The organism is Loktanella sp. IMCC34160 (assembly GCF_004145845.1).
Lineage (GTDB): Bacteria > Pseudomonadota > Alphaproteobacteria > Rhodobacterales > Rhodobacteraceae > SELP01.
Genome location: NZ_SELP01000003.1, coordinates 55,126 through 168,372, shown reverse-complemented (window position 1 = coordinate 168,372; position 113,247 = coordinate 55,126). Strand labels below are relative to the sequence as shown.

Here is a 113,247-nt window from a genome sequence, read left to right as displayed (position 1 = left end):
TCAAGGCGCTTGCCGCCTTGGCTGAACAGCTGCCCTGCTATCGGCTTGTCTATTCCGATGTCGAAAGCGCCGCCGCTCTTCTGTCAACCTGCCCGGAACTGGCCGCCTTGCCCGCCGCCCATGTCGATGAACCGCTGGATGGTCGGCCTTCGCCCCTTAAGACATATCAAGGGTCCCCACATGGGCTGCAACATGGCGCGCCCGCCCTGCGCCTTGACGGATGTGAAGAGGTGGTCTGCGGGTCGGAAACATTCGTTGCCACACCAGACGGGCGGGCGATCCACAGGCTCAATCCCGGTCTTGGCCTCTACTGGCGTCTTCTGGCCGAGCCGACGACGGTTACAGAGACGACAGAAATCCTTGCCGAGATCTACCCCGAAGTCGAGATCGCGCAACTGCGCGTCGATGCCGGGGCGGCCTTTGACCAGCTTCACCATCTGGGCCTGATCAGGTCCGTTCCCCCGTCCCACTGAACACCGGAGTTTTCGATGACCAAGGCCAATGTTCTCAAGTATCTGCGCACGATCCATGGCTGGCTTGGCGTGATCATCGTGCCATGGATCATCATCATCGGGGCGACCGGGTTCTACCTGAACCATTCCCGAATGGTCCTTGGCTGGTTTCAGGGGCCAGACTACAGCGAAGAACAACTGCTGACGTGGGAGGGCGCGCATCAGGTCGATAGCGTGGCGGCAGCTGCGATCGCTGCGCAATACTGGCCGGACGAACCGCTTCCCGCGCCCGAGGCCGTCACCTACCACGATTTCGTGGCCTATCAGTTCGATCGGCCCTCGGGGCTGGTGATCGTCGCGCGCGAAAGCGGGCACTACTACGTCAAGACCGACTACTCCCGCCGGACCTATGCGCCGGACGGAACCCTTGTCGACAAAGAGCGGTATTGGTCGCGGATCTTCAAGGAGCTGCACACGCGCGGCTGGCTTGGCGGCACGCTTGGCCGCTGGCTGGCCGACATCACCGCCCTGTCGATGGTGCTGTTCGGGATGACGGGGATCGTGCTTTGGTGGTTGCCGCGCGCCCGAAAATTCAGGCGCGCGCTGGGCTTGGGGAATTAGGTGCGGGGAATCCAGGCGCCGTCCTTGGCCGAAGATTCCTGACAGGCGCGAATGAACCACATCCCGTCCAGACCTTCGCCGATGCCGGGCAGCAGCGCCCCGTCGGCCTTGCCCTCGATCAGGTCCGCCGCGTCGTTGTAGATCGTGGCAAACCCTTCAAGATAGCCTTCCGGGTGGCCCGGCGGGATACGGGTCCAATCGGCCCCGGTTCCGGCGCCGCCCCGGGTCAGAAGCTGCTTGGGCTCGCCAAAGCGGGCAAAGGTCATCACGTTGGGGTTTTCCTGCCCCCATTCGATCCCGCCCTTGTCGCCATAGACCCGCAGGCGCAAACCGTTTTCGTGACCCACGGCAACCTGGCTGGCCCAGACCATGGCCCGGGCGCCCTGTTCCATCCGCAGCAGGATATGGGCGTTGTCATCAACCAGTCGGCCGTCGACCATGCTGTGCAGATCGGCCGACAGTGCCTCGGTCTTCAATCCGGTGACGAAGGACAGAAGGTTAAAGGCATGGGTGCCGATATCACCAATCGCGCCCGCGCCCGATTGCTTGGGGTCGGTCCGCCAATCGGCCTGTTTGTTGTGGGTGTCTTCGGCCAGCCAATCCTGCGCGTATTCCGCCTGAACGATACGGATCTTGCCCAGATCACCCCGGGCAATCATCGCGCGGGCCTGCCGCATCAACGGATAGCCGGTGTAGTTATGGGTCAGGATGAACCGGGCGTCGGCCGCCGCCACGGCGGCCTCGATCTCGGCGGCCTGCTCCTGCGTCGCGGCCAGCGGCTTGTCGCAGATCACATGGATACCGGCCTTCAGAAAGGCAATCGCGGGCCCCGCGTGCATGTGGTTCGGGGTGACGATGGCCACCGCCTGAATGCCGTCCTCGCGGGCCGCCTCGGTGACCGCCATATCCTCGTACGAGGCATAGGACCGGTCCGCCGCGATCCCAAGGTCCGCCGCGCTGGCCGCTGCCCGTTCCGGGTTGGACGACAATGCGCCTGCAACCAGATCGAACCTGCCGTCGATCCGCGCGGCGATACGATGCACGCCGCCAATGAACCCGCCCTGGCCGCCGCCGACCATCCCCAGCCTGATCCGTGTCATAGTCCCAACATCTCCTTGATGGCTTTGTCGTCGCGTTCCGCCCCGGCGAAATCGTCGAACGCTTTTTCTGTTACCTCGATAAGGTGGCTTTCAATGAAGGGGGCGCCTTCCGCCGCGCCCTGTTCCGGCGACTTGATGCAGCATTCCCATTCCAGAACCGCCCAGCTGTCGTACCCATACTGGGTCAGCTTGGAAAAGATGCCCGAGAAATCGACCTGTCCGTCGCCAAGGCTGCGGAACCGACCGGCCCGGTTGGTCCAGCCCTGATAGCCGGAATAGACACCCTGCCGCCCGTCCGGGTTGAATTCGGCGTCCTTCACGTGGAAGGCGTTGATCCGGTCGTGGTACAGATCGATGAAGGCCAGATAATCAAGCTGCTGAAGCAGGAAGTGCGAGGGGTCGTAGTTGATCCGCGCCGCCTCGTGTTCCTTGACCCGGCCAAGGAACATCTCCCAGGTTGCGCCGTCGAACAGGTCTTCGCCGGGGTGCAGTTCAAACCCGATATCAACCCCGTGATCCGTGTAATAGTCGAAGATCGGCAGCCAGCGGCGGGCCAGTTCGTCGAACGCCTCGTCGATCAGACCAGTCGGGCGCTGCGGCCAGGGGTAAAGGAACGGAAAGGCAAGCGAGCCCGAAAAGCTGACGGTATGGTCAAGGCCCAGCTTGCGGCTCGCAACCGCGGCCTTCTTCATCTGCTCCGTGGCCCACTCCTGCCGGGCCTTCGGGTTGCCATGCACCGCCGCCGGGGCAAAGGCATCAAAGGCGCGGTCATAGGCCGGGTTCACCGCCACCAGCTGGCCCTGCAGATGGGTGGACAGCTCGGTAATCGCTACGCCTGCGTCGGCACAGATACCCTTCACCTCGTCGCAATAGGCGTCGCTTTCGGCGGCCTTTTCCAGATCGAACAGGCGGCCATCGAACGTCGGGATCTGGACGCCCTTATAGCCAAGGCCAGCGGCCCATTTGGTGATGTTCTCAAGACTGTCGAACGGGGCCGCATCCCCGGCGAATTGGGCAAGAAACAGCGCGGGGCCTTTGATCTGCGTGGGCATGGTCGGGTCTCCAATTATCTGGCAAAGAACACAACTCCGCTGACGATGGAACCCCGTCAAACGGTGTTTTCACCTTCCTAAATCGTTATAGTTAGCGCTACAATGGCAAAAATTCGCCGCAGCTGCGAAATGGGTCGCCTTTGAGAATTAGGATTTCGCGGTGTTGAAAACGCGGGCGGGATGCAGTTCGCCCGCCTTGAAGACACCGACCGCGACCGCCTGACCATCATGACTGGCCCAGCATTCCTCGCCATAGTCGACGTCCTGGGCGATCACCATCGCCGGGTTGCCGTTCAGCAGTCGGCCAAGGCTCTCGGGCGGGCAGTGGACCTCGGGCAGATCGGCAAGCCCCTCTTCCAGCGGACGCAGGTAGGCGTCCAGCGCCGGGTCTTTCGCCAGCTTTTCGACCGTCTCAAGGTCGATCCCGTCCTTCGCCTCGAACGGGCCGGACCAGATCCGGCGCAGCTTCAGGACATGGCCGTAGCAGCCCAGCCCCGCACCCAGATCGCGGGCGATGGACCGGACATAGCCACCCTTGCCACAGGTCATTTCCAGAACGACATGATCCGCGTCCGGTCGGTCGACCAACAGCAGTTCCTCGACCCAAAGGGGCCGGGCGGCGATTTCAAAGTCCTCGTCGTCGCGGGCCCGCTTATAGGCGCGTTCCCCGTCGATCTTCACCGCTGAAAACTTCGGCGGAACCTGCATGATGTCGCCAATGAACCCCGAAAGCGCGGCCTTGATCTCGTCATCCGTGGGGCGGGCGTCCGAGGTGGCGATCACTTCGCCCTCGGCGTCGTCGGTATTGGTGGCCGCGCCAAGGCGGACCGTGAATTCATAGGCTTTCAGGCTGTCGGTGATATAGGGCACGGTCTTTGTCGCCTCGCCCAGCGCCACGGCAAGAACCCCGGTCGCCTCCGGGTCCAGCGTCCCGGCATGCCCGGCTTTCTGGGCGCCAAAGGCCCAGCGGACCTTGTTCACAACGGCGGTCGAAGTGATCCCCGCCGGCTTGTCCACGACCAGCCAGCCGGAAATGTCACGTCCCTTGCGCTTGCCCATCTGTGCCTCGCATCAATTCTGGAAGGGGCCTGCTAAAGGGCGCAGGCGGGGCGGTCAACCGGACCTAGTCCTCAAGATCCTTGCGCACCCGGTCCTCGGACAGCAGGCGGCGGGTCTCGTCCATCTGGTCAAAGGTTTCATCCGGGAAGAACGCGAGGTCCGGCGAATGCTTCATCTTGATCTCGCGGGTGACAAGACGGCGGATCTCGCCCTTGTTGCGGTTCAGGGCCTCCATCGCCTCGTCCTTGCCCTTGCCGCCCAGCGGCAGGACGAAGACACGGGCCTGGCGCAAGTCGGGGGTGACCCGGACCTCGCCCACGGTGATGGACATGCGTTGCAGGTCGGGGTCATGGACCTCGCCCCGCATCAACAGGTCGGACAGCGCCCGGCGGATCAATTCGCCCACGCGAAGTTGCCGGTTCGACGGGCCGGCGCCCTGAAAGGAACGGTTCTTTGCCATGGGCCTGCACATAAGGGGCATCCGCCCCCTTGCCAAGCGGCGCTTTGATGTGCAGGCAAGAACCAACGCAGTCGCAAGGCCAAGGGGCAACGCATGACCGACATACCCGGAATCGTGATCACCGGCGGATCTGGCCGGATGGGGCAGATGCTCATCCAGACCGTTCTGGCATCGGACGCCTGCAAACTGGTCGGCGTGCTCGAACGCGAAGGCCACGCCTGGATCGGCCGCGACGTGGGCGAGGCGATGGGCGGACAGCCCGTCGGCGTGACCGTCTCTGACGACCCGCTGGACGCCTTTGCCAGCGCGCAGGCGATCATTGATTTCACCGCCCCCGCCGCAACCGTCGAATTCGCCGGTCTGGCCGCGCAGGCCCGCGCCGTGCACGTGATCGGCACTACCGGCCTGTCCAATGCCGACCTTGCCGCGATTTCCGCCGCCGCCCGCCACGCGACGATCGTCCGTGCCGGAAACATGTCGCTGGGCGTGAACCTTCTGGTGCAACTGACGAAAAAGGTCGCCGCCGCGCTGGACGAGGATTTCGACATCGAAGTGATCGAGGCGCACCACAACAAGAAGGTCGATGCCCCCTCGGGCACCGCGCTGATGCTGGGCGAGGCCGCCGCCGAAGGGCGCGGCGTGTCGCTTGACGATGTGAAGGATAGCGGCCGTGACGGGATCACGGGCGCGCGCAAGCGGGGCGACATCGGGTTTACCGCCATCCGGGGCGGCGACATCGTGGGCGAACATGACGTCCTCTTCGCCGCGCCGGGCGAACGGATCGTGCTGCGGCACGTGGCCACCGACCGGGCGATTTTCGCGCGCGGCGCGCTCAAGGCCGCGCTGTGGGGGCAGGGGAAGAAGCCGGGCGAATACGACATGATGGACGTGCTTGGCCTGTCCTGAGTGATCCGGCCGGGCCATTTGTCCGTAACAGGCAAGATTTCCGAAACAACGGAACCTTGTCATGCGTACGCTTCTCTTTGCCCTCCTTCTTCCGACAACGTCTCTGGCCGATGGATTCGTCCCGATCACGGACCGCGAAACCTTTCTGTCCTATGTGCAGGATCGTGACCTTCGCCTTGGCGTCCTTGGCATTACCCTGAATGTCGAACCGGACGGGACGATCGAAGGCACCGCCGTGCGTTGGGAAGTGACCGGAACATGGGACTGGAAAGACGGCTTCTTCTGCCGCGAGATGGACTGGTCCGGGATGCCCATCGACTATAACTGCCAATTGGTCGAGGTGCGCGACGGGTCCGAGATGCGCTTTACCGTCGATCAGGGGGCAGGGGACAGCGCGACCTTCCGTCTGCGCTAGAAATCGACCGCGATCCCCTTCTTCTCCCAATCGCCGAACCGCACCGGTTCCGGCCCGTCGCGGCCACCCAATTCCGTCGGCAGTTCCTCCGCCTTGGCAGCCTTGCGGCGCTCTTCGGCCTCTTGCAGGGCACGAACGGCGGCGGCGGGCAGGTCTTTCTTCGGCTCGGACATGGCGCGTTTCCTTGTGGGATTGCCTTTGGTGATATACGGGCCTTGGGCAATATCTCAAGAGGACCCCGATGACCAAGCCCGACAAATCCGGCCTTGCGCCGCGCTATGCGGCCTATCAACTGATCGACGCAGTAACCGGCGAGGGCCGCCTTTTGCCGGAATTGATCGGGGCCGGAGCGCTGGCGCGGCTGGACCCGCAGGACCGCGCCCGTGCCCAGCGGATCGCGATGGAAACGCTGCGGGCGCTGGACCGGGCCGACCGGATGCTGAAACCCTTCATGGCCAAACGCCCGCCGCTGCCGGTGCGCAACGCGCTGCGTATGGGGACCGTGGAAATCTGGGCCTTTGGCGAGGCACCGCATGGGGTCGTCAATGCCTGCGTCGAAATCATCGGCCGCGACCCGAAACACCGGGGCATGAAGGGGCTGGTCAACGCGGTCCTGCGCAAGGTGGCCGAGGAACGGCCCGGCGCATGGGACAGGCTGCCCACCCCGCGCCTGCCCGATTGGCTGCGCGATCCGATGATTGCCGCATGGGGCAAGCCGACCGTCGCCGCGATGGAAGAGGCGCATTACAAAGGGGCAGCCCTGGACCTGACCGCCAAGGGCGACGCGGAACCCCTTGCCGCGCAACTGGGCGGAACCGTCCTGCCAACTGGCTCTGTCCGGTTGTCCGACGCCGGGCAGGTCTCGCAGCTTCCCGGCTATGACGCCGGCGACTGGTGGGTGCAGGACGCTGCCGCCGCGCTTCCGGCCCGTATTCTGAAGGTAACACCGGGTGAAAAGGTGCTCGACCTTTGCGCCGCGCCGGGCGGCAAGACCATGCAATTGGCCGCAGCAGGCGCGGATGTGACCGCTGTCGATGTGTCGGACGGCCGGATGGCGCGGGTCGGGCAGAACCTTGCCCGCACCGGCCTTGGTGCCCGCACAGTCGTGGCCGACGCCTTTGACTTTGACGAAGAGGGCTGGGACGCGATCCTCTTGGACGCGCCCTGTTCCGCCACTGGCACCATCCGCCGCCATCCTGACCTGCCCCGGGCCAAGGACGGGTCCGAATTCGGCGCCCTGATCGACCAGCAAGAGGCGCTGATCGACCACGCGCTGAACCTGTTGAAACCGGGCGGGCGGCTGATGTTCTGCACCTGCTCGCTTCTGCCCGACGAAGGCGAGGTGCAGGTGGAAGAGGCCCTGTCGCGGCATCCGGGCCTGACGGTCGAGGCCATCGACACCGGCGCGCTTGGGGTCGATCCGGCATGGATCACCGAAGAAGGCGGGCTGCGCCTGCGCCCCGACTACTGGCCCGAACTGGGTGGCATGGACGGGTTCTATATGGCGCTCTTGCGAAAGCCCGCGTGACTTGGCCCAAGATTGGCCCTATGCTGCCGCACGAAAACAAGACGCGACCTTCACGCGCAACACAGGCAGGGCACCCCAGTGGCCAAGGATCAGACATGGGCTTTCCGCCGAAAGCGTTTCATGCATCGTCTGCATGCACGTCTTGCCGCGCGCGCCCGTGTTCCCACCGGATTCGTTTCCCAGCCTGAGCCACGATCCATCGGGCGCTATGCCCGTGGGCGACAGCTGACTGCCGGGAATTTCCTGTTCTCCGGCCATCTGTTCGAAGCGCCCGACAGCTCCATCTGGGACATCGGGCAGGACGAACCCCATATCGTCGAAGAACTTCAGGGCTGCACCTGGCTGGATGATCTTGCCGCCGTCGGAGATGCCAAGGCACGGGGCAAGGCGCAGGCCTGGGTCTATGACTGGATAAACCGCTTCGGCAACGGCAGCGGCCCCGGCTGGACCCCGGAACTGACCGGGCGGCGTCTGATCCGCTGGATCAACCACGGCTTCTTTCTTCTGCGCGGCCGGGACAAGGCCGCGTCGGACATCTACTACCGGTCGCTTGCGCGGCAGGCGTTGTTTCTGTCCCGGCGTTGGACCGCCGCCCGGCCCGGACTGCCCCGGGTCGAGGCGCTGACCGGCATGATCTATGCAGGGCTGTCGCTGGAAGGGATGGGCGACCATGTCGCCCCGGCGGTGCGGGCGCTGGCCCGCGATTGCAAGGCGCAGGTGGATGCCGAAGGCGGCATTCCCACCCGCAACCCGGAAGAGCTGCTGGAGGTCTTTACCCTGTTCACATGGGCGCGGCAGGCATTGGACGAATCCGAACACGCCGTCCCCGAGGAACTGGAGGCCGCCTTGGCCCGGATCGCGCCGACACTGCGGTTCCTGCGCCATTCCGATGGCGGGCTTGCTCGGTTCCACGGCGGCGGGCGCGGGATCGAAGGGCGGCTGGATCAGGCCCTGTCCGAATCCGGGATAAGCGACACCGCCGGACCCGGCCGGCGCATGGGGTTCGCCCGGATGCAGGCGGGTCGGACCAGCGTCATCGTGGACGCCGCGCCGCCACCGTCGGGCGAGGCCTCCTATGACGCCCACGCCTCGACGCTGGCCTTTGAACTGACTTCGGGGCGCCGGTCGGTCATCGTCAACTGCGGTTCGGGCCGCGCCTTTGGGCCGGAATGGCGCCGGGCCGGGCGGGCCACGGCCAGCCATTCGACATTGGCGCTGGATGGCTACTCCTCCTCCCGACTCGGGGTGCCCAGCCGGTTGAACGGGTTGCGGCAGGAACTTCTTGTCGACCAGCCGCAAGAGGTGCAGTTCGAACCCTCCGATCTTGATGACGGGATGCGGCTGGAACTGGGCCACGACGGCTATCGCAAGACCCATGGGCTGACCCATGCCCGCACGCTGGACCTGACATGGGATGGGCGCGGGCTGGTCGGCGAGGATCTGATCACCACGCTCAGCGATGGGGACAAGGCCCGGTTCGACCGCGCGATGGACCGCGAGGGGCTGGATGGCATCCCCTATTCCGTCCGGTTTCACCTCCACCCCGAGGTCGACGCGAACGTGGATCTGGGCGGGGCAGCAATCAGCCTGACCCTCAAAAGCGGCGAGATCTGGGTCTTCCGGCATGACGGAGTTTCCGAAATGCGCCTTGAACCGTCAGTTTACCTTGAAAACGGGCGATTGAAGCCGCGTGCGACACAACAAGTGGTTTTAACCGGGCGCGCAATGTCCTATGCGACGCGCGTCCGCTGGTCGCTGGCCAAGGCGCAGGAAACGCCGACCGCACTACGCGACTTTGTCGAGGATGGCATCGCGGACAAGGATCAAGACTGATTTCCGGGGGACCCGATGACCGACCTGCAGCCCATCCGCCGCGCACTGCTTTCCGTTTCTGACAAGACCGGGCTGATCGACCTGGCCCGGGCGCTTGCCGACCGCGGTGTCGAACTTCTGTCCACCGGCGGCTCTGCCAAGGCGCTGCGCGACGCAGGGCTTGCCGTGCGGGACGTGGCCGATGTGACGGGCTTTCCGGAAATGATGGACGGGCGGGTCAAGACGCTGCACCCCAAGGTGCATGGCGGCCTTCTGGCGCTGCGTGACAATGCCGACCACCGCGCCGCGATGGAAACCCATGACATCGGCGGCATCGACCTGCTGGTGGTGAACCTCTACCCGTTCGAAGCGACCGTCGCCAAGGGCGCGGCCTATGACGACTGCATCGAAAACATCGACATCGGCGGCCCCGCGATGATCCGCGCCGCGGCCAAGAACCACGCCTTCGTGAACGTGGTCGTGGATGTCGAGGAATACAGCGCGCTGCTGGCCGAACTGGCCGCGAACGACGGGCAGACGACCTATGCCTTCCGTCAGACCCTCGCGCAAACCGCCTATGCCCGCACCGCCGCCTATGACGCGGCCGTCTCCAGCTGGATGGCGGGCGCGATTGGCCAATCCACGCCGCGCCGCCGCGCCTTTGCCGGGACACTGGCGCAGGGGCTGCGCTATGGCGAAAACCCGCACCAGTCGGCGGCCTTCTACACCGATGGCAGCGGGCGGCAGGGCGTGGCCACCGCGACCCAGCATCAGGGCAAGGAACTGTCCTACAACAACATCAACGACACCGACGCCGCCTTTGAACTGGTCGCCGAATTCGACCCCGCCGATGGGGCCGCCTGCGCGATCATCAAGCACGCCAACCCCTGCGGTGTCGCCACCGGCGCGACCCTTCTGGAGGCCTACAAGGCGGCCTTCGACTGTGACCGGACCAGCGCGTTCGGCGGCATCGTCGCCCTGAACCAGCCGCTGGATGCCGACACCGCGCGCGAAATCACCGGCATCTTTACCGAGGTCGTGATCGCCCCCGGCGCCTCGGACGAGGCCCGCGAAATTTTCGCCGCGAAAAAGAATCTGCGCCTTCTGACCACCGATGGCCTGCCCGATCCCAAATCCGGCGGGCTGACCTATCGTCAGGTCGCGGGCGGTCTGCTGGTGCAGGACAAGGACAATGGCCATATCGCGCTGGACGATCTGAAGGTGGTCACGAAAAAGGCTCCGACGCCCGAGCAGATGGCCGACCTTCTTTTCGCCTGGAAAGTCGCCAAACACGTTAAATCCAACGCCATCGTCTATGTGAAGGACGGGGCCACCGTCGGCGTCGGCGCGGGCCAGATGAGCCGGGTCGACAGCGCCCTGATCGCCGCGAAAAAGGCGGAACGCATGGCCGAGGCGCTGGGCCTCCCGCAACCGTTGACCATCGGCTCCGCCGTGGCGTCCGACGCGTTCTTTCCCTTCCCTGACGGGCTGATGGAAGCGGCCGCTGCCGGGGCAACCTGCGTGATCCAGCCGGGCGGGTCGATGCGCGACGACGAGGTGATCGCCGCCGCCGACGAAGCCGGTCTTGCCATGGTCTTTACCGGCATGCGCCACTTCCGGCACTGACCTGACGAAAGGACCGCCCATGCGCCTGACACTCTGGACCAGCTTCTGGGTCTTCCTCGCGGACCAGCTGTCCAAATACGTCGTGGTGCATGGGATGGACCTGTTCACCCTGCAACGGATTGTGGTCTGGCCCGGCTATCTGGAATTTCGCATGGCGTGGAACCGGGGGGTCAACTTTGGCCTGTTTTCCGGGCTCGACATGCGCTGGATTCTGATCGCCATCGCAATCGTGGTCAGCCTGTTCGTCCTTTGGTGGGTCCGCAAGGAAGGCGGCAGCCGGTGGATGGATCTGTCGGCGGGCCTGCTGGTTGGCGGGGCGCTGGGCAATGTGATCGACAGGGTGCTTTACGGCGCGGTGGCCGATTTCCTGAACATGTCCTGCTGCGGCATCGAAAACCCCTATGCCTTCAACATCGCAGATATCGCGATCTTCGTCGGGGCGCTCGGCCTTGTCGTCTTCGGTGGCGGGTCGGACAAGGCAAAGCCCGCCAAAGGGTAACAACCCGCGTGACGACCGGCAAAACAGCGGTTAAAGATTGGCGGAACGACCGGAAGGGGAACCGATGCGCGGGACAATACTGGCAGTTCTGGCACTTTTGACGCTCGCCGCCTGTGGCGGCGGCGACAGGGGCTTGCGGCAGTTGGACAACCCCGGCGGTGGTCCTGACGAATTTTCGATTCTGCCTGCGCGTCCGCTGGAAATGCCTGAAACGGTCAGCACGCTGCCGCAGCCAACGCCGGGCGGCACCAACCGGACCGACCCGAACCCGTTGGGCGACGGGATTGCTGCCTTGGGCGGCAATCAGGCTGCCGGTCGGGCCGGTGGCATTCCCGCCGCCGATGCCGGGCTGATCGGCGCGGTCAATCGTTACGGCACCGATCCCGCGATCCGCGAAACCCTTGCCGCCGAGGATGAAGCGTTCCGCCGTCGCCGGGGCCGCCTGTCGGCCTTCGGGATGGGCCGGGTGGACCGCTATTTCGCCGCCTATGCCGGAATGGCGCTGGACGCCTACGCCGAATTCATCCGCTTCCGGAACCTTGGCGTGCAGGTGCCATCGGCCCCACCGGCCAACTGATCCGCTCACAACACCGGGATCGGGGCTTGATACCCCGGAAACGCGCCGTAGGTTGATCCGGACGGAATAACCGCTTTGGGAGGATCGCCAATGCGCCGACTGATCGCCGCGCTTTGCCTGGCTGCCGCGCCACTTGCCGCCACTGGCGAAGAGGTCACAACCTTCACCCTCGACAATGGGATGGATGTGGTCGTGATCGAAGACCACCGCGCCCCGGTCGTGGTGCACATGGTCTGGTATCGCAGCGGATCGGCCGATGAACCGCCGGGGTCGTCGGGGGTTGCGCATTTCCTTGAACACCTCCTGTTCAAGGCGACCGATACGATGGAATCCGGCGAGCTTTCCGAGGTCGTGGCCGCCAATGGGGGCAGCGACAACGCCTTCACCAGCTATGACTACACCGCCTATTTCCAGCGGGTCGCCGCCGACCGTCTGGAACTGATGATGCGGATGGAAGCGGACCGGATGAACAATCTGCGTCTGACCGAAGAGGACATCGTCACCGAACGCAACGTGATCCTTGAGGAACGCAACCAGCGCACGGAAAACAACGCCGGTGCGCTGGCCCGCGAGCAACTCCGCGCGGCGCAATATCTGAACCATCGCTATGGCCTTCCCATCATCGGCTGGAAGCACGAGATGGAAAGCCTTGATATGCAAGACGCGCTGTCCTTCTACGATCTCTATTATTCGCCCAACAACGCGATCCTCGTGGTCGCCGGCGACGTGGAACCGCAGGAGGTTCTGACCCTTGCCGAAACCTACTATGGCGTCATCCCGCCCGAAGAACACCTGCCTGAGAGGTTCCGGCCAGAGGAGCCGCCGCAGACCGCCGAAAGGCGGCTGACCTATGTCGATCCGCGCGTGTCCCAGCCCTATCTGACCCGCAGCTACCTTGCCCCGGAACGGGACGCCGGTGCGCAAGAGGACGCCGCCGCGCTGGTCTACCTGTCCGAACTTCTGGGCGGCTCGCCCTTCACCTCTGCCCTTGGGGTCGCGCTGCAATTCGACAGCCAGACGGCGGTCTATTCTGGCGCGGGCTACGACGCGATGAGCCTTGACGACACGACCTTCAACGTCACCGTCGTCCCCGCCGAAGGTGTCACCCTGTCCGAGGCCGAGGCCGCGATGGATCAGGTGATCGCCGATTTCCTCGCAAATCCTATCGACCTTGACCAGATGGAGCGGATCAGGACCCAGCTTCGCGCCTCCGAGATTTACGCGCTGGATGATGTCGAAGGGATCGCTCGGCGCTACGGCGCGGCGCTCACTCAGGGGCTGACCATCGAAGACGTTCAGGCCTGGCCCGGCATCCTGCAAGCGGTCAGCGCCGAAGACGTGAAGGCGGTCGCCGAAAAGGTCTTGCAGCGGCGGCAATCCGTTACCGGCTGGATCGTCCCCAGCGAAGAGGAGGCCCTGTGATGTTCCGTTTCGCATTTGCCCTGTTTCTTGCCCTCGCCTCAACCGCCCGGGCCGAAGTGGAAATCCAGGAAATCACCTCTCCCGGCGGCATCGACGCCTGGCTGGTCGAGGAACATTCCATCCCCTTCGTCGCCATCGAGATTCATTTCGACGGCGGCAGCGCGCTGGACCTGCCCGGCAAGCGCGGGGCCACCAACCTGATGACCGGCCTGATCGAGGAAGGGTCGGGCGACATGGATGCCCGCGCCTTCCAATCCGCGCGCGAGGCGCTCGCCGCCAGCTACGAATTCGATGTCTACGATGACGGGCTGACCGTGTCGGCTCGATTCCTGACGGAAAACCGGGATCAGGCAGTAGACCTTCTGCGGCAGGCGCTGGTCGATCCGCGCTTCGATCAGGACGCGCTGGACCGGGTCCGGGCGCAGGTTCTATCCGGCATCGCGTCGGACGAAAAGAACCCCAACCGGATTGCCGGGCGGGCCTTCTACAGCGCAGCTTTTGGCGATCACCCCTATGGCACAGCCGACAGCGGCACGGTCGAAACGGTCACCGGCCTGACCCGCGACGACATGTTCGATGCGCACCGCAATGTGCTCGTCCGCGACCGGGCGATGGTCTCCGCGGTGGGCGATATCACCGCCGAAGATCTGGGCGCGCTGATCGACACGCTGCTGGGCGACCTGCCCGAAGGTGGCGCACCGCTGCCCGACCGGGTCGATTTTGGCCTGACCGGCGGGATCACCGTTGTCCCCTACGACACGCCGCAATCCGTCGCCCTGTTCGGCCATTCCGGGATGGAACGCGACGACGAAGATTTCTTCGCCGCCTATATTCTGAACACCATTCTTGGCGGCAATGGTCCCCAGTCGATCCTGATGGAGGAGGTCCGCGAGAAACGCGGCCTGACCTATGGGATCTACACCTATCTCGTGCCCAAGGATCACACCGAAATGTGGCTTGGCTCTGTCGCCTCGGCCAACGACCGGATGGCCGACACCGTCGTGCTGGTGCAGGCCGAATGGCAGCGGATCGCCGAGGAGGGGATCACGCAGGACCAGCTGGATGCCGCCAAGACCTATCTGACCGGGGCCTACCCGCTGCGGTTCGATGGGAACGGGCCGATTGCCTCGATCATGGTGGGGATGCAGGTGCAGGGGTTGCCGACCGACTACGTCATCCACCGCAACGACTACATCAACGCGGTGACGCTTGAGGACGTGAACCGCGTTGCCGCCGAATACCTGCGGCCCGAGGCGCTGCATTTCACCATCGTGGGACAGCCTGTGGGCCTTGAAAGCACGCAATAGCCCCTCGCAGAATCGGACATGGCCGTGCTATCCCTTGTGGAATGGCCATTCCTGACCCCAAGATAAGCGCAAATCGCCCCGTCATTCGCCAGTTGGACGAGGCCGCGATCAACCGGATCGCGGCGGGCGAGGTCGTGGAACGTCCGGCCAGCGCGGTCAAGGAACTGGTGGAAAACGCCATCGACGCCGGGGCAACCCGGATCGAGGTGACCATCGCCGACGGCGGAAAGACCCTGATCCGGGTTACCGACAATGGCTGTGGCATCGCCGCCGAGGACCTTCCGCTGGCCCTGTCCCGCCACGCCACCTCCAAGATCGACGGGTCGGACCTTCTGAACATCCATTCCTTCGGTTTCCGGGGCGAGGCTTTGCCCTCGCTCGGCGCCGTCGGCCGCCTTTCCATCACCAGCCGCATCCCCGGCGAAGACGCGGCCATGATCGCCGTCGCGGGCGGACGGACGGACCCGGTCCGCCCCGCTGCCCTGTCGGCCGGCACCGTGGTCGAACTGAAGGACCTGTTTTATGCCACCCCCGCGCGGCTGAAGTTCCTGCGCACCGACCGCGCCGAAACCCAGGCCGTCACCGATGTGGTCAAGCGGCTGGCAATGGCCGAACCCTTCATTACCTTCACCCTGCGCGACGCCTCCGGCGGGGATAGCCGCACCCTGTTCCGGGCCGATGCCGAAACCGGCGATATGTTCGACGCGCTGCATGGTCGGCTTGGGCAGGTTCTGGGCCGCGACTTTGCCGAAAACGCGGTTCCTATCGACGCGGAACGGGAGGGGTTCCGCCTGACCGGCTATGCCGCATTGCCGACCTATTCGCGCGGATCGGCTGTCGCGCAGTTCCTGTTCGTGAACGGCCGGCCGGTCAAGGACAAGCTTCTGCTGGGCGCCCTGCGCGGCGCCTATATGGATTTCCTCAGCCGCGACAGGCACCCGGCGGCGGCGCTGTTCGTCGATTGCGACCCGCAACTGGTCGATGTGAACGTCCACCCCGCAAAGTCCGAGGTCCGGTTCCGCGAACCCGGCGTGGTGCGCGGGCTGCTGGTCTCGGGTGTCCGGCACGCGCTGGCCAATGCGGGGCACCGGGCCTCGTCCACCGTGGCCTCGGCCACGCTCGGGGCGATGCGCCCGGAACCGTCAGGCCCCGCGCGCATCTACCAGATGGACCGTCCCTCGCAAAACGCGCGTAGCCTGTCCTACCAGATGCAGACCCCGGCCCCGATGGGCCCCGGCTTTGCCGAAATGTCCATGCCTTCGGCCCGCGTGGAACCAGAGATCGACCCGGTCGAAACCCCGGCAGAGGCGCTGCCGCTTGGCGCGGCCCGCGCGCAGGTCCACGAAAACTACATCATCGCCCAGACCGAAACCGGCATGGTCATCGTCGACCAGCACGCCGCCCACGAACGTCTGGTCTATGAGAAACTGAAACGGCAGATGGCCGAGAACGGGGTCGCAGCACAGGCGCTTCTGATCCCCGAAATCGTGGAACTGGCATCGGGCGATGCCGCGCGGCTGCTGGAGGTGGCGGATGACCTGTCCCGCCTTGGCCTGACCATCGAACCCTTTGGCGGCGGGGCCGTCGCCGTGCGCGAAACCCCCGCGATCCTGGGAGAGGTGAACGCCGGCGCGATGATCCGCGACATCCTTGACGAACTAGCGGACCTTGGTGACAGCAGCACCCTTCAGGCCCGGATCGAGGCGATCCTGTCCCGCGTTGCCTGCCACGGGTCGATCCGGTCGGGCCGGCGGATGCGCGGCGAAGAGATGAACGCCCTTCTGCGCGAGATGGAGGCCACGCCCCACTCCGGCCAGTGCAACCACGGGCGACCAACCTATGTCGAATTGAAACTGTCGGATATCGAAAGACTGTTCGGGCGCACATGATCCAGATTGGCGAAACCAGCTATTCCTTGTCCGACCCGGCGGTTCTGTTGACCCTTGGTGCAGGCGCCCTTGCGCTGTTCGCCATGATCCTTCTGATTGTGTCGGTCCGGCGGGCGGGGCAATCGGCGATGATGGCACAGATGCTCGCCAGCCAGATGGGTGGGGTGACGCAGCGGGTGCAGATGCTGTCGGACGGGCAGCAGCAATTGTTCGGCGGCCTGAATTCCGTGACCGAGGCGCAGGCCCAGCAGCAGGCCAAGACCTTGCAACTCATGGAGCAGCGGCTGTCGGCGGTGTCGGAAGCGATGAACCTGAACCTGTCGTCCTCCGCCCGCAACACTGCCCAAAGCCTTGGGGAATTGCAGCAGCGGCTCAAGACCATCGACAAGGCGCAGGAAAACATCACCAAGCTGTCCGGCGATGTGCTGTCGCTTCAGGACATTCTGTCTAACAAGCAGACGCGCGGCGCGTTCGGTGAAATCCAGCTGAACGATATCGTGTCCAAGGCCCTGCCGTCGGACAGCTATTCGCTGCAACACACCCTCTCCAATGGCAAACGGGCCGACTGCCTGATCCACCTGCCCAACCCGCCGGGTCCCATCGTGATCGACAGCAAATTCCCGCTGGAACCCTATGAACGGCTACGCAAAGCCAAGACCGATTGGGAGCTGAACGAGGCCGCGCGGCAATTGCGGACAGCGGTCAAGACCCACATCAAGGCCATATCCGACCGCTACATCATCGAAGGCGAGACCGCCGACGGCGCGCTGATGTTCCTCCCGTCCGAGGCGGTCTATGCCGAACTGCACGCCAACTTCCCTGAGCTGGTGCGCGAAGGCTTTGCCGCGCGGGTCTGGATCGTGTCGCCGACAACCTGCATGGCCACGCTGAACACCATGCGGGCAATCCTGAAAGACGCGCGGATGCGCGAACAGGCCGGCGCGATCCGCAAGGAACTGGCGCTGTTGTATTCGGATGTGGACCGGTTGGGCACCCGGGTCGAAAACCTTGACCGGCATTTCGGGCAGGCGGCCAAGGATATCGCCGATATCAAGATCAGCGCCGACAAGGCCGGGCGGCGGGCCAAGCGGCTCGACAATTTCGATTTCGAAGAACTGGCCCCGGATGACGACACCGCGCGGGTCGTGCCGTTGGCCCGCAGCGACACCTAGGGCGCTTACGGCTTGCGATGAATCTGTTTTCGCGGCCCCTCGCCTCCGGCTCGAACGCAGAAAACCGATCCTAAATTCTGGTCAGAAACCGAAAGCGCCTTAGATCCCGACGAACCGCTGCGCGATGCGGGGCAACAGGCCATTGAACCGCAAGGGCGCGTCCGTCGCAGCAAGGCAGATGCAATCCTCACCTGGCTCCGCAACGGGTGTATGTTCCAGATCATCGTTCGCAACTTCGATGTCCCCCACGCCGAAGCGCGCGGTTTCATCGCGGAACGCGCCTTGCAGCACAAGCGTCAGTTCGGTGCCGCTGTGGCCGTGGTCGGGCACCGCAACACCCGCCGGGATATGCAACAGGCGAACGGTGGATGCGCCATCGGTCTTCAGGACCATCTGCCTAACGCCACCGCCCACCCGGCGCCAGCGCACAGCATCCTTGTCGCCACCGACATAGTCGCGCAGCGGGGCAGGGAAAATGCCAGCCGTCCGGGCAGCCTTGCGCACCGGGGCGGCGGCGGGCATTCCCGCGATCAGGGCCAGCGTCGCCTCAAGGCTGCCGTCGGTCAATTCGGCCTCGCCCGCGTCCATCATCACCTCGCCGCCCAGCGCCTCGTATTCCGCCAGACGCGCCCGGCAGTCGTCGCACAGCGACACATGGGTGGCCACGACCAGCGAAAAGCCCTCGGGCAATGTGCCCGCGGCATAGCCCATCAAGAGGGCATCGGTCAGATGATGTTTGATCTGTGTCGTCATTGTCTCGTTCACCGCATCTGATGGCGCAACCGTTCAAGCGCCAATCTAATCCTCGATTTGATCGTGCCCAGTGGCAGGCCGGTTTCTTCTGCAATCTCGCTGTGGCTCAGATCACCGAAATAGGCGCGTTCGATCAGTATTCTCTGTTTTTCGGGCAGGGCCTGAAGGGCCGCGCCCAGTTGTTCCGTTTCCTGTTGCAGGGCGATGGCGTCGTCCTGATCCGGTTCCGGTTCCGGCCCCCAGTCAAGCTCTTCCGGCTCTGGCCGGCGCTGCTTGCGGATCATGTCGATCTGGCGGTTCCGGGCGATCGTGAAGATCCATGTCGATACGCTCGCTTTCGCCGGATCGAACAGGCCCGCCTTGCGCCACAGGGTCGCCATCACATCCTGCGTACATTCCTCTGCCATGTCGGGGCTGGCCCCGGACTTCATCAAGAATGCCTTCACGCGCGGGGCGAAATGCCGGAACACCGCGGCAAAGGCCGCCTGATCCGCATGGTCCCGGATGGCCGCAATTTCCGCCACCCATTCCGCACGTTTAGACACTGCTTCTTCGTTCATTCCTGCCCCGATCCGGGTCCCGTTCAATACCAGCCCCGCCCCAGCATACGCAGGTGCCGTGGGGGCTGCATCATCTTTTGGATCCGCCAAGGTTTCGATGAACATAAACCTATTACGTCCGGTGGATGAAACTGGATCAGCGAAAAACTTTCCATCCGGTCGGCGCTGTCCCGCGTATCCCTTCCAGCAACAACGAACACGGCGGAGACGGACAGACAATGCCATTTGAAGCAAGCCGGGGACTGCCCCGAAAGATCGCGGTAATCGGCGGGGGAATCTCGGGGATGGGCGCGGCCCATCTTCTGGCACAGGACCATCGGGTGGTGCTGTTTGAATCCGAACATCGGCTGGGCGGGCATGCCCGGACCCGGATGGCCGGGCCCTATGGCACCGATCCGGTTGATACCGGGTTCATCGTCTTCAACTATGCCAACTATCCGCACCTGACTAAGCTGTTCGAAGATCTGGATGTGCCGGTCGTGGAATCCGACATGTCTTTCGGTGCCTCGATCGACGGCGGGCGGGTCGAATACGGGCTGGCCAGCCTTGGCGCACTTTTCGCGCAGCGGCGCAATCTGGCCCGACCGCAGTTCCTGCGTATGGTCCGCGACCTGTTCCACTTCAACGCCAACGCGCTTGACGCCTCCCGTGATCCGTCGCTGACCATCGGGCAACTGATGGACAAGCTGGGCATGGGGGACTGGTTCCGCAATTACTACCTTTTGCCGATCTCGGGCGCGATCTGGTCCACTCCGGTCGAGAAGATCATGGAATTCCCGGCCCATGCCATGATGACCTTCTTCGAAAATCACGCGCTTCTGCACCACACCGGGCAGCACCAGTGGTTCACGGTCGAGGGCGGCTCGGTGGCCTATGTCTCGCGGCTCGCCAACGCCATGGAAAAACAGGGGGTCGATATCCGCCTGTCCGCGCCGGTCGCAGGCGTCCGGCGCGGCCCGCAGGGGGTCGAGGCCCGTGCACAGGGCGGCGAGTGGGAGCTGTTCGACGAGGTCGTTATGGCGACCCATTCCGACGATACGCTGTCGATGCTGTCGGACGCCACGCCGCAGGAACGCGACGTGCTGTCCAACATCCGCTACCAACCCAACACCGCGATCCTGCATTCCGACATTTCGGTCATGCCGAAACGGCGTCAGGTCTGGTCGTCCTGGGTCTATACCGAGACACAGGGCCAGCAGAAGGACCGGATCGACCTGACCTACTGGATGAATTCGCTTCAGCCGTGGCTAAGGGGCGGCACCGATTATTTCGTGACGCTGAACACGACTCACCCGATCCGCGAAGACCTGATCTGGGATCAGGCGACCTTCCGGCATCCCGTCTATGACCATGCCGCGCTTGAGGCGCAGCGCAAGGCCGTGGCGATGAACGGGTCGAACCGGACGTGGTTCTGCGGGGCCTGGATGAAGAACGGCTTCCACGAGGACGGCCTGTCCAGCGCGGTCGATGTGGTCACCGCCCTGAACGCGGTCGAAGGGATGAAGCTGGCAGCGGAATGATGGCAACGGTCGATCATATCGCGGCCCAGACCTATCACGGGCGACGCGGCGGAACGAAGAACGCGTTCCGCTACTCGCTCGACTATGTCCTGCTGGATGCAGAGGCGGCGTTGAGAACGCCGCTTCTGTTCTCGCGGAACGGGCGCAACCTGATGTCGCTGTGGGACTTGGACCATGGTGGTGCGCCGGGGCAGGGCACGGGTCCCGCCTGGGTGCGGCAGGTCCTGTCGGACCGGGGGCTGGACCTTCCCGGCCCGCTCCTCCTCCTCGCGCAGCCGCGCATCCTCGGGCATGTGTTCAACCCGGTCAGTTTCTGGCTCTGCCATGATGCGGGCGGCACCCTGCGCGCGGTGATCGCCGAAGTGACGAACACCTTTGGCGACCGGCATTCCTACCTGTGTCACCACGACGATCTGCGCCCGCTGGACTGGGACGAAACCGTCAGCGCCCGCAAGATCTTTCACGTCTCGCCATTTCAGGACGTGACCGGCGACTATGCCTTCCGGTTCCGGATCGACGACGACCGGATCGACATCCGCATTGACTATCTTGCCGGGAACGGCGGGCTGGTCGCCACGCTGACCGGTCAGCGGGTGCCTGTCTCGACCCTGTCGATCCTGCGCAGCCTGTTGCGGCGGCCCTTCGGGTCGCGGCGGGTTCTGGCGCTGATCCATTGGCAGGCCCTGAAACTCTGGTGGAAAGGGGCGGTCTACCGGACCCGGCCTGAACCCCCGAAACAGGACGTCAGCCAGTGACTGTTCAGGCCGCATATGGGCAGCCCGGCCGGCTGCCGGCCTATGCGCTTTTCGGCGCGGTCCTGTCGGGGGCCGGGCTGCCCATCTACATCTACGCGCCGAAATTCTTTGCCGAAACCCACGGGGTTAGCCTTGTTGCGCTTGGCGCGGTGCTGTTCGGACTGCGGTTGTTCGACGTTGTGCAGGACCCGGTCCTTGGCTGGATCAGCGAACGGTTGCGCGGCGCGCGGGGGCTGGTCATGGCGTTTGCCGCCGGGGTCCTCGCCCTGTCGATGCTGGGGCTGTTTGCGGACAGCCCGCCGCTTGGCCCGCTTTTGTGGTTCGGCCTGACGATCACCGGGCTGTTCACTGCCTTCAGCTTTCTGTCGATCAATTTCTATGCCCGTGGCGTGACCAAGGCCGCCCACCTGCCCGGCGGCCATGTGCAACTCGCGGCTTGGCGGGAAAGCGGCGCGCTTCTGGGCATCTGCCTTGCTGCCATTGCACCGACGCTTCTGATCGGCCTGACCGACAACCCCTTCGGCGCCTTTGCGCTTGGCTTTGCCGCCGTAACCGCGGTTGCCGCAATCCTGATGGCGCCGGAATGGGCCGACGATCTGCACCACGACCCGACCCCGATTGGCACGATCCTGTCCGACCCGCTGGCCCGGCGGCTTCTGCTTCTGGCGTTGATCAACGCCACCCCGGTGGCCGTCTCTTCGACCCTGTTCCTGTTCTTCGTCGAAAGCAGGCTAGACGCGCCCGGCTGGGAAGGCCCTCTTCTGGTGCTGTTCTTCCTCTCGGCGGCCCTGTCCGCCCCCCTGTGGTCGCGGCTGGCCCAGACCTTCGGCACGCGCCCCGTGCTTCTCTCGGCCATGGGGTTAGCGATTGCCAGTTTCGGGGGCACGCTGCTTCTTGGGCCGGGTGATGCGCCCGTCTTTGCCCTGATCTGTGTCCTGTCGGGGGCGACCATCGGGGCCGACCTGACCCTGCTTCCCGCCGCCTTCGCCCGTCGGATGGCCGCGATCTCTCCTCAAGGGGGGCAGGGGTTCGGGCTTTGGTCTCTGGTCAACAAGTTCACGCTCGCTTTTGCGGCGGTGGCCTTGCTGCCGCTTCTCGAATGGTCCGGGTTTCAGGCGGGGGCACCGGCTCAGCCTGACGCGGCCCTTACCCTTCTGACGGTGCTCTACGCCCTTGTGCCGTCCTTGCTCAAACTCCTGGCCATCGGACTTCTCCTGGCCACCAGACTGGAGGATACTCCATGACGCCGACACTCGGTTTCATCTTCGGCGCGGGCCTCGTTCTTGCCCTCGTCCTTCTTGCGCAACGCAGCCTTTCCTTCGTGGCGCAAAAGCCCAGCGATTACGCGGGCAGCGAACCGGCCTTCGACATCCGGCAGGTCCTGAACGGCCCGATGGACTGCGAAGGCGTGATCTACGGACCGACCGGTCGGGTCACCTCGCGATTTGTCGCTGAAATGGATGCCACATGGACAGGCAACACCGGCCGCATGACTGAGGCCTTCCGCTATGCAACCGGCATGACGCAGGACAGGGAATGGACCCTGACCCTTGGCAATGACGGGTCGATCCGGGCCGAGGCGCCGGACCTTGTCGGCACCGGCCACGGCCAGCAGGAAGGCGCATCGGTCCTGCTGCGCTATCGCATCCGCCTGCCGGAAGAGGCCGGGGGCCATGTCCTGAACGTCACCGACTGGCTCTATCTTGCGCCGAACGGGCACATCATCAACCGCAGCCAGTTCCGAAAATTCGGGATCAAGGTGGCGGAACTGGTCGCCACCATGCGGCCAAGGGCGGTCGCCTGATGGAGTGGCAGGGGAAACGCTATTGGCTGATCGGGGCGAGCGAGGGGCTGGGCCGCGCGCTTGCCATGACGCTCAGCCGGGCAGGGGCCGAGGTGATCGTCTCGGCCCGGTCACAGGAACGGCTTGATGCGCTGGTGGCCGAACTGCCGGGCAAGGCGCGGGCCGTGGCCGTGGACGTCACCGACCGTCAGGCGGTCGAACAGGTCGCGCAGGACATCGGACCGATCGACGGCATGATCTACCTTGCCGGGGTCTATTGGCCCATGGCCGCGCAGGACTGGAACCCCGAACAGGCCGAGGCGATGGCCGAGATCAACTTTCTGGGCGGCATCCGCGCGGTGGGCGCGGTCCTGCCCGGGATGATCGACCGGGGGCAGGGGCATATCGTGCTGACCGGGTCGCTGTCGGGCTTTCGCGGGCTGCCGGGGGCCATCGGCTATTCCGCGTCCAAGGCGGGGCTGATGGCGCTGGGCGAATCCATGCAGGCGGACCTGCGCAAGACGTCGATCCGCGTGCAGCTGGCTAACCCCGGCTTCATCAAGACCCGGCTGACCGACAAGAACGAATTCCGGATGCCCTTCATCATGACCCCGGAAGAAGCGGCACAGGAAATGTTCGAGCTGATGAATTCGGACGCCTTCAAACGGTCTTTCCCAATGCTGTTTTCATGGGTCTTCCGCCTGTCGCAGTTCCTGCCCGACTGGGCCTACTACCGGCTGTTCGGCGCGCGCTGACGCGAAAATGACTTTGCGCAGGATCAAGGCGGGCGCATGATACCCCTGTCAGTCTGCCCTCAACCACAGACAGATCCGGAGCAAGAGCGATGATCCATATTTCCGCAGACAAGGTGGCCGAGGTCATCATCATGGCCCGCGAGTTGGGCCGCGCCGAGGCCGAGATGGACGCCTTCATCGACCGGCTGAACGAGGAAGAGCAGGCGGCGCTGGTTGCGGTGTTCTGGATCGGACGCGGCAGTTTCGAACCCGAGGAATACGCCGACGCCTATCGGACCGCTCAGGCCGAGGCGACGACGCCGACCGCCGAATACCTCAAAGGGTCGCCGCATCTGGCCGACCACCTCGAAAGCGGGCTTGATGCGCTGGGCATCTCTGCCTCGGACGAGGAAGACGAGCTGTATCGCGGCGGCTAGAGCGCCAGGCGAATTGCCTGAAGCATGACGCTCTAGCCCGGAAGGTGCGCCGCGAATTCCGCCCTTGCCCGCGCCCAAACCCCATCCGGGTCGGTTCCAAGTGCCAGAAGATGCGGCAAAAGCTGCCCCGCGAAATCCTCTGAACTTTCGCGCGGCAGAAGCGACGGCAGGTTGTCGATCGCCATGACGTCCAGCACCGGATTATCCTGCACCCGCAACACCGGAGCCTGCCAGTCGGTCGCCCGGTCATAGACCTTGATCGGGGAAAATTCGCTGTCCGGGTCACAGGCAATATCCCCGATCACGCGCAGGGCGCGGGCCGAGGTTTTTGCATCGGCGGGGACAAACACCGGGGTTCCGGGCCGGGCAAGGATGCAGTTCAGGAAGATCCCATGCTCCAGCACCTCGGGGAAGGGGCCGCCATGGGCGGTTTCAGCCATATCCCATTTCGTCACGTCGATCCCGACGGCACTGCACAGGTCCGACGCCCCGGCGCCGACGCGCCCCAGCGCCCCGATCACCAATGCGGCGGGCCTGTCGCCGCCCGCATCCAGCGCCCGGCGCACGTCGTCGGTCAGGGCCTCTGCGCTGGCATAGGTCGACACCGGGCCAAGCTGCCCGCCCCCGGCCTGTGCCGCCCAGTCCAGCGCCGAAAGCGCGGCCCCCGCGAACCCGGCCCAATAGCCGAATGCCGCCACCCGCCGCCCATCCGCATGGGTCAGGTATTCAAGGTCCAGAAGCGTCCCGCCCCCAGCCTTGAACCGGGCCAGCAAGCGCTGCCCTGCGGGCTGGCCCTTGTAGGCGTGGCCAAACATGATGTGGGTGTGGCGTAGGGGCGTGCCATCTTCGGGCAGTTCCTTCAGGCCGAAAATCACGGCATCCGCCGGGGCTTCGGTCCACCCACCTTCCGGCGCGATCTCGCAACCTGCCGCCGTGTAGCCGTCCAATTCGATCATCCGCTGGCGGCTGTTCTCGACCGTCACGCGAAACCCGGCGGCAATCAGGGTGCCCGCGCCCTCTGGGGTCAGCCCGACCCGTTCCTCGTTTGGCCGCTGTTCGGCGCGAACCCAAAGATGCAGCATTGTATCGGTCCTTCAGAAATGGGTGCGGGCGTGGATGCGGTCCGCCGGATCAAGATGCGGGGTGGCGTTGAACCCGGCAAGGATCGGCCCGACCGGGGTCACATGTACCCGGTGCAGCGAGGTATTATGGATCGGCAAAAGGACATGGGCCATCCGGCGCGGATCAAGGTCCAGAAGGTGGCGCAGGATCATCCCGATCACCCCGCCCGAGGTCACGCAAAGAACATGGCGGCCCGGCTGCGCGGCCTCTTGCAACACGGCAGCAACGCGGGTCTCAAAGGCGTCAAAGCTTTCGTTTCCCATGATCTCGGCGCGGTGCCAGGCCTCCATCAGAACCGGGATATGTTCGGCGAACCCTTCGCCATCGGGGCGCGGGATGCCATGCACCTGTTCCAGCGCGTCGGACAGATTGAAATAATCCAGCTCGTTCAGGCGCGGGTCCGTTACCGGATCAGGAAACCCCATCGCAGCCGCGGTCTGTTCATGGCGGGTCAGCGTGCCGCACAGGACGCTGTCGAACTGTTCGCCCTGATCGCGTAGCCAATCGCCCAGCCATTCCGCCTGCTGGAACCCAAGCGGCGACAACCGGTCATAGGAATGTTCGTCCGTCGCCGTGGAGTTTGCCTGCCCGTGCCGGACCAATGTGACCGTGCCCATATCGCCCCCTTTGTCTGTCCCCAAGGCCTAGGGGAGGCGGAGCGGAAAGACAACCGGCTGTGGTAAGCCCCCCGGAGACTGATCCCCGGGGGGGGGAAACAGCCGGCCGGATGGGGGCCGGAAATCGCAATCACACCGGCTGACAATCCACGATCTTCCTGAATCTTTCGTGAATCCGGAATGGGCGCTAATACGCCGGTTCGCGGGTCCGATCGGCGCTGCTATTGTATAACTGCCCGTGGGCAGGCGTCATGAACCAGACACCGTAGTCAGGAAAGGCCCCGTCATGCGTCATGCTTTGTGTTCCGCCTCGCTATTCGCCCTTCTCGCCTCGCCCGCGCTGGCAGAGGACGCCGCGCTGATCCTCGGGTCTGAACGATACGAACGGCTGGACCGCGTTTCGCGCGCCGACGATCTGCTTCAGGCCCGCGCCGGGCTGGAGGATCTTGGGTTTGCGGTTTCGGCCCTGCGCAACGGCCGGTCCGGCCCCACGGCCGAGGCGGTGGCAGAGTTCGTCGATACCAGCGCCGAAGCGGATCGGATCGTCGTGCTTCTGTCCGGTCACTTCGCGACCGACGGGGCGCGGACGTGGTTCCTGACCGCAGATGCCGACGCCCCCGGCCTGATGAATGTTGACGCGGCCGGGGTATCGGTCGACAGCCTGCTTCAGGTTCTGGCCCAGACCCCCGGTCAGGCCATTCTGGTCCTTGGGCCAAGCAGCCTGTCCGGCCCGGACCTTGACCCATGGCTTCGGATTGGGATCGGCGATCTGGACATCCCCCAAGGGGTGACCGTGCTGCGCGGGCTGCCACGCGACGTGGCCGACTTCGCAGAAGACGCGCTTGTCTCGCCGGGCCTCGACCTGGCCGAGGAGTTGCAGGATTGGACGGCGATCCGCGCCTCGGGCTACCTGCCCGCCACATGGACACCGATGCCCGCCGCCGAGGTCGAGGCACAGCCAGAGCCGACGCCAGAGCCGGAACCCACCACGGACCCATCCCGCGAAGACAGCGCATGGCGCGCGGCGGCAGAGGCGGACACCCTGAACGCCTACCGCGCCTATCTCGCCGCCTATCCCGACGGGCGCTACACCGCCGAGGCCGAGGCGATGATCGAAGAGATCCTCACTGAACCGAACCGCGATGCCCGCAAATCGGAAGAGGCCCTGTCCCTGACCCGCGACGAACGGCGCGAGATTCAGAGGGATCTGACCATCCTCGACTATGACACGCGCGGCATCGACGGGATATTCGGGCCGGGCACCCGCCGGGCGATCACCAACTGGCAACAGCAGACCGGCTATTCCCAGACCTCCTACATGACCCGTGAGCAGATCAACCGGCTGGACGCGCAGGCCGCCCGTCGCGCCGCCGAACTGGAAGCCGAGGCCGAGCGCCAGCGGGAAGAAGAACTGCGGCTCGACCGGGCCTATTGGGAAGAAACCGGCGCCAAGGGGGACGAGGCCGGATACCGCGCCTATCTTGGCCGCTACCCGGATGGGGTCTATTCCGAAGTCGCCTCCAGCCGCCTTGCCCAGATCGAAGAGGAAAACCGCGCCGCGGCAGAGGCCGACGACCGACAGGCATGGGACCGGGCCGTTGCCGCCAACACGGTCGCCTCTTACCGCGACTACCTTGAAATCTGGCCCAACGGCGTCTTCCGGGACGAGGCGCAGGCCCGGATCGACGCGATGATCTCGCAACAGAACAGCGCCGCCGACATGGAAGCCGCCGAAGCCGCCGAACGCCGCCTTGGTCTTAACCCGATCACCGCGCGTCTGGTCGAGGCGCGTCTGGCCCAGCTTGGCCTGAACCCCGGCGTTGTGGATGGCCGCTTTGACGATGACACCCGCAGGGCCTTGCGCCGCTACCAGCGCGCGCGCAATCTGACCGTGACGGGCTACCTGAACGAGGCAACGGTGGTCCGGCTTCTGGCAGACAACGTACGAGTCGACAGCAGATGAGTCACTACTACCGCCTGATGCGGCTTGCGGAACGGCCCGATGCCATTGGTCCCCTGTCTGACCTGATGGAACAGATTTGGCCCGACCACTATGGCGCCTCGGGCGGCAGTGATGCGCGGGCCGATCTGGAACGGCGCAAAGGTCAGGGGCAGGTGCCGTTCGGCATCGTGGTCCTTGACGACCGGGATCAGCCGGTCGGGGGCGGCGCGGTCGAACCCACCTCTTTCGGGGCGCTGGATGACGAAGGGCCTTGGGTGGTCGGGCTCTGTGTCGACGGGCGGCACCGGGGCATCGGCCTTGCCAGCCAGATCGTCGCCATGCTCGAGGCCGAGGCCGCGCGCCTTGGCCTGACCCGGCTGCACACGACGGTCGCCGAGGCGCAGGGGCTGATGGCCCGGCGCGGCTGGTGCGGGCTGCGCGATGTCGCGGACCAAACCAAAACCTGGAAGATCATGGTCAAGGACCTGGGCTAGGTTTCGGCTTGCACCCGCCGGGCCGGTTTCGCAGGATCGCGCCGACCGTTACAGCCAGAAGGCGCCCAGCGTGCAAGACACCATGACATCGGCGGTGACCATCGAAAGATGCAGCCCCCGCGACCCCGAAGCCACCGCCCTGATTACCGCAAGCCACGCCTTTCTTCTGTCGAAATACCCGCCAGAGTTTTCCTTTGCCCTGTCCATCGACGACCTTTGCGTGCCGTCGATCCGGTTCTGGACCGCGCGGATTGGCGGCGCTGCACGGGGCTGCGTGGCCCTTGCCGACAAGGGCGACTATGGCGAGTTGAAGTCGATGTATGTGGACCCCGCCGCGCGCGGGGCCGGGATCGGTGCGCTGCTGGTGTCCACGGTGATCGGGGCCGCGCGGGACGCGGGCCTGCCGATGCTGCGGCTGGAAACCGGCGATGACCTTTATGATGCGCACCGGCTGTATCGGCGATCCGGCTTTGTCGATTGCGGGCCGTTCGGCGATTACGTCGAAGGCCCGCATTCAGTGTTCATGGAGCGCCCGGTCTAGTTTCCACCGCCCAGAATCGCATTCAAAAGGTCGACGATCGGGTCGCGTCCCTGTTGGCCGCCACCGTTGACCGGGGCGGCTCGCACAGGCTCAGGCGGGGCCTGCATCGGCAGCGGCACGGGCTGCATCCCGGTCAGAACGCGGGTCATGGTTTCATGCCAGATCTCGGCCGGAAGACCGGACCCGGTCACCCCCGTCAGCGGCGTGTTGTTGTCATAGCCCATCCAGACCCCGGCCACGTAATCGCCGGTAAAGCCGATGAACCATGCGTCGCGGGCGGCCTGCGTGGTGCCGGTCTTGCCTGCGATCTGCCAGCCGTCGACGCGGGCGCGCTGCCCGGTGCCGTTCTGCACGACGTTGTGCATCATCCACGTCAGCTGTCGGGCGGCATCTTCGCGGATCACCCGTTCGCCGATCCCGCCGCCCGTGCCCATCAGGGGCACGTCATCGCCCTGAAGGCGCAGTTCGACCAGACCATATGGGGTCACCGACGACCCGCCGTTCAGGATGCCGGCATAAGCGCCTGTCATCTCGATCAGGGTCGATTCCGACACCCCCAGCGCCAGAGACGGGCCAGCGGCTAGGTCGCTTTGCACCCCGAACCCCTCGGCGATGGTGCGGACGTTGTCGCGCCCGACCTGCTCGGACACTTTTACTGCCGGGATGTTCAGTGACCGGGTCAGCGCCTCGGTCAGGGTCACGGCCCCGGAAAAGTCGCGGCTGTAGTTCGACGGACACCATTCGCCCGATCCGGGAACGGTCATGCAGAATGGTTCATCCACGACGATGTCATTCGGGCTCATCCCCAGTTCCAGCGCGGTGGCATAGACGAAGGGTTTGAACAGAGACCCGGTCTGGCGCAGGGCCTGCGTTGCCCGGTTGAACGCGCCCGAGGCCTGCGTATTGCGCCCGCCAACCATGGCCCGCACAGCGCCATCGGCGGACATGACCACGATAGCGGCCTGCGCCTCTGACCCCTCGCGCACCTTGTTCTCGAACACCCATATCAGGGCCTCTTCGGCGGCGGACTGGATGCGCGGGTCCAGCGTGGTGCGGATGATCACGTCTTCGGTGGTGTTGCGGGTAAAGAACTCCGGCCCCGAATCCATGACCCAATCGGCGAAATACCCACCCGCGCGGGCGGCGGCAGCAGCGCTAAGTCCGGCCGGGTTGTCGCGCGCATCACGGGCCTGCGCGGCGGTCAGGTATCCCTGATCTTCCATCAACCCGATGACGACATTGGCCCGGTCCCAGCTGCGTTGCAGATTGTTGGTCGGGGCATAGGTCGTGGGCGCCTTCAGCAGCCCTGCCAGAATCGCGGCCTGGCTGGGGTTCACCTCATTGGCCGAAATCCCGAAATAGCGCTGCGCGGCCGCCTCGAACCCGCGGGTGCCCGCGCCCAGATAGGCCCGGTTGAGGTAGATCGTCAGGATGTCTTCCTTGGAATAGCTGACCTCCATCGCCATCGCGTAGATCGCTTCACGGACCTTGCGGGCAAGGGTCGTGCGGCGGCAGTCGGCTTCGTACTCCGCTTCACTTTCCCATGTCTCGGGGTCGTAGGGCGTGCCAAGGCACAACAGTTTGGCGGTCTGTTGGGTGATCGTCGACCCGCCGTTGCCCTCCAGCGGGCCACGGCCTTCGCGCATGTTGATCCGGATCGCACTGGCCACGCCGCGTGGCGAGATGCCGAAATGGCGATAGAACCGCTTGTCCTCTGTCGCGACCACGGCGTTGTGTAGATGCGGTGAAACGGTCTGGGCGTCGATCATCCCGCCGAACTGGTCGCCCCGCCATGCGAAGACCTGCCCTGACCTGTCCAGCAAAGTCACCGACCCGCGTGCGCGCCCATCGACCAGCTCTGACACCGGCGGCAGGGTCGTCGCGGTATAGATCACCGCGCCGGCAATGATGATGCCGACGACAAGCCCGATCCGCCAGCTGACACCCCAGATCACCCGGAAGATCCAGGCCACCATTGCCCAGATCCATCCCAGCGGCCCGCGCGGTGCGCGGCGCTTGGCCGGGGGCCTGCGCTTGCCACCACCGCCACCCGATGGCTTGCGCCGGGGTTTCGACGCGGCGGCCTTCGGTTGGCCGGAATAGCGTTTCTCGGCCACCAGCGTGGGTCTGGATCGGTTCGGTCCGGTCATCTGCTCTGCTCGTTCAGCGTGGGTCTTTTGGCCGACAATACCCCCAATGTTTTCGGATGTAGAGCGGATTGAGTCGCCTTTGGCCGGGGCTTTTCGCTTAGCGTTCTGCACAAAAAATAACCAAAAGGAACTTTTTGTGCAAAAATTGTGCACCTTCGACGTGACAACCCATTTTGCAGGTGCAGCATTTCTTGTCTCCGGCGGGCTGTCGCGCACCCTTTGCCCTGTCAGGCGTCACCTGCCGTGGCGTCCGCAGCATCGAAATCTGCAAGGGGAAGACCGTGAAACTCATCATTGCGACAATCAAACCGTTCAAGCTCGAGGAGGTCCGCGAGGCGGTCACCGCCACGGGCGTGCGCGGCATGATGGTGTCCGAGATCAAGGGGTTCGGATCGCAGTCCGGCCACACCGAGATCTACCGCGGCGCCGAATACGCCGTGAACTTCGTGCCGAAGGTGCGGCTCGACATCGTCGTGCCGGATGCCATGGCCGACGAGGTCGTGGCGACCATCGCCAAAACCGCCCGCACCGAAAAGATCGGTGACGGCAAGATTTTCGTTCTCGACGTCGAAAGCGCCATGCGCGTTCGGACCGGTGAGACCGGCGACGACGCGCTCTAGGCAACCTCACAAGGGACAAGGACACATGAAACTGAACCGTATTCTCCCCCTCGCCGCCGCGCTTGCCGCGATCCCGGCGCTGGGCTTCGCGCAAGAAGCCGAAGTGGCCGCTGCGCCCGACATCAACCCCTATATCTTCACAACGCTTCTGTTCCTGATCGGCGGGTTCCTCGTCTTCTGGATGGCAGCCGGCTTTGCCATGCTCGAGGCCGGTCTGGTGCGGTCCAAGAACGTGACCATGCAGCTGACCAAGAACATCGCGCTCTTCTCCATCGCCGCGATCATGTATTGGCTGGTGGGCTTCAACCTGATGTATCCGGGCGACGCCTGGTCCATTGCTGGATGGCTTGGCGGCTTCAGCCCGACCTCGCTTGAACCGGTCGGCCTTGCTGCCGAAGATGCGGCGCTCGACTATGCCTCTGTCGGCTCCGACTTCTTCTTCCAGCTGATGTTCTGTGCCACCACCGCCTCCATCGTGTCCGGCACGCTGGCCGAACGGATCAAGCTGTGGCCCTTCCTGATCTTCACCGTCGTTCTGACCGGTATCTTCTACCCGATCGAAGCCTCCTGGCAGTGGGGTGGCGGCTGGCTGTCCGAAGCCGGGTTCTCCGACTTCGCCGGCTCGACCCTCGTGCACGCTGCCGGTGGTTTCGCCGCGCTGGCCGGTGCCCTGATCCTTGGGCCGCGGATTGGCAAGTACAAGGACGGGCGCACCATCCCGATGCCGGGCTCGAACCTTGCCCTCGCGACGCTTGGGACGTTCATCCTGTGGCTTGGCTGGTTCGGGTTCAACGGCGGCTCGCAGCTTGCCATGGGCACCGTGGGTGACGTGACCGACGTGTCCCGCATCTTCGCCAACACCAACATGGCCGCGGCGGCCGGGGCCGTTGCCGCCCTGATCCTGACCCAGATCATGTACAAGAAGCCGGACCTTACCATGGTGCTGAACGGCGCTCTGGCTGGCCTCGTGTCGATCACCGCCGAACCGCTCGCGCCGTCGCTCTTTGGTGCGCTGCTGACCGGTGCCGTGGGTGGGATCATCGTGGTCTTCGCCGTGCCGATGCTGGACAAGCTGAAGATCGACGACGTGGTCGGTGCCATCCCGGTTCACCTGATCGCAGGGGTCTGGGGTACGCTGGCGGTTGCCTTCTACACCGGCAACTGGGGTGCGCAGATCCTCGGGATCGTCGCGATCGGGGCCTTCACCTTCGTCGCCTCGGCGGTCCTGTGGTACATCCTCAAGGTCACCATGGGCATCCGGGTTTCGGAAGAAGACGAAATCAACGGGCTCGACATGGCCGAGCTGGGGATGGAAGCCTACCCCGAATTCTCGAAAGGCTGATAAACCTTCCAGTCAGCTGATTAGGCAAACTGCCCGGGCGGGACACCGCCCGGGTTTTTTGGTGTCCGGGCTTAGTCGACCCGCTTCGGGGCGCCGGTCGCCATATCCGTCCCGATATAGGGCAACTTCGCGGCCTTCCATGCGCCGAACCCGCCGCCCATATGGGCCACGGTCTCCTGCCCGGCGGCCAGCGCTGCCCGCGCCACCCGCTCGGACCGCATCCCCGATCCGCAATGGAACACGATCTTCTTCGGGCCGCCAAAGGGAACCGTCTCGGGCCGGAAGAACGGCATCGGCATCAACATCGCGCCGTGGATGTGTTCGAACATGAACTCCTGCGTCGTGCGCACGTCGATCAGGGATATCTCCCCGGCCTCCAGCGCGGCGGAAACCTCCTCCGGGGTCCAGGTCTCAAGGGTTCCGTTGTCGGTCTGTTCGGTCTGCATGATGTTCTCCCATCTGTGTCTACCAAGGATGTGGCCGCTTGCGGCGTGAATGCAAGGCCCGCTACAGCGCCTTGGTCAGAGAAACCCGCTTGGTCAGTTCGGCGGCGCTTTCCTTGCGTTCGGAATAGCGATCGACCAAGTGCTCGCGAATGTCGCGGGTCAGCAGGGTAAAGCGGACCAGCTCCTCCATCACGTCGACGATCCGGTCATACAGCGCCGAGGGCTTCATCCGGTCGTCCGCGCCAAACTCCTGCCACGCTTTCGGCACCGACGACTGGTTCGGGATCGTCAAAAGCCGCATCCAGCGCCCAAGAATGCGCAACTGCCCCACGGTGTTGAAGCTTTGCGATCCACCTGACACCTGCATCACCGCCAGCGTCTTGCCCTGCGTCGGCCGAACCGAGCCGAGCGACAGCGGAATCCAGTCGATCTGCGCCTTCATGATCCCGGTCATTGCCCCGTGCCGCTCGGGCGAGGACCAGACCATCCCGTCGCACCAGTTCACCAGATCGCGCAGTTCCGCGACCTTGGGGTGATCCGTGCCCGCCGTATTGGCCGGATCATCCGGCAGCGGCAGGCCAGAGGGGTGAAAGAACCGCACCTCTGCCCCCAGCTTGGTCAGGATGCGCCCGGCTTCTTCCGCGGTTAGACGGCTGAACGACCGATCCCGCAGCGACCCATACAGCAACAGGATGCGCGGCGGATCGCTGCGCCGTTCACTGGGGAACAGGGCGCCGGGGTCGGGCAGGTGGAACAGATCATCGACAATATTCGGGGTATCGGACATGGGGCCGACCTTTCAGCAGCAGGTAACTTTGGAAATGACGGGATCGCACAGCGCCGGACTGGCGCCGCAGCAATCCTCCATCAGATAGGCCAGCAATGCGGCCATGCCGGACATATCCGCGCGATAGCGGATCGACCGGCCTTCGCGCGTGGCAGAGACAAGCCCCGCACGCGCAAGGATCGACAGATTGGTGGACAGGGTGCTGGGCGGCATCTCCAGCCGCTCGGCGATCTCACCCGCAGGCAGACCGTCCGGCGCGTGTTTGACCAGCAGACGAAAGGCGGCCAACCGCCCCTCCTGGGCCAGGGCGGCAAGCGCCTCTATTGCGTTCTTTGATTCCATATTTCGAGAAATATAGAAATAAAAGGCATAGTCAAGGCCCGCGCGATGGCGGGCCGAAACTTTGTCGGGTCAGACCCCGGCGTCGATGATCGCCCTGGCAAGGATCGGCACAGTTTCGCTGTTCAGACCGGCAATGTTCATCCGGCTGTCCGATACCATGTAGATCCCGCTGTCGGCGCGCATCTTTTCCACCTTCTCGGCGGTGGTGCCGATGCGGCTGAACATGCCCCGGTGATGGGCGATGAAATCGAACCGGTCGGAATTCGACAGGCGGCGCAGCTCATCGGCCAATTGGGTGCGCAGGCCCAGCATGGTGTTGCGCACCTCTTCCAGTTCCGCCTCCCAATCGGCGCGCAGCGCAGCGTCATTCAGGATGGTCGACACGATCCGCGCCCCATGGTCCGGCGGGAAGGAATAGTTCTGACGGTTCAGGAAATTCAGCGTGCCCTGCGTGGTCTTGCCCCGTGCGGCATCGCCAATCGCCATCAGGATACCGGTGCGTTCGCGGTAGATCCCGAAGTTCTTGGAGCAAGAGGCCGCGATCAGGCATTCATCGACCGCACCGGCCACGGCGCGGGTCGCGGCGGCATCGGCGGCAAGCCCGTCGCCAAAGCCCTGATAGGCGATGTCGATCAACGGCACCGCGCCCTTGGCCTTCAGGTGGGCGATGACCTCGTCCCACTGGTCACCGGTCAGGTTGGCCCCGGTCGGGTTGTGGCAGCAGCCATGCAGCAGGACCACGTCGCCGGATTTAAGCCCGGCCAGATCGGACATCATGCCGCCGAAATCGACACCGCGGGTTGCCTCGTCGAAATAGCGGTATTCGGCCATTTTCATGCCGAGGTATTTGATGATGGAAGGGTGGTTCGGCCAGGTCGGGGCCGACAACCAGACGGTCGCCTCGGGCGCGGCCATGCGGATCAGTTCCAGCGCCTGCCGGATCGCACCGGTGCCACCCGGGGTGGCCACGGCCGACACGCGGTCGCGAGCTACGGCATCGCCCAGAACCAGACCGACCATCGCATCGGCATAGGCCGGATCGCCGGCCAGCCCGGTATAGGCCTTGCTGTCCTGGCTTTCCCAGATCCGCTGCTCGGCGGCCTTGACCGCCCGCATCACCGGGGTCAGCCCGGTCGGATCCTTGTAGACCCCGACCCCAAGGTCGATCTTATCGGCCCGCGGGTCCTCGCGGTAGGCCTGCATCAGCATCAGGATCTTGTCAGCGGGTTGGTCTTTGAGATGCTCCAGCATCATGCGTCTCCGGTGGCTATGGGAAGATCGGGGTACATACCCCATTCGGACCACGACCCGTCATAGATCGCATGGTCCCGCTTGCCCTGACGCTCCAGGGCCAGCGCGAGGATCGCGGCGGTGACGCCGGACCCGCAAGAGGTGATCGCCGGTTTCGACAGGTCAACGCCCGCCGCCTCGAAAATGGCGCGGGTCTGGTCGGGCGATTTCATCGTGCCGTCCGCATTCAGCAATTCCTTGAAGAACACGTTGCGCGCGCCGGGAATATGGCCCGACCGCAGCCCCTCGCGCGGCTCGGCCACCTCGCCCCGGAACCGTTCGGGCGCGCGGGCGTCGATGATGGCATAGTCGCCCAGCTTCGCGGCGCGGGCGACTTGGGTCACGTCCTTCACCATCTGGTTCTGGCGCATCACGGTCATATGGCGGTCCCGGATATGGGGCGGTTCGTCGGTCAGGAGGCGGCCCTCGGCGCTCCACTTGGGCAGGCCGCCGTCGAGAACAGCGATGTCGGTCTTGCCCATCAGGCGGAACAGCCACCAGACGCGGGCCGCCGAAAACAGGCCGGACCCGTCATAGACAACCACCTGATGACCATCGCCGATGCCCATCGCCCGCATACGGGCCATGAATTTCTCGACCGGGGGAACCATATGCGGCAGGTCCGACCGCAGGTCGGCGATCTCGTCAATGTCAAAGAAACGGGCGCCGGGGATATGCGCGGCCTCGTATTCGGCCTTCGGGTCGCGGTTGTCGGCAGGCATGTACCAGGACGCGTCCAGAATGCGCAGGTCCGGGTCTTTCAGGTGCGCCGCCAGCCATTCGGTGGACACCAGCGTTTTCGGGTCGCTTTCCAACTGCGCGGACATGGGTCGCCTCTCCCTGTTCTGTCGCGTGAAGGTCAGGGGGTCACTAGCGCGGGGAACCCTGCCGCGCAAGGGCGTTGGCGCAAACGAAAGGGGCGCCCGAAGGCGCCCCGCTACTCGTAACCTCAACGCGTCACTTACCCAACGCACTCTTTACTGCACCGACAACCGCCAGCAGCACACCGCCGCCAACGCCACCTCCGGCCACCTGGGTCAGGATGCCGCCGATGCCGCTCGCGGCCTCGCCGTCAATCGCGCCGCCGGTCAGCATTCCCAGAATCTGGCCACCTATGCCGCCGCCCAGAATACCGACAAGCGAGTTTCCAAGCGTGCCCAGCGACAGGTTCTTCAGCACGCCGCCAGCCACGTTGCCGCCGATCGCACCCGACACCAGTTGAATAATCAGTTGTTCCATCGTCCCCATTCTCCCTATCTGCCCGACAGAACGTCAGACGTTGTCCAACACAAACCACGGCGGCGGGGCTGGAAACAGAGGGAGAAATCAGTGGTTTTTCCCCGAAACGGGGCGCGGGTCAGTTGTTCTGCCGCAGCAGACGCTGCTTCTGGCGGTCCCAATCGCGCTTGGCGTCGGTGGCCCGCTTGTCGTGCAGCTTCTTACCCTTGGCCACGCCGATCTTCAGTTTCACAAGACCCTTGTGATTGAAATACATGACCATCGGGACAAGGGTCATGCCCTGCCGCTGGGTTGCATTCCACAACCGCGACAGCTCTTTCCGGCTCACCAGCAGCTTGCGCTTGCGCCGCTCCTCATGACCCCAGGTCTTGGCCTGTTCATAGGGCGCGATATAGGCGTTGGTTAGCCACAACTCCCCATTGTCGACCGAGGCATAGCTTTCCGCGATATTCGACTGCCCGGACCGCAGCGATTTCACCTCGGACCCCGAAAGGATGATCCCCACCTCAAGATCCGACTCGATGGCATAGTCGTACCGGGCACGCCGGTTCTCGGCGATCACCTTGTAGTTCGGGTCTGTCTTCGGTTTCTTGGCCATGGTCCGCCCGAGATAGGGGATCGGCCCATGCCACACAAGGGCATCAATGGCTTATGGCTACAGGCTCGCCTCGCCGCAATACAGCCGCGTCAACTCGGCCCGGGACTGTTCCGGGGTCAATCCACGCGACAGGACATGGGCCAGTTTCACATAGGCCGCCTCGACCGTGATATCGGCGCCATCGACCACGCCCGCATCGACAAGAACCGCCCCGGCGGCATAGGTGCCAAGGGCAATCCGGCCCTCCGGGCATTGACTGACCGCGATGACCAGCGTGCCCTTGTCGCGCGCCGCCGTCAGCGCATCGCGCAACGCCGGGCTGTCCGGCACCGTCCCCGACCCATAGCAGCGCAGCACAACGCCATCGCATTCGGTCAGGGCCGCGCGGATCACATGGGCCGACACCCCCGGCGCGATCGACAGGATCGCGATGTCGTGGGTGCCGAAATCATGTACCCGGCGCTGGGTGGACGACACGCGCGGCGGGGTCGATTCCGCTGCAGCCTCGAAGGCATCAGGGGCCGAGGAATGGGACTTGCGCACCCGCGCCCCATGCAGCCGGTTTCCCGCGAATTTCACCCAGACCCCGGCCGGGGCCATCGTCGCCGCGTCCAGCGCGTTCGACAGGTTGGCCCAGCCATCGCTGCCCGGCTGGGTCAGCGGAAGCATCGACCCGGTCAGGATCACCGGGCGGTTCAACCCTTCAAGGGCAAAACACAGCGCCGCGGCGGTATAGGCTAGCGTGTCGGTCCCATGGGTCACAACAAACCCGTCATAGGCATCAAGATTGTCAAAGATCGCCCGCGCCACGCGGGTCCAGTCGGCAGGCGTGGCATTGGCGCTGTCGATCAGCGGATCGAGGCGCAGGATATCCACCACCTCTCGCAGCTCGCCCTGCGCCCGCAACTCCGCAATAGCGTCCTCCACCACACCGGCGCGGGGGGCATAGCCCCTCTCGGTCCGGTCCATGCCAATCGTTCCACCGGTGTGAATCAGAAGTATGGACATTTGACGCCACCTGTTCCGTTTGACCCTACCTGACCCATGGGCAAGGCAACCGCAAGGGGACTTGATCGGGCTGGCGCCCCTCCGCGCACCTGCTAATGTGCCCGCATGACCGCCCGTCCGATCCTGTCCAATGACACCGCGCGCCGCCTGTTTCTGGACCGGCACGGGCTCTTGTCGACCACCGGCGGGCCCGGACGCGGCACCGATCTGGCCAATGTGATCACCGATCTTGGCTTCGTTCAGGTGGACAGCGTCAACACGCTGGCCCGCGCACATGACCTGATCCTCTGGTCGCGGCGCGGGCAATATCGGCCCCCCGCCCTGCAATCGCTGTTGCACCGGGACCGGGTGGTCTTCGAACACTGGACCCACGATGCCTCCGTCATCCCGGTCGCCTTCTTCCATCACTGGCGGCACCGGTTCGAAACCGACCGGCAACACCTTCACCGCCGTTGGCAGGAATGGCGGCGCGACGGGTTTCTGGACAAGATCGAAGAGGTCCGCCGCCAGATTGAAACGCAGGGCGAATGCACCTCGGGATCTGTCGGCGAAGGCGAAGAACGCAAATCTGGCGGCTGGTGGGATTGGCACCCGTCGAAAACCGCGCTCGAATACCTTTGGCGCACGGGCGAGGTGTCGGTGGTGCGCCGCGACGGGTTCCAGAAGGTCTATGACCTGACCGAACGGGTGATCCCCCCGGCGCATCTGTCCGCCCGGACCGACCGCGACGAAAGCGTGGATTGGGCGATGCGGGCCGCGCTGGACCGGCTGGGATTCGCCACCAGCACCGAGCTTTCCGCCTTTTGGGAACTCGCCACCAAGGACGAGGCCCGCGCATGGTGCCAATCCGTCCAGTCACGGGGCGAGATTATCGAGGTCGAAGTGGAAGGCGCGACCGGCGAGCGGCGCCGCGTCTTCGCCCGCCCCGGCGCATGGGAATCCCCGCTGCCCGATCCATCGGCCCGCGTGCGCATCCTGTCCCCTTTCGACCCGGCTTTGCGCGACAGGGCGCGGGCCGAGCGGCTGTTCGGTTTCCACTACCGGATTGAAATCTTCGTCCCCGCGCCGAAACGGACCTATGGCTACTACGTCTTCCCGGTGATGGAAGGCACCCGCCTGATCGGCCGGATCGACATGAAGGCGGACCGGACCGCCGGGGCCGTCGAAATCACCGCCTTCTGGCCCGAAGCCGGGGTGCGGATGGGCCGGGGGCGGCTGTCCCGGCTGGAGGCCGAGATCGAACGGATCGCCCGGTTTGCGGGCTGTCCGAACCTCCGCTTCGCCCCCGACTGGCTGCGCGATCCCATGACGCGATAGCGCAGGTTCCGGGTCGTCTGCCGTCCACAGGGGCGCGATAGTGCCCGCATGACCCAGACCCTGCTTCCCTTGCTCGTCTTCCTCTTCCCGCTGGCCTATAGCCCCGGACCGGGAAACCTGTTCTTTGCGGCCAATGGCGCGCGCTTTGGCCTGCGGGCAACCTTGCCTGCCAATGCCGGATATCACGTTGCGACCTGGGTGGTGACGGTGGGGATCGGGCTGGGCTTTTCAGCCTTGTTAGACACTGTTCCGGCCTTGTTTCGCTGGATCGGGATCGCCGGGGCGCTTTATGTTCTGTGGCTGGCGCTGGGCATCCTGCGGGCCGGTCTGACCCCGGATCGGGTCACGGCGCGGGTCGCGGGCTGGTGGGACGGCGCGGTGCTTTTGCTGCTTAACCCCAAGGCCTATGTGATCATCGGATTGATGTTCAGCCAGTTCCTCGCGCCGACGAAGGACCATCGGGCCGGGCTAGTCCTGTTTATCGCAACGGTCTTCACCCTCAACAACTTGCTGGCCTTCCTGCTGTGGACCATCGCGGGGGACAGCCTGGCCCGCAGCTTCCGCAATCCGGCGCAGGCGCGGTGGCTGACGTTGGCCATGGGCGGAGCGCTGCTGCTGGTCGGGCTCTGGATGTTGCGGAACGGGGTGGTGGGGTGAATCTCACCCCACCTTCCTTGTCCGGACCAGCGCAAAGACCCCGCTGCCCACTACCAGAACAGACCCGGCGATCATCAGCGTATCGGGCCGTTCCCCGAACACCGTCGCGCCCAGCACAATACCAAAGACCAGCCTTGTATAGCGCCACGGGGTGACCGCCCCCACCTCGCCCGTCCGCATGGCAATGGTCAGGCTGTTATAGGCGAAGACGCCGAAAACCGTGGCCGCTGCGATCAGCCCGGCGGTGGGCAGGTCCGGCAGGTGCAGCCCGCCTTCAACCGTGGCAAGGATCGCCCCGGCCAGCGTCAGCATCGAAAATCCGCAGATGCCCAGTTGCGCATTCGACAGAACCGGCGGCGCGGCGCGCGTGGCCAGATCGCGGCCCGCGAACCCCAGCATCCCCAAAAGCGCCAGAACGGACAGCGGCTCGAACCCCGCCAGCCCCGGCCGCAGGATCAGCAGCACCCCGGCAAGGCCGACCCCGATCGCCGTCCAGCGCCGCCAGCCGACCCGTTCGCCCAGAAACAGCGCCGCCCCCGCGACCACGACCAGCGGCGTTGCCTGAAGGATCGCCGTGGCAAAGGTCAGCGGCGTCAGGACAAAGGCCAGCGTGTAGAACAGCCGCCCCGTCACCTCGAACCCCGACCGAACAAGGATCGGACGCGACAGATAGGCCGAAGACCAGATGTCCTGCCCGTTCCGCCTTGTCAGACCCACAAACGCCAGCAAGCCACCCAAGCCAAACAACATCAGAACCTCGCCCGTGGGCAGGCTTCGGGCGGCGGCCTTGAGGAACATATCCTCAACCGCAAATCCCGCCATCGCGGCGATCATGAAAAGGCTGCCGCGCAGGTTATCCCCCATGGGTCACCCGCCCGCCCGCGATGGTCGCCCGAATACCAAGGGTGTCGATCTCTGCCTCCGGCACCGCCTCGATATCGCCGGTCAGGATCACCAGATCCCCGGCAAGGCCCGGACGGATCGTGCCGGTCAGCCGCTCCATATGCGCGGCCCATGCCCCGCGCGCGGTATAGGCGGCCAGCGTGTCGGCCAGCGGCAGCCGCTGGTCGCTGGCACCGGGATAGGGGCGGCGGGTCAATTGCGCCTGGATCCCGCGCAGAACGGAAATATCCGTCACCGGCCAGTCGGAGGAAAAGCAAACCACGGCGCCCGCCGCCTGCAAATCGCGGCACAGGAACGCATCGCTCAGGCGGTCCGCCCCGAACGGCTCCGTCCCGTCCAGACCAAAGTCCAGAACCCCCGGCCCATGCACCGGCTGGATCGAACAGGCGACACCCAGCGCGGCAAAGCGGGGCAGGTCGGCCCGGTCCAGCATCTCGATATGTTCGATCCGGTGGCGGCTGTCGCGGGGGCCGTTGGCCGCGCGGGCGGCGGCGTATCCGTCCAGCGTCCGGCGCACGGCGGCATCGCCGATGGCATGAACCGCAATCTGCAACTCGCGCCGGTCGGCCTCTTTCGCGATACGGGCAAAATCGTCCTGCCCGAACAGGCCCGCGCCCCGGTGGCCCGGCTGGCCGGGATAGTCGCCCAGCCGAAAGGCCGTGCGGCTGTCCATCACCCCATCCATGAACAGCTTGACCATGCCCGACGACAGCCAGTCATCGGCATAATCGGCGGTCAGGGCGCTGGCCTCCTCCATCTGGTCCAGCCCCATGTCCGGCTTGAAATGGAACGGCACCTTGACCCGCGCGGTCAGCCGCCCCTCGGCCCGCAACCCGTCCAGCAGGGCAAGGGTATAGCGGTTCCCGTCCATGTTGATGACGCTGGTAATCCCGTGGGCCGCGCAATGGGCCAGCCCCCGCGCGGCCTTTTCCCGGTCTACCGCCAGCGCGGCGGCATCGGGCCACGGCGACGGATCGCGGCCCGTGGCAATGCCAAGGTTCACCCGCTCGTCGCCGCCAAGGGCGATGACCTTCGCAAAGGCCTCGAATTCGCGCAATTCACCGGTGGCAGTGCCATCTTCGGCCATGACCACGTCGTGCCCCGGCGGTGTATCGGCCCCGTGCAGCAGCCTGGCGGCGCGCAGGGCGGCGGTATTGGCCCAGACGGTGTGATGATCCGGCGCGGTGATGGCGATGGGGCGGTCCGCGATCACCCGGTCAAGGTCATGGCGGGTCATCGGGCGCCCGATCAGCCCATAGTCGCCACCCTGTCCCATCAACAGCGGGGCGTCCGGGTTATCGTTGGCAAAGGCGCGGAACGCTCCGGTCAGCGCCGCTTCGCCCTCGATCCCGACAAGGGACAGGTGGGTCAACTCCGACCCGCCCAACACAAGGTGCAGGTGGCTTTCGACAAAGCCCGGCAGAACGGTCGCGCCGCCTGCGTCGATCACGCGGGTGTCCGGCCCGGCAAGCGGTTCGACCTCGGCCCGGTCGCCCACCGCGACGATCACCCCGTCGCAAATGGCCACAGCCCCGGCGCGGGGCCGGTCCGCCCACATGGTCAGCACGCGCGCCCCGGTGACGATCAGGTCAGGGGCGCGGGTCGCTGTCATCTCAGTTCAGAAGGCCCGCGTGAACCATGGCGCCGCGCACCCGGTCCTTGGTTCCGTCGGTCAGGTCAACCAGCGGCGACCGGACCTCGTCGGAACACAGGCCCAGCAGGGACATGGCGTATTTCGCGCCCGCAACACCCGGCTCGACAAAGATCGCCTGATGCAGCGGCATCAGCCGGTCGGCAAGGGTCAGTGCGGTGGCGTAGTCGCCCGCAAGCGTGGCTTCCTGCATCTCGGAACACAGTTTCGGCGCGACGTTGGCGGTGACGGAAATGCAGCCGATGCCGCCCATGGCGTTGAACCCATGCGCGGTGGCGTCCTCTCCAGACAGCTGGATGAAATCCGCGCCGCAGGTGATCCGCTGGGCCGCGACACGGGCCAGATCGCCGGTCGCATCCTTGACGCCGACGATCATCGGGTGCTTGGCCAGTTCGCCCATGGTCGCGGGCGACATGTCCACGACCGACCGGCCGGGGATGTTGTAGATCACGATCGGCAGGCCCACTTCGGCAGTGGCCATGAAATGCGCGAACAGCCCGGCTTGGGTCGGCTTGTTGTAATAGGGGGTGACAACCAGCGCCGCGTCGGCCCCGGCGGTCTTGGCGGCTTCGACCAGACGGACGGCTTCGATCGTGTTGTTCGACCCGGCCCCGGCAATGACAGGCACCCGGCCCGCCGCCTGCGCGACAACAGTTTCGACCACCAGATCATGCTCTTCATGGCTCAGCGTCGGGCTTTCGCCCGTGGTGCCGACCGGGACAATCCCGTGGCTGCCCTGATCGATGTGCCAGTCGACAAGTTTCTTGAGCGTCTCAAGATCGACTTGGCCGTTCGCGAACGGCGTGACGAGGGCAGGCATGGACCCCTTGATCATGATACGCTTCCTTCAGGTTGGACGGGGCGGTCCATCCGCCCCTTGAAATGCGCGCGGAACCTAGACGGGTTTCCGCCGATTGCCAAGTTTGTGAGTTGCGTGTGCAGGGGGGTGGGTTACGATTTCTGACAAAACGAGCAGAAAGACACACATGCGTTTCCTTGGTTTCCTCCTCCGCTCGGTTCCGGGCGCCGTTCTGGCCTTGTTTATGGGCCTCTCGGCCCTTGCCCAGCAATCCGCGAATCCCTCGGTCGCGGCGGCGTTTCAGGCGGGGCGGGACGACAATTGGGACCTTGCCTTCGCGCTCTTGCCGCCCGGCGACGATCTTGCGCGCGACCTGCTGATCTGGACCCGGCTGCGGCAGGAAGACAATGGCGCGCGTTTTGACGACTATCTTGATTTCCTGCCGCGCCGCCGGGATTGGCCGGGGATGGACCGGCTTCGCGCGCGGGGCGAAGAGATCATCCCGCCCGACCTGAACCCCGACCGGGTGATCGCCTGGTTCGACGGGGACCTGCCCGAAACCGGGATCGGGGCCGTGCGTCTGGCCGCCGCGATGATCGCCCGCGGCAACGCCGCCGGGGCCGAGGCGATGCTGCGCGAGGTCTGGCTGACCGAAAGCCTCTCGGACGAGGGGCACGAGGCCCTGATCGCCGCCCATGCCGATACCCTGCGCCCGCTGCACGGACAGCGCGCCGATGCGATGCTCTGGCGCTGGCGCAAGGAAGATGCGGCGCGGACGATCGAGCTGCTGACTGGCGACGAACAGGCGCTCTATGCCGCGCGGCTGGCCTTTCTGACCAAGGCGCCCGACGCCACCCAGACCTTCAACGCCCTGCCAACCCGTCTGCGGGCTGATGTCGGGCTGGCCTATGACCGGTTCAACTGGCTGGCCGACCGGGGCGACTGGACCGAGGCGGTCGCAGTGCTGAAATCCCATTCCACCCGGGCCGAGGATTTGGGCCAGCCGTTCCGCTGGTCCGGTTGGCGGCGGACGCTGGCCCGTTGGGAAATGCGCGAAGGCCGCTACCAATCCGCCTATGACCTTGCCAGCCAGCATTTCCTGACCGCCGACGATGGCGAAAGCTATGCCGATCTGGAATGGCTGTCGGGCTACCTTGCGCTGCGCTGGCTTGACCGGCCCGGCGTCGCCCTGCGCCATTTCGAACGGATGGCCGCCGCCGTGGACGGGCCGATTTCCGAGGGCCGCGCCGGATACTGGATCGGCCGCACCCACGAGGCGCTGGGGAACGAGGCCGCCGCCGTCGCCGCCTATACCCACGGGGCCCAGCACCAAACAAGCTTCTACGGCCTTCTCGCCGCCGAAAAGCTGGGCCAGTCGCTCGACCCCGCCCTGACCGGGTCCGAGGTCTTTCCCGACTGGCAGTCCGCCCCATTTCTGGGCGAGGAAAAGACCCGCGCCGCTCTGACCCTTCTGTCCGCCGGCGAACGTGTCGGCGCGGTCCTGTTCTTTGCCGAACTGGGGCGCGAGTTGGACCGGACCGAACTGGCGCAACTGGGGGAAATCCTCGTCGCGCTGGACGAAAGTTTCTATGCCGTGCTGCTGGGCAAGGCTGGCGTGGCGCGCGGGTTGATGGTCCCTGCGATCTATTATCCCGACCACCCCCTGTCCCGCAAAGACATCCCCGTCAGCGCGGAACTGGCGATGTCCATCGCCCGCCGCGAAAGCGAATTTCGCACCGATGCGGGCAGCGCCGTAGGCGCGCTTGGGCTGATGCAGGTCATGCCGGGCACCGCAGAGGACATGGCCGACGATCTGGGTCTCGCCTACAGCCGGGGGCGGCTGACTTCGGACTGGGACTACAACGCGTCTCTCGGTGCCCGCTATCTTGAACTTCTTGAACAGGAATTCGGCCCCTCGCCGGTGTTCATCGCGGCGGGCTATAACGCCGGGCCGCGCCGGCCCCGCGACTGGATCGCCGAACGGGGCGACCCCCGCACCGGGGAAATCGATGTGATCGACTGGATCGAGATGATCCCCTTCCGCGAAACCCGGAATTATGTGCAGCGGGTCGCGGAATCGATCCCCGTCTACCGGGCCCGGCTGACCGGCCAGACCGGGCAGATCAGGTTCACCGCCATGCTGGTGGGGGAAAAGCCGGTGATCCGGCCCGTTGCGCGACCCGCCGAGCGGCCCGTTACCGGGGACCCCGCCGAAACGCCGGTCCCCGCCGTAACAGCAGCCCCGGCTACCAACCTTGCCCCGGTGGTCAGCCTGCGGCCCGTCGCCCGGCCCTAGCCCTTCACCCGCGCCCGCCACAGGGTGAACAGACCCGCCGCCACCACGATGGCGGTTCCGACCGCCACGTTGGAGCGCAGGGTTTCCCCGAACACCACGATCCCAAGGGCCGAGGCGAAGACCAGTTGCAGATAGGCAAAGGGCTGCACGGCGCTGGCCTCCGCCACCTCGTAGGTTCTGATCAGCAGGTAATGCCCGACCGCCCCGGTCACGCACAACAAGCCCATCCAGGCCCAATCCGGCGCGGTCATCGGCTCCCAGAAAAAGACGCCGACCACCGTCACCGCCGCCGCCCCCGTGACCCCGGTCCAGAAGAACGATGTCGCCGCGCTGTCCTTGCGGGCGGCATAGCGGGTCAAAAGCGCATAGAGCGCGAACATCAGGGCAGAGGCGACGGGGAACAGGGCGGCAGGGGAAAACACCGTGAACCCCGGTTGCAGGATGATCAGGACCCCGACGAACCCAACCCCGATCGCCGCCCAGCGACGCCAACCAACGGCTTCTCCCAGAATCGGGCCGGACAGGGCGGCGACCAGCAGCGGGTAGGCCGCAAAGATCGCATGGCTTTCCACCAGTCCCAGATAGGTGAACCCCGCGACCATCACGCAGATTTCCGCCACCAGCAGAACGCCGCGAAAGGTCTGCAACAGCGGTTGGCTGGTGGCCGCCGCGGCGCGGATCGACCCTTCCTTGCGGCTGGCGATCGCGATCACGAAGGCGGCAAAGAACCAGTACCGGATCATCACCACCATCATCACGTTGTATTCCGACGCAAGGTGTCGGCTGATCCCGTCCTGCATCGCAAAGACAAAGGTCGTCGCGGTCATCAGCAGGATGCCAAGGCGGGTGTTGGTCTGCATCAGGAAGGCATCCTTGCGCGGGTCATATGACGTTTGCGGCCATAGCCGGGGGTGCGGGTCACGTCGAACCCCGCCGCCTCAAGCGACCGGCGCACATGGCCCGCCGCGGTATAGGTGGCGGCGGTGCCGCCCGGGGCCGTGTGACGGGCAACTTCTGCCATAAGCTCGGGGCCCCAAAGCTCGGGGTTCTTGGCCGGGGAAAACCCGTCCAGAAACCATGCATCTGCCACTCCCCCCCAATTGGGCAGGGTCACGCGGGCATCGCCGCGCCGGATGTCCAGCCGCACCGCGCCAAAGTCATAGGGGCCATCGCCCGCCCGGATCGCCGCCACAAGTGCCCCCGCCCGGTCCGCCAGGACCGGAAAGGCCGCCAGCGCGGTCGCCATGTCGGCGGGCGTCATCGGAAAGGCCTCAAACGTGGTGAATGTCAGGCTGCCGGGCTGCCCCGCGGCGTCAAAGGCCCGCCAGGCCATCAGAAAGTTCAGCCCCGTGCCGAACCCCAGTTCCGCGATCCGGAAATCGCCGCCAAAGCGGGCGGGCAGGTCATTGCCGTCAAGGAACACATGGGCGGTTTCGGCCAGCCCGTCGTCAAGGCTGAAATAGGGGTCATCGAACCGGCGCGAGATCGGGATGCGCCCGTCGCGCCAGTCTAGATCTGCCGTCTGGTCTGCCATGTCGCCATGCCTTATGGATCGGCGCGACATTGGGCGAGGGAACGGCGAATGGCAACGGTCGACGTGACGATCTTGGGGGCGGGGGCGTTCGGCCTGTCGGTGGCCTGCGCCTGCGCCCTGCACGGCGCGCGGGTCCGCGTGATCGACCCGCATGGGGTTGCCGCCGGATCGTCGGGCGGGCTGGTCGGGGCGCTGGCCCCGCATGTGCCGGACCAGTGGAACGCCAAGAAACAATTCCAGTTCGACAGCCTGATCGGCGCCGGGGCCTTCTGGGCCCAAATCGGCGACCTTGCGGGCGAAGACCCGGGCTATCTCCGGTCCGGCCGGCTGCAACCCCTTGCCGACGATGTCGCCATCGCCCTTGCCCAGAACCGGGCGCGGTCCGCCGCCGACCTGTGGCAGGGGCAGGCCATCTGGCATGTGGTCGATGCCACGGATCACGGCGCCTGGGCGCCCCTCAGCCCCTCGGGCAAGCTGGTATTCGACACGCTGACCGCGCGCATCCACCCCCGCCGCGCGACCCGCGCCCTTGCCCGCGCCCTTGTGGCGCTGGGCGGAGAGGTCACCGAAAACGGCAAGCCCGAGGGCAAGATCGTGCACGCCACCGGCTGGCAGGGGTTGCTGGATTTGTCCGCCGAAATCGGCGCCCCCGTGGGCAACGGGGTTAAGGGGCAGGCGGCGCTTCTGCACTTCGACGCCGCCGACCGGCCCCAGCTTTACGCCGACAGCCTGCACATCGTGCCGCACGGCGACGGAACGGTTGCCATCGGCTCCACCTCGGAACGGGACTTCTCCGACCCCACCGGCACCGACAGCCAGCTGGACGACATCATCGCCCGCGCCCGCGCCGCCTTTCCGGTCCTGCGCGATGCCCCGGTGATCGAACGCTGGGCCGGGGTGCGGCCCCGCGCCCGCAGCCGGGCGCCGATGTTGGGCGACCACCCGACCCGGCCCGGCGAGTTCATCGCCAACGGCGGGTTCAAGATCGGCTTTGGCATGGCGCCCGAGGTCGGCGCGGTTATGGCGGAGCTGATCCTTGACGGGCAGGACAGCATCCCCGAGGATTTCAAACCCGCCGCCAGCCTGCCCAAGGGATAGCCTTTTGTTGATGCATCAACTTTCCGCGCAAATTGAAGACAATTTGCTTGGGTCGATGCACTAGCGCGCGGCGGCCTCCATGCATTGCCGCCCATCCGCGCCGCGCACCCACAACGCCCCATCGGCCCAGCAGAACGCCGCCACTTCGCCCGCGATCAGCGGCGAGGTGGCGCGATAGGTGAACTCGGTCAGGCCACCCAACTGCGCCTCGGCCAAATGCATCAGCATCTGCGCCAAGAGCGGCCCATGCACCACCAACCCGGTATAGCCCTCGACCGCGCGGGCATAATCCACGTCGTAGTGAATGCGGTGCCCGTTAAAGGTCAGCGCCGAATAACGAAACAGCGCGGTTTCATCGAACGACCGGACCTGCGCGGTGGTTTCATCCGTCCGGGCCTGTGGCGGCACGGGTGGCGCGGCGTCCGGTCCGGGGTCTTCGCGATAGACCAGATCCTGCCATTCGGTCAGGCAGATCGACCCACGCTGCCAATAATCATGGCGCAGCCGGACAAAGGCCAACGGGCCAGAGCGACCATCTTTGCGGGTGCTGGACTCAATGCTGGACCGTTTCTCGGCGCGGATGCCCGCCAGAAGTGGGCTGTGAAACCGCAGCGACCCGCCCGCCCACATCCGGCGCGGCAGACCCATATCGGGGATCAACCCGATGCCGGTGGCCGGATGGCCATCCCGGCCCAGCCGGGCCGGGGGCTGCGGGTCCCAGAAATACAGCTGGTGATAAAACGGCGGCAGCGCATCGCCCTGCTCGAACGCGCGCGGATCGCCCAGCATCGCTTGCATGGCCGTGGCGCGGGCGGGATCAAGACTATCGGGGCAGGTCTGGGTCATGCGCCAAACCTGCCCCGCATTCTACGCGCCTGCAAGATCGCGCAGCGCCTGCATCTGGGTGTCCACGGCGGCGCGATACCGGTCCGAGGTCAGACGCCCCTCCGCATCGAACTGGTCTTTCGCCTGCCCGACCAGCACCTCGCGCCCGGCCAGCAGGCGCGGGGCAAAGGGGGACAGGGCAAGGCGCAGGGAATTTTGTGCACGTTCGCCGCCGGACCGGCCCGCCGTCGCCGACAGGATCGCCACCGGCTTGTCCTTCCACGGGCTGCCATCCGTGCGGCTGACCCAATCCAGCGCGTTCTTCAACACACCCGACAGGGACTTGTTGTATTCCGGGGTCACGACGATCACCGCCTCGGCCCCGGCGATCTGGTCGGCCAGACGCTGCACCTCGGTCGGGATGCCGTCACTGTCCTGCAAATCCCCGTCATAAAGCGGAAACCGGATGTCACCGGCGATGAACTCCTCCGCGCCATAGGCACGCGCGGCCTCCAGCATCAGTTTCCGGTTCAGCGACCCCGCCCGCAGCGATCCGCAAATGCCCAGCAAATACCCCATATTGACCCTCTCAAAACACTTATCTTTGTCATGCCAACTACCTATCGGTGAAATCGCTGGCGGCAACCCCACCCCCTTGCACAGCCGCTGTGCACGGACCAATCTGCCGGGCAGAGGAACAGGGGGCGCGACATGCGGCACGGCGGACAGATCCTTGCGGACCAGTTGAAAATTCACGGCGCGCGGCGCGTCTTTTCCGTGCCGGGGGAAAGCTTCCTTGCGGCCCTCGACGGGCTGTATGAAAGCGGGATCGACAACGTGGTCTGCCGCCAGGAAGGCGGCGCTGCCATGATGGCCGAAGCCTATGGCAAGCTGACCGGCCAGCCGGGCATCTGCTTTGTCACCCGTGGGCCGGGGGCGACCAATGCCAGCGCGGGCGTGCATATCGCGATGCAGGACAGCACCCCGATGATCCTGTTCATTGGCCAGATCGACAGGGGCCACCGCGACCGCGAGGTGTTTCAGGAAGTCGATTATCGGGCCATGTTCGGACCGTTGGCAAAATGGGTCGCCGAAATCGACAGCACCGACCGTATCCCCGAATACATCCGCCGCGCCTTTGCCGTGGCCACCGCCGGGCGGCCCGGCCCCGTGGTCCTCGCGCTGCCCGAAGACATGCTGTCCGACAGCGCCGATGTCCCTGACAGCCCCGGCCCGCTGGTCGAACTGACGCCGACCTACAGCACCATTGCCGAAGACGCGCTGGACTGGCTGGCGCAGGCGGAAAAACCGCTTGTGGTCGTGGGTGGCCCGCATTGGTCACCACAGGCGGCGGCGGATCTTGCACAATTCGCCAGCACCCAGAACGTGCCCGTCGCGCTGGGCTTCCGGCGGCAGGACTATCTGGACAACCGGCACCCCTGTTATGCGGGCGACCTGAACGTCGGACCGAACCCCCGGCTTGCCGCGCGGCTGCGCGACGCGGACCGGCTGCTGGTCATCGGGTCGCGGCTGGGCGACATCGAAACCCAGGGCTTCACCAATGTCGACCCGATCCGGCAAAAGCCGCGGATCTGCCACATCCACGCCGACCCGAACGAACTGGGCCGGGTCTGGGCGCCCGACCTCTGCGCCGTCGCCGATGCGGTCAATTTCACCCGCGCCCTGTCGCGGCTGCCCGCCTGCCGGACCGACTGGGCCGATTGGACCAGATCCGCGCGGGCCGATTACGACGCATGGCTGACGCCAAAGGAAAGCCCTGGCGCGGTCAAGCAGGAAGAGGTCATCCGCCACCTGTCCCTAACCCTGCCCGAAGATGCGATCCTGACCAACGGGGCCGGGAACTACGCCGCCTGGCTGCACCGCTATTTCGTCTACAAGGGCTTCAGAACCCAGCTTGCCCCCACCTCCGGGTCGATGGGTTATGGCTTCCCCGCGGCGGTCTCGGCCAGCCTTGAACACCCCGACCGGGTAGTGGTCTGCCTTGCCGGGGACGGCTGCCTGCAGATGACCCTGAACGAGATGTCCACGGCCATTCAATACGGCGCCAAGCCGATCGTCATCGTCATGAACAACGGCCGCTACGGCACCATCCGGATGCATCAGGAAAAACACTATCCCGGCCGGGTCTCGGGCACGATGCTGGCCAATCCCGACTTTGCCGAATTGGTCCGCGCCTACGGCGGGCACGGTGAAACGGTCGAGGTGCAGGACCAATTCGCCGCCGCCTTCGACCGGGCGCAGGCCGCCGGCACGCTTGCCGTCATCGAGGTCAAGATCGACCCCGAGGCGCTGTCGACCGGCATGACCCTGTCCGAGGCCCGCGCCGCCGGCGAGGCGGCGAAGGGGTAGGGAACTCCACACTTCGTGATTGCGGACCGGCAATGCTAGGCTCTCCATTAGGGAGAGCCACCATGCCCAATTACCACGACCTGCGCACCGCCGCCGACTACGCCGAACGGGACTACGCCCGCGTCTTCCCGCTGATGACCGATGCGGAACGGGTCCGATGCATCACCGGGCTGATGCGGCTGAAGATCGGGTTGGCCTCGCAGATCCCGGCGCGGCGGACCGAAACCAACCTTCTGGTCGCCAGTTGGAACATCAAGGAATTCGGCCATACCACCCAACGCCTGCCCGAGGCTTATTTCTACATCGCCGAAATCCTTGCGGCCTTCGACCTGATCGCCGTGCAAGAGGTGAAATCGACGCTCAAGGACCTTGAGATCGTCATGCGGCTGCTGGGCGAAGACTGGAAATACATCGTCAACGACATCACCGACGGGACGGACGGAAACGCCGAACGGTCGGCCTATATCTACAACACGCGGCGGGTGCGGCTTTCGGGGCTGGCCGGGGAAATCGCGCTCTGGGACGCGATCACCCACGACAGCCCGCTGGGTCTCAAGCAACTCAAGCGCTCGCCCTACATGACCGGCTTCATCGCGGGCTGGAAGAGATTCGCCATGGTCAGCCTGCATTTGCACCCCGGCGACGACGACGAAGACGTTCTGCTGCGTGGGGAAGAGGTGCGACTTCTGCTCAAGGCGCTCAAGGCCAAGCGCAAGGGGCTGTGGTCCGACAACCTGATCCTCTGCGGCGACATGAACCTCTATGACAGCAAGGATCAGGGGGTCATGGCGGCAATGGCGCAGGCGGGTTATCGCGAATGCGAAGGGCTGATGGGCAAGGACACAAACGCCACCCTGACCGAAGCCTACGACCGGATGTTCTTTACCCAGAACGATTACTTCCACATCGAAGAGGACGAAACCGGGACAGAACAGGGCGGGGTCTTCAACCCCTTCGGCTTTGTCTATCGCGATGCGGACGCGGCGGAGTATCTTGCCGAAATGATCGCGGTCTATGGCGGCGACAAGGATCTGGCAGGAAGCGGGGCAGACCGGCAGGCCTATTACGTGAACTATTGGCGCAAGAACCAGATTTCCGATCATTTCCCGATCTGGGCTGAACTGGTCACTGACGACAGCGGCGCGTTTCTGGCGGAAAAGCTGGTCGAACATCAGGGCTGAACGGGCATTCGGCCGTCACAGATAGGGTCAGGAAAACCGGAATTACCGGCGCTGACGCCATTGGTTAACCTCAGGGAAGCCATGTAATTTCCCCGTAACGGCCATCTTGGGGCCGGTCCGGCGGACTAGCGTGACCGCGCGGCGGCAGTCAGATCGCCGGTCAAAGTTTTGAGGCGCAGGAAAGGTATCCCGATGTCCACGGCCAGTATCAGTGCGAACAAACCCCTCTATCTTGCCGCTTTGGCGGGCCTGCCCCTGATCGGGATCACCCTCTACCTCTGGGGGCAACCGCCGATCTGCACCTGTGGCGAGGTCAAATTGTGGATCGGGTCGATCTTCGACAGCGGCAATTCCCAGCACATCGCCGATTGGTACACGCTGTCCCACATCCTGCACGGGGTGCTGATCGCGCTGGTCGGGCGGCTGGTGTTTCCCCGGCTCGGGTTCGGCTGGCTGTTCGGCGCGGCCATTGTCACCGGGGTTGGCTGGGAACTGATCGAACACACCGACTGGGTGCTGGGCAAATTTCGGGCCACAACCATCAATCAGGGCTACTTCGGCGACAGCGTGCTCAACGCCGTGTCCGACTATATCTGGATGATGGGCGGCTTTTTTGCGGCCTACAGCCTGCGGACGTGGATCGTCCTGTCGATGGTCGCGGCCCTTGAACTCAGCGCCGCCTTCATCGCTCGCGACAGCCTTGCGCTGTCCACGCTGTCGCTCGTCTACCCGATCCAATCCATCGAAGACTGGCAGCAGGAACTGAACCCCAACCGCGAAACCGCCGCCGTTCAATAGGGATTGACCCTTGTGCACCCCGGTCCGGCTTTGGTCTAACGGGATCACCTGAACCCGAGGACCGAACATGGTGGATATCGCGACCCGCGTCTGGAACCACAAGTGGAAGATCGACCCGATTGTCCGGTCCCTGATCGACACGGATTTCTACAAGCTGTTGATGTGCCAGTCGGTGTTTCGCAACAAACCCGACACGCAGGTGACCTTCAGCCTGATCAACCGGGCCAAGCACATCCGGCTGGCCGATATGGTCGACGAAGGCGAGCTGCGCGAACAGCTTGACCACATCCGGTCCCTGTCACTCTCCCGCGGCGAAAGCACCTGGCTGCGCGGCAACACCTTCTATGGCAAGCGGCAGATGTTCACCCCCGCCTTCATGGAATGGTTCGAAAACCTGCGGCTGCCGCCCTACCACCTCGAAAAGCGGGACGGGCAGTATGAACTCACCTTCGAAGGGGCCTGGCCCGAGGTGATGATGTGGGAAATCCCGGCGCTTGCGGTGCTGATGGAACTGCGGGCGCGGGCCGTGTTGAACGACATGGGGCGGTTCGAACTTCAGGTGCTCTATGCCCGCGCCATGACCAAGCTTTGGGAAAAGGTCGAAACGCTGCGCTCCATCCCCGACCTGCGGCTCGCCGATTTCGGCACCCGGCGGCGGCACGGCTACCTCTGGCAGGATTGGTGCGTGCAGGCGATGATGGAGGGGCTTGGCGACAAATTCGTCGGCACCTCCAACTGCCTCATCGCCATGAAGCGCGATATCGAGGCGATCGGCACCAACGCCCACGAACTGCCCATGGTCTACGCCGCGCTGGCCGAGGATGACGCCGCCCTCGCCCGCGCCCCCTATGACGTGCTCGCCGACTGGCACGAGGAGCACGACGGCAACCTGCGGATCATCCTGCCCGACACCTACGGCACCCCCGGCTTCCTGAAAAACGCGCCCGACTGGCTGGCCGGCTGGACCGGGATCCGGATCGACAGCGGCGACCCGGCCGAGGGGGCCGAAACCGCGATCCGCTGGTGGCAGGCGCGCGGCGAGGACCCGCGCCAGAAACTGGTTATCTTCTCGGACGGGCTGGACGTGGACAAGATCGCCGCGCTGTCGGCGCAGTTCCGGGGGCGGGTGCGGGTGTCCTTCGGCTGGGGGACGATGCTGACCAACGATTTCATCGGGCTGACGCCAGACGACAGCCTCGCCCCGTTCAGCCTTGTGTGCAAAGCCGTCTCGGCCAACGGAAAACCCACCGTGAAACTGTCCGACAACCCCAACAAGGCGATGGGACCCACCGAGGAAATCGCCCGCTACAAACGGGTCTTCGGGGTAGGGGAACAGGACCGGGTGGAAGTTGTGGTATAGTGAAGCGAATTGTGAGACACAGGTTTGCTTCTACTTGAATAGATCGTTCACGGTCCAGATCGGTAGGATCATTAGCGGGTGGACATCTTCGTCCGGAGCTTTGCCAAATCCATACTTTTCATAAAGTTGCGTCGTGCGATCATTAAGTGATCTCAGAGCGACTCCATAGAATGCGACGTGTTGCCAAACTATATGAGCACGCTTGAGTGCATCCATCATTAGAAGCGTGCCGAGTTTCTTACCTTGATAGGGACGTTGAACAGCAAGGTAGTCGATATAAATGAGGGGCGCGCCGTTCTTCCATGCATCCCGATCCTCTGATTTAGCGAGCTTCGAGTTATTTTCCGTTGAAAATGAAAGCGAGTAGAAACCTGCGCTGCTTGAAGACCCACTAAGCTTTGCAGTAAATACGCGCGCTCTACCACGCTCTTGGAACTTCCAAGCCTTTTCTTGTGCCCAACGGTCGATTTCACGTTCGCCGCACGCGAAGCGGGCCACACAACTCTTAGATTGTATTGGCTCTATCTTCGTCGAAGTTAAATCCAGCATTCGGCCTGCAATCGTCTTCTATGCTCTTTTGATAAAACTCAAAAGCTCTTTGAAGTTCAGGCGTAACACCACCATTTTTTTTGTAAAGACCACGGCAGAAATCGTAGGCTTCTTTCTCCGACTGAAAAGCCGATTTCTTCTTCTCTGGTCCCGACAAGACGCGCAATAAGTCGGTTAGTCTGAAAGCCATGGTTCACCTCAATGCGGGCGTAGGTCATCAACTTGCGGCCCTGTCAAGTGATTCTTTAATAACATATAGGGGTAAACGAGTGGAAAAAAAGTGCTTGGCTAAGCAAACAATCGCGCTCCACCCGATCAAGGAAGGGGCCCAGAGCAAGCGAACAGGTTAGTCGCTACCGGCCTCAAAAGGCGGTAGACGTTCCTCCCTCACACCCTAATCACATAATCCTTCACCGTCGTCTCAACCACTTCCCAGACCCCTTTGAACCCCGGTCGGATGACAAAGCTGTCCCCGGCTTCCAGACGGCGGCTGTCTCCGCCCTCTTCGTGCAGCACCGACACACCCTCAAGGATGCGGCAGTATTCCCATTCGTCATAGCTCACCCGCCACGCCCCCGGCGTCGATTGCCAGATCCCGGCGTATAGCCCGTCGCGCTCTTCGATATCCCAGGTGGTGAACACCGGGTCGCCCGAGACCAGCTTTTCCGGCGCGGGCCGGTCGGTGGTGGGCGTGACCGCCGCACGGTCGATGGGTTGGAAATGGGTCATGCTTTCTCCTCAGCCGGTCTCGTCCGGGCGGGCGGTGCCGCGCAGGGCCTTCACCTCGCCCCGCTTCTTCTTGGCGTCCAGCCGCCGCCGCACGCTCCCCTTCGTGGGTTTCGTGGCGATCCGCCGTTTCGGGGTCTGCGTGGCCTTCAGCACCAGTTCCGCCAGCCGTTCCCGCGCGATCTCGCGGTTCCGTGCCTGGCTGCGGGTGTCCTGCACGAAGATCACCACCGTGCCGCTTTCGGTCCAGCGTTGCCCCGCCAGCCGCCGCAGCCGCGTCTTGACCGGCCCCGGCAGGTTGGGTGACCGCGCCGCCTCGAACCGCAGTTCGACCGCCGTGCTGACCTTGTTCACATTCTGCCCGCCCGGCCCTGAGGCGCGCACGAATTGCTCGGTCAGTTCCCAATCCGCGATCTCGATCTGATCGGTGATCCGAAGGCCCATGTCCTGCCCTGAAAAATCTGTACAAACCGGGCCACAGCCTGCCCCGAAATTGTACAAACCGCTACAATTTCCATTCAAAAGGGCCGCTCCGGCGACCAGAGCGACCCTTCGAAAGTTCCGGAGGTGGTTCGGTTAGGGTGAACCCACCTTGGTGGTCTCGTCAGCCAAGGGCTGCCCTAGCTGCGACTCCCCCAAAATGTCCCGACACCTTTCTCCAATCTCTTTCTTGACACTGGATCACCTCCTTTCGATGGGTTTCGCCTGTACTCAGGTTTGCACAGATATTGTGTATGTCAAATGAAAATACACAAATTTAGGTAACTTAACCGAGACGCTGCAGCATCCGCCCAACGATGATGCGGAACGGGATCAGCGCGATCAGGGCGATGCCCAGCTTGACGCTCCAGTCCACGACGGCGGTGCCGACCCAGCGGGTGGCGTCAAAGCCGAAGGGCGTCGCGACGACCTCGTTGAAGAAGTCGGTGTTGTGGTCCGCGCCCAGAATTCCGACGAAACCCGCCGAAAAAGCCAGCGAAAAGAACAGGATAGTGTCAAGGGTGGACCCGATCAGGGTCGACGCCAGCGGCGCGCGCCACCACGCCCCGGACCGAAGCCGGTCAAACACGAAGACATCCACCAGCTGCGCCACAAGGAACGCCGTGCCCGAACCGATCGCGATCCGCGTGGTCACTGCGGGGGCCGAGAAGTCGGGCGCGAGGTCGATCATCACGAAGGTGCCGATATAGGAACAGATCAGCCCCACGATGAAGCCCGCGAAGACGACCTTGCGGGCGCTCGCCGCGCCGTAGACCCGGTTCATCACGTCGGTCACAAGGAAGGCGAAGGGATAAGTAAATGCCCCCCAGGTCAGCCAGTCGCCGACGAAGAATTGGACAAGGATGTTCGAGGCCACAACAATGGCGGCCATGGCAAGGATGCCGGGAAGAATGCGGGTCATTTCGGGTGCTCCGTTTTTTACAAGGGTGCGGCGACTTGGCCCCCACCATGGGGACGCGCCCCTCTACGCCCCTTGGTTCAAACGGTCAATACGGTAGGGCCAGCTCGACAATCAGCGTGCGCTGGATTGGAAGGAAGTTGTCGTCCGAGATCATCGAGGCGACAAGCCGCCCCCGGGCATCCCGCCAGACCGCGACCCCTTCAAGGTTGTCGTGGCTACCGGACCAGAGTTCCACCCCGTCGGACCCGTCGAGATTGAACCGGCGCAGACGCGTTTGAAAGCCCAGTAGCCCGACCTTTCGTTCGAGAACATAGAGCCGCCCGTCGGGGCCGATGTCGGCACCGGAAACAAGATATTCGTCGGACCGGGGCAAGGAGAACGGGATGGACCAGTCTCCATCCGAATAGCGGTAAACGGGGAAGGGCCGGTCAAAATCCCCGGATCGTTCCGGGATGGCAAAAAGCGCCCCGTCCGGGCCGATTGCCAAGGCTTCGAGGCTGGAGTTCACCTGCATGTTCCGGAAGTCCGGGTGCCGGGGCAGCCATGCGGCCTCGCCCATCAGGGTCGCATAGGTCCAGACCCGCGCCTCGCCCTCAAAGCTGACATAGATGCGCCCGTCATCGCGTATCGCCAGACCCTCTGAATCGGCCCGGAAGCCGCTGGCGGGGGTGCCGTCGGTGTCATTCAGCGGACCCTGCGCGGTCAGGTCTATCCGGTCAATGGTGCCTGCCTCGGTCCGGGTAAATGTTCCACGCACCCAAGTCCCGCTGTCAGAGATCGCGGTGAAACGCGCCCCGTCGTCGCTGACCTCGATCCCCGAAAACCCGCCCATACCGCGGCCTTGGTGGGTCCAGTGGAAAACCGAAGGTTGGGGTTCATCGGCTGCCCATGCCACTTGGGCAAGCCAGAAAAGGCCAGCAAACAAGGCAAAGGCTTTGCGCATTCAGTTGGCGGCCACCGCGGCGCATTGCCCGGGAAGCTGGGCCATGGTCAGCGGCCCGCGCGGCGGGGCGGGGTTCGGGTCGGGCGGCGGCGGGTTGAGGATATTATCCACCCAGACCTGCGCATCGGCACAGCCGTCACCGGCGGGCGGTGGGGCCTGATCTTCGCAGCCCGGCGCACCGGCGGGACAGTTCAGCCGGACGTGGAAATGGTAGTGATGCCCATGCCACGGCCGGACCTTGCGCAGCCAGTCGCGGTTGCCGGTTTCCCAGTTGCACATATCGATCTTGGCGCCGGGAAATACGAAAATGCGGGCGACGCGGGGGTCGCGGGCGGCCTCGCGCAGAAGCCGCATATGTTCTTCGGTCCAATCGCTGTTGGTATAGGCCCCGCCCGCGCGCCGCATCGAGATGGACGACAGGCTTTCGCGTTCGTCCCGGCTCAGGTTCAGGCGCTGCGGCGGAAGCATCCAGATATCCGCGTCAAGACCGGTCTGGTGGCTGGCGTGCCCGGTCAGCATCGGGCCGCCGCGCGGTTGCGACATGTCCCCGACATAAAGCCCCTCCCACCCCGGCAGGGTGGCGGCAAAGCGCGACAGGTCCTGAACGAAATCGACGGTCTGCGGCTGCGCCCAGTTGCGGTTACGGGACAGGCGCATGGCCTGCCACGTCGGGCCGGTTTCCGGCAGCTGGACAGCGCCCGCCTGACAGCCCCGCGCATAGCCGCCAAAGCTTTGCGACGGTTGGGACGACGCGGTAGGGATGTAGCCGAACACCTCTTTCGCGACGCGGGCGTCATTGGCGTTCTGGCTGGACACCCGGGTTTCGACCGGACCGTCGTAATCATCCCCGCCCTTGCAGGCGGCAAGCCCCAGTAGGGCACAAAAACCTAGGACTGCGACCCGGACCATTCTGCGCGATCTCCCTCTTTGTTGACCCAGCGTAGCAGGATCAATCCAAAGATGAAAAGCAGGATCAGCGGCGAGACCCCAAGACGAGCGGAGTTCAGCGAAGCGGTGAATATCCCGATCAGGCCGGGCGCAAGGAAGGCGGTGGCCTTGCCCGAGAGGGCGAAGAGGCCAAAGGCTTCGTTCGGTTTGTCGGGATTGGTGTGCCGGACCATCATCGACCGGCTGGCGGCATACAGCGCGCCGCCGGTTCCGCCGATCGCCGCACCAAGGATATAGAAGATAATGTCCGCAGTCCCCAGCGTAGCCCCGATCATCGGCGCAAGCGCGGCGGGGGTGGGGATGTCGTTGCGCAGGGCAATCCCGAACAGTTCTTCCCGGGTCATCGACACGATCACCGTACAGACGACGATCAGCAGCCAGACACAGACCCGGATCACCGGTTTCGGGCCGAACCGGCTGTCGCACAAGCCGCCGACCCATGTGGCGACGGCGGCCGTGATGGCCCCGACGATCCCGAACAGGCCCACCATGGTGATCGACCAGTTCAGAACCAGCGTCGCATAGACGCCGCCAAACCCGTAAAGCGCGTTCAACGCATCGCGGTAGAACATCGACGCGCCAAGGAAGGCGAAAAGGCTTTTGCGTTCGGGAAGGGACAACACGGTGCTGACCACGTCATCAAAGGCCTTCATGATCGAAGCCTTGGGCGCGTTTGCATCCGGTTTGTCTTCGCGCACCCACGCGAAGAAGGGCACCATGAAGACAACGAACCAAAGCGCGATGAACGGCCCGACGGACCGAGTGCCTTCGCGCGCTTCGGCGTCAAGCCCAAAGGCCGGGTCCATCCCGACAAGGGTCTTTCCCGTTTCGCTTTCGGCCAAGAAGATCAGCATGATGAACAGGGACAGAACGCCGCCCCAATACCCCAGCGCCGCGCCAGAGCCAGAGATCCGCCCGACCTCCTTGTCATTGCCCAGCGACGGCAGCATCGCGTTGACGAAAATCAGCAGATATTCGGCCGCGACAAAGCCAACCGAGAAGACCAGAAGCATCGTCCACATGGTCGATCCGTCGGGCATGGTCTGCCACAGCAGGGCTGCCATCACGACATAGATCGCGGAGAACACCCAGATCCACGGCATCCGCCTGCCGGTCTGGTCGGCATAGGCCCCAACGAAGGGCGCGGTAAAGGCGATCAGCAATCCGGCAAGCGTTTGCCCCAGCGACCAGAGCGATTGCGCCTGTGCGTCCGCTGTCGCCTCGTCCAGCCCCGTTCCGGCGAAATAGCCGGTGGCGACGGCGGCGAAATAGGGCCCAAAGATGAACGTCAGTCCAAGCGTGTAGAAGGGCTGAGTCGCCCAATCAAAGAACATCCATCCCCAGATGCGTTTCCTGTTCGCGCTTGCCATGCCTGTCCCCTGTTCCCTTTTGCAGGGATAAGACCCCGGCGCGCGGGTTCTGGCAAGCGCGGCGTTGGGGGTGCCGCTGCGTCAGGGGCTGCCGCGTCAGTCCTGCATCGGCGGCCAGGGGCGCTGGGCGTCTGCCGCGACCCAAGCCGTGACCCAATCGGGCAGGGGCGGCGAGATCGGGTCCAGCCCCATCTCGGCGGCGACCTCGGCGGGGGGCACGATCCCCTTTGGCCCGGTGGCGGCCGACCGGATCAGGACGTGACCGGCGCAGTCCCCACTGGTCTTCCACATCGACTGTTCGACGTAAAAGAACCTGTCGTCCCAACCGATCCCGCGCGATTTCATGGTTACCTTTTCGAAGGCCCGGATGCGGCGGCGGTAGCGCGGCGACGATCCGGCCACGGTCAGCCCCCAGCCCCGGCGGCGCAGCGCGTCGATCAACCCGGTCCGGTGACCCAGAGGGATGCGCCCAAGGTCATAAAGCGTGAGCGTACGTCCGTTGTTTAACTCCCAGAAGATATCCAGATCCCAGGGCAGGCAGTAATGGGTGCTGACGTGAGTGCCATCAAAGGGCAGTTTCGGGCTCTTGCGGGTTTTCCACATCTGCCAGGTCATGCGGATGACAGGATACATCGGGGCCTCCGTTCGTTGGGGCAGGCTTGGGGCGGGGTGACCTGCACGTCAACCGTGACGTGAGGGCAGGGGCTTGCGCGGCGGGCGGCCACGACTTACCTGTCGGGGAACCCAAGAGAAAGAGACCGGAACGATGGTTGAACTTTATCGGCTGCTCGCCCTGCTTCTGGACGTCGCCTTCTGGATCATGCTGGTTTTCGTGATCATGAGCTGGCTGATCAATTTTCAGGTGTTGAACACCCGCCAGCCGATGGTCCAGCAGGTCTGGGTCGGGCTGAACCGTCTGTTGCAGCCGATCTTTGACCCGATCCGCCGCATTCTGCCGGATACGCGGCCCTTGGACCTGTCGCCACTGGTCGTCTTCGTGGGTATCATCGCCCTGCGCGACATCATCCTGCCCGCGATCCTGCTTTAGCCTGATCGTCAGGGGGCCTTGCCCCTGATTCCCGCCTGTGGGATTGTGTTGCCAATCGAGCAATAAACCCCAACAGGCACCCCCGCATGAGCGCTGCCACGCTTCTGAGGTCGGTCTTCGGATTCGACGCGTTCCGCCCCGGCCAGCAGGAGATCGTGGAAGCCGTGGTCGAGGGCCGCAATACGCTGGCCATCATGCCCACGGGGGGCGGGAAATCCCTGTGTTTCCAGCTTCCGGCCCTTGTTCGCGACGGGGTCACGGTCGTCATTTCGCCGCTGATTGCCCTGATGCGCGATCAGGTGCGCGGGCTGCGTGAGGCCGGGGTAGAGGCGCATGCGCTGACCTCGGGCAATACAGACGCCGAAACCGATGCGGCGTTCCGGGCGCTGAGCGCGGGCACATGCAAGTTGCTTTACATGGCGCCGGAACGGCTTGCCTCGGGTGGGGCGCAGCGGATGCTGCGGCAGGCGGGCGTGTCCCTGATTGCCGTGGACGAGGCCCATTGCGTCAGCCAGTGGGGCCATGATTTCCGCCCAGACTATCTCCGGATCGGAGAACTGCGTCGGGCGCTGAACGTGCCGCTGGCCGCCTTCACCGCCACGGCGGATGCCGAAACCCGCGCCGAGATTGTTGAAAAGCTGTTCGATGGGCAGGCACCGTCGACCTTTCTGCGCGGCTTTGACCGGCCCAACATCCACCTTGCCTTTGCGGTCAAGGACAGCCCCCGGCAGCAGATCCTGTCCTTTGCCGCCGCCCGCAAGGGTCAGTCCGGCATTGTCTATTGCGGCACCCGCGCCAAGACCGAAACCCTGTCCCGTGCGCTGGCAGAGGCCGGGCATGACACCTGTCACTATCACGGCGGGATGGAGGCCGAGGACCGCCGCGTCGTCGAGGCGCGGTTTCAGCAGGACGACGGGTTGATCGTCTGCGCCACGGTGGCCTTTGGTATGGGGATCGACAAACCTGATATCCGCTGGGTCGCCCATGCGGACCTGCCCAAAAGCATCGAGGCCTATTACCAGGAAATCGGCCGTGCCGGGCGTGATGGTGCACCCGCCGAAACCCTGACCCTGTTCGGGCCGGACGACATCCGGTTCCGCCGCCAGCAGATCGACGAAGGGCTGGCCCCGCCGGAACGCCGCGCCGCCGATCATGGCCGGCTAAATGCCCTGTTGGGGTTGGCAGAGGCGCTGAGCTGCCGTCGTCAGACCCTTCTGGGCTATTTCGGAGAGGAGGCCGCGCCCTGCGGCAATTGCGACCTGTGCGATCAGCCGCCCGAGGTATTCGACGGCACCACACCTGTCCGCATGGCCCTGTCCGCCGCGCTGCGCACCGGGGAAAGCTTCGGGGCCGGGCATCTGATCGAGATTCTGCTGGGGTCAGACACCGACAAGATCCGCCAGCGGGGTCATGACAGCCTGCCGACCTATGGCGTGGGCAAAGAGTATGACCGGCGCCAATGGCAGGCGATCTTCCGGCAGATGATGGGCCATGACCTTCTGCGCCCCGATCCGGAACGTCATGGCGGATTGCGGATGACGGACCGCGCCCGCCCGATCCTGCGCGGCGAGGAAAGCATCGACTTGCGCCGCGACACGATCCGCGCCGCCAAGGGCAAGGGCCTGCGCGTCAAGATGTTGGTGAGCGAGGAGGACGCGCCGCTTCTGTCCGCGCTCAAGGCCAAGCGACGGGCGCTGGCCGAGGCCGCAGGCGTTCCCGCCTATATCATCTTTAACGACCGCACCCTGATCGAGATGGCGGAAAAGCGCCCCGTGACGCTGGACGCCATGGCGCAGGTTGGCGGCGTGGGGGCGAAAAAGCTGGAAAGTTATGGTGACGCCTTCCTGTCGGTGATCGCGGGCGCGGTCGAAGAGGTGCACCCGGCCCGCCGCAAACTGGCCGGTCGGGCAGAGGGCACCGTCTATGACCGGCTGCTGGCCGTTCAGGCCGATCTGGCGCGGGGAGAGACGGGATTGGACAAGCCCATGTCCTGCACCGCCGCGCAGCTGGCAAAGGTCGCCAAGACCCGGCCGTCCGACCTCGGCGCGCTGGCCCGCTTGATCGGGGACAGGCATTCCGAACGGTTCGGCCCGGCCTTCCTGTCGGTCCTGCAGGACGACGGCTAGGGTGCCAGAAGCTCGATCTCGGTCCGGGCCGACCGCCCTTCGGCGTCGATCACGGTCAGGGCCGAGAACCCGCGCCCAAGGGCGTCAATCTGAATCTCGCGCCGGTAGGTGGTGCCGACGGGAACACCGTTGGCCAGCCATGTGAAGGGGCCGGCCCCATCGCTGACCCGCGCCACCAGACCACCGCCGGCGAGCCTTGCACCATCGGGGGGGAAGGCGATGCGCGGTGCGCCCTCGTCCAGCTGTCCGCCCCTTGGCCGGAACCGTTGCAGGGGCAGCGGCAGTTGCGCCGTCGGCAGAAGCAACGTGGCGGGGGGCGGTGGCGGGATCGGGTCGATCCGCGGTTTCAGCCGTTCAAAGGCTTCGAACATGATCGGTGCGGCAAGGTCTGCGCCAAAGGCCCCCGGCACTGGTGTTCCATCGGCCCGCCCCATCCAGACCGCCACCACGTGCCGCCCGTCAAACCCCACCGCCAGCGCATCCCGATGCCCATACGAGGTGCCGGTCTTGAAGGCGATCCCGGTGCCCTGCACCCCGGCCGGGCGCGGGGCCTGAAGCAGGATATCGGCAACCTGCCAGGCAGCGACCTCTCCGACGATCCGCTGCGGCGCGAAACCGTCCGACGGGGTAGGCAGGGCGCGCAGATCGACGGCGACGCCGCCTTGCGCAAGGCCCGCGTAAAGCCGGGTCAGGTCTTCCAGCGTCATGCCGACGCCGCCAAGGGCCACCGCCAGACCGGGCCGCCCGCCGGGCAAGGCGGGATCGGCCCCCGCCCGTCGCAGCCCGGCAAGGATGTGGTCCGGCCCCAGCGCTTCGGTCAGGCTGACGACGGGGATGTTCAGCGACCATTGCAGCGCATCCCGCACCCGGATGTCGCCGCGATAGGCCCCGTCGAAGTTCTGTGGCCGGTAGCCGTTGAAATCCATCGGCCGGTCCGCGATCAGCGTTTCGGGATGGGCCAGCCCATTGTCGAAAGACAGGGCGTAGACCAGCGGCTTGAGCGTCGATCCGGGCGACCGAACCGCCTGTGTCAGGTCCAGAAACCCGCCCCGCCGATCCGCCGAATGGGCGCTCGACCCGACAGTGGCGAGGAGTTCGCCGGTCTGGTGATCCGCGATCATCACAGCCACCTGCACCCGGTCCGTCCGCTGCGCGACAGCGGCCTGTGCAAGGTCTTCAATCCGGGTCTGAAGCCCGGCGTCCAGCGTGGTGCGGACAACGCGCGGCCCGCCCGCAGCGACCAGCCGGTCGGACAAATGTGGCGCCAGCGCCGGGAAGGGACGGCGGTGCGTGGGGACCGGTTCGGACAGGGCGGCGCGGGCTGTTTCGGCATCCAGCACCCCGTCCGAAACCATCCGGTTCAACACCCGGTTACGGGCGGCGAGTGCGGCCGCCAGGTGCCGGTCGGGGCGTCGCGCCTCGGGCGATTGCGGCAGGGCGACCAGAAGTGCGGCCTCTGCCGGGGTCAGCCGCTCGGGCGGTTTGCCGAACCAGGTGAAACTCGCGGCGCGCACCCCTTCGACATTGCCGCCAAATGGGGCGAGGTTTAGGTAAAGCGTCAGGATATCGTCCTTGGACAGTTGACGTTCCAGCGCCAGCGCGACCCGGACCTGCCGCAGTTTTCCGGACCAGCGCCCGGTGCCGCTGTCCTCGAGCAACCGGGCCACCTGCATGGTTAGGGTGGACCCGCCCGAGATCACCTCTTGCCGCCAAAGCGCCTGCGCCGCCGCCCGCGCCATCGCCACCGGATCGACGCCTGCGTGGTCACGGAACCGCTTGTCCTCGTAGCGGATCAACATGGCAAGGTAGATGGGATCGACGGACGCGGGATCGGTGCCCATCCGCCAGCGCCCGTCGGCGACCGTATAGGCGCGCAACAGGGTGCCGGCCCGGTCCAGAACCTCGACCGATTGGTCGATCTCAAGCGCGGGCAGATCGGTTGCGTCGATCCAGATATCAACCCTGTCCCGGCCCAAAGCCGCCGCCCAAAGGACGACGGCAAGGGTCAGGCAAAGATGCTCCGCGCGGATCATTGCAGGATCGTCACCTCGCCTGCGTTGGTCCATGCGCGCCGGTCGGGCCGATACATGTCTTCAACACTGGCGGCGGGGTGGTGGAAGGTGCCCGGCGAAACCGCCCGCGCGATATAGGCCAGTCTGAACGGCTGATCCGATCGCCAGTCGACCGCCGCAAGGAACCTGTCGGACCGGAATTCGGCCGACTGGGTCGCGACAGGGTCCAGCCAGTCCAGCGCCCGGATATCCCCGGCATTCAGCAGGTTCGGGTTGTCGATCTCGTAGCCAGCCGCCAGCGGATCGGACACCATCAGCCGCCCTTCCTGCCGACCGAACGGTGTGACCGTCAGGACGGTGACAAGGCGGGTGCCGACAGACACATCCGATGGGGCGACCGGGTCACCGTCCATCGTGTAGTAGCTGCGTTCGATCGCATATCCGTTGCCACCGGCGGGTTCGGGCGTTGCTGGAACGCCAAAGGTGGTCACGGTCAATTCGGCCGCGCGGTCACCGGTGTTCGACACCCGGATCGGGGCCGCATCGGTTTGCCCTTCAAGCACCCGGACCAGCGGGCCGGTGACCGGTTCGCCGTCAAACTTGATCCCGGCGGTCGACAGGTCCGCGATCAGCGCGTTGGCGGCCATCAGGGTCCAAGCAGCCTCTTGCGTGGACAGGTGGCGGCCAGAATTGGCAACCTGCCGCGCGATCATGTCCCGGTCCACTGCTGTGCTGCCCGCCTCGACCGCGAGTGCCAGAACGGCGGCGGCATCGCGATGTGTGGTGCCGAAATCGGCCCGCCAGATCGGGGCCTCGGACCCGTCGACAAACCGCGCGGCCAAAAGCACCCCGGCCCGGCGGAACAGGGCATCGGCGCGGGTCTGGTCGCCATACATCGCAAGCGCCGTGCCCAGCTGCGCCAGCGCGAGCGGGGTCGAGAACGCCTCGGCCCGTTGATCCGCGTAGTAGCGCAGATCGCCGACCGCTGCCGCCCCTTCGCGGGCCAGAACCATCAGCGCGTAGGCCAGATCGGTGCCGCCGCTGTCGAAATCGGGGTAGTAGTTGACCCGGTTGCGCAGGTTGTCGATGGCATTGCGGAAGGCGATATCGGGGACATCGCGCCCCTGCGCCCGCGCCCTGCTCAGGAAGTCCGAGACATAGGCATCAAGCCAGAGATCGCCCGAGTAAGGCCCCCACAGCCCGAAGGCCCCGTTGGCCGATTGGTTGGCCAGAACCTCGGCCACCGCCTGATCAATCCGGTCAGATACGCGGTCCCGACCGGCAAGGCCCATCGCCGTGGCAACCTCGTCGAAATACAACAGCGGCATTGCCTGCGAGGTGACCTGTTCAGTGCAGCCATAGGGGTAGCGGTCCAGCGCGTTCAGAAGACCCGGCGCATCGAACCGCGCGAGGGGGCCGACTGACAACGTTGCGCTGCCGGTGCCATCGGCCAGACCGGCAAAGACGTTTCCGTCGAAGGTGAACACCTCGCCGGGTGCGAGGCTGAACCGGGACTGACGAGTCATCTGCGGGTCATTGCGAACCACGGGGATTGTCAGGCTCCGTTCAAGGGTGGTGCCGTCCGGCGAGGTCAGGACCAGGGTGACCTCGTGAATGCCGGGATCGACCGCTGCGATCGGCAGGCCAAAGCTGACTTTTTCACCTTCCGCAAGAGTGAACCGCGCGGGCACCTCCTGCGCGGCAAGCGCCACGCCATCGCCCTGCACCCGCAGCGCCATTTCACCGGCAGGTCCGTCCGCGTGGACAATCTCTAACAGGATGCGGCTTTGGTCACCGGGGGCAAAGAACCGCGGGGCAGAGGCCGTCAGGACCACGGGATCGCGCACCAGGACATCCGCCTCGGCCTGACCGACCCCGGTCTCGGACCATGCGATTGCCATGAGCCGAACGGTGCCATTGAACGCGGGCAGGTCAAAACTGACCTCGGCCCGCCCATCCGGGCCAATGGTGACGGGGCCTTCGAAGAAGGTGACCAGTTCCTCGGTCGGGGGTGGCGACTGCATCCCCATTTGGGCCATGGCATCGCCGCCCGACCGGACCGCGCCCATGGACCCGTTCAGCCCGTCGATCAGCCGCCCGTAAAGATCGCGCAGTTCCACGCCAAGCCGCCGCTGGCCGAAATAATGGCCGGACGGATCGGGGCTGTCGAAGCCGGTGATGTTGAGAATTCCAAGATCCACGGCGGCAAGGGTCACATGGGCGGTATCGCCCTCTGACAGGCCCGCGACGTCGATCCCCACGGTCATCGGCTGCCGGGGGCGCATCACCTCTGGCGCGTCCAGCCGGACCGAAAGCTGTTTTGGCCCCGGATCAACCGACGCATAGCCCAGCCCAAGCGCGCGCGCCGGATTGTGCCCGGCCTGCACGTCCATGGGCCGGATGACGCTCGCCGTGACATAGGCTCCTGCGCCCCAGTCGTCGGTCACGGTCAACGGGATCAGGTTTTCGCCCTCGGTTACCGCGACCGCTTCCATGTGGATCACGCGGTTTGACATGACCGTCACCAGCGCGGTCCCGGCATAGCGCGGCACGATCCGGAAGGTGGCCGTATCGCCGATCTGGTAGCTTTCGGCGTCAAGCGAGGCCTCCAGCAGGTCGGGGGTATCGCCCGCGTCCGCCGGGGCATACCAGCCCGCGTAGAACCCGGTCGAGGACGCCACATAGCTGCCATCGGTGCGCTCCACGACAATCTCGTAGCGGCCCCAGTCCACGTCGGCGGACACCTCGACCGGGTCGCCGCCAAGGGCGACCGTGCCACTTGCAACTTCGGTCCGGGTGGTGACGGCGTCCCATTCCCAACTGCCATAGAGCGAATACCACTGATACCGCGTCCGGACCCGGTTGACGGTCCATTTCACCTGCATCTCTGCCGGGGACAGGTCCGGGCCAAGGCCGATCAGGGCGAACCGGGCGCGGCCGCCTTCGGGCACGACCCCATCGAACCGGGGGTTGATCCCGATCATCGGTCCATCGGGCAGCACCGGCGCGGTGATCTGCCGTTCCACCGGGCGGCCGGACCCTTCGGACACACGGGCCGTGACCCGCATTTCCAATGGCCGCCCCTCTGCCGAAACCTCGGGCAGGGGCACAGCAAGCCGCGCTTCCCCGTCGCTGTCGGTCCGGGTGCCGGGCAGAACGTCGCGCCGGGCGTCGAACCGTTCGTCGTGGCGGCCAAAGCGGTAGCCATCGAACCCTTCGACCGCGCTGGCGGCCTGAAGAAGCACATCGCCTTCCACCGCAAGATCGGCGGCGGGGGGGCCGAACAGATACCGCGCCGACAGGTCCAGCATCGGAACGTCACCCAACCGGATCGCCCCGTCGGGCAGGGTCAGGTCGAAATCAATTCGCTCGGGCAGGAAATCCTCGACCAGAACGGTTGTGCTGGCCAAAGCCGGGGCATCCACATCCGCATGAACCGAAATCCGCCATGGCCCGCGCGGGGCAGAGGCGGCCACGGGCAAGGCAAAGACATGGCCGCCCGCAATATCATCACCCGAGAAATGCCGTGAATATTCCACCCCGTCCGGGCGGCGCAGGATCGCGGTCAGCGGCAGGCCCGGCAGCGCGGCGGCAGAGGCATCCCGTGCCAGAGCGGTAAGGTGGATAACCTCGCCCGCGCGGTAGGCGCCCCTGTCGGTCGCGATGAAGGTGTCGATCGCGCCGGCCGGATCGCGCCCTTCGACGCCGCGGTCCGACAGGTCAAAGGCGGCAGCGGTCAGTGACAGGAAGGCAAGGTCGTCGCCCTTGCGGACCGTCACCATGGCCGGGGCGGCAGAGCCGGTGCCGCGCGTCAGACCGGGATCGAAACGGGCGACCCCTTCTGCGTCGGACAGGGCCGTGCCAAGGACAGCGTTGGCCTCGGACAAGAGCGTGACCTCTGCGCCGTCGGCGGCGGAGGCGTCGGCCAGTGACCGCACTGCGACCGTCAGGCCATCCGTGCCAAGGAAGGTTGCCACGCCAAGGTCCGACAGCACGAACCACTGGGTCGCGGGCGGGGTTTCATAGGGGTCGGCGCCGGGAACCCGTGCGACCAGTGCGAAAATGCCGGGCTCTTGTCCCTCCAGCGGCTCTGCCAAGGGGACGCGGGTCAGCATGTCGCGGTTCAACTCAACCTGAAGCTCTGCCGTGCCAGACCAGGTTTCCGTGGCCATCTGGGCCGACAGATACCCTTCGCTCCAGCCGTAAAGCGGACTGCCGAGAAGGTCCTCCTGCATGGCGCGGACAAGGTTCCGGTCGGTCATCCGGTAAAGCGTCAGCTCTGCCTCTGGCAGGTTCACGGACTGAAGCGGGATTGCCGCCTCGGACGTGCGGGGCAGGACGTAGCCATTGGTTACCACGCTGACCGACGGGGACCGATCCCGAACGTAAAGGGTCAGTTCCACTGGCCGAACAAGCGCTTCGCCACTCGCGGCGGGCAGGCCCTCGCGCAGGACGATGCGGGTGCGGCTGCCATGGTCCACCCCGGCGATGCACAACCGGTCGCCCGAGGTTTCGACGGTCAGTCGACTGTCGGGCAGTTGGACGAAGGGGGTATAGTCGACGCCCGCCCGGATCAGCGGTTCCGAGAAGATCGCGCAAATGCGGGGGCTGGCGATTTCGGCCTCGATCTGGGTGTCCGCGACGCGGAACCCGTATTTGGCGATGGCGTCGTCCAGTTGCGCCTCGATATCGCGGCGCGGCTGGATATCCAGCGCCAAACGAAGCGCCGGGATCATGTCGCGCCCGCGTCCGCCCGCTTCCAGGGCGATGGCCAGATCGCCAAGGGCGGTGGCGCGGGCACCATCGGTCGGCGCGCGCAGGTAGGCGGCGATGGTCGCCGGAATCGCGCGGCCGCGCATCCGGCTTTGTTCATTGCGGTCCGAGCTGTTGGCCAGCCGGGCCAGACGGGCGTAGTCGAGCCATGTTTCCGGCAGGTCCGAGACCGAGACCGAGGCGCCGGTCAGGCGGAAGGCGTTGAGAAGGTCGCCCGAGGCTTCGCGGGCCCGGGCGGCGGCCAAAAGATCCGCCGCGCTGCGTTCGTCCGAGGAATGCAGGCGCCCGATTTCCCGTGCGAGCGTATAGGCGGCCTCCAGGTCGGCATCGCGCAGGAAGGACAGATCGGTTGCCCGCGCCGTCGCAAACCCCAGAACCGCCGGGTCCGTGGGCAGGATGCGGCCCGAAATGGCCCCGTCATAGGGCGACAGCTCGGACACGCCGGCCTTTGGGAAACAGGCCCCGGACCGCTGATTGAAGGTAAACGCGCGGCATTGCGAATTGGTCAGACAGGCGGTTTGGCAGGCGTCCAGAGTCGTATCGAAGATATTGGCAAGGTCCGAACCGTAGAAATCGACATTGCGGGAAATCGCCACCCTGCTTTCCGGCACGTAATCCTCGGCCAGGGACACGGCGGGAAGGGCGAGGCTGCACAGAAAAAGGGCAAGGAAACGCATGGATCAACTCCTTTGGACGGTAATGCCCGAAGGGTCGCATCTGATCAGCGGTCTGGCAATGATTCCCCCCGGTCAGCCGCCGGGGGCATCCGGATAGGGCCGGACGAAAGCGAGGTTGTTGCCCTCGCTCAGCTCCGGATCAAAACGGTATCCGCCACTTTCAAAACCCTTGATCGCCTCGGCGTCCGTCAGCCGGTTTTCGACGATAAAGCGAGCCATGGCGCCCCGTGCCCGCTTGGCAAAGAAGGACACGATTCGGGGTTTGCCGTCCTTGTCTTCGTAGAATTGCGGGGTCACGACCCGGAGTTTCAGCGCCTTTGTGTCCGCGGCACCGAAATATTCCTGGCTGGCGCAGTTGATCAGCGTGTCGGTGCCCACGGCGTCGGCCTGCGCATTCAGCGCCTTGGCGATCGTATCGCCCCAATAGTCATAGAGAGATTTCCCCCGCCGCGTCTTCAACCGGCTCCCCATCTCCAGCCGGTAGGGCTGTATCCCGTCCAGCGGTCGCAGCAGGCCATAAAGGCCGGACAGGATGCGCAAATGGTCCTGGGCCCAGCGCAGATCATCCTTGGACAGGGTCTTGGCCTCGAGCCCCTGATAGGTGTCGCCGTTGAAGATGAACGCGGCCGGTTTCACCCGGTCCGGGGTCGGATCGGCCATGAAATCGCGGAACCGGTCCCGGTTCAGCCGGGCAAGGTCGTCCGAGATCGACATCAGCTTTTTCAGATCGCCCAGCGTCAGGTTGCGCGAGGTCTTGGCTAGCCGCAGCGCGTCTTCGGAAAATTCGGGCTGGGTCGGGTCGATCCCGACCGGATCAAGGTCAAGCGACTTCGCTGGGGAAATGACGGTCAGCATGGCGGGCTCCGCTACATTCGGTTTCGACGCCAGATAGGGCCGGTTTCACATTCGGCCAGACCATCCCGGTATGACGCCGGGATTGCAAGGGGGCCGCCTTAGACCCGTTCGATTGCCAGTGCGATTCCCTGTCCGCCCCCGATGCACATGGTGATCAGGGCACGGTGGCCGCCGGTTCGTTCCAGTGCATGTAGGGCCTTTACCGTCAGGATCGCGCCGGTTGCACCGACCGGATGGCCAAGGGCGATGGCGCCGCCGTCGGGGTTTACCTTGGCCGGATCAAGACCAAGCGCGTTGTTCACGGCGATGGCCTGTGCGGCAAAGGCCTCGTTCGATTCGATCCAGTCGAAATCGGTGGGGGACAGACCCGTCCGGTCGCACAGGCTGCGCACGGCGGGGATCGGGCCGATGCCCATCACCTCGGGCCGGACCCCGGCATGGGCATAACCGAGGATGCGGGCGCGGGGTTTCAGCCTTGCCTTTTCCGCCGCCTCGGCGCGGGCAAGGACAAGGGCCGCCGCGCCGTCATTGATCCCGCTGGCATTGCCCGCCGTCACGGTCCCGTCCTTTTCGAAGGCGGGGCGCAGGGCGGCAAGTCCTTCGGCGCTGGTGGCCTTGGGATGTTCGTCGGTGGCGAAATCGACCATCTCGCGTTTGACCCGCACCTGGACCGGCACGATTTCGGTGGCAAAGTGACCTGCAGCGATGGCGGCTGCGGCACGGGTCTGGCTTTGCAGGGCAAAGGCGTCCTGCGTGGCACGGTCGATCCCGTGTTCACGGGCAACGTTTTCCGCGGTGATCCCCATATGCCCGGTGCCGAAGGGGCAATTCAGCGCCCCCAGCATCATGTCGAGCGTCCGGACATCGCCCATCTTCGCGCCCCAGCGCTGATCCGGGATGATGAAGGGCGACCGGCTCATGCATTCGGCGCCACCGGCAAGGGCAAACTCGGCATCACCCAGCATCAGCGATTGGGCGGCCGAAATGATGGCCTGCACCCCGGACCCGCACAGCCGGTTGACGTTCATCGCGGGGGTGCTTTCCGGTGCGCCGGCATTCATCGCAGCGACCCGCGACAGATACATGTCTTTCGGTTCGGTATTGATGATGTGGCCAAAGACCGAATGGCCGATCTGCCCGCCCTCGACCCCGGCCCGGTCAAGCGCCGCCTTCGAAACGACTGTGGCCAGATCGATGGGCGAAGTGCCCGCAAGGCTGCCGCCGAAGGTTCCGATTGCGGTGCGCGCGCCGGACAGGATCACGATGTCGGTCATTGGGCTCTCCATCTAGTTCGGCGCTACCCTAGCCAAGTTCAGGGCCGGGAAAAGAAAGACGTTCCGTCACAGGCGGCGTTGACTTGTGCCCCCGCGCGGGCAATGTCGGGACATGTCCGAAGATCATGTCACCGATGTTCTGTCCCGCCTGCCGGGCCGCCTGAAGGAAGCCCGCCAGCGGCAGGGCCTGTCGCTGGATGCGGTGGCAAAACTGTCGGGTGTGAGCAAATCCATGGTCAGCCAGATTGAACGGGGGGAATCATCGCCCACCGTCGCGACGCTCTGGAACCTGACCCGCGCACTTCAGGTCGATTTCGCGGGCTTGCTGGACGATGGCGCGCCCCCGCCAGGGATCGAGGTGGTGACCGCCGCGCAGGCCCCGAAGATCGCGGGCCATGGCAAGGGGTGCCGCATCACTATCCTGTCGGCGCCGGAACAGGTGGGCGTGCACGAGGTGTATGACCTGCGCCTCGACGCGGGCGGCAACCTGCACAGCGACCCGCACGGAACCGGCGCCCGCGAACATCTGACGGTGCTGGAGGGGCGGGTGACGGTCCGGTCGGGCGACAACGTGCAAGACCTGAATTCCGGCGACACGGCCCGATATGCGGCGGACGTTCCCCATGCTATCATCGCGCTTGACGGCCCCGCGCGCGCCTTCCTGATCGTCGAGACGCCATAACGGATGAAATCCGTTATCTTGTATCTTTTATATTGACCGGCGATCCAAAATAACGGACAAGACCCGCGCAGCCACCAAAGGAAGCGCAGCGATGTCCGACTCTTTTCTTGCCCATATCCGCGAAACGCTGACCGCGATCGAGGCGGACGCTCTGATGAAGGTTGAACGCGAGATCACCTCGCCCCAGTCGACCCATATCACCGTCGCAGGTGGGGATCGGATCAACCTGTGCGCCAACAACTACCTTGGGCTGGCCAATCACCCTGCGCTGGTCGCAGCGGCAAAGGCAGCGATGGATGACCACGGTTATGGTATGGCCTCGGTCCGGTTCATCTGTGGCACGCAAGACCTGCATCGGCAACTGGAACATCGGCTGGCCCGGTTCCTGGGGGCGGAAGATTCGATTCTTTTCGCCGCCTGTTTCGACGCCAATGGCGCCTTGTTCGAGCCGCTTTTGGGGCCGGAAGACGCGGTGATTTCCGACGCGCTGAACCATGCCTCGATCATCGACGGTATCCGGCTGTGCAAGGCGAAACGCTATCGCTACGCCAACTCCGATATGGATGACCTGGAGGTGCAGTTGAAACAGGCCCGCGCCGATGGGGCGCGGCACGTGATGATCGCCACTGACGGGGTGTTCAGCATGGATGGCTACCTTGCCAAACTGCCGGAAATCCGGGCGCTGGCGGACCAATACGACGCGCTTCTGATGGTCGATGATTGCCACGCGACCGGGTTCATGGGGCCGAAAGGGGCGGGAACGCCCGCGCATTTCGGCGTCCGGGCCGACTTGTTGACGGGAACCCTTGGCAAGGCATTGGGCGGCGCGCTGGGCGGCTATATCGCCGGGCCGCAGCCGGTCATCGACTTGTTGCGGCAACGGGCCCGGCCCTACCTGTTTTCCAACGCCTTGCCGCCTTCGGTCGTCGCGGCCGGGTTGGCGGCCCTCGATCTTGTCGAACAGGGGGACGAGTTGCGCGCAAAGCTGTTCAACAACGCGGGCTATTGGCGCAAGGGGCTGGAACGCGCGGGGTTCGATCTGCTGCCCGGCGAGCACCCGATCATTCCGGTCATGCTGTATGACGCGCGCAAGGCGCAGGCGATGGCGGCGCGATTGTTCGACCTTGGGGTCTATGTGTCGGGGTTCTTCTTTCCCGTGGTGCCCAAAGGCAAGGCCCGCATCCGGACCCAGATGAACGCCGCGCTGACCCATGCCGACCTTGATACCGCCCTTGCCGCCTTTGAACAGGCGGGCCGCGAAACCGGAGTGCTGTCATGACCAACCAGATGAAGGCCCTTGAAAAGTCCAGGCCCGAACCGGGCCTGTGGATGGTCAATGCCCCGGTGCCGGAAATCGGGCCGGACGATGTGCTGATCAAGGTCAACAAGACCGGCATTTGCGGCACTGACATCCACATCTGGAATTGGGACGACTGGGCCGCACGCACCGTGCCTGTGCCGCTGATCACCGGCCATGAATTCGCGGGCGAGATCGTCGAGATCGGCCGCAATGTCGAAGGGCTGGAAATCGGCCAGCGCTGTTCTGGCGAGGGCCACCTGATCGGCAAGAAAAGCCGGCAGGCACGCGCGGGCAAGTTCCACCTTGATCCGGCGACGCGCGGGATTGGGGTGAATGAACAGGGGGCCTTTGCCCAATACCTGCGCCTGCCCGCCTTTAACGTGGTGCCCCTTCCGGACGCGATCGACGATGAAATCGGCGCGATCCTTGATCCGCTGGGCAACGCGGTCCACACGGCGCTGTCCTTTGATCTGGTGGGCGAGGATGTTCTGATCACCGGGGCCGGGCCCATCGGGATCATGGCCGCCGCCGTGGCCCGCCATGTCGGCGCGCGCCATGTGGTAATTACTGACGTTAATCAGGACCGGCTGGATCTTGCGGCGCGGGTCGCGGATGTGGTGCCGGTCAACGTGGCGAAACAGGATTTGCGCGATGTGGAAGGCGCGCTGCGGATGACCGAAGGCTTTGATGTCGGGCTGGAAATGTCGGGCAACCAGCAGGCGCTGGACCAGATGGTGGAAAACCTTGTCATGGGGGGACGGATCGCCCTTCTGGGCATTCCTCCGGGCAAGTCGCCGGTCGACTGGTCCCGCATCGTGTTCAAGGCGATCACGATCAAAGGCGTCTATGGCCGCGAGATCTTTGAAACTTGGTACAAGATGATCGCCATGCTGGAAAACGGGCTGAAGGTGCGGGACGTCATCACCCACCGGTTCAAGGCCGACGATTTCCGGACCGGGTTCGAGACGATGAAAGGTGGTGCCTCGGGCAAGGTGGTGCTGGACTGGACCTGACCGGTCAAAGCCCGGTTGCCCCGTCCCAGATCAGTTTGAGCGACAGGATCAGCAGCGCCCAGGTCACGATCTGGAAGAACAGCCGTTCGGGCAGGATGCGCACCAGCCAGACGCCGATCCAGACGGACGCCGCCGCCGGGGCCATCAGCAGGGCCGCGATCTTGAGGTTTTCTAGGTTCAGTTGTCCGAGGAAGTAATAGGGCACCAGTTTGATCGCGTTCACGTAAGAAAATGCGATGACCGAAGTGCCGACAAAAACCGCCTTGGACAGTTTCAGCGGCAGGACCCAGACCTGATAGGGCGGCCCGCCCGAGTGGCTGACGAAACTGGTGAACCCGGTGATGGTCCCCCAGAACAGGCCGCCGCCCCAGCGCGGCTTGCGGGCGGGGGTGTCGGGCTTGGTGCGCAGGATCAGGTTCAGGGCGAAGACCGCGCCGATCAGCCCGATCACCAGCGTCACCGCCGCTTCGGGAACCACATGAGCCAGTGCCCAGCCGATCCCGACGCCTACGGTCATGCCACAGATCATGATGGTCAGGACAGTTCGGTCGAAATCCCGCCGGTAGGCGATCAGCCCGAACATGTCCGACACCACGTAGACGGGCAACAACATGCCCGCCGCCGCGACGGGCGACATGACCAGCGCAAGTGCCGGAACGGCCAGCATGGCAATCACGGGCAATCCGCCCTTTCCCATCCCGACAAAGACCGAAGCCGCAATCGCGAGCGGCCAGAAATAGATGCTGTCCAAAGAAGGCTCTCCTGTTGGGCGTCGTTTAGCGCAAACAGAGGGCTGTGACAGCCCGGAATCCTATGCCGCAGCGCAGCGGGCTTGCGCGAGCGGTCGCAAACGACTACCAGAAAGCCGATTTCAACCCGATCCAAGGACGGAACTTTCCATGGCCAGACCCAAGATCGCGCTTATCGGCGCCGGACAGATCGGCGGCACGCTCGCCCACCTCGCCGCAATCAAGGAACTTGGCGACGTCGTTCTTTTCGACATCGCCGAAGGCATTCCCCAGGGCAAGGCGCTCGACCTCGCCGAATCCGGACCTGCGGAGGGCTTTGACGGCTCTTTCAAGGGCACCAACGATTATGCCGACATCGCGGGCGCCGATGTCTGCATCGTCACCGCCGGTGTTCCGCGCAAGCCGGGGATGAGCCGTGACGACCTTCTGGGCATCAACCTGAAGGTCATGAAGTCGGTCGGCGAAGGCATCAAGGCGCACGCCCCGAACGCATTCGTCATCTGCATCACCAACCCGCTGGACGCGATGGTCTGGGCGCTGCGCGAATTCTCGGGCCTGCCCCACAACAAGGTCGTCGGCATGGCCGGCGTTCTGGACAGCGCGCGCTTCCGCCACTTCCTGAGCCTTGAATTCGGTGTGTCCATGCGCGACGTCACCGCATTCGTGCTGGGCGGCCACGGCGATACGATGGTGCCGCTGGCCCGTTACTCGACCGTTGCCGGTATCCCGCTGCCCGACCTGGTGTCGATGGGCTGGACCACGCAGGACAAGCTGGACGCCATCGTGCAGCGGACCCGCGACGGCGGCGCCGAGATCGTTGGCCTTCTGAAGACCGGGTCGGCCTTCTATGCCCCCGCGACCAGCGCGATTGAAATGGCCGAAGCCTACCTTCGCGACCAAAAGCGCGTTCTGCCCTGTGCCGCCTATGTCGACGGTGCCTATGGGCTGAAGGGTCTTTACGTGGGCGTGCCGACCGTGATCGGTGCCAACGGGATCGAAAAGGTCATCGACATCAAGCTCGACAAGGACGAACAGGTGATGTTCGACAAGTCGGTCGATGCGGTCAAAGGGCTGGTCGCTGCCTGCAAAGGGATCGACAGCACCCTCGCCTGATTGCCTGACAATCAGAACTGAATAGGCCCCGCGTCCGGACAGACGCGGGGCCTTTTTCATTCAAAGCGACAGGATCTTGTCCGCAACAGCCAGTCCAAGCGTCCGATGGGCCGCGGCATCGAAGTGCACCCCATCTACCGGGCTGATTGCGATATGGTCGCCCGCATTCATGAACTCAGCCCCATAGTCGCGGGCAAGCCGGGCATAAAGGCCGGGCAGGGCCTGCGATTTCGCCGCGCCCATGTGGAACTCGCGGCCGAAGGTGCCAACCTCTTCGACCGGGGGCGGGGCAATGACCAGCACCCGGAACCCGCCGTGCCGGGCCTGAAGATCGGGCCGGTTCGCAATCACCAATAGCCGGGCGAGGCCCGCGGCGATTTGCTCGGCGGTCAGCCCATAGACGAACTGGCAGTCATTCGTGCCCAGCATGATGGTCAGCCAATCAATCGGCCCGTGGCTGCGCAGTGCCATCGGCAGGGCCAGACCGCCGTTCATCAGTGGCCCGGTTTCGGGGTCGTCGAACACCGTCGTTCGACCTCCCAACCCTTCCTCGACCAGATCCCAGCCAGCCCCCAGCGATTGCGCCATGACACGGGGCCAACGCTCTGTCGGGCCAAGCCGCAGGATGACGTCGGCCGAAGGCATCGGCGGCGTCCCGTGGGTGTTGCTGTCGCCAAAGGTCAGGATGGTGGGCATGGGGTCGCCTCTCGTAGGGTTTCCACGGACGCTACGCCGCAGTCCGGTGACCTGTAAACAGGGATTGCCCCCTTCAACTTCGGCTTGCGCGGACGCATATAGGGGGCAACACGCAATGAAGGAGCCACAGGATGCTCGAACTAAACGGCGCGGCCGGAAACGCCCCGGCCCAAGGCGATCTGATTATCGACGGGTCTGACCAGACCTTCATGCAGGACGTTGTCGAGGCGTCCCAACAGGTGCCGGTGATCGTAGACTTCTGGGCCACATGGTGCGGCCCGTGCAAGACGCTTGGCCCGGCGCTGGAAAGCGCGGTGACAAAGGCGGGCGGCAAGGTCCGGCTGGTGAAGATCGACGTAGACCGCAACCAGATGGTCGCGGGGCAGATGCGGGTGCAATCCATCCCGACCGTCTATGCCTTCTGGCAGGGCCAGCCGGTGGACGGGTTTCAAGGCACGTTGCCGCCCAGCGAGGTCGAGGCATTTGTGAAAAAGCTGGCCGATCTGGCCGGGGGCGAGGATGAAAGTCTGGCCGAGGCTGTCGCCGCCGCCGAAACCATGCTGGAGGAAGGCGACGCCGAAGGGGCCGCCGAAACCTTTGCCGCGATCCTGCAGGAAGAGCCGGAAAACGCCGCCGCTTATGGCGGGCTGGTGCGGGCGACGCTTGCCCTTGGTCAGGTGGACGAGGCCGAGGCAGTCCTGAACGGCGCCCCGGCCGAAATCGCCGACAAGCCCGAATTGGAGGCCGCGCGCGCCCAGATCACGCTGACCCGGCAGGCCGCGGATGCCGGCCCGGTTGCCGAACTGCAAGCGGCGGTCGATGCCGACCCGGACAACCTTCAGGCCCGGTTCGACCTGGCCACCGCCCTGCATGGGGCCGGTCAGACCGAACAGGCCGTGGCGGAACTTCTGGAACTGTTCCGGCGCGATCGGGAATGGAATGACGGGGCCGCAAAGGCGCAACTGTTCCAGATCTTCGACGCGCTGAAGCCGACGGACCCGATCGTTCTTAACGGGCGGCGCAAACTGTCGTCGATGATATTTGCCTGATGCCGTGCGCGTGCTAGGTCTGGACCATGATCCAGACCGCCGATCTGCCCGACATCATTCCGCTCTTCCCCTTGCCCGGTGCGCTGCTGTTGCCGCGCGCCCGGTTGCCCCTGCATATCTTCGAGCCGCGCTATCTGGCCATGCTGGATGACACGCTGAAGACCGCGCACCGGTTGATCGGGATGATCCAACCAATGGAAGGGCGGGCCGGACAGTTGCACAAGATCGGCTGCGCCGGGCGGCTGACCGCCTTTTCCGAAACCGAAGACGGCCGCTACATGATCACGCTGTCGGGCGTGTCGCGGTTCCGGGTGACGGAAGAGGTGGAGGGGTTCACCCCTTACCGCCGCGCCAAGGTCAGTTGGGACGGCTTCGATCGGGACCGTGGCCCGGTGGAAAAGGACAGCGGGTTTGACCGCGCCGGGTTCGTCCGCCTGCTGGGCCGCTATTTCGAGGAACAGGGCCTGTCGACGGACTGGGACGCCTTGCGCGAGGCGGAGGATGAACTCCTGATCAATTCCCTGTCCATGCTCTGCCCGTTCGAGGTTGAGGACAAACAGGCCCTTCTTGAAGCCCCCTCGCTGGTCACGCGCCGCGAAACCCTTGTGACATTGATTGAATTCGCCCTTGCGGGCGGTGGAGACGAGACCATCCAATGACCGACCATGCCCCGTTTGACCGCAAGATGCTCGAGGCGCTGATCTGCCCGCAGACCCAAGGCGGGCTGCGCTATGACGCCGAGGCGCAAGAGCTGATTTCCGACAAGGCGAAACTGGCCTATCCGATCCGCAACGGCATTCCGGTCATGCTGGTCGATGAGGCGCGGGTGATCGACTAGCAGCTGGGTAGGTGGGTCGAGACCAACCTTACGGCGTTGCCATAGGATGTAAGGTGGGTTTCAACCCACCCGCCCCAAAGCCAGCTAGCGCATCAGCCTCGGCAGATCGCCGGTCAGCCCCGCTGCCTCGCGGACAAAGCCACGCCGCAGGCCGGGCAGGGCGTTGACGATTCCCATCCCAATATCCCGAATCGCCCGAAGTGCCGGATTGTCATTCGAAAACAGCCGGTTGAAGGCATCTGTCGACAGGGCGAGCGTGGCGGTGTCGAACCGCCGCCATTGCTGGTAGCGGGCCAGCACGATGGGGCTTCCGATATCTTCGCCCCGGCTGCGGGCCTCTGACAGAACCTCGGCCAGCGCGCCAATGTCCCGCAGGCCTGCGTTCAACCCCTGCCCGGCAATCGGGTGCATCCCGTGGGCCGCGTCCCCGACAAGCGCCAGACGATCAGCAATAAAGCTGTTCGCGAGGGTCAGGTTCAGGGGGTAGATGAACCGCGCGCCTTCCAGCCGGATATCGCCAAGGAATGAGCCGAAAGCGGGTTTCAAGACCTCAAGGAACTCTGCATCGGACATAGCGGCGCATTGCGCGGCGCGCTCGTCGGTTTCGCTCCAGACGATGGAGGACCGGTTCCCGGTCAGCGGCAGGATCGCCAGCGGGCCATTGGGCATGAAAAACTGATGCGCGATCCCGCCGTGGGGTTTTTCATGGGCCACGGCGCAGACAATCGCTGTCTGCCCATAACTCCAACCGGTGCGGCGGATACCGGCCCGTTCAGCGGTGCCCGAGCGGCGGCCATCGCAGCCGATCAGAAGCGACGCACCCAGTGTCCGGCCCGAGGCAAGAGTGACCGTCACGCCAGTGGCATCCACAGTCTGCGCGGTTACGGTTTCCCCGGCATATTGTGTGATCCCGGGCGCGTCGGCCATGGCGTCAAGGAAGGCGCGGCGCAGGTGCCGGTCTTCGACCATGAAGCCCATAGGGCCCTCTTCGATCTCGGCATGGTCGAAATGCATCATCCATGGGCTGGGGCCTTCACCCGCGCGCCCGTCGGTGACCTTGATCTCCAGCATCGGTTGAGCATGGTCCGCGACCCGCGCCCAGACCCCGACCGCCGCCAAGAGCCGTTTGGAGGCCAGCGCCAGCGCATAGGCCCGCCCATCAAACCCCGGATCCTTGCGGGTGTCGATGGGCAGCGCGTCGATCACGCCGACCCGGAACCCGGATTGGGCCAGCGCAAGGGCAAGCGCCGGGCCGTTCAACCCGCCACCGACGATAAGGATGTCCTGATCCTGTGCCATGCCCTGACATATGCCGCGCCGCGCGGGATTGTCCATGTGTCCTGTCGCCGCTACCGTCTGACCGAACCGGGGAAAGGGGCGAACATGCGCGATTGGCTTTGGGCATCGGCGGCGGAACTTGGGCGCGGGATCGGCGCGGGGCAGATTGACCCGGTGGACCTCTGCGAAACCTACCTGTCCGCGATTGACGCCCACCCGTTGCGGGACCGGATTTATGCCCGCGTCACCCATGACCGCGCCCGGGCCGAAGCCAAGGCCGCGTCGAACCGCGCCAAGGCAGGGCACCGGTTGTCCCCGCTGGATGGGGTGCCGATCAGCTGGAAAGACCTGTTCGATAGCGCCGGCACCGCGACCGAGGCCGGGACCAGATTGATGGAAGGGCGCATCCCCGACCGGGATGCAGAGGTGCTGAGCAATGCGACTGCCGCCGGGCTGGTTTGTCTTGGCAAAACCCACCTGTCCGAGATTGCCTTTTCCGGCCTCGGCTATAACCCGATGACCGCGACCCCGCCCTGCGTCAACGACCCGGATGCGGTTCCCGGCGGGTCATCGTCCGGCGCGGCGGCCTCTGTCGCCTTTGGGCTGGCGGCGGCGGCGATCGGGTCCGACACAGGTGGGTCGGTCCGGGTGCCATCTGCGTGGAATGATCTGGTCGGGTTGAAAACGACCCATGGGCGGCTGTCGATTGAGGGCGTCGTGCCCCTGTGCGAAACCTTCGACACCGTGGGGCCCTTGTGCCGCACGGTCGAGGACGCGGGCCTTCTGCTGGCGGCGCTGGAAGGCGGGCGGGCTGCGGACCTGAAAGGCGCCTCGCTTGAAGGTGCCCGTCTGATGATCCTTGATACCGTGGCGATGGAGGGGCTGCGCGATGCCCCGCGCGCCGCGTTTCAAAGCGCCGTCGAACGTCTGCAAAACGCCGGGGCAGAGGTGGTTCATGGCACGGTGCCAGAGCTGCCCCGTGCCTATGAGCTTGCCGGGATGCTGTATACCGCCGACGCCTGGGCTGCGTGGCGCGACCTGATCGAGCCTGACCCGGACAAGATGTTTCGCCAGATCTATGACCGCATTCGCCCCGGTGGTGACTACACAGCGTCCGACTATATCGCTGGTTGGGGCGAATTGAACGCGATCCGGGCGGACTACCTTGCCGCCACGGCGGGATATGACGCGGTGATCATGCCGACAGTGCCCAGCCTTCCGCCCAACCTGGCCCGGCTGGAAACGGATGCGGACTACTATGTGACCGAGAACCTGTTGGCGCTGCGCAACACCCGAGTTGGCAACCTGATGGGCCTGTGCGGGTTGACGCTTCCGACCGGCGTGCCGTCCTGCGGCATCCTGTTCAACAGCGCGCCGGGGCAGGAGGAAGCGCTGCTGCGGCTGGGTATCGCGGCCGAGGCGGCCCTGTCCTAGCGCCGCCACCAGCACAAAAAAGCAACAATATACGGCCGCAACCCCCGTGATTCGTTCCGTTTTTCTGGACAGCGCCGCGCCGCGCGGGGTAAGGTCATGCCAAAGCAGGGCGACAATGATCCTGCAAACCTGAGGCAGTTATGGATTTTCCCGAGCGGTTTTCGAACCTTCCGGAATACGCGTTTCCGCGCCTGCGGACGCTTCTTGACCACCTTGAACCGGGTGGCGAACCGATTGTCATGACAATCGGGGAACCGCGGCATCCGATGCCGCCGTTCGTTGCCGATGTGCTTGCGGCCAATATCGACGGCTTTGCCAAATACCCGCCGAACGATGGCTCGCCCGAACTGCTGTCGGCCATCGCGGGGTGGATTTCGCTGCGCTATGGTGTGTCGGTGACGCCGGATCAGATCATGGCGCTGAACGGCACGCGCGAGGGGTTGATGAACGCGGCCATCGCCCTGTGCCCGGAACAGAAGAACGGCCAGCGGCCGGTGATCCTGACGCCGAACCCGTTCTATCAGGTCTATGCGGTTGCCGCCCTGACCTGTGGGGCAGAGCCCGTCTATGTCGCCGCCGATGACGCCAGCGGCCATTTGCCCGACTATACCGCCCTTCCCGAGGATGTTCTGGACGGGACGGCAATCGCCTATGTCTGTTCGCCCGCCAACCCGCAGGGCGCTGTGGCGACGGAAGACTACTGGCGCGACCTGATTGCCTTGGCGGAAAAGCACGATTTCCGTATCTTCGCCGATGAATGCTATTCCGAGATCTACCGCGATACGCCGCCGGTCGGCGCGCTTGAGGTTGCGGCCCGGATGGGTGCCGACCCGGAACGTGTGGTGATCTTTCATTCGCTGTCGAAGCGGTCGAATCTGCCGGGGCTGCGGTCCGGGTTCTGTGCGGGGGGCGTGCAATCTATCGCCCGTATCCGGCAATTGCGGGCCTATGCGGGTGCGCCGCTGCCGCTGCCCTTGCAGCGCGTAGCAGAAAAGGTCTGGGCGGACGAGGTCCATGTGATCGAGAACCGGACGCTCTATCAGCAGAAATACCGCATGGCCGACCGTATCTTTGGCAACGTGCCCGGATACATGCCGCCGCAGGCGGGGTTCTTCCTGTGGCTGCCCGTCGAGGACGGGGAAGCCGCGACGGTGAAACTTTGGACTGAAACCGGCGTGCGGGTCCTTCCCGGCGCCTACCTGAGCCGCGAGGTCGGGGGACATAACCCCGGCAAAGGGTTCATCCGGGTCGCGATGGTGGCCGGGCAAGAAGAAATGCAGCGCGGGCTGACGGCGATCCGCGACTGCCTCTACGGTGATTGAGGACGACAGGCATGGCATCTTACACGACGCGACAGCGCGATCCGCTCCTGGACAGCACCACGCAAGCGGCGCTTGAAAAGCGGGGCCGGGAACTGCTTGGGATCGGCCTGGTGGTCCTTGGCGTGATGGCCGGCATGATGATCGGAACCTATAGTCCGGAAGACCCGAACTGGATGTTGGCCACCGATGCGCCCGTCCAGAACTGGATGGGCCGGGCCGGGGCCTCTATCGCGGCGCCGCTGTTCATGATCGCGGGCTGGGCGACCTGGGGCATTGCCCTGTGTCTTGTCGCCTGGGGCGTGCGGATGGTGATGCACAACGGGCAGGAACGGGCCCTTGGCCGGATCATTTTCGCCCCCATCGCCATCGCCGTTGCCGCGGTCTATGCGTCCACGCTCGCACCGGGGCAAGGCTGGACCCACAGCTTTGGTCTGGGCGGGCTGTTCGGGGATACGGCCCTGTCGATTGGCCTGACGATCCTGCCGGTTCCGGCGTCGATCGGGGTCAAGCTGTTTTCGCTGATCTCGGGCGTTTTGACCCTTGTTCTTGCGGCTTTCGTGCTTGGGTTTACCCGGCCGGAACTGCGGCAGGTGGGCCGGTTCCTGCTGATCGGGCTGATCGTTCTCTATACGCTGGTCTTGCGGGCGCTTGGAAAAGGGGCCTCGGCCTCGATGAAGGCCGCGACCGGGCTGCATGAAACCGTTCAGACGCGCCGGGAACAGGCCCGGGCCGAACGTGCACTGATGACCGAGGAATATGCAGCCGAACAGCGTTTTCCCGCGCCGCCGACCGCAGAGGAACGCAGCCGCGTTGCGGCCGTGATCCGCGCCAACCCCGTCATGCCGACCCATCGGGCGGAACCGCAGATGCACCGCACGATGCCGCCCGTGCCGCAGGATGCGGGCTGGGTGGAAGAACCTCTCGTGGCGCCCGTCCGGTCGCAACCTGCGCCGACATCCGGTGGGCTACGCGGCCTGATGCCGTCGTTGCTGCGCCGCCAGCCGGACCCGATGCCCACGCCGGAACTTGTTGATCCGGGCCTTGCGCCGGACCCTTCGATGCCTGTCGATGGCGACCGCATTCGCAGCCGCATCACCGAGGCCATTCGCGCCCGCCAGACCGCGACGGTGCCGCAGCCGCCGGTCACCCGGACCGAGGCAGGTCTTCGGATCGAACCGTCGCTGACCGCTGGCAAGGGCCCGCGCCCGTTGGTGTTTGCCCCGACCGCGCCGACGCCGGTCGAGGCGGACTTCGCGCCGCAGACACCCGTGGTCAGCGAAGAGGACGATCTTCTGGTTCTGGAAGACGAATGGATGGACCTGACCGAACAGACGGACACGCGCGCGCCGCTGACGGCCGAGCCGCTGTTCGAGACGCAGGAAAATGCGCAATCGCGCGTGCAGGCCCCTGCGTCCGAGCCGCGCAAGGTTGTCCAGCATCAGCTGAACCGCAAGGTCATCCCGTCCAAGCAGGCCCGCGCCGAGGCCCAGCCGAAGCTGCAATTCGAAGAGCGCCACGCGGATTATGACCATCCGCCCCTGTCGCTTTTGATGAACCCGATTGAAATCCAGCGGCACCACCTGTCGGACGAGGCGTTGGAAGAAAACGCGCGGATGCTGGAAAGCGTTCTGGACGACTATGGCGTCAAGGGCGAGATCGTCAGTGTCCGCCCCGGCCCGGTCGTGACCATGTACGAACTGGAACCGGCGCCGGGTCTGAAGGCAAGCCGCGTGATCGGCCTTGCCGACGATATCGCCCGGTCGATGTCGGCCCTGTCGGCCCGTGTGTCCACCGTTCCGGGACGGTCGGTGATTGGGATCGAACTGCCCAACGCGGCCCGCGAAAAGGTGGTGCTGCGTGAAATTCTGGCCGCCCGCGATTTCGGCGATAGCAACATGAAGCTGCCGCTTGCGCTGGGCAAGGATATCGGCGGCGACCCGATTGTCGCCAACCTTGCCAAGATGCCCCACCTGCTGATCGCGGGGACCACGGGCTCGGGCAAGTCGGTTGCGATCAACACGATGATCCTGTCGCTTCTCTACAAGCTGACCCCGGACGAATGCCGGCTGATCATGATCGACCCGAAGATGCTGGAACTGTCGGTCTATGACGGCATTCCGCACCTTCTGTCGCCAGTGGTAACAGACCCGAAAAAGGCCGTCGTCGCCCTGAAATGGGTCGTGGGCGAGATGGAAGAACGGTATCGCAAAATGTCCAAGATGGGCGTGCGCAACATCGAAGGCTACAATGGCCGGGTTGCCGACGCTCTGGGCCGGAACGAGATGTTCAGCCGCACGGTCCAGACCGGGTTTGACGAGGAAACCGGCGATCCGATCTTCGAGACCGAGGAATTCGCGCCCGAGAAGATGCCCTATATCGTCGTTATCGTCGACGAGATGGCCGACCTGATGATGGTCGCGGGCAAAGAGATCGAGGCCTGCATCCAGCGGCTCGCACAGATGGCGCGGGCGTCCGGTATCCACCTGATCATGGCGACGCAGCGCCCATCGGTCGATGTGATCACAGGGACCATCAAGGCCAACTTCCCGACCCGGATTTCCTTCCAGGTGACGTCGAAGATCGACAGCCGCACGATCCTTGGCGAACAGGGGGCCGAACAGCTCTTGGGTATGGGCGATATGCTCTACATGGCCGGTGGCGGGCGGATCAGCCGCGTGCACGGCCCCTTTGTCAGCGATGAAGAGGTCGAAGAGATCGTCAACTACCTCAAGGGGTTTGGCCCGCCGGAATACATGTCCGGCGTGGTCGATGGCCCGGACGAAGGCAAAGAGGCCGATATCGACCTTGTGCTTGGTCTGGGCGGAAACACCGACAGCGAGGATGCGCTTTACGATCAGGCGGTGGCGATCGTCATCAAGGACCGCAAATGCTCGACCTCCTATATCCAGCGCAAACTGGCCATCGGCTACAACAAGGCCGCGCGGTTGGTTGAACAGATGGAAGATCAGGGCGTGGTCAGCGGTGCCAACCACGTTGGAAAACGCGAAGTTCTGGTGCCCGAGCAGGGCTGATGACATTGGCGCACGGCCACGCGGTCCGCAGGGGAAATGTGATCTACCTCGCCTGCGCGACCGCGTTCGTGGCGGTGATCTGGGTCACGTTCCGCGGGTCCTGGCCGCCGGACCTGAGCGCGGTCTATTTCGGCGCCCTGTCCTATGCCGAGGGCGACCATCACCTGATCTACCTGTCGCCCGAGATGTTTTTCGGTGGCTCGGCCTCTGACGCATGGTCCGCCCGCGCGGCGGCCCTTGGCCCCGAAGGCGCCCTGGCGTTGCCCTATGTTTATGCGCCGATCTGGGCGGCGGTTCTTGCCCCGGTCGCCGCCCATCTGGACCCGGTCCGGTTCTTCGATGTGGCGCTGCTGGTCCACGCGGTCCTTTGCGCCGCCGGGGTTGGTCTGGCCTATCGCATTGCAGGGCCAAGCATGTCGTTGACGCGCTGGTCACTCCTGTCGTTCGGCGTGCTGCTGGTCGCCAGCCCGGTGTTCATCTCTTTCTGGCTCAACCAGCCGCAGATCTTCGTGACCTTTCTAATCCTGCTGGCATTTGAACGCTACAAATCCGGCGCCCTGATCGCGGCGGGGATCATCCTTGGGTTCGCCGCTGCGTTGAAACTTGCCCCGGCGGCGCTGGCCCTGATCTTCGTGCTTGACCGGGCCTGGAAGCCGCTTTGTGTGTCGGTTGGCACCGGTCTGGCCCTTTTGGGGATCAGCCTGTTGGTCGCCGGGCCGGACCTTCATTATGCCTTCTTGCTGCAACTCCAGAAGGCAGGGAACTTCCTGATCGTCACGCCTTTGAACTACGGCGCCGAAGCCCTGTTCCCGGCGGTGGGTGGCATGTTTGACCAGCCGCCCCTGAGCCTGAGCGAGACGGCGGGATACGCGATCTATGCCTCGTCTGCCTGGGTCGGGGTGGCGGGACTGGTCTGCTACCTGATCGTGGCAGGGATGTTGTTTGTAGCCGGCGGTTCCCTTGTGGCCCGGCTGATGGCCCTTTGGGCCGCGCTGATCCTGTTCGGGCCGCTGGGGTGGAGCCATTACCTGATCGGGCCACTGCTGCTTTTGCCGGCATTCCTTACAGGGCGCACCGTGCTGCCCGCCTTGCTGGCGCTTGGGCTGGTTTCCAGTCCCCTGACCGCGCTGCATGCCACCACGGGTCTGCCGGTCGTCGTGCCCATCGCCTGTGGGGTCAGCGCAATCCTGCTCCTCATCGGTCTTGGTCTGCGGGGTGGGGGTGGCAGCCAAGGGGCATCCATCTATGCTGGGCAAAATTGAACGATTGAGACGGACTGCACATGGCTCTTCAAATCCGCCGACCGACCGCCGCTGATCGCGGGCGCTGGAACGAACTCTATTCCGGCTATGCAGATTTCTATCAGGTGGCCCAGACCCAAGAGATGCGGGACCGGCTCTGGTCATGGATCAACGATCCCGGACACGAAGTTGACGGTCTTCTGGCCGAGCAGGGCGGTGACGTGATCGGCCTTGCCCATTTCCGACCCTTTGCGCGGCCGCTTGCTGCCGCGACGGGTGGGTTTCTGGACGATCTGTTCGTCGATCCCGCGGCAAGGGGCAGCGGCGCGGCGCGCGCCCTGATCGAGGCGGTATCGGACGAAGGCAAGGCGCGCGGCTGGTCCGTGATCCGCTGGATCACCGCCGACAACAACTACCGGGCGCGCGGGCTTTATGATCAGCTTGCCGACCGGACCGGGTGGATCACCTATGACATCAAGGTTTGAGGTGCGGCTATTCGCTGACGACCGGGTTGTTATCGATTATCGCTTGGGTTCCTGATCTGAAGGACCCATCTGATAGGCAGGCAATGCCGCGTGTTTCCGGAAGGACCAGATATGAACAAGTTTCGCAGATTTCTTTTGACCGCGCCGATCGCGCTCGCCGCACTGGGGGGGCAGGCACTCGCCCAGTCGATCCCATTGTCGGAATTGTCGGCCTATCTGAATTCGCTTCAGACCGCAGAGGGGCAATTCACCCAGATCAACGCGGATGGCACGATTTCCACCGGCACGATCTATATCAAGCGGCCCGGACGCATCCGGTTTGAATACGATCCGCCCGAACGGGCGCTTGTCATCGCGGGCGGTGGATCGCTTGCCGTCTTTGATCCGCGGTCGAACACCGGGCCGGATCGCTATCCGCTGAGCGAAACGCCCCTGTCCATCATCCTCGCGCGTGAAGTCAATCTGGGCCGTGCCCGGATGGTCGTGGCGCATGGGGACGAAGGCAACGCGACCTATGTCGTGGCACAGGACCCGGACCACCCCGAGTACGGCAATATCAAACTGGTGTTCACTGGCTCGCCCGTCCAGTTGCGCCAATGGGTCATTACCGATGACGCCGGGGGGGAAACAACGGTGATCCTTGGCGACATGCAGGTTGGCGGGCGCATCCGTGACGCCCTGTTCAACATCATAGCCGAAGAACAACGGTGGTCATCCAACTGACCTGACCCCCGAAAAGAAAGGGCGCCGAGGGGCGCCCTTTTTTCATGTCAGATCCGGACACCCCGGCAACTGGCGATCTGCCGTTCATAGACGATGGCGCGCGCCGCAACCTCGTCCGCGATCCTGACAAGCCAGCTTTTCCCGCGATAGCTGCCGCGCAGGTATCCTGTCCGCCCTTCGTGATAAGCCAGATACTGGCCGCGGGTGTCATTCATGCCCAGACCCGTCTCCTCGACCGTCTGTTCCATGTACCAGCCCATAAAATCGGTCGCGTCGCCAAAGTCGTCCCGCCGCGCGCCCATGCCACCGTGCTTGCGCCGGTATTCATCCCACGTGCCGTCCAGTGCCTGAGCATAGCCAAAGGCCGAGGATTGACGACCGACCGGGATGACGCCAAGCGCGTATTGGTGCGGGGTTCGGTTGTTGGCGATGAATTTGCTTTCCTGATAGATCATCGCCATCAGGACATGGGGTTTGACGCCCCAGTTGCGTTCCGCCTGTCTGAGTTCGCGCACATATTCCGGCCGTTCGCGCAGGATCGCGCAGGCGTTGTCAAGATCCCGCGGGGCGGAGCCTTGCCGTTCGCCGCAGCTTCCAAGGGCTGCAACTACCATCAGTGCGAGGAAGAATCTACTCATCTGCCTCTCGCTTTCTTTGTTTTGTCCAATTCTAGCGGATCATAGGCAAACTGGAAACGGGGTTTTCAGAAGAACATGAGCGTTGATTTGCCGAAGGTCAGGGCCGGGGGCTGTGGACAGACTGTAGGCTTGTGTTCCACAGACTGTTTCCCGAGAATCGGGGCTGGGTTCGTGGACAAACCGGGTGCGGAACAGTTAGATTGGCTTTGGGGGCCATATTTTGATGCTGAAAACGCGCGCAAAATATCATCTTGGGCAGGTGGTTCGCCACCGAAAGCACCCGTTTCGGGGTGTCGTGTTCGATGTTGATGCGATCTTTTCCAACACGGATGAATGGTACGAGGCGATCCCCGAGGAAAGCCGCCCGGCCAAGGATCAGCCGTTCTATCACTTGCTGGCTGAGAACGAGCAGAGCTACTACGTCGCCTATGTGTCCGAGCAGAACCTGATCGCCGACTATTCGGGCGAACCGGTAAGCCATCCGGACCTTGACGATCTGTTTGGCCCGTTTGAAGACGGGCAATATCCGCTGCATTTCCAACTGAACTAGCCGCGTCAGGCGCGATCTGGCCCGACCGCCGGGAAGCGTTGTCCTGCGCGGCAAATTCATCGTCCCCATCGCCATACAAGCTGCTATTTCGCTGTGCCTTCTCGTGCGCCAAGGCATGATCATGGCCGTGGGGGAGGCACGTGCAGACCGCGCGCCGCGTTCCCTAGGAACGGGCAGCTGACCAACGGTTGTGAGCGCAAGCAAGGTACCTCGACGCCACGCAACTGGGTGGGGGCTTAGACTACGCGGCGCCGAGGGAAGCTTTTTGCAGCTACAGGCGGAAGATGGCCGGGATTCGGGGCGCACCCGTGGAGCAATCTGGGCGTTTTCGGGGCGATTGCACATTCCCGAAGAACGGGCCAATCTGCGCCCAAACGGAGGATCAACCATGCGACCAGTCTATATTTGCGGCAGTGCGCGTACCCCGATGGGTGGGCTTCAGGGGGAACTTGGGCCGGTGTCTGCGGCCGATCTGGGTGGAACAGCCATTCGCGCCGCCCTGACCCGCAGCGGCAACCCGCAGGTGGACGAGTTGATCATGGGCTGTGTGCTGCCCGCGGGGCAGGGGCAGGCGCCCGCCCGGCAGGCCGGGTTCAAGGCGGGGTTGGGCGAAAGCGTTCCGGCAACCACCCTGAACAAGATGTGCGGATCGGGGATGAAGGCCGTGATGATGGGCTGTGACCAGATCGCGCTGGGCGGGGCCGAAACCATCGTCGCAGGCGGCATGGAAAGCATGTCGAACGCGCCCTACCTGTTGCCCAAGATGCGCGGAGGGGCCCGTCTGGGCCACGGTCAGGTGATCGACCACATGTTCCTGGACGGGCTGGAAGATGCCTATGACAAGGGCCGGCTGATGGGCACATTCGCCGAGGATTGCGCCGAACATTTCCAGTTCACCCGCGAGGATCAGGACCAATATGCCATCGGGTCGCTGTCCAACGCGCTGGATGCTGAACGTACCGGCGCCTTCAAGGCCGAAATCGCCCCGGTCACTGTTCATTCCCGCACCGGCGAGCAGGTCATTTCGGTCGATGAACAGCCGGGCAAGGCGCGGCCGGAAAAGATCCCGACGCTGCGGCCGGCCTTTCGCGAAGGGGGGACCGTCACGGCCGCCAACTCCAGCTCTATTTCCGATGGGGCGGCGGCGTTGGTCCTGTCGTCCGATGCGGGCCATGCCCGCGCCCGTATTCTTGGTCACGCCAGCTATGCGCAGGCACCGGGCTGGTTCACCACGGCGCCGGTTCCAGCCGCACGAAAACTGCTGGACCGGATCGGCTGGTCCGTGTCCGACGTGGACCTGTGGGAAGTGAACGAGGCCTTCGCCGTCGTTCCCATGGCCTTCATGCGGGAAATGGGGTTGCCGCGCGACGTGGTGAACGTCAACGGCGGGGCCTGTGCGCTGGGCCACCCGATTGGCGCGTCGGGCGCCCGGATCATCGTTACCCTGCTTCACGCGCTCGAGGCGCGGGGGCTGAAGCGGGGCGTCGCCGCGATCTGTATCGGCGGTGGCGAAGGCACGGCCATCGCCATCGAACGGGTCTGACCCATGCGCATCGACTATGCGGAGATGTCCAAGGCGATTGCCGCGCTGGTGGAGGGCGAGACGGATGAGGTCGCGCTGATGGCGACATTGGCCTGCGAATTGCATCACGCCGACGACCGGTTCGACTGGACCGGGTTCTACCGCGTGGTCGGGCCCGAACTTCTGAAGATCGGGCCCTATCAAGGCGGGCACGGTTGCCTGACGATCCCGTTTTCGCGCGGGGTCTGTGGTGCCTGCGCCCGCACCGGAGAGGTGCAGCTGGTCCCGGATGTGGATGCCTTTCCCGGTCACATCGCCTGCGCGTCCTCGACCCGGTCCGAGATCGTCCTGCCGGTGCGGGACGGCAACGGGCGGCTTCTGGCGGTCCTTGATATCGACAGTGATCAGCCCGACGCTTTCGATGATGCGGACGTTGCCGGGCTGTCCGCCATCCTGACGATGGTCTTCGGCCGCTGATTCACCAGGTGCGTGAAATTTTGCTTTGATTTTTCACGCAACCGTGGCAGCGTGAAAAACGAAGCGAATTTTTCACGCGAGTCGCCCGTGCAACATCAGGTGCCACCCAACAGCCGAACGCTCGGGGCCGATATTCGTGCCCTGCGCAAGGCGCGTGGGATCACGTTGCAGGCGCTTGCCGATGCGCTGGGCCGCTCGGTCGGCTGGGTCAGCCAAGTCGAAAGGGATATGTCCCAACCCTCGGTCGATGATCTGCGGCGGATCGCGCGGGCCTTCGATGTGCCCATGTCGATCCTGTTCGGCCAGTCGAATGCCCCGGCAGCGGAGGCCGGGGTCATCGTGCGCAAGGGTGCGCGCCGTCCGATCGGGTCGGGCGAGGCCGGGTTGATCGAAGAACTTCTGTCACCGGACCTGACCGACGACTTCGAGATGGTCCATTCGACCTTTGCCGCCCATTCCAGCATTGGCGAGACCGTGACCCGCCCGACGCAAGAGGTGGCTTATGTCATCTCGGGCCGGCTTGACGTGGTGATTGATGGGCGCCGCTTTACCGTGGGTCCGGGCGACAGTTTCCGGATCCGGGGCGAACCGCATCGCTGGGAAAACCCCTATGACGAACCGGCTGTGGCGATCTGGGTGATCGCCCCGCCCGTTTATTGAAACCGGAGGTGTCATGAAGACCGGATCCTGCCTTTGCGGCTCTGTCGCGTTTTCCTTCCCCGATGGGCCGGAAAAGGTCACGGCCTGCCATTGTTCCCAATGCCGCAAGACCAGCGGCCATGTCTGGGCGGCATTTCATGTCCCGCTCGCCGACCTGACATTCAGCCGCGATGGCGGGCTGTCATGGTTCGAAAGCTCTGACTGGGCAAAGCGCGGGTTCTGCAACACCTGCGGGTCCAGCCTGTTCTACCAGATGAAGGGCGAGGCCACGATCAACATCGCGGCCGGGGCAGTCGATGAACCCACAGGGCTGACCCTGACCCGGCACATCTTTGTCGCAGACAAGGGCGACTACTATTCCATCGGCGCGGATGGCGCCGACCAGATCGAGAAATACTAGGGAGACAGAGATGTCAGATTTTCCGACAAAGGCGCGCGTTGTCATCATCGGGGGCGGGGTCGTGGGGACTTCGTCGCTGTATCACCTTGCCAAGGCGGGCTGGACCGACTGTGTCCTGCTGGAAAAGAACGAACTGACCGCCGGGTCGACCTGGCACGCGGCGGGCAACGTGCCGACCTTTTCAACCTCCTGGGCCGTGATGAACATGCAGCGCTACTCGACCGAGCTTTATGCGCGGCTGGGGGCCGAGGTTGATTACCCAATGAACTACCACCAGACCGGGTCGATCCGTCTGGCGCATTCAAAGGAACGGATGCAGGAATTCGAACGGGCCAAAGGCATGGGTCTGCAACAGGGCATGAACCTTGAGATCCTGACGCCGGACGAGGTCAAGGAACGGTATCCCTTCATCGAAACCCACGATCTGGTCGGCGCGCTGTATGACCCGAACGATGGGGATATCGACCCGGCGCAGCTGACGCAGGCGCTGGCCAAGGGCGCGCGGGACATGGGCGCGAAGATTCTGCGCTTCTGCCCCGCAACCGGCGTCACCCAAAAGGACGACGACAGCTGGATTGTCCATACGGACAAGGGCGACATCGAATGTGACTATGTGGTCAACGCCGCGGGCTACTACGCCCAGCGGGTTGGCGAGTGGTTCAAGCCCTATGGCGGGCGCACCGTGCCGATGATGGTGATGAGCCATCAGTATCTGCTGTCCGAGGAAATCCCTGAGATCGAGGCCCACACCAAGGCGACGGGCAAGAAGCTGCCGCTGCTGCGCGACGTGGACGTGTCCTATTACCTCCGGCAGGAAAAGCACGGGTTCAACCTTGGCCCCTATGAACCCAACTGCCGCGCCCATTGGATCGACGAATACGATCCGATGCCGGACGATTTTAGTTTCCAGCTTTGGAACGACGATCTGGACCGGATCGAGGATATCGTCACCGACGCGATGGAACGGGTTCCGACCTTGGGCACCGCCGGTGTATCGCGGGTCATCAACGGCCCGATCCCCTACGCCCCCGACGGGCTGCCCCTGATCGGGCCGATGCCCGGCGTCAAGAACGCGTTCGAGGCCTGCGTCTTCACGTTTGGCATCGCGCAGGGCGGCGGCGCGGGCAAGGTGTTGGCCGAATGGATCGTCGACGGTCACACCGAATGGGATATGTGGTCCTGCGATCCGCGCCGTTACACCGATTACACCGACCACGAATATTGCGTGGAAAAGGGGATGGAGGTCTATGGCAACGAATACGCCATGCATTTCCCGTGGCACCGCTGGCCCGCCGCGCCGGATCGCAAGCTGTCCCCGGTCCACGATAAGGTCAAGGCGCTGGGCGGCGTGATGGGCGCCTATAACGGGTGGGAACGGGCCAATTGGTTCGCCCAGCCCGGCGACGACACCAGCGAAGCGTCGACCCACACATGGGGTCGGTCTGGCCCGTGGGAACAGCGCATCAAGGAAGAATGCGAGGCGGTGCGCGACCACTGCGGCGTGTTGGACCTGCCCGGCTTTTCCCGGTTCTGGGTGCAGGGCGAGGGCGCGGATGAATGGCTGCGCGGTTTCGTGACCGGCGGCCTGCCCAAGGTCGGGCGGATGAACCTTGTCTATGTCGCGGATGTGCGCGGCCGGATACTGACCGAACTGTCCTGCATTCGGCTGGAAGAGAACAGCTTTGTCCTGATCACCGCCGCAACCGCCCAATGGCACGATGGCGAACTGATCCGTCGGTCGGTTCCGGCGGGCGTTACCGTGCGCGAAACCACGACCGAGCGGGATTGTCTAATCGTCGCTGGCCCGAAATCGCGCGAGATCCTGTCGGGGATCACAGACGCCGACCTGTCGATGGGCTGGCTGACGCATCAGCACGCCACCGTTGCGGGCAAAAAGGCCTTTCTGATCCGGGTGTCCTTCACCGGCGAACTGGGCTGGGAAATCCATGCCGAGAACGAAGACATGCCCGCGATCTACGACGCGGTTCTGGCGGGCGGCGCGAAACCCTTCGGCATGTGGGCGCTCAACAGCCTGCGTCTGGAAAAGGGCTATCGCGCGTGGAAGGGCGACCTGTCGACCGACTACACCCTGTTCGAAGGGGGGCTGGACCGCTTCGTGAAGCTGGACAAGCCACAGGACTTCCCGGGCAAGGCCGCCCTGATGAACGAGGCGCAGCAAGGATCGAAGAAACGGTTCGTGACCCTGATCGTCGATGCGGGTGATTGCGACGCGCCCTATATGTCCACGCTTTGGCATGATGGGAAGATCGTCGGCGAAACCACCTCTGGCGGCTGGGGCTACCGGATTGGCGCCTCGGTCGCGCTGGGGATGCTGCGCACCGACCTGGCGGTCCCTGGTACCGAGGTCGAGGTGGAAATCTACGGCGAACGCAGACGTGCCGTGGTGCAGCCCGACGCCCCCCTATGGGACCCTGAAAACGAAAGACTGCGGGCCTGACGGCCCCAGTCCTCCCTCAAACCTGATCAAGAACGGATAAAGTCAGATGGCTCTCCCCTCGAATGCGCGTGTTGTCATCATCGGCGGTGGCGTGGTTGGTTGCTCGGTGGCCTATCACCTCACCAAACTCGGTTGGACCGATGTGGTTCTGCTGGAACGCAAGCAACTGACCAGCGGCACCACATGGCACGCTGCGGGGCTGATCGGTCAGTTGCGGGCCTCGTCCAACATGACCAAGCTGGCCCGCTATTCCGCCGAACTTTACACCGGGCTTGAGGCCGAAACCGGCGTTGCCACCGGGTTCCGGCAGGTTGGGTCGGTGTCGGCGGCGCTGACGGGCGAGCGGCTGGAGGAACTTTACCGCAACGCCGCCATGGCCCGCGCCTTTGGCGTCCCGGTCGAAGAACTGTCCCCGGCCGAGGTCAAGGACCGCTATCCGCATTTGAACATTGACGGGGTGACAGGGGGCGTCTGGCTTCCGACCGACGGGCAGGCCGATCCGGCCAATATCGCGCTGGCGCTGGCCAAGGGCGCGCGGATGCGGGGCGCGGTGGTATCCGAACGGACCAAGGTGACCGGCATCCGCAAGGAAGGCCGCCGCGTGACCGGGGTGGACTGGGCATCGGACGATGGGTCGGATCAGGGCCATATCGCCTGCGATATGATCGTGAACTGTGCCGGCATGTGGGGGCACGAGGTGGGACGGATGGCCGGGATTAACGTGCCGCTGCACGCCTGCGAACATTTCTACATCGTGTCCGAACCCATCGAAGGGCTGACCCAGATGCCGGTGCTGCGTGTGCCGGATGAATGCGCCTATTACAAGGAAGACGCGGGCAAGATGATGCTGGGCGCGTTTGAACCCAATGCAAAGCCCTGGGGTATGGACGGCATCCCCGACAGCTTTGAATTCGACCAGCTGCCCGAAGATTTCGACCATTTCGAACCGATCCTCGAGGCGGCGGTCAACCGACTGCCGATGCTGGCGGAGGCGGGCATTCACACCTTCTTCAACGGCCCGGAAAGTTTCACGCCCGACGACGCCTATCACCTTGGCCTTGCGCCCGAGATGGACAACGTCTGGGTCGCGGCCGGGTTCAATTCCATCGGCATCCAGTCGGCGGGTGGGGCAGGGCATGCGCTGTCCCTCTGGATGGACAGTGGCGAAAAGCCCTTTGATCTGGGCGATGTGGACATCAGCCGGATGCAGCCGTTTCAGGGCAACAAACACTACCTGTTTGAACGGTCGAAGGAAACGCTGGGTCTGCTTTATGCCGATCACTTCCCCTATCGGCAGAAGGCCACCGCGCGCGGCGTCCGGCGGACCCCGTTTCACGCGCAACTGGCCGAGAAGGGCGCGGTCTTTGGTGAATTGTCGGGCTGGGAACGCGCAAACTGGTACGCCAATCCGGGGCAAGAGGCCGAGTATCGCTACAGCTGGCGGCGGCAGAACTTCTTTGACAACGTCGCCGCCGAACATGTGGCGATCCGCACCGGGGTGGGGATGTACGATATGTCGTCCTTCGGGAAGCTGCGGGTCGAAGGGCGCGATGCGGAACGGTTCCTGAACCGGATCTGCGGGGCGGATGTCGCCGTTCCGGTGGGCCGGATCGTTTATACCCAGTTCCTGAACTCCGCCGCCGGGATCGAGGCGGATGTCACTGTGACCCGCCTGTCCGAGACCGCCTATCTGGTCGTCACCCCTGCCGCGACCCGACAGGCCGATCAGGCCTGGGTGCAGCGGCACCTGCGGGACGAACATGTCGTCATTACCGATGTGACCGCGGGCGAAGGCGTATTGGCTGTCATGGGCCCGAACGCCCGTGCGGTTCTGCAGGCCGTATCGCCGAACGATTTCTCGAACGAAGCAAACCCGTTCGGCACCGCACAGGAGATCGAGTTGGGCATGGGCCTCGCCCGGGTGCACCGCGTGTCCTACGTCGGTGAACTTGGCTGGGAGATCTACGTCAGCGCCGACATGGCAGGCCACGCGTTCGAGACGCTCTGGCAAGCCGGGCAGGACCACGGGCTAAAGCTGTGCGGGATGCATGTGATGGATTGCTGCCGGATCGAAAAGGCGTTCCGCCATTTCGGCCACGACATCACCTGCGAAGATCACGTGCTTGAGGCCGGGCTGGGGTTCGCGGTGAAGACCGACAAACCCGACTTCATCGGCCGCGATGCGGTTCTGGCGAAAAAGGAAAAGGGGCTGGAAAAGCGCCTTGTCCAATTCCGCCTGACCGACCCTGAACCGCTGCTTTATCACAACGAACCGCTGATCCGGGATGGCGAGATCGTGGGCTATTTGTCGTCGGGGGCCTATGGTCATCATCTGGGCGGTGCAATCGGCATGGGCTATGTGCCCTGCGCCGGCGAAAGCGCGGCAGAGGTTCTGGCCTCAACCTACGAGATTGACGTGATGGGCACCCGTGTCCGGGCCGAGGCATCGCTGAAACCGATGTACGACCCGACCGGCGCCCGCACCAAGGCGTGACATGCCGGGTTGCGGCCCGGCCCGGGCTGTGGTGGTAAGGTGGGTCTTGACCCACCCCCACCGAGGCCCGGAATGAGCAGCGACTACAACCCGCCGACCGACCCGCTGGTCGTTCTGCATGACGACCACGAATTGTTGATCGTGGACAAGCCTGCGGGCCTCCTGTCGGTCCCCGGCAAGGGGGACCATCTGGCCGATTGCCTGCTGTCGCGGGTGCAGGGGGCCTTTCCTCAGGCGCTTCTGGTGCATCGGCTGGACCGGGACACCTCGGGCGTGATGGTCTTTGCCCTGACCCCCCACGCGCAGCGTCACCTTGGACTGCAATTTGAAAAGCGTCAGGCGAAAAAGACCTATGTCGCGCGGGTCTGGGGCGAGATGACGGAAAAGGAAGGCACGATTGACCTGCCCCTGATCGTCGACTGGCCGAACCGTCCGCTACAGCATGTCGACCACGAGAACGGCAAGCCCGCCCATACCGACTGGAAGCGGGTCAAGGTCGGCAATGGCGAAAGCCGGGTCCGGTTGTTTCCCAAGACCGGGCGATCACATCAGTTGCGGGTGCATATGAAGGAAATCGGCCATCCGATTCTTGGTGACCCGTTCTATGCCACCGGCCCCGCCCTGGATTTCCCCCGGATGATGCTGCATTCCGAAACGCTGCAACTTCGGCACCCGGACGGGGGACAAGGGGTGCGGTTCAAGGCCAAGGTGCCATTCTGAACGAAACCGGGGGCCCGAAGGCCCCCGTTTCTTTTCCGGTTATTCGGCAGAAGGGTCCCAGCCGGAAATCGCCTTGGCCTCCAGGAATTCCTCGATCCCCCAGACGCCGCCTTCGCGGGCGCGGCCGCTGGCCTTGACCCCGCCAAAGGGGGAGCCCGCGCCGCGGCTCTGGCCGTTCATCTCGACCATGCCGGACCGTAGCTGACGTGCCAGACGGTTGCGCCGCGCGCCGTCGCTGCTTTGGACATAGTTGGTCAGGCCGTAGATCGTGTCGTTGGCGATCTGCACGGCCTGTTCTTCGGTGTCGAAGGGGATGATCGACAGGACCGGGCCAAAGATTTCCTCTTTCTCGATGGTCATGCCGGGGGTCACATCGGCAAAGACCGTGGGCCGGACGTAGTAACCCTTGTTCATCCCTTCCGGCAGGCCCAAACCACCGGCGACAAGCCGCGCGCCTTCGTCGATGCCCTTCTGGATGTAGCCCTGGATCTGGTCCCATTGGCGCTTGTTCACGACCGGCCCGATGTGGCGACCGGATTCAGAGGCCGGGCCGACCTTGGTCGCCTCGGCAACCTCGCGGGCGATCTCGACCGCCTCGTCATAGTAGGAGCGTTCCACCAGCATCCGCGTCGGCGCGTTGCAGGACTGGCCCGAGTTGTTGAAGCAGTGCAGAGCGCCCCGCTTGACCGCCTTGGCATCGGCATCGGCAAAGACAAGGTTCGCGCCCTTGCCGCCCAGTTCCAGCGTCACACGTTTCATCGTTTCCGCCGCCGCCTTGGAAATGGCGCGGCCTGCGCGGGTCGATCCGGTGAACGAGATCATTTCGACATCCGGGTGCGACGACAGTTGCGACCCGACCCCGACCCCATCGCCATTTACAAGGTTGAAGACCCCGGCAGGCAGGCCTGCGTCATGGCAGAACTCGGCAAAGAGCAGCGACGACAACGGCGCTTCTTCCGACGGTTTCAGCACGCAGGGGCAGCCTGCCAGAAGTGCCGGAATGACCTTCAGTGTCACCTGGTTCATCGGCCAGTTCCACGGGGTGATCAGGCCGACAACGCCGATGGGCTCCATCGAAATCCGATCGTTCGGAGCGTGCGGACCCAGCGGGCGGATCCATTCGATCTGATCGAAGGCGGTCAGGAAGTTTTCAAGATGCCAGGGCAGGCAGGGCGCCTGACTGTCGCGGGACATGTCGATGGGCGCGCCCATCTCAAGGCTGATCGCCTGCGCCATCTCCTCTTTCCGGGCCTCGTATTGTTCGAGGATCTTTTCGACATAGGCCCGACGGGATGCCGGCGGCGTTGCGGCCCATGCCGGAAAGGCGGCCTTGGCGGCGGCAACGGCGGCGTCCGTATCGGCCTGATCCCCCAGCGAGATGATCGCGCAGACCTCTTCGGTGGAGGGGTCGATCACGTCGTGATCGCGGGGGGTGGCCGGGGCGACCCACTGGCCGTTGATATAGAATTCGCGCTTTTCGATCATGGTGCACCTGTCTGAATTTCGGGCCGAGACTGTCAGGGGTGCGACAGTTCCGCAAGGGGCCTAGCGACAGGGGAATGTCGCGAATATATCGGACCCAACGAAACAATCACGAAGGAGCGCCCCTATGGCCCTGCGCATCAACGATCCCGTCCCGAACCTGACTGTCGAAACCGATCAGGGCACCTTTGACCTGCACAACTGGATCGGGGACAGCTGGGCGATCCTGTTCAGCCACCCCAAGGATTTCACCCCGGTTTGCACCACCGAATTCGGGGCCGTTGCGCAACTGGCCGACGAATGGGCCAAGCGCGATACCAAGGTCATGGGCATTTCCGTCGACAGCGCGGAAGAGCACGTGAAGTGGAAGGCCGATATCGAAGGCTTCTCTGGCGCAAAAGCCGGGTTCCCGATCATCGCTGACACCGATCTTGCCGTGGCCAAGGCGTTCGACATGCTTCCGGCCGAGGCCTATCTGCCCGATGGCCGCACCCCGGCCCATACCGCGACTGTCCGGTCGGTCTTCATCATCTCGCCCGACAAGAAGCTGCAACTGACCATGACCTACCCGATGTCGGTTGGCCGCAACTTTGCCGAGGTGCTGCGCGCGCTGGACGGGTTGCAGCGGACCTGGGGCCAACCGCTGGCGACCCCCGCCAACTGGACCAGCGCCGATGATGTGATCGTGGCGCTGGTGCTGGATGACGCGGCGGCCGAGGCGAAGTATGGCGCGCTGGACAAGCGCCTGCCTTACCTGCGGTTCGCCAAGAACCCGGGCTAAGCGACCCGGGAAACGAAAAAGGGCCCCGAAACCGGGGCCCTTTCTATTTCCAGAGGAAGCTGCCGGATCACTCGGCTTCTTCTTCCTTCTTGATCTCTTCGCCGGTTTCCTGATCGACGATCTTCATCGACAGGCGGACCTTGCCGCGGTCGTCAAAGCCCAGAAGCTTGACCCAGACTTCCTGACCTTCCTTCAGAACATCCGACGGATGGTTCAGGCGGCGGTTTTCGATCTGGCTGACGTGCACAAGGCCGTCGCGCTTGCCGAAGAAGTTCACGAAGGCGCCGAAATCGACCAGCTTCACGACCTTGCCCTTGTAGATCCCGCCTTCTTCCGGCTCTGCAACGATCGCATAGATCATGTCATAGGCCTTCTGGATGGCTTCGCCGTTCGGGCTTGCGATCTTGATGATGCCGTCGTCGTTGATGTCGACCTTGGCACCGGAGACTTCCACGATTTCGCGGATGACCTTGCCGCCGGACCCGATCACTTCACGGATCTTGTCGGTCGGGATCTGCATCGTTTCAATGCGCGGGGCATGGACGCTGAATTCGCCAGCGCCGGACAGGGCCTTGTTCATCTCGCCAAGGATATGCATCCGGCCATCTTTCGCCTGAGCGAGGGCCTTCTTCATGATCTCGGGCGTGATGCCGGCGACCTTGATGTCCATCTGCAGCGAGGTGATCCCGTTTTCGGTACCGGCCACTTTGAAGTCCATGTCGCCAAGGTGGTCTTCGTCACCAAGGATATCGGTCAGAACGGCATAAGAGCCATCTTCTTCCAGCACGAGGCCCATGGCCACACCGGCAACCGCGGACTTGAGCGGAACGCCCGCATCCATCATCGACAGCGAGCCGCCACAGACGGACGCCATGGAGGACGACCCGTTCGATTCGGTGATCTCGGACACCAGACGGATGGTGTAGGGGAAGTCGGTCGCGGCGGGCAGAACGGCCTGAAGGGCGCGCCATGCCAGTTTGCCGTGGCCGATTTCACGACGACCGGGCGACCCAACGCGGCCAACTTCGCCAACCGAATACGGCGGGAAGTTGTAGTGCAGCAGGAAGTTGGACCGGAAGTTGCCATGCAGCGCGTCGATGATCTGTTCGTCGTCGCCGGTGCCAAGGGTGGTCACGACCAGACCCTGGGTTTCACCACGGGTGAACAGGGCCGACCCGTGGGTCCGGGGCAGAAGGCCGGTTTCGCAGACGATCGGGCGAACGGTGTCCAGCGCGCGGCCGTCAATACGGCGCCCGTGCTTGACGACATCGCCGCGCAGAACCTTCGATTCCAGCTTCTTGAGCGCGGTGCCAAGGTTGGCGTCGGCCAGCTGTTCTTCGGTCAGGGCGTCTTTGATTTCGGCCTTGGCGGCGGCAACGGCAGCAGTACGTTCCTGCTTGTCGGTGATCGCATAGGCGGCGCGCATCTTCTCTTCGCCAGCGGCGGTCACGGCGGCAAGGATGTCGCTGTAATCCGGCGGGGTGAAGTCGAAGGGCTCTTTCGCGGCGTCTTCGGCAAGGTCGATGATCAGGTCGATGACCGGCTGGATCTGTTCGTGCGCAAAGGTCACGGCGCCCAGCATTTCATCTTCCGTCAGCTCGTAAGCTTCGGATTCGACCATCATCACGGCGTCTTTGGTCCCGGCGACAACAAGGTCCAGACGCTGGTCGGGGTTGTTGCGCAGGCCCTGCATGTCATCGACAGTCGGGTTCAGGATGTAATCGCCATCCTCGTAGCCCACGCGGCAGCCGGCGATCGGGCCCATGAAGGGCGCGCCGGAAATCGTCAGCGCGGCCGAAGCGGCGATCATCGCGACGATATCGGGGTCGTTGACAAGGTCGTGGCTCAGCACGGTGCACATCACCAGAACTTCGTTCTTGAAGCCTTCGACGAACAGCGGGCGGATCGGGCGGTCGATCAGGCGGGCGGTCAGCGTTTCCTTTTCGGTCGGCCGCGCCTCGCGCTTGAAGAAGCCGCCCGGCACTTTACCGGCGGCGTAGTATTTTTCCTGGTAGTGGACAGTCAGCGGAAAGAAGTCCTGACCTTCCTTTTGGGTCTTGGCAAAGGTCACGTTGGCCATGACCGAGGTTTCGCCAAGCGTGGCAATGACCGACCCGTCAGCCTGACGGGCAACCTTGCCGGTTTCCAGCGTCAGGGTTTCTTCCCCCCACTGGATGGATTTTTTCACTTCGTTGAACATCTAGCGTATCCTGATTGGAGGCACTCCCGAGCCCTCTCGGGTCCTCCGTTTCAATGGCGGCCCCATTGCCGCCGACCCCTCTATCATCTCATGCGCCGGGGTCCCAAGCGTCACGTCTCAGATGGCGGGGCAATACAGGAAAACAAGGGCCTTGGAAAGAAGGGAGTTTTCGCCCTTCAGAGACCGCAATCCGGGGTCGTGTGGATCAGGGTCGGACCATCGGCAGAGAGTGCCTCGGCAACGGCTTTCTGGAACGCGGCCTTGCTGCGGGGCGCGGCGGAACGGGCGCCGTAGGCCTCGGCCAGTTTGCAGAAATCCGGGTTGCGCTGGATCACCGCGTTGGGCGCGATCTGGGCGGCAACCATGCTGGCCTCGATCTCTCCTAGCTTGCCGTTGTCCCACAGGATGATCGGCAGGGTCAGGCCCAGTTCCACCGCGACGCCCAGTTCTTGCAACGTATACTGGAACCCGTAGTCCCCAGCGATAGCGACCACGGGCCGGTCCCCGACCCCGATCTTGCCGCCGATGGCCGCAGGCAGGGCATAGCCCAGCGTGCCAAATCCGAAGGGGTGATGCCACAACCCCGGCGCGGGCATCGGCCAGACCTCTTTTGACGCGTAGGCGAATTGGGTCATGTCCGAAAAAATCATCGTATCGGCGGGCAGCGCCTCGCGCAGGGCGTCGGCCACGGGCAGGATGCCGGGGCGCTCGGCCTCGATCTCGGCCCGCCATTTGGCGCGGGTGGCGGCGACGTCAGCGGGGGACCATCCGGTCGCGGGCGAGGCGGGCTGATGCGCAAGCGCGCGGCAGAATTCCACCGCGCCACAACGCACGCGGGCGTCTTGCGGGCGGGCATTGGCCAGAACCTCGGCGTCAATATTCACGATCACCGCCTCGCAATCATGGCCCGGGGTGTCGCGCCAGATGTCCACCTCGGCCAGATCGGTACCGATGGCAATCAGCAGGTCCGCCTCGGCCAGAACCCTTGCGCTGTCGGGGCGGGCAAGGGAGGCGCCGAAATGCAGCGGATCATCGGCGTCAATGATCCCCCGTCCGGCATAGGTGGTGAAAGAGGCTGCGCCATACCGGCGGGTCAGCTCTCGCGCTGCGGGGGCCGCGTCACGGGCACCGCCGCCAAAGATGAACATGGGTTTTTTGGCCGACGCCAAAAGCTGTGCGACCATCGCCACATCCGCGGCGTGCGGTTCACGCAGATCAAAGGGCTGAGCGAAATGGCGGGCAAAGGTGGGGGCGTCCGCCTCGAGCAGCGGGATCGGCACCGACAGGTGTTTCGGCCGGGCGCGGTCTGTCCCGAACTCCGCCAAGGCCCGGTCGATCAGGGCATAGGCCGCCTCTGCCGTTCGCGCCGTTTCGGACCAGTCGCAGACCGTGCGCGCGGCCCCTTCCTGATCCTTCATCTGGTGCAACTGGCCGCGCCGGGCCGATGTTTCCGCAAGGCAGGACGAAAGGACAAGCATCGGAACGGAATCGGAATAGGCCTGCCCCATGGGCGTCATGATGTTGCACAGCCCGGGCCCGGTGATGACATAGCAAACGCCGGGCCGTCCGGTGGCACGGGCATAGCCATCGGCCATGAATCCGGCCCCCTGTTCGTGGCGAGCAAGGACATGGGTCAGCCCGGCCTCTTCGATGCCGCGATACATTTCCTGATTATGGACGCCGGGGATGCCAAAGATCACTTCGACCCCGCGGTCCTTCAGCATATGGGACAGTTGTGCGCCAAGCGGTCGTTGCATGGTTTAGGCCCTCCAGAACCGGGGTAGAAGCAGAACAAAGACGGACACGATTTCAAGCCGTCCCAGGATCATTCCGCCGATCATCAACCACTTGGCGGCATGGGGAAAGGTGTTGACAGCCCCGGACGGCCCGACCTCGGGTCCGAAGACCGGGCCGATGTTGAAGATGGATGTCCATGCCCCGGTAACGGCCCCGATGAACGACAGGCCGGTCATGCCCATCAACACGATCAGCACCCCGAAGCTGAGGATGAAGCAGGTGAACAGAAGCATGATGGAATCCAGCACTTCGGCATTCACGACCCTGCCTTCATATTTGACGGAAACCACCCGGCTGGGGCTATACATCCGCCGGACCTGCGCGGCGATGGCCCGCAGCATGATCTGGTAGCGGAACACCTTCACCGAACAGCCGGTGGAGCCCGAGCAAGCCCCGATGGCACCGACACAGAACAGGATCGCGAAGGGGAACGGGCCCCAGGCCATTACATCCCCGTCGCCAAAGCCCGTGCCGGAAAAGATCGAGACGACATTGAACAGGGTGCTTCGGAAGGTCTCTTCCGAGAACTCGCCATTGGCGGACAGGCGGTAGACCACGATGAGCGCCACCGCGTAGGCGGACCAAACAACGTAGGCCCGGACTTGCCCGTCCTGAAAGAGCGGCTTCGCCGTGCCATGGGTCAGTTGCAGCAGCCGGATGAAGGGGACACCCGCAAGGATCATGAAGACCACGGCCACATATTGCGGTGCCCCCGGGAAGGCCGCGAAGGAGGCGTCGGTCGTCGAAAACCCACCCGTTGCGATGGTGGTGAAGGAATGGACGATGGAATCCTGCGCGTTCATTCCCGATGCGAAATAGGCCAAGGCACAGATCAAAGTCAGCGCCACATAGACCCCAAGCAGCCCTTTGGCGATGTCGATCGCGCGGGGCAGCGATTTGCCGAAGGTGTCGAACCCCTCGGACTGAAAGAACTGCATCCCCCCAACCTTCATTTCCGGAAGGAAAATCAGGGCGACGATCACGATCCCGAGGCCGCCCAGCCATTGCAGGATCGCCCGCCACAGGTGGATGCCGTAGGAGTGTTCCTCCAGCCCGTGAATCGCGGTGGCGCCGGTGGTGGTCATGCCGGAAACCGCCTCAAACATCGCGTCGACAAGCGCGAGGTCGGTTTCCCCGAAAATAAAGGGCAGCGCGCCAAAGGCGGGCAGGGCAACCCAGGCGCCGGTCGTCAGGATGAAGGACAGCCGGACGTTAAAGCCCGATGCGGCCCCATTCGCACAGGACAGTGCCAGCGCGACACCCGCCATGAAGGTGATGACAGAGGTTTGCAGGAAGGTCTGCCATTCCGGATCGCCTTCGATCAGGTCGAAGGCCAGCGGTGCCAGCATGGCCACGCCCATCACGGCCACCAGAAGGCCAATCACATATCCGACAGGGCGAAGGTCCAGCATGGGCGAAGGCTTGGCCGGGGGCGGCGCGGGTGTCAAGCGCGATGGCGGTCCAGACGGTGGTGGAGAAGCGGGATACGCCGCCCGGCAACGGTTTCCGATGCCACGTCGCCAACCCGTTCGGCGCCCATTCTTTCATAAAACGGGGCGGCAAACGGATCGCTTTCGATCCGCAGAAAAGGGGCGCCGGCGGCCCGCGCGGCCTCAAGCGCATCATGGTAAAGCGCCGCGCCATGACCCTGCCCCAGCGCGTCGGGGTCCACGAACAGCCGCACCAGTTCGGCGATGCCGCTGCCGAAAGCCACCTGCGATACTGCGACCGGCACGCCATCCACCTCGGCCACCATCACGCGGCCGCCGTCGATGTCATCTTCGGTGACGATCAACTCGGGCAGACAGGCCGCCATAAAGGCCTGATCATAGCCCCAATGCGCCTTTGACCGGATGCACAGCGCCGACAGGTCGTCCAAATCGTCAACCGTGGCCGGCCGAAGAACCCGCGTCGGATCAGCCAACGTGGAACAGGGTGTTGAACAGCTTCGGGTCAAGGCTTTGCGAGGCAAAGGTCTCGCCTTCGGTCAGAACGCTGACGGCGTCGTGGCTGTGCAGGCTTTCCTGATGGCTTGCGATCACCCGGAAATCCCCGATGCGTGGGTCTTTCTGAAGCTGTTCAGCGAACAGCCGGGCGGCGTCCTCGACAAAGATCGGGTTCGCGGCATTCAACTCGGCAAAAGCCTGTTCGTCCTCGCGTTTGACCATAACCTGGGTCTCGGTCGGCACGGCGACGCGGGCCATGTCGATCAGGTCTTCGAACCAAAGGCACTTGCTGCCCGGTTCCAACGCGACAGAGACGCGCGCCACCGACCGTTGGGAATGGGGGGTGGCCAACTGGCCTCGGAACTGACGGGCATGTTCGGACAGCTCCAGCGAACAGGGGCAGGTCGACGAATAGACATAATCAAGATGCACGATTTCCTTGCGCACCCCGTTTTGTTCCACCAGCTCAAGCGCGATGTCGTAATACTGGAACCCTTCCAGCCCCGACCGCAGCGATTTCACCTTCATCGGAAAGGAGAACCGCATCTGGATGCGGGCGTCGAAACTGTCGAGATCAGCCTTGTAGGCATCCAGCGCCCGTTCCACGACGGCGAAGGAAAACGTTTCTTCGGCGTATTTGTAGAAGCTGCGCATGATCCGGGACATGTTGATGCCCTTCTTGCCCGCCTCAAGGCTGACGGTGCCGGTGACGCTGGTTTCCAGGGTCAGGTCGCCATTGTCGCGGGTGTGAAATCGGATCGGCAGGCGAAAGTTGGAAATGCCAACATGCTGGATCTGCCGCTTGGCGCCCTTGATCAGGCTTTCTGGCCCGTTCTGAAGGTCGGGCATCGACGCCTTGTAATCGTCGTCGACCACGAAATCCTCGGGGTAGGCGCGGGCAAGGGCCGGATAGTTCGACACTTCCTGTCCGGGGATCAGGCGGCTGACCAGCGGGTCCAGCGTTGCCACCTCTTCGGGGGTCACGCCCCCGGCCCAACGCCGAAGCAGCGCAAGCGCGGTTTCGGCTTCGTCCCGGGTGGGATCCCGGTCGAGGTCAACAGAATGGATGTTCATGGCAGCCCCCTTCGGCGGTGCGACAGATGCCACTATATGGCGAACCGACGACAGTTTTCCAACAAAAGCGGAATCTTTACGCCGGAAAGCGCCGTTCGGATCAGTTTGCGGCGTCCAATGCGCCCTTCAGATCGGCCAGCAGATCGTCCGCGTCCTCAAGGCCGACACTGAACCGGATCAGGCCCGGGGTGATCCCAAGCGTCACTTTCTGGTCGTCGGACAGGCGCTGGTGGGTGGTCGTTGCCGGATGAGTCGCAATGGATTTCGCATCACCAAGGTTGTTCGAGATCACGGCGATCTGAAGCGCGTTGAGGAATTTGAAAGCTGCGTCCTTGCTGCCCACGTCGAAGGACAAAACCGTGCCGCCTGCGCCCATCTGCGATTGGGTCAGCCCATGCTGCGGGTGCCCCGGCAGGCCGGGATAAAGGACCGAGGTCAGACGACCATCGGCGGCAAGCTCCTCGGCCAGTTTCTGCGCTGTTGCGGCCTGCGCCCGGACCCGCAGGTCCAGCGTCTCTAGCCCCTTCAGCATCAGCCAGGCCGAAAACGGCGACAGCGCCCCGCCGGTGTGTTTGAGGTAGGGTTCAACCGTCTTGCGGATGAAGTCCTTGGTGCCAAGGATCACACCACCCAAGGCACGCCCCTGCCCGTCGATATGCTTGGTCGCCGAATAGACGACCACATCTACGCCCAATTCGATCGCGCGGGAGAACACCGGGGTCGCAAAGACGTTATCGACGATCACCGTCGCCCCGACCGCGTGGGCAAGGTTCGCGACCGCGCGAATGTCGATCACCTCAAGCGTCGGGTTGGACACGCTTTCAAAGAAGACGGCCTTGGTGTCTGGGCGGATCGCGGCCTTCCACTGGTCAAGATCGGTTCCGTCGACAAAGGTCACCTCGACCCCGTAGCGGCCAAGGATTTCTTCGAGGATGTATAGGCACGAGCCGAACAGCGCCCGGGCCGACACGACATGGTCGCCTGCTTTCAGAAGGGACGTCAGTGCGCCATTGACGGCAGCCATGCCGCTGGCGGTGGCAAAGGCATCTTCGGCGCCTTCCAGTGCGGCAATGCGTTCTTCAAACATGCGCACGGTCGGGTTGCCATAGCGGGCATAGATGAATTCATCTGGCCCAGACTGCAGGAAACGGGCCTCGGCCTGTTCGGCGCTGTCGTAGACGAACCCCTGCGTCAGGAAGATCGCCTCGCTGACTTCGTTGTATTGGCTGCGGCGGGTGCCGCCGTGCACCGCCTTGGTGCGTTTGTTCCATTCTTCCATGTGCCCGGTTCCTTTCGGCCAACAAAAAACCCCGACACCGGCAAAGGTATCGGGGCGCGTGGCCCGTCTCCTCTTTAGCGGCATGTTTAACGTGGCCCGCAATCCGGTACAAATCGCCACATGGGCGAAATACGCCCGGCAGGGGGTTCTGGTCAAGCGTCTGCACGCCGAAGTCCCAAAAAGGAAACGCCCGCCGGGGTGCGGCGGGCGTTCCATCGGAAACCTTGTTTCCCTTAGCGGCGGATGCCGAGGCGCTGGATCAGCGACTGGTAGCGCGCTTCGTCCTTGGCCTTGGTGTAGTCCAGCAGCTTCCGGCGCTGGGCGACCATCATCAGAAGGCCACGGCGGCCGTGGTTGTCCTTCTTGTGGGTCTTGAAGTGTTCGGTCAGCGTGTTGATCCGCGAGGTGAGGATCGCAACCTGGACTTCCGGCGAACCGGTGTCGCCTTCCTTGGTGGCGAATTCCTTGATCAGGCGGGTCTTTTCTTCAGCCGTAATCGACATCGGGGTCTCCTTTCAGAAACAAAGGGTTATGGCGCAAGCCGGGATGTCGTCCAGCAGGGCCCATGGAGGTCACCCCCGCGACGGAATCGCGAAGATGGGTGCGGATAGTCGATATCCTCTGAAAAAGAAAGGGGTTTGTGGGCTTTGCCGGGCCGGTGTCAGGTCTGGATCAGGGTCACGTTGGCCGGATCGAAGGACTCGTTGCCGGACAACAGGGCTAGTTCCGCCCCATCCGCGTAAAGAACCAGCGCGCCCGGTTCTCCTCCGATTGTGATCACCGGTGCCGGGCCGTCGCCATCGTAGTAGATCTCGATCGAATCCTCGCCAATCGTGAAATCCGCGATGACAGCGGCGGCAGACGACCCGGCGGTGAGGGCGAATATGTCATTGCCACCGCCGCCATGCAGCTGGTCGAAGGCGCCGCCGATCAGCAGGTCATTGCCCAGACCGCCGTTGACGAAGTCCATTTCCTGAACGGTGGTGTCGCGCCCGTCGACAATGTCGTCGCCGCTGCCCCCGAACATCTGGTCGAACCCATCACCACCGATCAGCGTGTCGTTCCCGAGATTGCCCATCAGGTTGTCGTTCCCGGCGCCCCCATCAAGGTAGTCGGCCCCGTCGCCTGCTGTAATGTCGTCCGAACCGCCCTGACCATACATCAGGTCGTCGTCAACATGGCCGAACAGGTTGTCGTCGCCGTCCCCACCTGTGATCGTGTCACCTTCGCGGCCGCCGTGAAGATCGTCATTGCCCGCGCCGCCGTCGACCGTGTCCGACCCATCGGCCCCATCGACATAGTCGTCACCATCGCCGCCAAGCAGGCTGTCATCCCCATTGCCGCC

Annotated in this window: 107 protein-coding genes and 1 riboswitch (2 of these 108 cut by a window edge); of the genes, 56 read left to right on the top strand and 51 right to left on the bottom strand. The window is 64.5% G+C overall.

Annotated features, from left to right (window positions below; genetic code table 11):
• Nucleotides 1-473, top strand: the 3' portion of a protein-coding gene (locus EU803_RS09005) for a PqqD family peptide modification chaperone (protein ID WP_165352805.1). Its footprint begins 757 nt before the window's first position; 473 of the gene's 1,230 nt are visible here — the last part of the coding sequence; its start codon lies off the left edge, out of view; its stop codon occupies nt 471-473.
• Between the two features lie 15 nt (nt 474-488).
• On the top strand, nt 489-1,073 hold the full coding sequence (locus tag EU803_RS09000; protein WP_129681971.1) for a PepSY-associated TM helix domain-containing protein: 585 nt from the start codon (nt 489-491) through the stop codon (nt 1,071-1,073).
• Here EU803_RS09000 and EU803_RS08995 read toward each other — a convergent pair.
• The 4 genes from EU803_RS08995 to rbfA form a co-directional block, all read right to left on the bottom strand.
• On the bottom strand, nt 1,070-2,173 hold the full coding sequence (locus EU803_RS08995) for a Gfo/Idh/MocA family oxidoreductase (RefSeq protein ID WP_165352804.1): 1,104 nt from the start codon (nt 2,171-2,173) through the stop codon (nt 1,070-1,072). The two genes, EU803_RS09000 and EU803_RS08995, sit on opposite strands and share 4 nt — an antisense overlap.
• The gene (locus EU803_RS08990) at nt 2,170-3,225 is read right to left on the bottom strand and encodes a sugar phosphate isomerase/epimerase (RefSeq protein WP_129681969.1); all 1,056 of its coding nucleotides are present in this window, start codon (nt 3,223-3,225) and stop codon (nt 2,170-2,172) included. The genes EU803_RS08995 and EU803_RS08990 overlap by 4 nt, the downstream gene beginning before the upstream one ends.
• A gap of 147 nt (nt 3,226-3,372) precedes the next feature.
• Entirely contained in the window at nt 3,373-4,284 is a 912-nt protein-coding gene (gene truB, locus EU803_RS08985) for a tRNA pseudouridine(55) synthase TruB (protein WP_129681967.1), read from the bottom strand.
• Between the two features lie 64 nt (nt 4,285-4,348).
• Complete coding sequence (gene rbfA / locus EU803_RS08980) at nt 4,349-4,744, bottom strand: 30S ribosome-binding factor RbfA (RefSeq protein ID WP_129681965.1); 396 nt, start codon at nt 4,742-4,744, stop codon at nt 4,349-4,351.
• 93 nt (nt 4,745-4,837) lie between these two features.
• Here rbfA and dapB point away from each other — a divergent pair, with 93 nt between their 5' ends.
• A complete protein-coding gene (dapB, locus tag EU803_RS08975; RefSeq protein ID WP_129681963.1) occupies nt 4,838-5,650 on the top strand; it encodes a 4-hydroxy-tetrahydrodipicolinate reductase in 813 nt (270 codons plus the stop codon).
• Between the two features lie 61 nt (nt 5,651-5,711).
• The gene (locus EU803_RS08970) at nt 5,712-6,065 is read left to right on the top strand and encodes a dihydrodipicolinate reductase (RefSeq protein WP_129681961.1); all 354 of its coding nucleotides are present in this window, start codon (nt 5,712-5,714) and stop codon (nt 6,063-6,065) included.
• On the opposite strand, the gene EU803_RS08965 is transcribed toward EU803_RS08970, so the two are convergent.
• Nucleotides 6,062-6,238, bottom strand: a complete 177-nt coding sequence (locus tag EU803_RS08965) for a DUF1674 domain-containing protein (protein ID WP_129681959.1) — start codon at nt 6,236-6,238, stop codon at nt 6,062-6,064. The two genes, EU803_RS08970 and EU803_RS08965, sit on opposite strands and share 4 nt — an antisense overlap.
• 68 nt (nt 6,239-6,306) lie before the next feature.
• Between EU803_RS08965 and EU803_RS08960 the strand changes: the two genes are divergently transcribed.
• The 9 genes from EU803_RS08960 (at nt 6,307) to rmuC (ending at nt 17,897) form a co-directional block, all read left to right on the top strand.
• Nucleotides 6,307-7,593 carry an RsmB/NOP family class I SAM-dependent RNA methyltransferase gene (locus tag EU803_RS08960; protein ID WP_129681957.1) on the top strand — a complete coding sequence of 429 codons (1,287 nt, stop codon included), beginning with the start codon at nt 6,307-6,309 and terminating at the stop codon, nt 7,591-7,593.
• A gap of 120 nt (nt 7,594-7,713) precedes the next feature.
• Nucleotides 7,714-9,426 carry a heparinase II/III family protein gene (locus EU803_RS08955; RefSeq protein ID WP_129681955.1) on the top strand — a complete coding sequence of 571 codons (1,713 nt, stop codon included), beginning with the start codon at nt 7,714-7,716 and terminating at the stop codon, nt 9,424-9,426.
• Nucleotides 9,427-9,441: 15 nt separating this feature from the next.
• Entirely contained in the window at nt 9,442-11,031 is a 1,590-nt protein-coding gene (gene purH, locus EU803_RS08950) for a bifunctional phosphoribosylaminoimidazolecarboxamide formyltransferase/IMP cyclohydrolase (RefSeq protein WP_129681953.1), read from the top strand.
• A 19-nt stretch (nt 11,032-11,050) separates the two neighbouring features.
• Nucleotides 11,051-11,530 carry a signal peptidase II gene (lspA, locus tag EU803_RS08945; RefSeq protein WP_129681951.1) on the top strand — a complete coding sequence of 160 codons (480 nt, stop codon included), beginning with the start codon at nt 11,051-11,053 and terminating at the stop codon, nt 11,528-11,530.
• A gap of 64 nt (nt 11,531-11,594) precedes the next feature.
• Nucleotides 11,595-12,107, top strand: a complete 513-nt coding sequence (locus EU803_RS08940) for a DUF3035 domain-containing protein (protein WP_129681949.1) — start codon at nt 11,595-11,597, stop codon at nt 12,105-12,107.
• Between the two features lie 90 nt (nt 12,108-12,197).
• Nucleotides 12,198-13,529, top strand: a complete 1,332-nt coding sequence (locus tag EU803_RS08935) for a pitrilysin family protein (RefSeq protein WP_129681947.1) — start codon at nt 12,198-12,200, stop codon at nt 13,527-13,529.
• A complete protein-coding gene (locus EU803_RS08930) occupies nt 13,529-14,836 on the top strand; it encodes a pitrilysin family protein (protein WP_129681945.1) in 1,308 nt (435 codons plus the stop codon). The genes EU803_RS08935 and EU803_RS08930 overlap by 1 nt, the downstream gene beginning before the upstream one ends.
• Before the next feature lie 41 nt (nt 14,837-14,877).
• Nucleotides 14,878-16,725: a DNA mismatch repair endonuclease MutL gene (gene mutL / locus EU803_RS08925; protein ID WP_129681943.1), complete on the top strand. Its 1,848-nt coding sequence runs from the start codon at nt 14,878-14,880 to the stop codon at nt 16,723-16,725.
• A complete protein-coding gene (gene rmuC / locus EU803_RS08920) occupies nt 16,722-17,897 on the top strand; it encodes a DNA recombination protein RmuC (protein WP_129681941.1) in 1,176 nt (391 codons plus the stop codon). The genes mutL and rmuC overlap by 4 nt, the downstream gene beginning before the upstream one ends.
• Nucleotides 17,898-17,996: 99 nt before the next feature.
• On the opposite strand, the gene EU803_RS08915 is transcribed toward rmuC, so the two are convergent.
• Nucleotides 17,997-18,650 carry a ChrR family anti-sigma-E factor gene (locus EU803_RS08915; protein ID WP_129681939.1) on the bottom strand — a complete coding sequence of 218 codons (654 nt, stop codon included), beginning with the start codon at nt 18,648-18,650 and terminating at the stop codon, nt 17,997-17,999.
• 8 nt (nt 18,651-18,658) lie between these two features.
• A complete protein-coding gene (locus tag EU803_RS08910; protein WP_207209184.1) occupies nt 18,659-19,210 on the bottom strand; it encodes a sigma-70 family RNA polymerase sigma factor in 552 nt (183 codons plus the stop codon).
• A 218-nt stretch (nt 19,211-19,428) separates the two neighbouring features.
• Between EU803_RS08910 and EU803_RS08905 the strand changes: the two genes are divergently transcribed.
• The 6 genes from EU803_RS08905 to EU803_RS08880 all read left to right on the top strand — a co-directional run bounded on the left by EU803_RS08905 (nt 19,429) and on the right by EU803_RS08880 (nt 24,439).
• The gene (locus tag EU803_RS08905; protein WP_129681935.1) at nt 19,429-20,730 is read left to right on the top strand and encodes an FAD-dependent oxidoreductase; all 1,302 of its coding nucleotides are present in this window, start codon (nt 19,429-19,431) and stop codon (nt 20,728-20,730) included.
• Nucleotides 20,727-21,485: a DUF1365 domain-containing protein gene (locus EU803_RS08900; RefSeq protein ID WP_129681933.1), complete on the top strand. Its 759-nt coding sequence runs from the start codon at nt 20,727-20,729 to the stop codon at nt 21,483-21,485. Before EU803_RS08905 ends, EU803_RS08900 begins: the two co-directional genes overlap by 4 nt.
• Nucleotides 21,482-22,729: an MFS transporter gene (locus tag EU803_RS08895; RefSeq protein ID WP_129681931.1), complete on the top strand. Its 1,248-nt coding sequence runs from the start codon at nt 21,482-21,484 to the stop codon at nt 22,727-22,729. Before EU803_RS08900 ends, EU803_RS08895 begins: the two co-directional genes overlap by 4 nt.
• Nucleotides 22,726-23,289, top strand: a complete 564-nt coding sequence (locus tag EU803_RS08890) for a DUF3833 domain-containing protein (protein ID WP_129681929.1) — start codon at nt 22,726-22,728, stop codon at nt 23,287-23,289. The genes EU803_RS08895 and EU803_RS08890 overlap by 4 nt, the downstream gene beginning before the upstream one ends.
• The gene (locus EU803_RS08885; RefSeq protein WP_129681927.1) at nt 23,286-24,023 is read left to right on the top strand and encodes an SDR family NAD(P)-dependent oxidoreductase; all 738 of its coding nucleotides are present in this window, start codon (nt 23,286-23,288) and stop codon (nt 24,021-24,023) included. The genes EU803_RS08890 and EU803_RS08885 overlap by 4 nt, the downstream gene beginning before the upstream one ends.
• An 89-nt stretch (nt 24,024-24,112) precedes the next feature.
• Entirely contained in the window at nt 24,113-24,439 is a 327-nt protein-coding gene (locus tag EU803_RS08880; RefSeq protein ID WP_129681925.1) for a DUF3775 domain-containing protein, read from the top strand.
• A gap of 32 nt (nt 24,440-24,471) precedes the next feature.
• Here EU803_RS08880 and EU803_RS08875 read toward each other — a convergent pair whose 3' ends face one another.
• Together EU803_RS08875 and EU803_RS08870 are read right to left on the bottom strand one after the other, a co-directional pair.
• The gene (locus tag EU803_RS08875; RefSeq protein WP_129681924.1) at nt 24,472-25,521 is read right to left on the bottom strand and encodes a saccharopine dehydrogenase; all 1,050 of its coding nucleotides are present in this window, start codon (nt 25,519-25,521) and stop codon (nt 24,472-24,474) included.
• Nucleotides 25,522-25,533: 12 nt separating this feature from the next.
• Entirely contained in the window at nt 25,534-26,178 is a 645-nt protein-coding gene (locus EU803_RS08870; protein ID WP_129681922.1) for a histidine phosphatase family protein, read from the bottom strand.
• Nucleotides 26,179-26,464: 286 nt separating this feature from the next.
• Here EU803_RS08870 and EU803_RS08865 point away from each other — a divergent pair, with 286 nt between their 5' ends.
• The 3 genes from EU803_RS08865 to EU803_RS08855 all read left to right on the top strand — a co-directional run bounded on the left by EU803_RS08865 (nt 26,465) and on the right by EU803_RS08855 (nt 29,155).
• Nucleotides 26,465-28,141 (top strand): peptidoglycan-binding domain-containing protein, encoded by a 1,677-nt coding sequence (locus EU803_RS08865; protein WP_129681920.1) that lies wholly within the window; start codon nt 26,465-26,467, stop codon nt 28,139-28,141.
• Nucleotides 28,138-28,614 (top strand): GNAT family N-acetyltransferase, encoded by a 477-nt coding sequence (locus EU803_RS08860; protein ID WP_129681918.1) that lies wholly within the window; start codon nt 28,138-28,140, stop codon nt 28,612-28,614. The genes EU803_RS08865 and EU803_RS08860 overlap by 4 nt, the downstream gene beginning before the upstream one ends.
• 70 nt (nt 28,615-28,684) lie before the next feature.
• Complete coding sequence (locus tag EU803_RS08855; protein ID WP_242494324.1) at nt 28,685-29,155, top strand: GNAT family N-acetyltransferase; 471 nt, start codon at nt 28,685-28,687, stop codon at nt 29,153-29,155.
• Here the strand turns inward: EU803_RS08855 and EU803_RS08850 are convergent.
• Complete coding sequence (locus EU803_RS08850) at nt 29,152-31,305, bottom strand: PBP1A family penicillin-binding protein (protein ID WP_129681916.1); 2,154 nt, start codon at nt 31,303-31,305, stop codon at nt 29,152-29,154. The genes EU803_RS08855 and EU803_RS08850 overlap by 4 nt on opposite strands.
• Before the next feature lie 281 nt (nt 31,306-31,586).
• Here EU803_RS08850 and EU803_RS08845 point away from each other — a divergent pair, with 281 nt between their 5' ends.
• Together EU803_RS08845 and EU803_RS08840 are read left to right on the top strand one after the other, a co-directional pair.
• A complete protein-coding gene (locus EU803_RS08845) occupies nt 31,587-31,925 on the top strand; it encodes a P-II family nitrogen regulator (RefSeq protein WP_129681914.1) in 339 nt (112 codons plus the stop codon).
• A gap of 25 nt (nt 31,926-31,950) precedes the next feature.
• A complete protein-coding gene (locus EU803_RS08840) occupies nt 31,951-33,267 on the top strand; it encodes an ammonium transporter (protein WP_129681912.1) in 1,317 nt (438 codons plus the stop codon).
• A gap of 71 nt (nt 33,268-33,338) precedes the next feature.
• On the opposite strand, the gene EU803_RS08835 is transcribed toward EU803_RS08840, so the two are convergent.
• The 8 genes from EU803_RS08835 to EU803_RS08800 form a co-directional block, all read right to left on the bottom strand.
• Nucleotides 33,339-33,713, bottom strand: a complete 375-nt coding sequence (locus tag EU803_RS08835; RefSeq protein WP_129681910.1) for a rhodanese-like domain-containing protein — start codon at nt 33,711-33,713, stop codon at nt 33,339-33,341.
• Nucleotides 33,714-33,774: 61 nt separating this feature from the next.
• Complete coding sequence (gene arsH / locus EU803_RS08830; protein WP_129681908.1) at nt 33,775-34,500, bottom strand: arsenical resistance protein ArsH; 726 nt, start codon at nt 34,498-34,500, stop codon at nt 33,775-33,777.
• Nucleotides 34,501-34,512: 12 nt separating this feature from the next.
• Nucleotides 34,513-34,842, bottom strand: a complete 330-nt coding sequence (locus tag EU803_RS08825; protein WP_129681905.1) for a metalloregulator ArsR/SmtB family transcription factor — start codon at nt 34,840-34,842, stop codon at nt 34,513-34,515.
• A gap of 69 nt (nt 34,843-34,911) precedes the next feature.
• Nucleotides 34,912-36,093, bottom strand: a complete 1,182-nt coding sequence (locus EU803_RS08820) for an amino acid aminotransferase (RefSeq protein WP_129681903.1) — start codon at nt 36,091-36,093, stop codon at nt 34,912-34,914.
• The gene (gene sseA, locus EU803_RS08815; protein ID WP_129681901.1) at nt 36,093-36,959 is read right to left on the bottom strand and encodes a 3-mercaptopyruvate sulfurtransferase; all 867 of its coding nucleotides are present in this window, start codon (nt 36,957-36,959) and stop codon (nt 36,093-36,095) included. Before sseA ends, EU803_RS08820 begins: the two co-directional genes overlap by 1 nt.
• A 130-nt stretch (nt 36,960-37,089) precedes the next feature.
• Nucleotides 37,090-37,371 (bottom strand): hypothetical protein, encoded by a 282-nt coding sequence (locus EU803_RS08810; RefSeq protein ID WP_129681899.1) that lies wholly within the window; start codon nt 37,369-37,371, stop codon nt 37,090-37,092.
• Nucleotides 37,372-37,489: 118 nt separating this feature from the next.
• Nucleotides 37,490-37,969 (bottom strand): SsrA-binding protein SmpB, encoded by a 480-nt coding sequence (smpB, locus tag EU803_RS08805; protein ID WP_129681897.1) that lies wholly within the window; start codon nt 37,967-37,969, stop codon nt 37,490-37,492.
• A gap of 57 nt (nt 37,970-38,026) precedes the next feature.
• On the bottom strand, nt 38,027-38,977 hold the full coding sequence (locus EU803_RS08800; protein WP_129681895.1) for an asparaginase: 951 nt from the start codon (nt 38,975-38,977) through the stop codon (nt 38,027-38,029).
• A 105-nt stretch (nt 38,978-39,082) separates the two neighbouring features.
• Here EU803_RS08800 and EU803_RS08795 point away from each other — a divergent pair, with 105 nt between their 5' ends.
• Both EU803_RS08795 and EU803_RS08790 read left to right on the top strand, forming a co-directional pair.
• On the top strand, nt 39,083-40,294 hold the full coding sequence (locus tag EU803_RS08795) for a crosslink repair DNA glycosylase YcaQ family protein (protein WP_129681893.1): 1,212 nt from the start codon (nt 39,083-39,085) through the stop codon (nt 40,292-40,294).
• A 48-nt stretch (nt 40,295-40,342) separates the two neighbouring features.
• Nucleotides 40,343-40,951, top strand: coding sequence for a LysE family translocator (locus EU803_RS08790; protein WP_129681891.1), 609 nt, complete (start codon nt 40,343-40,345; stop codon nt 40,949-40,951).
• A 3-nt stretch (nt 40,952-40,954) separates the two neighbouring features.
• Here EU803_RS08790 and EU803_RS08785 read toward each other — a convergent pair whose 3' ends face one another.
• From EU803_RS08785 to dapA, 3 genes are read right to left on the bottom strand one after another with little or no spacing between them, the layout of a single operon-like run.
• On the bottom strand, nt 40,955-41,815 hold the full coding sequence (locus EU803_RS08785; RefSeq protein ID WP_129681889.1) for a DMT family transporter: 861 nt from the start codon (nt 41,813-41,815) through the stop codon (nt 40,955-40,957).
• Nucleotides 41,805-43,466: an amidohydrolase gene (locus EU803_RS08780; protein WP_129681888.1), complete on the bottom strand. Its 1,662-nt coding sequence runs from the start codon at nt 43,464-43,466 to the stop codon at nt 41,805-41,807. The genes EU803_RS08785 and EU803_RS08780 overlap by 11 nt, the downstream gene beginning before the upstream one ends.
• A 1-nt stretch (nt 43,467) precedes the next feature.
• Complete coding sequence (gene dapA / locus EU803_RS08775) at nt 43,468-44,340, bottom strand: 4-hydroxy-tetrahydrodipicolinate synthase (RefSeq protein WP_129681886.1); 873 nt, start codon at nt 44,338-44,340, stop codon at nt 43,468-43,470.
• 151 nt (nt 44,341-44,491) lie between these two features.
• Between dapA and EU803_RS08770 the strand changes: the two genes are divergently transcribed.
• Nucleotides 44,492-46,600, top strand: coding sequence for a lytic transglycosylase domain-containing protein (locus tag EU803_RS08770; protein WP_242494323.1), 2,109 nt, complete (start codon nt 44,492-44,494; stop codon nt 46,598-46,600).
• Here EU803_RS08770 and EU803_RS08765 read toward each other — a convergent pair.
• Together EU803_RS08765 and mnmD are read right to left on the bottom strand one after the other, a co-directional pair.
• Nucleotides 46,597-47,460 carry a DMT family transporter gene (locus tag EU803_RS08765; RefSeq protein ID WP_129681884.1) on the bottom strand — a complete coding sequence of 288 codons (864 nt, stop codon included), beginning with the start codon at nt 47,458-47,460 and terminating at the stop codon, nt 46,597-46,599. The two genes, EU803_RS08770 and EU803_RS08765, sit on opposite strands and share 4 nt — an antisense overlap.
• Nucleotides 47,460-48,134 (bottom strand): tRNA (5-methylaminomethyl-2-thiouridine)(34)-methyltransferase MnmD, encoded by a 675-nt coding sequence (gene mnmD, locus EU803_RS08760; protein ID WP_129681882.1) that lies wholly within the window; start codon nt 48,132-48,134, stop codon nt 47,460-47,462. Before mnmD ends, EU803_RS08765 begins: the two co-directional genes overlap by 1 nt.
• Before the next feature lie 48 nt (nt 48,135-48,182).
• Here mnmD and EU803_RS08755 point away from each other — a divergent pair, with 48 nt between their 5' ends.
• Nucleotides 48,183-49,232, top strand: coding sequence for an FAD-binding oxidoreductase (locus EU803_RS08755; RefSeq protein WP_129681880.1), 1,050 nt, complete (start codon nt 48,183-48,185; stop codon nt 49,230-49,232).
• Between the two features lie 60 nt (nt 49,233-49,292).
• On the opposite strand, the gene EU803_RS08750 is transcribed toward EU803_RS08755, so the two are convergent.
• A complete protein-coding gene (locus tag EU803_RS08750; RefSeq protein ID WP_129681879.1) occupies nt 49,293-50,078 on the bottom strand; it encodes a MaoC family dehydratase N-terminal domain-containing protein in 786 nt (261 codons plus the stop codon).
• Between the two features lie 21 nt (nt 50,079-50,099).
• Complete coding sequence (locus EU803_RS08745) at nt 50,100-50,636, bottom strand: NADPH-dependent FMN reductase (RefSeq protein WP_129681877.1); 537 nt, start codon at nt 50,634-50,636, stop codon at nt 50,100-50,102.
• Between the two features lie 132 nt (nt 50,637-50,768).
• On the opposite strand from EU803_RS08745, the gene EU803_RS08740 reads away from it, so the two are divergent.
• The 4 genes from EU803_RS08740 (at nt 50,769) to pncB (ending at nt 55,766) form a co-directional block, all read left to right on the top strand.
• The gene (locus tag EU803_RS08740) at nt 50,769-52,427 is read left to right on the top strand and encodes a thiamine pyrophosphate-binding protein (protein ID WP_129681875.1); all 1,659 of its coding nucleotides are present in this window, start codon (nt 50,769-50,771) and stop codon (nt 52,425-52,427) included.
• 62 nt (nt 52,428-52,489) lie between these two features.
• The gene (locus EU803_RS08735) at nt 52,490-53,608 is read left to right on the top strand and encodes an endonuclease/exonuclease/phosphatase family protein (RefSeq protein ID WP_129681873.1); all 1,119 of its coding nucleotides are present in this window, start codon (nt 52,490-52,492) and stop codon (nt 53,606-53,608) included.
• Nucleotides 53,609-53,800: 192 nt separating this feature from the next.
• Nucleotides 53,801-54,406, top strand: a complete 606-nt coding sequence (locus EU803_RS08730; RefSeq protein ID WP_129681871.1) for a DUF2585 family protein — start codon at nt 53,801-53,803, stop codon at nt 54,404-54,406.
• Nucleotides 54,407-54,473: 67 nt separating this feature from the next.
• A complete protein-coding gene (gene pncB, locus EU803_RS08725) occupies nt 54,474-55,766 on the top strand; it encodes a nicotinate phosphoribosyltransferase (RefSeq protein ID WP_129681869.1) in 1,293 nt (430 codons plus the stop codon).
• Between the two features lie 30 nt (nt 55,767-55,796).
• Here the strand turns inward: pncB and EU803_RS08720 are convergent, their stop codons facing one another.
• The 9 genes from EU803_RS08720 to EU803_RS08680 form a co-directional block, all read right to left on the bottom strand.
• Nucleotides 55,797-56,315, bottom strand: a complete 519-nt coding sequence (locus EU803_RS08720) for a GNAT family N-acetyltransferase (RefSeq protein ID WP_129681866.1) — start codon at nt 56,313-56,315, stop codon at nt 55,797-55,799.
• Nucleotides 56,272-56,505 carry a hypothetical protein gene (locus tag EU803_RS08715; protein ID WP_129681865.1) on the bottom strand — a complete coding sequence of 78 codons (234 nt, stop codon included), beginning with the start codon at nt 56,503-56,505 and terminating at the stop codon, nt 56,272-56,274. Before EU803_RS08715 ends, EU803_RS08720 begins: the two co-directional genes overlap by 44 nt.
• A 197-nt stretch (nt 56,506-56,702) precedes the next feature.
• On the bottom strand, nt 56,703-57,044 hold the full coding sequence (locus EU803_RS08710; protein WP_129681863.1) for a cupin domain-containing protein: 342 nt from the start codon (nt 57,042-57,044) through the stop codon (nt 56,703-56,705).
• A gap of 9 nt (nt 57,045-57,053) precedes the next feature.
• Nucleotides 57,054-57,485 (bottom strand): alternative ribosome rescue aminoacyl-tRNA hydrolase ArfB, encoded by a 432-nt coding sequence (gene arfB, locus EU803_RS08705; RefSeq protein ID WP_129681861.1) that lies wholly within the window; start codon nt 57,483-57,485, stop codon nt 57,054-57,056.
• Between the two features lie 322 nt (nt 57,486-57,807).
• Complete coding sequence (locus tag EU803_RS08700) at nt 57,808-58,443, bottom strand: queuosine precursor transporter (RefSeq protein ID WP_129681859.1); 636 nt, start codon at nt 58,441-58,443, stop codon at nt 57,808-57,810.
• Between the two features lie 85 nt (nt 58,444-58,528).
• The gene (locus tag EU803_RS08695; protein WP_242494322.1) at nt 58,529-59,275 is read right to left on the bottom strand and encodes an esterase-like activity of phytase family protein; all 747 of its coding nucleotides are present in this window, start codon (nt 59,273-59,275) and stop codon (nt 58,529-58,531) included.
• Nucleotides 59,276-59,386: 111 nt separating this feature from the next.
• Nucleotides 59,387-60,295, bottom strand: coding sequence for a penicillin-insensitive murein endopeptidase (gene mepA / locus EU803_RS08690; protein WP_129681856.1), 909 nt, complete (start codon nt 60,293-60,295; stop codon nt 59,387-59,389).
• Nucleotides 60,274-61,704: an MFS transporter gene (locus tag EU803_RS08685; protein ID WP_129681854.1), complete on the bottom strand. Its 1,431-nt coding sequence runs from the start codon at nt 61,702-61,704 to the stop codon at nt 60,274-60,276. The genes mepA and EU803_RS08685 overlap by 22 nt, the downstream gene beginning before the upstream one ends.
• Before the next feature lie 96 nt (nt 61,705-61,800).
• The gene (locus EU803_RS08680; protein ID WP_129681853.1) at nt 61,801-62,337 is read right to left on the bottom strand and encodes an acyl-CoA thioesterase; all 537 of its coding nucleotides are present in this window, start codon (nt 62,335-62,337) and stop codon (nt 61,801-61,803) included.
• 133 nt (nt 62,338-62,470) lie between these two features.
• Between EU803_RS08680 and EU803_RS08675 the strand changes: the two genes are divergently transcribed.
• Together EU803_RS08675 and recQ are read left to right on the top strand one after the other, a co-directional pair.
• A complete protein-coding gene (locus EU803_RS08675; RefSeq protein ID WP_129681851.1) occupies nt 62,471-62,752 on the top strand; it encodes a YggT family protein in 282 nt (93 codons plus the stop codon).
• Between the two features lie 86 nt (nt 62,753-62,838).
• A complete protein-coding gene (gene recQ, locus EU803_RS08670; RefSeq protein ID WP_129681849.1) occupies nt 62,839-64,878 on the top strand; it encodes a DNA helicase RecQ in 2,040 nt (679 codons plus the stop codon).
• Here the strand turns inward: recQ and pbpC are convergent.
• From pbpC to bktB, 4 genes are all read right to left on the bottom strand, one after another.
• Nucleotides 64,875-66,911, bottom strand: a complete 2,037-nt coding sequence (gene pbpC, locus EU803_RS08665; RefSeq protein WP_129681847.1) for a penicillin-binding protein 1C — start codon at nt 66,909-66,911, stop codon at nt 64,875-64,877. The genes recQ and pbpC overlap by 4 nt on opposite strands.
• Nucleotides 66,908-72,340, bottom strand: a complete 5,433-nt coding sequence (locus tag EU803_RS08660) for an alpha-2-macroglobulin family protein (RefSeq protein WP_129681845.1) — start codon at nt 72,338-72,340, stop codon at nt 66,908-66,910. The genes pbpC and EU803_RS08660 overlap by 4 nt, the downstream gene beginning before the upstream one ends.
• 72 nt (nt 72,341-72,412) lie before the next feature.
• Nucleotides 72,413-73,195: a peroxide stress protein YaaA gene (gene yaaA / locus EU803_RS08655; protein ID WP_129681843.1), complete on the bottom strand. Its 783-nt coding sequence runs from the start codon at nt 73,193-73,195 to the stop codon at nt 72,413-72,415.
• 98 nt (nt 73,196-73,293) lie between these two features.
• A complete protein-coding gene (bktB, locus tag EU803_RS08650) occupies nt 73,294-74,469 on the bottom strand; it encodes a beta-ketothiolase BktB (protein ID WP_129681841.1) in 1,176 nt (391 codons plus the stop codon).
• Nucleotides 74,470-74,581: 112 nt separating this feature from the next.
• On the opposite strand from bktB, the gene EU803_RS08645 reads away from it, so the two are divergent.
• The 3 genes from EU803_RS08645 to tdh all read left to right on the top strand — a co-directional run bounded on the left by EU803_RS08645 (nt 74,582) and on the right by tdh (nt 77,464).
• Nucleotides 74,582-75,151, top strand: coding sequence for an XRE family transcriptional regulator (locus EU803_RS08645; RefSeq protein ID WP_129681839.1), 570 nt, complete (start codon nt 74,582-74,584; stop codon nt 75,149-75,151).
• A gap of 91 nt (nt 75,152-75,242) precedes the next feature.
• Complete coding sequence (locus EU803_RS08640; RefSeq protein ID WP_129681837.1) at nt 75,243-76,430, top strand: glycine C-acetyltransferase; 1,188 nt, start codon at nt 75,243-75,245, stop codon at nt 76,428-76,430.
• Nucleotides 76,427-77,464 carry an L-threonine 3-dehydrogenase gene (tdh, locus tag EU803_RS08635; RefSeq protein ID WP_129681835.1) on the top strand — a complete coding sequence of 346 codons (1,038 nt, stop codon included), beginning with the start codon at nt 76,427-76,429 and terminating at the stop codon, nt 77,462-77,464. Before EU803_RS08640 ends, tdh begins: the two co-directional genes overlap by 4 nt.
• 4 nt (nt 77,465-77,468) lie before the next feature.
• On the opposite strand, the gene EU803_RS08630 is transcribed toward tdh, so the two are convergent.
• Nucleotides 77,469-78,215: a sulfite exporter TauE/SafE family protein gene (locus tag EU803_RS08630; protein WP_129681833.1), complete on the bottom strand. Its 747-nt coding sequence runs from the start codon at nt 78,213-78,215 to the stop codon at nt 77,469-77,471.
• A 148-nt stretch (nt 78,216-78,363) separates the two neighbouring features.
• On the opposite strand from EU803_RS08630, the gene mdh reads away from it, so the two are divergent.
• Nucleotides 78,364-79,326, top strand: a complete 963-nt coding sequence (gene mdh, locus EU803_RS08625; RefSeq protein ID WP_129681831.1) for a malate dehydrogenase — start codon at nt 78,364-78,366, stop codon at nt 79,324-79,326.
• A 60-nt stretch (nt 79,327-79,386) separates the two neighbouring features.
• Here mdh and EU803_RS08620 read toward each other — a convergent pair whose 3' ends face one another.
• The gene (locus EU803_RS08620) at nt 79,387-80,022 is read right to left on the bottom strand and encodes a GDSL-type esterase/lipase family protein (RefSeq protein WP_129681829.1); all 636 of its coding nucleotides are present in this window, start codon (nt 80,020-80,022) and stop codon (nt 79,387-79,389) included.
• Between the two features lie 131 nt (nt 80,023-80,153).
• Here EU803_RS08620 and EU803_RS08615 point away from each other — a divergent pair, with 131 nt between their 5' ends.
• Genes EU803_RS08615 through EU803_RS08605 form a run of 3 tightly spaced genes read left to right on the top strand, consistent with a single transcriptional unit; the run spans nt 80,154 to nt 81,909 of the window.
• Nucleotides 80,154-81,071: a co-chaperone YbbN gene (locus EU803_RS08615; RefSeq protein ID WP_129681827.1), complete on the top strand. Its 918-nt coding sequence runs from the start codon at nt 80,154-80,156 to the stop codon at nt 81,069-81,071.
• A 26-nt stretch (nt 81,072-81,097) separates the two neighbouring features.
• The gene (locus tag EU803_RS08610; protein WP_129681825.1) at nt 81,098-81,730 is read left to right on the top strand and encodes an LON peptidase substrate-binding domain-containing protein; all 633 of its coding nucleotides are present in this window, start codon (nt 81,098-81,100) and stop codon (nt 81,728-81,730) included.
• Entirely contained in the window at nt 81,727-81,909 is a 183-nt protein-coding gene (locus EU803_RS08605) for a Trm112 family protein (RefSeq protein WP_129681823.1), read from the top strand. Before EU803_RS08610 ends, EU803_RS08605 begins: the two co-directional genes overlap by 4 nt.
• An 84-nt stretch (nt 81,910-81,993) precedes the next feature.
• On the opposite strand, the gene EU803_RS08600 is transcribed toward EU803_RS08605, so the two are convergent.
• On the bottom strand, nt 81,994-83,244 hold the full coding sequence (locus EU803_RS08600; protein WP_129681821.1) for a UbiH/UbiF/VisC/COQ6 family ubiquinone biosynthesis hydroxylase: 1,251 nt from the start codon (nt 83,242-83,244) through the stop codon (nt 81,994-81,996).
• A 48-nt stretch (nt 83,245-83,292) separates the two neighbouring features.
• Here EU803_RS08600 and EU803_RS08595 point away from each other — a divergent pair, with 48 nt between their 5' ends.
• The 6 genes from EU803_RS08595 (at nt 83,293) to EU803_RS08570 (ending at nt 91,424) form a co-directional block, all read left to right on the top strand.
• Nucleotides 83,293-84,621, top strand: a complete 1,329-nt coding sequence (locus EU803_RS08595) for an amidase family protein (protein ID WP_129681819.1) — start codon at nt 83,293-83,295, stop codon at nt 84,619-84,621.
• Nucleotides 84,622-84,761: 140 nt separating this feature from the next.
• Nucleotides 84,762-85,943 (top strand): aminotransferase class I/II-fold pyridoxal phosphate-dependent enzyme, encoded by a 1,182-nt coding sequence (locus EU803_RS08590; RefSeq protein WP_129681816.1) that lies wholly within the window; start codon nt 84,762-84,764, stop codon nt 85,941-85,943.
• Nucleotides 85,944-85,954: 11 nt separating this feature from the next.
• A complete protein-coding gene (locus EU803_RS08585) occupies nt 85,955-88,975 on the top strand; it encodes a DNA translocase FtsK (RefSeq protein WP_129681814.1) in 3,021 nt (1,006 codons plus the stop codon).
• On the top strand, nt 88,975-90,237 hold the full coding sequence (locus tag EU803_RS08580) for a glycosyltransferase family 87 protein (protein ID WP_129681812.1): 1,263 nt from the start codon (nt 88,975-88,977) through the stop codon (nt 90,235-90,237). Before EU803_RS08585 ends, EU803_RS08580 begins: the two co-directional genes overlap by 1 nt.
• Before the next feature lie 20 nt (nt 90,238-90,257).
• Nucleotides 90,258-90,701 carry a GNAT family N-acetyltransferase gene (locus EU803_RS08575; protein ID WP_129681810.1) on the top strand — a complete coding sequence of 148 codons (444 nt, stop codon included), beginning with the start codon at nt 90,258-90,260 and terminating at the stop codon, nt 90,699-90,701.
• A 111-nt stretch (nt 90,702-90,812) separates the two neighbouring features.
• Entirely contained in the window at nt 90,813-91,424 is a 612-nt protein-coding gene (locus EU803_RS08570; protein ID WP_129681808.1) for an outer membrane lipoprotein carrier protein LolA, read from the top strand.
• A 47-nt stretch (nt 91,425-91,471) separates the two neighbouring features.
• Here the strand turns inward: EU803_RS08570 and EU803_RS08565 are convergent, their stop codons facing one another.
• A complete protein-coding gene (locus tag EU803_RS08565; protein WP_129681806.1) occupies nt 91,472-92,062 on the bottom strand; it encodes a lytic transglycosylase in 591 nt (196 codons plus the stop codon).
• A 223-nt stretch (nt 92,063-92,285) separates the two neighbouring features.
• On the opposite strand from EU803_RS08565, the gene hspQ reads away from it, so the two are divergent.
• The 8 genes from hspQ (at nt 92,286) to EU803_RS08525 (ending at nt 101,343) form a co-directional block, all read left to right on the top strand.
• Nucleotides 92,286-92,612 carry a heat shock protein HspQ gene (hspQ, locus tag EU803_RS08560; protein ID WP_129681804.1) on the top strand — a complete coding sequence of 109 codons (327 nt, stop codon included), beginning with the start codon at nt 92,286-92,288 and terminating at the stop codon, nt 92,610-92,612.
• 388 nt (nt 92,613-93,000) lie between these two features.
• A complete protein-coding gene (locus tag EU803_RS08555; protein ID WP_129681802.1) occupies nt 93,001-94,155 on the top strand; it encodes an acetyl-CoA C-acyltransferase in 1,155 nt (384 codons plus the stop codon).
• Nucleotides 94,156-94,158: 3 nt separating this feature from the next.
• Nucleotides 94,159-94,611 carry a GAF domain-containing protein gene (locus tag EU803_RS08550; protein ID WP_129681799.1) on the top strand — a complete coding sequence of 151 codons (453 nt, stop codon included), beginning with the start codon at nt 94,159-94,161 and terminating at the stop codon, nt 94,609-94,611.
• A 99-nt stretch (nt 94,612-94,710) separates the two neighbouring features.
• Complete coding sequence (locus tag EU803_RS08545; RefSeq protein WP_129681798.1) at nt 94,711-95,271, top strand: XRE family transcriptional regulator; 561 nt, start codon at nt 94,711-94,713, stop codon at nt 95,269-95,271.
• A 13-nt stretch (nt 95,272-95,284) separates the two neighbouring features.
• The gene (locus EU803_RS08540) at nt 95,285-95,671 is read left to right on the top strand and encodes a GFA family protein (protein WP_129681796.1); all 387 of its coding nucleotides are present in this window, start codon (nt 95,285-95,287) and stop codon (nt 95,669-95,671) included.
• A 10-nt stretch (nt 95,672-95,681) separates the two neighbouring features.
• Nucleotides 95,682-98,129 carry an FAD-dependent oxidoreductase gene (locus EU803_RS08535; RefSeq protein ID WP_129681794.1) on the top strand — a complete coding sequence of 816 codons (2,448 nt, stop codon included), beginning with the start codon at nt 95,682-95,684 and terminating at the stop codon, nt 98,127-98,129.
• A gap of 46 nt (nt 98,130-98,175) precedes the next feature.
• On the top strand, nt 98,176-100,623 hold the full coding sequence (locus EU803_RS08530; RefSeq protein WP_129681792.1) for an FAD-dependent oxidoreductase: 2,448 nt from the start codon (nt 98,176-98,178) through the stop codon (nt 100,621-100,623).
• Nucleotides 100,624-100,695: 72 nt separating this feature from the next.
• Nucleotides 100,696-101,343 carry a pseudouridine synthase gene (locus EU803_RS08525; protein WP_129681790.1) on the top strand — a complete coding sequence of 216 codons (648 nt, stop codon included), beginning with the start codon at nt 100,696-100,698 and terminating at the stop codon, nt 101,341-101,343.
• Between the two features lie 39 nt (nt 101,344-101,382).
• Here the strand turns inward: EU803_RS08525 and EU803_RS08520 are convergent, their stop codons facing one another.
• Nucleotides 101,383-102,828, bottom strand: coding sequence for an aldehyde dehydrogenase family protein (locus EU803_RS08520; RefSeq protein WP_129681788.1), 1,446 nt, complete (start codon nt 102,826-102,828; stop codon nt 101,383-101,385).
• A gap of 124 nt (nt 102,829-102,952) precedes the next feature.
• On the opposite strand from EU803_RS08520, the gene EU803_RS08515 reads away from it, so the two are divergent.
• Complete coding sequence (locus tag EU803_RS08515; RefSeq protein WP_129681786.1) at nt 102,953-103,606, top strand: peroxiredoxin; 654 nt, start codon at nt 102,953-102,955, stop codon at nt 103,604-103,606.
• A 67-nt stretch (nt 103,607-103,673) separates the two neighbouring features.
• Here EU803_RS08515 and pnp read toward each other — a convergent pair whose 3' ends face one another.
• The 8 genes from pnp to EU803_RS08475 form a co-directional block, all read right to left on the bottom strand.
• Nucleotides 103,674-105,806 (bottom strand): polyribonucleotide nucleotidyltransferase, encoded by a 2,133-nt coding sequence (pnp, locus tag EU803_RS08510; RefSeq protein ID WP_129681784.1) that lies wholly within the window; start codon nt 105,804-105,806, stop codon nt 103,674-103,676.
• 176 nt (nt 105,807-105,982) lie between these two features.
• A complete protein-coding gene (locus EU803_RS08505; protein ID WP_129681782.1) occupies nt 105,983-107,563 on the bottom strand; it encodes a thiamine pyrophosphate-binding protein in 1,581 nt (526 codons plus the stop codon).
• A 3-nt stretch (nt 107,564-107,566) separates the two neighbouring features.
• A complete protein-coding gene (locus EU803_RS08500) occupies nt 107,567-109,015 on the bottom strand; it encodes a TrkH family potassium uptake protein (RefSeq protein ID WP_129681780.1) in 1,449 nt (482 codons plus the stop codon).
• A gap of 32 nt (nt 109,016-109,047) precedes the next feature.
• Entirely contained in the window at nt 109,048-109,527 is a 480-nt protein-coding gene (locus EU803_RS08495) for a GNAT family N-acetyltransferase (RefSeq protein ID WP_165352803.1), read from the bottom strand.
• Nucleotides 109,520-110,623 carry a GTP cyclohydrolase FolE2 gene (folE2, locus tag EU803_RS08490; RefSeq protein ID WP_129681776.1) on the bottom strand — a complete coding sequence of 368 codons (1,104 nt, stop codon included), beginning with the start codon at nt 110,621-110,623 and terminating at the stop codon, nt 109,520-109,522. The genes EU803_RS08495 and folE2 overlap by 8 nt, the downstream gene beginning before the upstream one ends.
• Nucleotides 110,624-110,723: 100 nt before the next feature.
• A complete protein-coding gene (gene metZ, locus EU803_RS08485; RefSeq protein WP_129681774.1) occupies nt 110,724-111,902 on the bottom strand; it encodes an O-succinylhomoserine sulfhydrylase in 1,179 nt (392 codons plus the stop codon).
• 53 nt (nt 111,903-111,955) lie between these two features.
• A riboswitch (SAM riboswitch) is annotated at nt 111,956-112,032 on the bottom strand.
• Between the two features lie 103 nt (nt 112,033-112,135).
• Nucleotides 112,136-112,405 (bottom strand): 30S ribosomal protein S15, encoded by a 270-nt coding sequence (rpsO, locus tag EU803_RS08480; RefSeq protein ID WP_129681772.1) that lies wholly within the window; start codon nt 112,403-112,405, stop codon nt 112,136-112,138.
• Nucleotides 112,406-112,563: 158 nt separating this feature from the next.
• Nucleotides 112,564-113,247: the 3' portion of a calcium-binding protein gene (locus EU803_RS08475; RefSeq protein ID WP_165352802.1), read on the bottom strand. It continues 132 nt past the right edge of the window; 684 of the gene's 816 nt are visible here — the last part of the coding sequence; its start codon lies beyond the right edge, outside the window — the gene reads right to left on this strand; its stop codon occupies nt 112,564-112,566.

Excerpts from the sequence above, each read along its gene's own strand:
- dapB (WP_129681963.1), top strand. The coding sequence starts at position 4,838 with ATGACCGACATACCCGGAATCGTGATCACCGGCGGATCTGGCCGGATG.
- EU803_RS08890 (WP_129681929.1), top strand. The coding sequence starts at position 22,726 with ATGACGCCGACACTCGGTTTCATCTTCGGCGCGGGCCTCGTTCTTGCC.
- EU803_RS08865 (WP_129681920.1), top strand. The coding sequence starts at position 26,465 with ATGCGTCATGCTTTGTGTTCCGCCTCGCTATTCGCCCTTCTCGCCTCG.
- arsH (WP_129681908.1), bottom strand. The coding sequence starts at position 34,500 with ATGTCCGATACCCCGAATATTGTCGATGATCTGTTCCACCTGCCCGAC.
- yaaA (WP_129681843.1), bottom strand. The coding sequence starts at position 73,195 with ATGCTGACCGTCATTTCCCCAGCGAAGTCGCTTGACCTTGATCCGGTC.
- EU803_RS08860 (WP_129681918.1), top strand. The coding sequence starts at position 28,138 with ATGAGTCACTACTACCGCCTGATGCGGCTTGCGGAACGGCCCGATGCC.
- rbfA (WP_129681965.1), bottom strand. The coding sequence starts at position 4,744 with ATGGCAAAGAACCGTTCCTTTCAGGGCGCCGGCCCGTCGAACCGGCAA.
- EU803_RS08900 (WP_129681933.1), top strand. The coding sequence starts at position 20,727 with ATGATGGCAACGGTCGATCATATCGCGGCCCAGACCTATCACGGGCGA.
- EU803_RS08795 (WP_129681893.1), top strand. The coding sequence starts at position 39,083 with ATGACCGCCCGTCCGATCCTGTCCAATGACACCGCGCGCCGCCTGTTT.
- EU803_RS08550 (WP_129681799.1), top strand. The coding sequence starts at position 94,159 with ATGCGCATCGACTATGCGGAGATGTCCAAGGCGATTGCCGCGCTGGTG.
- mdh (WP_129681831.1), top strand. The coding sequence starts at position 78,364 with ATGGCCAGACCCAAGATCGCGCTTATCGGCGCCGGACAGATCGGCGGC.
- EU803_RS08850 (WP_129681916.1), bottom strand. The coding sequence starts at position 31,305 with ATGACCGGACCGAACCGATCCAGACCCACGCTGGTGGCCGAGAAACGC.
- EU803_RS08875 (WP_129681924.1), bottom strand. The coding sequence starts at position 25,521 with ATGCTGCATCTTTGGGTTCGCGCCGAACAGCGGCCAAACGAGGAACGG.
- pncB (WP_129681869.1), top strand. The coding sequence starts at position 54,474 with ATGGTGGATATCGCGACCCGCGTCTGGAACCACAAGTGGAAGATCGAC.
- EU803_RS08555 (WP_129681802.1), top strand. The coding sequence starts at position 93,001 with ATGCGACCAGTCTATATTTGCGGCAGTGCGCGTACCCCGATGGGTGGG.
- EU803_RS08915 (WP_129681939.1), bottom strand. The coding sequence starts at position 18,650 with ATGACGACACAGATCAAACATCATCTGACCGATGCCCTCTTGATGGGC.
- EU803_RS08870 (WP_129681922.1), bottom strand. The coding sequence starts at position 26,178 with ATGGGCACGGTCACATTGGTCCGGCACGGGCAGGCAAACTCCACGGCG.
- mepA (WP_129681856.1), bottom strand. The coding sequence starts at position 60,295 with ATGGTCCGGGTCGCAGTCCTAGGTTTTTGTGCCCTACTGGGGCTTGCC.
- EU803_RS08520 (WP_129681788.1), bottom strand. The coding sequence starts at position 102,828 with ATGATCGAAAAGCGCGAATTCTATATCAACGGCCAGTGGGTCGCCCCG.
- EU803_RS08615 (WP_129681827.1), top strand. The coding sequence starts at position 80,154 with ATGCTCGAACTAAACGGCGCGGCCGGAAACGCCCCGGCCCAAGGCGAT.
- EU803_RS08685 (WP_129681854.1), bottom strand. The coding sequence starts at position 61,704 with ATGGCAAGCGCGAACAGGAAACGCATCTGGGGATGGATGTTCTTTGAT.
- EU803_RS08790 (WP_129681891.1), top strand. The coding sequence starts at position 40,343 with ATGACCCAGACCCTGCTTCCCTTGCTCGTCTTCCTCTTCCCGCTGGCC.
- EU803_RS08935 (WP_129681947.1), top strand. The coding sequence starts at position 12,198 with ATGCGCCGACTGATCGCCGCGCTTTGCCTGGCTGCCGCGCCACTTGCC.
- mnmD (WP_129681882.1), bottom strand. The coding sequence starts at position 48,134 with ATGGCAGACCAGACGGCAGATCTAGACTGGCGCGACGGGCGCATCCCG.
- EU803_RS08505 (WP_129681782.1), bottom strand. The coding sequence starts at position 107,563 with ATGCAACGACCGCTTGGCGCACAACTGTCCCATATGCTGAAGGACCGC.
- EU803_RS08500 (WP_129681780.1), bottom strand. The coding sequence starts at position 109,015 with ATGCTGGACCTTCGCCCTGTCGGATATGTGATTGGCCTTCTGGTGGCC.
- EU803_RS08780 (WP_129681888.1), bottom strand. The coding sequence starts at position 43,466 with ATGACAGCGACCCGCGCCCCTGACCTGATCGTCACCGGGGCGCGCGTG.
- EU803_RS08755 (WP_129681880.1), top strand. The coding sequence starts at position 48,183 with ATGGCAACGGTCGACGTGACGATCTTGGGGGCGGGGGCGTTCGGCCTG.
- EU803_RS08590 (WP_129681816.1), top strand. The coding sequence starts at position 84,762 with ATGGATTTTCCCGAGCGGTTTTCGAACCTTCCGGAATACGCGTTTCCG.
- dapA (WP_129681886.1), bottom strand. The coding sequence starts at position 44,340 with ATGATCAAGGGGTCCATGCCTGCCCTCGTCACGCCGTTCGCGAACGGC.
- EU803_RS08810 (WP_129681899.1), bottom strand. The coding sequence starts at position 37,371 with ATGGAACAACTGATTATTCAACTGGTGTCGGGTGCGATCGGCGGCAAC.
- EU803_RS09000 (WP_129681971.1), top strand. The coding sequence starts at position 489 with ATGACCAAGGCCAATGTTCTCAAGTATCTGCGCACGATCCATGGCTGG.
- EU803_RS08730 (WP_129681871.1), top strand. The coding sequence starts at position 53,801 with ATGTCCACGGCCAGTATCAGTGCGAACAAACCCCTCTATCTTGCCGCT.
- metZ (WP_129681774.1), bottom strand. The coding sequence starts at position 111,902 with ATGGAAGAATGGAACAAACGCACCAAGGCGGTGCACGGCGGCACCCGC.
- EU803_RS08785 (WP_129681889.1), bottom strand. The coding sequence starts at position 41,815 with ATGGGGGATAACCTGCGCGGCAGCCTTTTCATGATCGCCGCGATGGCG.
- EU803_RS08660 (WP_129681845.1), bottom strand. The coding sequence starts at position 72,340 with ATGCGTTTCCTTGCCCTTTTTCTGTGCAGCCTCGCCCTTCCCGCCGTG.
- EU803_RS08515 (WP_129681786.1), top strand. The coding sequence starts at position 102,953 with ATGGCCCTGCGCATCAACGATCCCGTCCCGAACCTGACTGTCGAAACC.
- EU803_RS08840 (WP_129681912.1), top strand. The coding sequence starts at position 31,951 with ATGAAACTGAACCGTATTCTCCCCCTCGCCGCCGCGCTTGCCGCGATC.
- EU803_RS08540 (WP_129681796.1), top strand. The coding sequence starts at position 95,285 with ATGAAGACCGGATCCTGCCTTTGCGGCTCTGTCGCGTTTTCCTTCCCC.
- EU803_RS08995 (WP_165352804.1), bottom strand. The coding sequence starts at position 2,173 with ATGACACGGATCAGGCTGGGGATGGTCGGCGGCGGCCAGGGCGGGTTC.
- EU803_RS08710 (WP_129681863.1), bottom strand. The coding sequence starts at position 57,044 with ATGACCCATTTCCAACCCATCGACCGTGCGGCGGTCACGCCCACCACC.
- pbpC (WP_129681847.1), bottom strand. The coding sequence starts at position 66,911 with ATGATCCGCGCGGAGCATCTTTGCCTGACCCTTGCCGTCGTCCTTTGG.
- EU803_RS08825 (WP_129681905.1), bottom strand. The coding sequence starts at position 34,842 with ATGGAATCAAAGAACGCAATAGAGGCGCTTGCCGCCCTGGCCCAGGAG.
- EU803_RS08680 (WP_129681853.1), bottom strand. The coding sequence starts at position 62,337 with ATGTATCCTGTCATCCGCATGACCTGGCAGATGTGGAAAACCCGCAAG.
- EU803_RS08910 (WP_207209184.1), bottom strand. The coding sequence starts at position 19,210 with ATGAACGAAGAAGCAGTGTCTAAACGTGCGGAATGGGTGGCGGAAATT.
- EU803_RS08645 (WP_129681839.1), top strand. The coding sequence starts at position 74,582 with ATGTCCGAAGATCATGTCACCGATGTTCTGTCCCGCCTGCCGGGCCGC.
- lspA (WP_129681951.1), top strand. The coding sequence starts at position 11,051 with ATGCGCCTGACACTCTGGACCAGCTTCTGGGTCTTCCTCGCGGACCAG.
- EU803_RS08575 (WP_129681810.1), top strand. The coding sequence starts at position 90,258 with ATGGCTCTTCAAATCCGCCGACCGACCGCCGCTGATCGCGGGCGCTGG.
- EU803_RS08745 (WP_129681877.1), bottom strand. The coding sequence starts at position 50,636 with ATGGGGTATTTGCTGGGCATTTGCGGATCGCTGCGGGCGGGGTCGCTG.
- EU803_RS08750 (WP_129681879.1), bottom strand. The coding sequence starts at position 50,078 with ATGACCCAGACCTGCCCCGATAGTCTTGATCCCGCCCGCGCCACGGCC.
- EU803_RS08610 (WP_129681825.1), top strand. The coding sequence starts at position 81,098 with ATGATCCAGACCGCCGATCTGCCCGACATCATTCCGCTCTTCCCCTTG.
- smpB (WP_129681897.1), bottom strand. The coding sequence starts at position 37,969 with ATGGCCAAGAAACCGAAGACAGACCCGAACTACAAGGTGATCGCCGAG.
- EU803_RS08735 (WP_129681873.1), top strand. The coding sequence starts at position 52,490 with ATGCCCAATTACCACGACCTGCGCACCGCCGCCGACTACGCCGAACGG.
- tdh (WP_129681835.1), top strand. The coding sequence starts at position 76,427 with ATGACCAACCAGATGAAGGCCCTTGAAAAGTCCAGGCCCGAACCGGGC.
- EU803_RS08565 (WP_129681806.1), bottom strand. The coding sequence starts at position 92,062 with ATGAGTAGATTCTTCCTCGCACTGATGGTAGTTGCAGCCCTTGGAAGC.
- rmuC (WP_129681941.1), top strand. The coding sequence starts at position 16,722 with ATGATCCAGATTGGCGAAACCAGCTATTCCTTGTCCGACCCGGCGGTT.
- EU803_RS08835 (WP_129681910.1), bottom strand. The coding sequence starts at position 33,713 with ATGCAGACCGAACAGACCGACAACGGAACCCTTGAGACCTGGACCCCG.
- mutL (WP_129681943.1), top strand. The coding sequence starts at position 14,878 with ATGGCCATTCCTGACCCCAAGATAAGCGCAAATCGCCCCGTCATTCGC.
- EU803_RS08620 (WP_129681829.1), bottom strand. The coding sequence starts at position 80,022 with ATGCCCACCATCCTGACCTTTGGCGACAGCAACACCCACGGGACGCCG.
- EU803_RS08580 (WP_129681812.1), top strand. The coding sequence starts at position 88,975 with ATGACATTGGCGCACGGCCACGCGGTCCGCAGGGGAAATGTGATCTAC.
- pnp (WP_129681784.1), bottom strand. The coding sequence starts at position 105,806 with ATGTTCAACGAAGTGAAAAAATCCATCCAGTGGGGGGAAGAAACCCTG.
- EU803_RS08530 (WP_129681792.1), top strand. The coding sequence starts at position 98,176 with ATGGCTCTCCCCTCGAATGCGCGTGTTGTCATCATCGGCGGTGGCGTG.
- EU803_RS08720 (WP_129681866.1), bottom strand. The coding sequence starts at position 56,315 with ATGCTGGATTTAACTTCGACGAAGATAGAGCCAATACAATCTAAGAGT.
- EU803_RS08970 (WP_129681961.1), top strand. The coding sequence starts at position 5,712 with ATGCGTACGCTTCTCTTTGCCCTCCTTCTTCCGACAACGTCTCTGGCC.
- EU803_RS08820 (WP_129681903.1), bottom strand. The coding sequence starts at position 36,093 with ATGCTGGAGCATCTCAAAGACCAACCCGCTGACAAGATCCTGATGCTG.
- truB (WP_129681967.1), bottom strand. The coding sequence starts at position 4,284 with ATGGGCAAGCGCAAGGGACGTGACATTTCCGGCTGGCTGGTCGTGGAC.
- EU803_RS08695 (WP_242494322.1), bottom strand. The coding sequence starts at position 59,275 with ATGGGCGGGTTTTCGGGGATCGAGGTCAGCGACGACGGGGCGCGTTTC.
- EU803_RS08880 (WP_129681925.1), top strand. The coding sequence starts at position 24,113 with ATGATCCATATTTCCGCAGACAAGGTGGCCGAGGTCATCATCATGGCC.
- EU803_RS08640 (WP_129681837.1), top strand. The coding sequence starts at position 75,243 with ATGTCCGACTCTTTTCTTGCCCATATCCGCGAAACGCTGACCGCGATC.
- bktB (WP_129681841.1), bottom strand. The coding sequence starts at position 74,469 with ATGACCGACATCGTGATCCTGTCCGGCGCGCGCACCGCAATCGGAACC.
- folE2 (WP_129681776.1), bottom strand. The coding sequence starts at position 110,623 with ATGAACATCCATTCTGTTGACCTCGACCGGGATCCCACCCGGGACGAA.
- EU803_RS08535 (WP_129681794.1), top strand. The coding sequence starts at position 95,682 with ATGTCAGATTTTCCGACAAAGGCGCGCGTTGTCATCATCGGGGGCGGG.
- EU803_RS08595 (WP_129681819.1), top strand. The coding sequence starts at position 83,293 with ATGCGCGATTGGCTTTGGGCATCGGCGGCGGAACTTGGGCGCGGGATC.
- rpsO (WP_129681772.1), bottom strand. The coding sequence starts at position 112,405 with ATGTCGATTACGGCTGAAGAAAAGACCCGCCTGATCAAGGAATTCGCC.
- arfB (WP_129681861.1), bottom strand. The coding sequence starts at position 57,485 with ATGGGCCTTCGGATCACCGATCAGATCGAGATCGCGGATTGGGAACTG.
- EU803_RS08525 (WP_129681790.1), top strand. The coding sequence starts at position 100,696 with ATGAGCAGCGACTACAACCCGCCGACCGACCCGCTGGTCGTTCTGCAT.
- EU803_RS08740 (WP_129681875.1), top strand. The coding sequence starts at position 50,769 with ATGCGGCACGGCGGACAGATCCTTGCGGACCAGTTGAAAATTCACGGC.
- EU803_RS08960 (WP_129681957.1), top strand. The coding sequence starts at position 6,307 with ATGACCAAGCCCGACAAATCCGGCCTTGCGCCGCGCTATGCGGCCTAT.
- EU803_RS08605 (WP_129681823.1), top strand. The coding sequence starts at position 81,727 with ATGACCGACCATGCCCCGTTTGACCGCAAGATGCTCGAGGCGCTGATC.
- EU803_RS08570 (WP_129681808.1), top strand. The coding sequence starts at position 90,813 with ATGAACAAGTTTCGCAGATTTCTTTTGACCGCGCCGATCGCGCTCGCC.
- EU803_RS08700 (WP_129681859.1), bottom strand. The coding sequence starts at position 58,443 with ATGACCCGCATTCTTCCCGGCATCCTTGCCATGGCCGCCATTGTTGTG.
- EU803_RS08800 (WP_129681895.1), bottom strand. The coding sequence starts at position 38,977 with ATGTCCATACTTCTGATTCACACCGGTGGAACGATTGGCATGGACCGG.
- EU803_RS08930 (WP_129681945.1), top strand. The coding sequence starts at position 13,529 with ATGTTCCGTTTCGCATTTGCCCTGTTTCTTGCCCTCGCCTCAACCGCC.
- EU803_RS08765 (WP_129681884.1), bottom strand. The coding sequence starts at position 47,460 with ATGCAGACCAACACCCGCCTTGGCATCCTGCTGATGACCGCGACGACC.
- EU803_RS08675 (WP_129681851.1), top strand. The coding sequence starts at position 62,471 with ATGGTTGAACTTTATCGGCTGCTCGCCCTGCTTCTGGACGTCGCCTTC.
- EU803_RS08955 (WP_129681955.1), top strand. The coding sequence starts at position 7,714 with ATGCATCGTCTGCATGCACGTCTTGCCGCGCGCGCCCGTGTTCCCACC.
- sseA (WP_129681901.1), bottom strand. The coding sequence starts at position 36,959 with ATGTCCGCGCAGTTGGAAAGCGACCCGAAAACGCTGGTGTCCACCGAA.
- EU803_RS08940 (WP_129681949.1), top strand. The coding sequence starts at position 11,595 with ATGCGCGGGACAATACTGGCAGTTCTGGCACTTTTGACGCTCGCCGCC.
- EU803_RS08965 (WP_129681959.1), bottom strand. The coding sequence starts at position 6,238 with ATGTCCGAGCCGAAGAAAGACCTGCCCGCCGCCGCCGTTCGTGCCCTG.
- EU803_RS08990 (WP_129681969.1), bottom strand. The coding sequence starts at position 3,225 with ATGCCCACGCAGATCAAAGGCCCCGCGCTGTTTCTTGCCCAATTCGCC.
- EU803_RS08600 (WP_129681821.1), bottom strand. The coding sequence starts at position 83,244 with ATGGACAATCCCGCGCGGCGCGGCATATGTCAGGGCATGGCACAGGAT.
- hspQ (WP_129681804.1), top strand. The coding sequence starts at position 92,286 with ATGCTGAAAACGCGCGCAAAATATCATCTTGGGCAGGTGGTTCGCCAC.
- recQ (WP_129681849.1), top strand. The coding sequence starts at position 62,839 with ATGAGCGCTGCCACGCTTCTGAGGTCGGTCTTCGGATTCGACGCGTTC.
- EU803_RS08715 (WP_129681865.1), bottom strand. The coding sequence starts at position 56,505 with ATGGCTTTCAGACTAACCGACTTATTGCGCGTCTTGTCGGGACCAGAG.
- EU803_RS08770 (WP_242494323.1), top strand. The coding sequence starts at position 44,492 with ATGCGTTTCCTTGGTTTCCTCCTCCGCTCGGTTCCGGGCGCCGTTCTG.
- EU803_RS08585 (WP_129681814.1), top strand. The coding sequence starts at position 85,955 with ATGGCATCTTACACGACGCGACAGCGCGATCCGCTCCTGGACAGCACC.
- purH (WP_129681953.1), top strand. The coding sequence starts at position 9,442 with ATGACCGACCTGCAGCCCATCCGCCGCGCACTGCTTTCCGTTTCTGAC.
- EU803_RS08905 (WP_129681935.1), top strand. The coding sequence starts at position 19,429 with ATGCCATTTGAAGCAAGCCGGGGACTGCCCCGAAAGATCGCGGTAATC.